This is a genomic window from Commensalibacter intestini A911 (assembly GCF_000231445.1).
GTDB lineage: Bacteria > Pseudomonadota > Alphaproteobacteria > Acetobacterales > Acetobacteraceae > Commensalibacter > Commensalibacter intestini.
On the sequence record NZ_AGFR01000003.1, the window covers coordinates 634,387 to 749,729 of the forward strand.

The following is a 115,343-nucleotide window of genomic DNA, read 5'->3' on the forward strand; positions in this document are numbered from 1 at the left end:
AGTGCCGAAGGGTAATCTTGAGAAGAACCTTGACCGATAAGATACATTTCTCCCAATTTATATTCAGATGTTACATCTCCTTGATCAGCAGCTTGCGTATAAAAATCTCCGGCTATATCATAATTTTGAGGAACGCCTTGGCCTTTGAAATACATTTCTCCAAGTTGAAATTGAGCGTCCACATTACGCTGATCCGCAGCCTTGTTATACCATTCTGCTGCTTTTTTATAATCTTTAGGAACACCTTGGCCGTTATAATACATTTCTCCAAGTTGAAATTGAGAGGTATCGTCACCTTGATCCGCAGCTTTGGTATACCAATATAGTGCTTTTTTATAATCTTTAGGAGCACCTTGGCCTGTTAGATATGAAATCGCAATAAAATTTTGACTCGCAATATCTCCTCGATGTGCCTTTTCTATTACTGATTTCATGTAATTCTTATCTTTTGTATCATCGGCAAATGTTTTTTGATTACAAAAAATAAAGAAAATACTGAATAGTAAAATATATTTTTTTATTGTGAAATACATTGATTTAAGGAAATAGTTTGCCTCTTAAACCAACTTTTAACGTTTGTGCATTAGCTGATTTTGAGGAAATAATGCCTAGACGTAAAAATAGGTCAATGAGAACAAGATTAATATTAAACTTAAAGTCATTTGTATCACAAACACGTCGATAAACATCTTTAATATTCATGAGCTCAAAGCTAACAACTTCGCCATCATTAGGGCTAGGTTTAAAATCTTTTGGTAGCCATAAATCATAGCAATATAAAACGTCACGACGTAAACCTTCGGGGCGTATCATACTATAAGTCACCATACTGCTATATTCTGCCTTAGAAATTAATTCAGATGGAAGGTTAGCTTCCTCTTCAGCCTCTTTGGCTAGTGCGGTTTGATGTGTATATCCAGCAGGAATACCACCAGCAACAATATGATCTAATTTTCCTGGATCCAGACGTTTGTGAGGAGAGCGTGTGCCAACCCATAAATAGGTATCGTCGCCGTCTTTGACTAATCCATTGAGATGTACGCCAGTCCCAATAATTCCTAAAGGTGGTAAAACGGCTCGATCAATTTGCCCAATTGGTTTTGCGTAAGGTGAGGGGTAAACATCAAAGAGCTCATTCATGGTTTGAATAAGTTTATCTTGAATGAGCTTTTCGCCAAGAGCTTCTAGAGTCATATCTGTAGGTAATGTATCTATCTGATCTTCGGCTTTAAAGACACCATAATTATATAAGATGTTCATAAAGTCAGGTCTAACCCATCCAATAATTTGATCGCAAGCACGAAAAGGTAAAAAATCTTTATGAAGATGTGCGGTATTACAATGTTCTATATATTCTAATAGTTTTTTAAATTCAACAGGTTGCATAAGTAGCCTTTGTAATTGCTTTGAGGGCAATAGTGTAAAATATTTTTATAGAATGACGTAATTGTCTATATTTAATTTTTTTATTCTTCTAGTATAGAATTTTTATAACCTTTTAAAAATTGATTATGTCAAAATACTCAAAATTTCATTTCTCTGCCAAAGATAGTAGCCGTTCAGGATGGTCAACTTTATTTGAGCTTTTGTCTTACCTTTGGCCTAAGCATCAACCAATGATGCGGTTTCAGCTGATTTGTGCAACCTTATTGATGATTGTTGCTAAAGTCTCTGCTCTAGGCATTCCTTATTTATATAGTAAAGTTGTTGATGTTTTATCCAAAACAAATGGACAAGACTTAATTTATATCCCTTTATGGTTGATTTTAGGCTACGGTATTATTCGTATTCTATCAAGCCTTTGTTCAGAGTTAAAAGACACTGTTTTTGCACCTTTACGTTTTCGAGTGATGCGTACAATTACATTGCGATGCTTTGAGCATATGCATAATCTTTCTCTAAAGTTTCATTTAAATCGTCATACTGGTGCGATTACCCGTGCAATCGAACGTGGTAGTGAAGGTGTGGAAACAATCCTGAGGGTCGGTGTTTTTAGTATTGTTCCAACATTAATCGAAGCATTAATGGTGTTGATTGTTATTGCTAATTTATATGATTGGCGATATACAACGTTGGTTTGTGTGGCGATTATTTCTTATTTCTTGTTTACGATTTTATTTACGTCTTGGCGTATTCAAATCCGTCGTCAAATGAATGAAATTAATAATGAAGCAAATAACCGTGCGCTGGATAGTTTGCTTAATTATGAAACCGTTAAATATTTTGGGAATGAAGCCCATGAAATTAAACGTTATGATGAATCTCTGGCTCGTTATGAAAAAGCATCCATTACGACTCAAATGACATTAAATGGATTGAACTTTGGGCAGTCTTTTATTATTGCGGTGGCTTTGACATGTGTTATGTTACTGGCTGCACATGATATTGTGATGGGGCGTTTTTCTGTAGGGAAGTTCGTGCTGATCAATACCTATTTAATGCAATTATATCAGCCTTTAAATTTCCTCGGTAGTATCTATTCTAATCTAAGAAAATCTATTGTTGATTTAGAAAATATGTTTTCTTTGTTATCTCAAGATCCTGAAGTCGATAATCAAGAGAATGCTCAACATTTACCCGCTAGTCTTTCTGAAGCAGGGCCTGCAAAGATTGAATTTCAAAATGTGCATTTTGGATATGATGTTGAGAGAGAGATCTTACATGGTGTGAGCTTTATTGCTGAGCCAGGGAATCAAGTTGCGATTGTTGGACCAACAGGTGCTGGAAAATCAACGATTAGTCGTTTGTTATTTCGTTTTTACGATGTTAATTCAGGCCGTGTGATGATTGATGGGCAAGATATTCGTGAATATATTCAATCGAATTTACGGGCTGCGATTGGGGTGGTGCCTCAAGACACGGTTTTGTTTAACGATACCATTGAATATAATATTGCTTATGGTCGTTTAGGGTGTAGCAAAGAAGAAATAGAGCAGGCGGCTAAACTAGCTCAAATTCATGATTTTATTCAAAGCTTGCCTGGAGGGTATCAAACCTATGTAGGTGAACGTGGGTTAAAGCTTTCTGGTGGTGAGAAGCAACGGATTGCAATTGCTCGGGCGATTTTGAAGAATCCACGGATCTTGATTCTCGATGAGGCAACCAGCGCATTAGATAGTCGCACAGAACAAGAAATCCAGCAGGCATTGGATAGTGTCGCCAAAGGAAGAACCGTAGTCACAATTGCGCATCGTTTATCAACGATTGTTCACTCTGATTTAATCTTGGTGATGATTGACGGGAAAATACAAGAACAAGGGACACATGAATTCTTGCTTGCAAAAAATGGTTTTTATGCCAGTATGTGGGCTATTCAAGCAAAACAGTCTGATGAATAATTTTATTTTATAGAATTTTTATCGATTTTGATGTAAAAACACTTAAAACCCTTGACTATTGTTGTAATTTTAGTCATTTAGAACGTATTAAGTTTTTGTTATTCTTGCCGAGCATTCGTGTGTCGGCTTTATTATCTGAGGATAAAAGCATGTCTCGCCGTTGCCAAATTACAGGCAAAGGTGTGTTGACAGGAAATAATGTCAGTCACGCCAACAATAAAAATCGCCGTCGTTTCTTGCCTAACTTGCAAGATTATTCTTTGTTGTCCGATATTCTAGGACACTCTATTCGTTTACGTGTAACGAACCATGGGTTACGTACCATTGAACATAATGGTGGGTTGGATAACTTCTTGTTAACAACACCGAATCGTAAACTTACAGTAGAAGCAATGGTGATTAAACGCCGTATTCTTCAAGCTAAAGAAAAGAAATTAGCTGCTACAGCTTAATTTTCTGCTAATAGCTGGTACATAAAATCCCTCTTAAATAATCATTTATTTAGAGGGTATTCTTGTTTTTTATCGATTTGATACGAGCCTATATCATTCTTTTTAACTATCGTGTCATTCGTCGTTTGTGGAGGTTTTTCCTTTGTCCGCCCAGTCTGAACTTTCAAAAATCCGTAATATAGGTATTACCGCACATATTGATGCTGGTAAAACAACAACAACAGAACGTATTCTATATTATACTGGTGTTTCTCATAAGATCGGTGAGGTTCACGATGGAAACACTACAACCGACTATATGGATCAAGAACGTGAAAGAGGAATTACCATTACCTCTGCTGCAGTTACTTGTGAATGGAATGGTCATCGTATTAACATCATTGACACCCCAGGCCACATCGATTTTAACATCGAAGTGAACCGTTCTTTGCGTGTTCTTGATGGTGCTGTGTTCGTTATTGAAGGCGTTGCTGGTGTGCAACCTCAATCAGAAACAAACTGGCGTCTAGCAGATCGTTATAATGTTCCACGTGTTATTTATATCAATAAATTAGATCGTACAGGTGCTAATTTTGATTATGCGTTCAGCACATTAAAAGAAAAATTAGATATTATTGCAATTCCATTGCAATTCCCAATCGGTGCAGAAGAAAATCTTAAAGGTATTGTTGACCTTGTAGAAATGAAAGCATTAATTTGGGAAGGTGATGAACTCGGCGCGAAATATAACGTCGTTGAAATCCCTGAAGAATTAAAAGAAAAAGCTGCTGAATGGCGTCAAAATCTGTTGGATACAGTTTTGGCTGTTGATGATGCTGCCATGGAAGAATTCTTCGAAAAAGGTGATGTATCTATCGAAGTTCTAAAGAAATGTATTAAAAAAGGTACAATTTCTGGTGAATTCCGTCCAGTAGTTTGCGGATCTTCTTTTAAAAACAAAGGCGTTCAACCTTTGTTAGATGCGATTGTTGATTACTTGCCAGCTCCTGATGACGTTGAAGGTATTCGTATCGCTCCTCCTGAAGATGAAGAAGTTGACGAAAATACATTGCCAATTATTCCAGTCGATCCAGACGGAAAATTTGCTGGTCTTGCATTTAAAATTATCAATGACAAATATGGTTCATTAACCTTTGTTCGTGTATATCGTGGTGTTTTACGTTCTGGTGACACTGTGTTGAATACAACTCATGGGCATAAAGAACGTATTGGGCGTATTTTCCAAATGCATGCTGATAAACGTATTGAACTTAAAGAAGTTCATGCTGGTGATATTGCTGCATTCGTTGGTTTGAAAGATACAAAAACAGGCGATACTTTGGCAGATCCTACCGATCCAGTGATCTTGGAACGTATGCAATTCCCAGTACCTGTTATCGATATTTCTGTTGAGCCAAAAACCAAAGAAGCAGTGGAAAAAATGACACTTGCTCTACAAAAATTGGCTGCTGAAGATCCTTCTTTGCAATTGAAAACAGACCAAGAAACAGGACAAACCATCCTTTCTGGTATGGGTGAATTACATCTTGATATTATTATTGATCGTTTACGTCGTGAATATGGTGTAGATGCAAATATCGGTGCACCTCAAGTTGCATATCGTGAAACAATTACTCAGTCTCATACAGAAACTTATACTCATAAGAAACAATCTGGTGGTGCTGGTCAGTTCGCTGAAGTTAAAATTACTTTCGAACCTACCGAACGTAATGAAGGTATTGTGTTTGAAAATAAAATCGTTGGTGGTGCTGTTCCAAGAGAATATATCCCTGCTGTTGATAAAGGGATTAGAAACCAAGCATCTTCTGGTGTTCTAGCAGGCTTCCCAACAGTTGACTTTAAATTTACCTTACTTGATGGTAAATACCATGATGTTGACTCTTCTGCATTAGCGTTCGAAATTGCTGGTAAAGCATGTTTCCGTGAAGGTATGAAAAAAGCTGGTCCAGTTATTCTTGAACCAATTATGGACGTTGAAATCACAACACCAAACGATCACGTTGGTGACGTTGTTGGGGATCTTAACCGTCGTCGTGGAATGATTCAAAATCAAGAAACATCAGGTAGTACCGTTATGGTTCGTGCTTATGTTCCTTTGAAAGAAATGTTTGGATATATTTCAGACCTACGTTCTATGACCAAAGGTCGTGCATCTTTCACAATGCAATTCCATCATTATGATCCTGTGCCTCGCAATGTTGCTGATGATATCATCAGTCAATCTGCATAAGCTTAAAGCCATAATGTAAGCAAAAAGCGAATGCCGTTTTGGTATTCGCTTTTTTTATGATTATTAAAAATTTATTATGACAGTGCTAAAATTTGTATCCCTTTTGATATATGAGTTTTTTAATAAATTTATTATATGCATCTATAATTATTGTGTAAGCTTTGCATGGCATTAAAAAAAGCTGCTCTTATTGTTATAAAGAGCAGCCTTTTTAAATGGGAGAGTTAATAGAAATTATTGATTACTATTATACATGGTCTCTACAGCTTTTTTATAAAGATATAGAATGATTAAAGCTCCAACAACAGAGAAGATAAAGCCAGCTTTTTCTCCGCTATGGTAAATATTTAAGGCTTGTCCTAACCATGTGGCAAAGCTTGATCCGGCTATTCCGAGAATAATTGTTACTATAAATCCACCAGGTTGTTTTCCTGGCATAAGTAGCTTCGCAATCGCCCCGATGATAAAGCCAATAATAATTGCCCAGATAAATGTCAGCATTTTATTCTCCTTTTATTATACAATATGTATACTATTAGATGTAAACAAGTCTGGACAAAAACAACAAGTGTTTAATAAAATTAACCAAAAGCATGTAATCGATGGATTAAGGCAACACTAATTTCACGGATGAGATCAAAATTCTTTTGAATAGGTTTAAAGATCTGACGATCATCCATAGCATAAGCACCTTCATTACGGGGAGCTTTGGGTTCATAGAAATATAAATCAGACACATGTTCTCCAGCTTGAGGGAAGACGTGTAATAGTAGATTAAGCGCAGTTGGTATTTCTAGGGATAGAATTTTTGTTTCCAGAGCTTCTCTGCTAAAATCATGATAAGGAGAGAAATAAGGAATTTGTGTAGAAAGCATCCAGATTTCTTCAATAACGGTCAAGCGAATAGCATGTAATAAGATTTCTTTTGCATCCATGCTTGGGGCATTATCCCATATTGATAAGAGGTTAATATGATCAGCTTGTACACGATGGAACATGGCTTGAGTGCTTGCCCATAAATCCATCCTGCGTAAACCCTTTGCTAAAAAGATATAGGATTCTTTTGTATTTGGATCTTCTTCTGAATTAGCTCTATCTAACCACACTCCAGGATCGAGCATATAGATAATGGCTCTTAAAACGGTAGAGTTAGAGTGTTTCAATGCATGTCTTGCGAAATCAAGAGATAGTTTGAAGCGAGAGCTATTTTTGAACATATCTTGGAAAGTTTCGGGATTAGCAGAGGCAGCAGTCCCTAGCCCTTGTAATGTATTTGCACACCATCCGAGTTGTTGTAAAATTGCGTTGTTTGGAATCGCTCTTAATTGTCTTGGATGTTTGATATTCGTAACCGTTGATGATGCATCACTTTGTCTGACAGCTGGCCGAGATCCAGTACGATCAATCAAGGCAGGACCAAAAACGCTTAGAAGGGTTCCATATCCTTTATCTTTGACGAGTTCTTTCATTTCAGAACTGATGGTCGAGAAGAAATCTGCACTGAAATCATTCTCGTCATAAATAGGATCATGCTCTTCAGTATCAAAATTATAAATATGTTTTGCAATAATACTGATGGTTGCATTGGCTAATGCTTGGGAACCAAAAAGTAAGTATCCATCTCCACCTTGAAAAGCAGTTTCTTGACGTGTTGAAATTCCTTTCTTTTGGAACGTAAGTTCAGTTTTCTTAGGAGATAAATATTTAAGACGGTCTTCCATACTAAATGGATGCCCACCACGCCCCATACTTTCTCCATGAGTATCAAATAGGATTACTTTGACATCTTTTAAGTCGTACTTGTGCAATAAGGTTGCAATTTTTTGACGTAGTTTCTCAATTTGATAAGTGGCAGCAATTTGTCCAATGAAACGACCAGAATCAGAATATCCAAATTGTAAGCATAATTTTCCTGTGTTGCGTAGATATTCTCTCCAATGTGGAGATCTTAATGCTTGTTCGATGATATTCGCACCATGCTGTAATGCTTCATCGGTTTCAAACAAAGGTGAAATTTCAATTTGCTTTTCAATACCAAACAAACGTGCCAGCCAAAGTGCAACAAGTAATGTATAACCATTCTCTGTTTCTGCAATTAAAAAACGGATAGGGGTTTTATTATCTACATGTTTAATGATTTGCGTGAGTAGCATCATGAGTGTGCTAGCAGATGCTTTTTCTGTGAGTAAAGAACCGAAATCAACAGGAATAGATTTTACATTTCCTAGAGCTGTATTAATCGTATTGAATAATGTTCTGGTATGAGAGCGATTATCAGGATTACTGGTAATGCCCAAACGTTGACGTGCCATATTGTGGACTTGGACAGAGTTCAGTCGGACATGTGTATGAGACAAACTCATCCCATGACTGATAAAGCCAGCACGAGCAATTAAAAGATCAACTTTGTGGTGTTCATCAACTTGAGCAACAGCTTGATCGAAGAAAGGAAGTAAATCATCTGTTGAAAGCAACGCGTCATGACGGTTTTCGATTAGGATTCTAGCAAAATCAGAGAATTGGTCTGGATCTGCGCTGGTTGGACATTGTTCTAATTGGTTATTAACCGTATTTAATGCCAAAGACACTCGGTTTTTAAGCTCGTCAATCCCAGTAGGGATCGGAGCAATTTGATTATGTAAACGTTGTAGTTGTAAGGATTTCATCTCCAAACGAATACGTAAGCTGTCCCACCAACCAATATCGGTACGACCATCTGTATCATATCCAACCCAGCTGCTGAGTAAAATTGGGCAAGGGGTTAATGTTGTCCAATAATCTGGCCAATGTTCTTGCGCAGCTGTAAAAATATATTGGTTAAACATATCTAAAGCATTACGAGCACGCTCAATTGCGTGAATAGCTAGATTTAATTCCTCTTTTAAGGTTGGAGGAGTTGCTCTGCGGTGTGTTGTGAAAAACGGAACTTTGGTATCATCGGTAATTGGATGACTGGCAATATCTGCCAGTGCAGTATAAACTGCATTCGCAATGGAGAAAGTAGGATGTGCAGTAAAAACAGCTGCAAAGAGGCTCTGTTCAACTAATCCTTTAAAACATTCAAAACTTTCTTTTGTATTGGCTGGATGTTGAGAGGTTGCTTGTTGAACAACTTGTTGAATAATGCTTTCAATACGTTCGTGAATAATGGTCTTATCAGGGTTATTTACATATTTTTGCAAATGAATAGCATGAGATAAAAATGCAGAATCTCTTAATTTTTGGATAATTTCTTTTAAAGAGTCAAAAGAGAGCTGCCCAGATTTTAAGCGTTGTTTAATTTTTTGTGATAAGGTGAGGACAGGATTTTCAATTGGTTCGTGATTATGTTTTGACATAAGTTGATTGGTTAATGCAACCAGCTGATCCAGAGTGTCGGAAGTTGATGCCGAATTGTTATTCATACGTAAATAATCCATATTATGATAAAGTCGCTTTTATATGTATATTATTATGATTGAATATTATGGATGAAATTAAAAGATAAAAATTTTATTTTTAGATTAAAAAATGAAAGAAATAGAAAAAAACTTGGAAAAAATACCTGAAGCAGATCGTATAGCCTGGAAATCCTTTGTTCGATATCGTCGAATGGCAACAGGGTTATTGATGTTAATGGGTGTATTTACTTTCTTGGGATATTTATTGCCATATTATGGAATAATCAAAGATAGCTTTTTATTAACTGTTTTTCGCACGGGTGCCCAAGCAGGATTTATCGGTGGATTTGCAGATTGGTTTGCGGTTACAGCGCTATTTCGTCATCCAATGGGAATTCCTATTCCGCATACAGCGATTCTTCCGATGCAGCAAAAACGTTTGGGAAAAGGGTTAGGGCATTTTATTGCGCGTTATGTTTTTACCAAAGAGGAAATCAACGAGACTTTAAATAAGATCGACTTTCCTGGTATTCTAGCAAATTATTTATCGAACCCAGAGAATGTCGAGACTTGTAATAAGATTATATTAAATTCTGTTCCGAATATGTTGGATCGTTTTGAAGATGGAAGAGCTAGCCAATTTATCAGTCGTATTTTCTCACGTTTATTAAGTGGAGAATCTTTATCTCCTTTGATGGTTCGTGCTTTGCGCACAATGGTTGAAAATGAACATCACCAAGAAATTGTTTCTTTTTTATTAGAGGTTGTGAAAAAGAATTTAAAAGAAAAAGAACAGGGCCTAAAAGATATTATTCAAGACCGTGTCAGAGAACAGGGTGGACGTTTTTTGGGGTGGATGATCGGAGGATCTGTTGCATCGAAAGTTTTAACCAGTATCAGCAAAGAGATGGATCGTATTGATCCTCAAAATTTAGATTTACGTCATGGGGTTGCGGATTGGATTAAAAATGAAATTGATAAATTTGAAACCAATCCAGAACGTAGCGAAAAAATTTCAGAAGCGTTAAAGATTTTTGTCGATCATGAAAGTGTTCAAGAGTGGCGTGAAGATATCTGGAAAAAGTTAAGAGCTTTAGTCGAGGAGGATCTTGAAAATGATGATGGTTGGATGAAAAATTTAATCCATGATACATTGTCATATTTATCCACTCAATTACGTGAAGATCCTGTTGTTCGTGAAAAAGTAATGTTGGGTATTCAAAGTGCTGTTTTACGTTCTTTACCGCATACTCAAGAATGGTTAGTGCGCTTTACAGAAACTGTTGTTGCTGGATGGGATAGCCATGCGTTAGTTTCTCGATTGGAAACCAGAGTGGGTAAAGATCTGCAGTATATAAGGATTAATGGATCTGTTGTAGGTTTCTTGGTTGGTGTTATTTTATATTTATTCATATATTTATGTTTTGGTCATGTCACATAGTTCATAATTGTTCCATAAGTTACAAGTTTTTGTTTGCATTTTTAAATAAATCTTTTAAAAGACTTTTAAATGGACTAAAGTAGTCCTATATATGAAAAAGGTTTAACATTAAACTGGTTAACAGTTTATTTAAAAATGAAACATGATCTATGCTAAAGATATCTAAACTAACAGATTATGCGACTATTCTCTTAATTCATCTTTCAAAACATGAAAAGGCGACGTCTTCTTCGATACTGGCTGTAGAGACTGGGGTTCCAGAACCAACTGTAGCTAAAGTATTGAAAATGCTTGCACGTGCGTCTTTGGTAAAGTCATGCAGAGGTGCAGGAAGTGGGTATACATTAGTATCAGATTTGGATCAAATCACGTTGGCTACGGTTGTTGTTGCAATTGAAGGGCCTATCAACTTGGTTAATTGTGATCGTGAAAATTGTAGAGTAATTTTAGAAGAGTGTGAGTTATACGGAAAATGGGAGGGGATTAGTTTACAAGTCAGAAGTGTTTTTGAAAAAATTACAATTGCAGACTTAAAACATGAAAAAGCTACCTCTCAATTATCTGTACAGCCTTAATTATAAAAATATAAAATATCAAGAAATAGAGTGATAAAATGACTAAACCAACTCAGGACGAAGCCCTGTTAAAACAGTTAGAGCCTAATGCTTATAAATGGGGCTTTGAAACTCAAATTGAAATGGATATGGCTCCCAAAGGATTAAACGAAGATATTATTCGTTTGATTTCTGCGCGTAAAGAAGAGCCTGAGTGGATGTTGGAATGGCGTTTAAAGGCTTATCAATTATGGTTAACCATGACCCCACCACAATGGGCAAAAGTCGGGCATCCAGAAATTGATTTTCAAGATTTGCATTATTATGCGGCTCCTAAAAAGAAAAAAGGTCCTAAATCTTTAGATGAGGTTGATCCAGAGCTTCTAAGAACTTATGAAAAGCTTGGTATACCTTTAAAAGAGCGTGCTATTTTGGCAGGCGTTGAGGGTGCAGAAGAAATGGCTGATAATCATCCTCCTGTTGCGATTGATGCTGTGTTTGATAGTGTGTCTGTGGCAACGACTTTTAAAGAAACATTATCTAAAGCTGGGGTTATTTTTTGCCCAATTTCAGAGGCGATTAGAGACTATCCAGAGTTAGTGAAAAAATATTTAGGTAGCGTTGTCCCTCAAGGGGATAATTTTTATTCTGCTTTGAATTCTGCGGTTTTTACGGATGGCTCATTTGTTTATATTCCTAAAGGGGTGCGTTGCCCGATGGAATTATCTACTTATTTCCGTATTAATGCAAAAAATACAGGTCAGTTTGAACGGACGCTGATTATTGCGGATGATAAATCGACTGTTTCTTATTTAGAAGGTTGTACTGCGCCTCAACGTGATGAAAATCAACTTCATGCTGCTGTGGTTGAGTTGGTGGCGATGGAAGATGCCTTTATTAAATATTCGACAGTGCAGAATTGGTATCCTGGCGATAAAGATGGTAAAGGCGGTATTTACAATTTTGTGACAAAACGGGCTGCTTGTCGTGGTGCGCGCGCTCGAGTTTCATGGACACAAGTTGAAACAGGATCTGCGATTACATGGAAATATCCATCTTGTATTTTGCAAGGTGAGGGATCTATTGGTGAGTTTTACTCTGTTGCTGTTACTAATGGTCATCAAAAAGCAGATACAGGCACAAAAATGATTCATATTGGACGCAATACACGTTCAACGATTTTGGCAAAGACAATTAGTGCAGGAAAATCTGATAGCACCTATCGTGGTTTGGTAAGAATGTTACCAAGAGCAAAAGATGCTCGGAATTTTACGGAGTGCGATAGTTTGTTGATTGGCGATCAATGTGGGGCGCATACGGTGCCATATATTGAAAGTCAAAATAGCTCTGTTAAAATTGAGCATGAAGCGACGACTTCAAAAATTTCAGAAGAGCAACTTTTTTATTGTCAACAACGTGGCCTTTCAAAAGAAGAGGCAATTGGGTTGATTGTTAACGGTTTTTGTAAAGATGTTTTAAAAGAACTTCCGATGGAATTTGCAGTAGAAGCACAACAGCTTTTGCAAATTAGCCTTGAAGGAAGTGTGGGATAAATGGAAAAGATGAATATGATTTTAGAAATTAAAAATTTGCATGCTTCTGTTATTGACGAGAGTGCAGAAGATAGTCGTAAAGAGATTTTAAAAGGCGTTAATTTATCTATTCCAGCTGGCGAAACGCATGTCATTATGGGGCCAAATGGTTCTGGAAAATCAACTTTATCTTATGTGTTATCTGGACATCCAAGTTATGAAGTGACAGAAGGGTCTGTGACCTTTAAAGGGCAAGATTTATTGGCAATGTCTCCTGATGAGCGTGCTGCTGCGGGCTTATTTCTTGCTTTCCAAGCACCTGTTGAACTTCCTGGTGTGAATAATGCTAATTTCTTAAGAACAGCGGTTAACTCTGTTCGTAAAGTGCGTGGGCAAGAAGAATTAGATCCTGTTAAATTCCTCAAATTGGTTCGTGAGCTTGCAAAGAAACTTTCTTTTTCAACCGATATGTTAAAACGGAATGTGAATGTTGGGTTCTCTGGTGGGGAAAAGAAACGTAATGAAGTTTTACAAATGACTTTGTTAGAACCATCTTTTGCAATTTTAGATGAAACAGATAGCGGTCTCGATATTGATGCATTACGTATTGTTGCCGAAGGGGTAAAATCTTTACGCTCTCCTGAGTTTTCGTCTTTGATTATTACTCATCACCAAAGATTATTAGATCATATTCAACCTGACTTTATTCACGTGTTAGCTAAAGGTCGTATTATTCATACCGGTGGCCCAGAGTTATCTCGTCAGTTAGAAGCAGAAGGTTATGGCCGTCTGGTTGGAGAAGCTGATGCATAAGAATTCAGAGGGGAATAGCGTCACAGGGTTGGCTTCTCTTTTATCTCAGGTAAAGGGAAAAGATAATCACTCTGAACAAGGAAAAGCAATTGCGTTTCTTTCTGGATCAGAGCTTCCTACACGCCGTACTGAAATTTGGAAATATACGGATTTAAGATGGTTTAACCAGCATGAATTCGTACAGTCTAATCCTGTGAAGACGCAGCAAGTTCAAGAATGGTTAGAAAAAAATGTTTTTTCTTCACCAGCTTTGTCTGAACTTCCGCGTTTAATCATGGCGAATGGTCAAATTATGAAAGAGTATTCTACGTTATTGGAATATTCAGGGTGTCAAATTGCAATCAAAGAAGATGTGCATGGGTCTTTAGGGCAACCTCAAAGAGATTTCATGACTGCTTTGAATTATGCAATGGGTCAACAAACGCTTCAGTTAACAGTATCTAAAGCGCAGCATGCGGGTACTGTGTTATTTGTTCACTTGGGTTATGGGCAAGATGCTGGATTAGCATCTTTTCATTATCGATTGAATATTGAGATTCAAGAGCAAGCACAGTTATCTGTGATTGAAATCAATGCTGGGAGTGGTGAGTATTTTACCAATCCTGTATGTGAGGTCACCGTAGGGTCTGGTGCAGATTTTGAATATAATAAATTGTTGAACTCTTCTTTAGAGAGTTATAATTGTGCGAATTTATATGTTTCGCTAGCAGATCATGCGAAATATCGTCAGTTTTTAATTTCCAAAGGCTCTAAATTTTCCAGACAAGAAGTTTATATCGACATGAATGGAGAATGGAGCAATGCGTCTTTTCAAGCTGTGCAAAAGCTTGGTGATAGACAGCATGCTGATATTACAACGGTCTTTTCTCATTTAGTACCTCATTGTCAGTCAGATCAAAATGTTAAGAATATTTTATCTGATCAAAGTCACGGCGTTTTCCAAGGAAAAGTTTTTGTTCATCAAAAGGCTCAGAAAACCAACGCACAGCAACAAAATCAAGCATTATTACTTTCCGATCAAGCAGAAATTAATACTAAACCAGAACTAGAGATTTATGCTGATGATGTGAAATGTTCTCATGGTGCGACGGTAGGGGCTTTGGATGAAGATCAGTTATTCTTCTTAATGGCCAGAGGGATTCCTTATGACCAAGCAAGAGATATTTTGATTAATGCTTTTGTTGCGCAAGCCGTGGAAGATATTGATGATCCAATTGCAAAACAATTATTAAAAGAACAATTAGGCGTTGAAGTTGTAGAGGATATTACATAATGCAAAAATCAGCTCTTTTTGATGTTGAGGAAATCAGAAAAGATTTTCCAATTTTACAACAAAAAATTAATGGAAAGCCTTTTGTTTTCTTAGATAGCGGTGCGTCTGCTCAAAAGCCAATACAGGTTATTGAAGCAATGCAAAAATCTGTTTATACGCAATATGCGAATGTGCATCGTGGTGTTTATACGATGAGCGAAGCGATGACAGATCAATATGAAGCTGTACGTCAAAAAGTAGCTGATTTTATGGGTGCTTCTTCTGCTGATGAAGTTGTATTTACGAAGAATAGCACTGAGGCTATTAATCTTGTTGCATACTCTTTTGGTTCTTTATTACAAAAAGGACAAGGGGTTGTAATTAGTGAGATGGAGCATCATGCGAATTTGGTGCCTTGGCAAATGCTGCGTGACCGTATGGGGATCCATTTATATGTTGCGCCGATTACAGATCAAGGGGATTTAGATTTAATTGCATTAGAGCAAATTCTTTCAGAAAATGATATTGCTTTGGTTGCGATTACGCATATGTCAAATGTGCTGGGAACGATTAATCCGATTAAATTAATTACGGAGATGGCTCATCAAAATGGAGCCAAAATCTTAATTGATGGTAGTCAAGGGATTGTGCATCAACAAGTCAATGTGCAAGATTTAGATGTTGATTTTTATGCGTTCACTGGACATAAGCTCTATGGCCCTACAGGAATTGGGATTTTATGGGGTAAAAAAGAGATTTTAGAAACGATGCCTCCTTTTATGGGCGGTGGCGATATGATTGATAAAGTTTCTTTTGAGAAGTCAACATGGGCTTTGCCTCCAGTTCGATTTGAGGCAGGCACTCAACCTATTTTAGAAGTGGTTGGCCTTGGTGCTGCAATTGATTATGTTTTATCTGTTGGATATGAGAATATTATTCATCATGATGAACAGCTTGTTGAATATGCGCTTTCTAAAATGGAAGCAATTGATGGTTTATCAATTATAGGAAGCCCTGAAAAACGCGGTGGTGTTATTGCCTTTACGATGGAAAAAGCACATGCACATGATATTGCAACTTTGTTAGATCAGAATGGTATTGCTGTGCGTGCAGGTTCTCATTGTGCAGAACCTTTGTTACATCGCTTACATCAAACCAGTGTGGCCAGAGCAAGTTTTGGAATATATACAACATTCAAAGAGATTGATCTTTTTGTTGATGCATTGAAACTGATTCAACAATTATTTGTTAAATAATATTTATTTGATAATCGTCTAGTTTATATAGTTATATTGGTGTCTTTATGGAAAATATCACAACATCATCAACAGAAAATCAAGAGATAGATTCTGTCGCTGAAGTTCAACAGCAAGAACACATTTCTGTGATTGTGAATCAAGATTCTTCTGTTGAATCTTGGACGCCAGAAGGGGATGAGAGTAAATCTGCTTCTGACGAATCTATTACTGGTGAAATTAATGAAAATGCAATTATAGACGCAATTTCAACGGTTTATGATCCAGAAATTCCTGTGAATGTTTATGAGCTTGGATTGATTTATGCAGTGGATTTACATGATGATGGGCGTGTAAATGTAGAAATGACATTGACAGCTCCGAACTGTCCAAGTGCACAAGAATTACCTATTATGATTCAGCAGGCTATTGAAAAAGTGCCTGGTGTCACCCAAGTAAAGGTAGAGGTTGTCTGGGATCCTCCTTGGGATGTTTCTAGAATGAGTGACGAAGCTCGTTTAACCTTAAATATGTTCTAATAGATCTGATTTTATTCTATGCTGTTTTAGCAAGGTAGTCTCTTTTAAGTAAAAGACTACCTTTTTTTATGGTTTATGCTTATAGAAAAAGCTGAAATATTTCTATTCCAGCTTGAAATCAAATAATGTGTATCTATTATTATTTACTTACGGAATGGTGATAGCATAAATGCGGGGACTAACTGTCCAAAACCAATCACTGGATTATTATCATCAGGTAAGGATTGAGACAAAGGAATACGAGGCACGCTTTCTTTTTCTTTTTTGAATCGAGGTTTTTTCGTAGTTTTCTTTTGATGTTCTTCTTTATGTTTTTGGTTTTTCTTTACGTCTGTTTTTTCTTCGGTATCAGAAGCTTCATGTTTATTTAAAGATAACAACGGAATTGGCTTTTGTATTAAAGCTTCGATGGCCTCAATTGTTTCTTTATCATCTTCAGTTGCAAGGCTATAGGCAAATCCTGTGCGTCCAGCGCGTCCTGTTCTGCCAATACGATGCACGTAATCTTCGGCTTGACGAGGAAGATCAAAGTTAAATACGTGAGATAAATGATCAACATCAATTCCTCTTGCTGCAATATCAGAACAGACTAAGAATTGAATTTCACCATTTTTAAATTCTTCCATCGTTTTTGTACGATGCTGCTGAGTAAGATCTCCATGCAAAGCACTACTTTGAAAGCCATGACGATTTAAAGAGCGCGTCAGAATATCGACATCTTTTTTACGATTACAAAAGATAATGGCATTTTTTACGCCTTCGTTGCGAAGTAATTGACGTAAAGTCGCTCTTTTTCTTTTTTCAGGAACAATAATCAAACCAGATTCGATTGTTGTCGCAACAGATGAAGGCGGAGCAACAGTTATTTCTGTTGGATTGGATAGAAAAGAATCTGTTAGCTTTTTAATTTCAGGAGACATAGTTGCAGATAGCAGCAATGTTTGTCTGGTTTTAGGTAAAAATGAAATGATTCTTTCGACATCAGGGATAAAACCCATATCCAACATGCGATCGGCTTCGTCAATCACTAGTATTTTGATTTGATTAAGAAGAATAGCTCCTTTATCAAACAAATCCATTAATCGTCCAGGGGTTGCAATAATGATATCTACCCCGCGATTTAAAATATCTTTTTGTTCAACAATACTTTCTCCACCCATTAATAAAGCGTGAGAAAGTTTTAAATATTGTCCATATTGCTTTAAATTGTCAGCAACCTGTATTGCAAGCTCTCTCGTTGGTTCTAAAATCAACGCACGAGGCATTCTTGCGCGGCCTTTGGTGCTGGTGAGGATTTCTAAAATAGGTAACGTAAAAGAAGCTGTCTTTCCAGTTCCTGTTTGTGCAATTCCGACTAAGTCCTGCTTTTGTAAGATAACAGGAATAGCTTGTGCTTGGATCTGCGTAGGAGTTTTGTAACCTATTTCATCAATAGCACGCATAATCGGCGCACATAACCCAAGATCGCTGAAAAGAACGGTATGTTCTGTTTCAATCTTTTGAGTATCTGAAATCGTTTCTGACTTTTTTTTGTTTGTTTTTTTAGAGATCGCAGGCAAAGCAGTTTCTACCATTTATGTCAATAAAATGAAAAGAGGTTTCAAGAAGTAGAAACCTCAGACTTTTCTTATATTAATATAAAGGTAAAGAATCAATCTTTATATGTTATATATCAAATATATAATGATTTAATTTTGTTATTTTATTATAAAACGAGTAAAACCCAGTTAATAATTCCTAAAAAGACAATGAGTTTTAAAGGTGTATTGATTTTAGTAAAAACTGCAGGTTTTGGTCTTAATGCACGGCGTGCTTTGCGATAGGCAGTGGTAAATACATAAAATTGTATAATAAACATTAAAAAAACAACTATTATTGCTGCGTATGTAGACCATGTGATTGCAGTAATATGAGGTGTATTTAATAAAGTTAATCCCATTGCAGCGATTTGTGTAATTAAAGCCAGAAACGCGTTAATCCAACTGAATTGGAATAGTTTTCTGAGGCTTTGAAGTTGTAGAGACGTTTTTTGTGTGGGATCTAATAAGCTAAGGCAAGATTGTAATCCAAAGACATAATAAAAAATACTGCCGATCCACAACGCAAGAGTGATTGTATGAATGGCAGCAATAGGCTCCCAATAAAAAGCAGGTAGAGGCATTGTTTTTCCATTTCCAAAGTGTGGTAATATACAAAGTGAATTACTTAATTTTAATTGTAATATAAACAAAGAAAATAAAAAATGTGCAGGAAATTATTTCTTTTTTCGGCATATAGCATCATTAAAGGGTGATTGAAAGGCTGGCATTGTGAGAAAAGAAGCTTCATCATTAATTTTATTAACCCCATCGCAAATGTCGGAGGTTGATAAAGAAGCCGCTAAAACGATTCCTATTATACAATTAATGGAGAATGCAGGTTGGGCAGTAACACAAGAGGTCGTAAAGCGATATAAGCCTTGCTCTGTATTGGTATTATGTGGCCCAGGTAATAATGGTGGTGATGGCTATGTTGTTGCGCGTTTATTAGCTAAAAAAGGTTGGCCTGTGCGCGTGGCAGCCATAGGAAGGCCAAAAGTTGGGAGCGATGCAGAACAGGCTGCGCATCGATGGGCAGGAAGTATTGTTGAGCATCCAGAAGATTATATTGAAAAGTCTGGGTTAGTAATTGATGCTCTTTTTGGGGCTGGCCTTAGTAGAAATATTGATTCATATATTAGTGAGTTGTTGCGTAAAGCAAGGCGTGTCGTTGCGATTGATACGCCTTCGGGTATTGATGGAGCAACAGGTAAAGTTATGGGGTATGCGCCTCATGCAGAATTAACTGTTACTTTTTTTAGAGCAAAGCCAGGCCACTATTTATTGCCTGGGCGTGAGTATATGGGTGAATTGGTTATTAAAGATATTGCTATTTCACCTGTTATTTTGTCTCAAATTAAGCCACAATGCTGGTTAAATGAGCCAGGATTATGGAGTATTCCAACTTCAGAGGTTGAAGATTATAAATACCGTCGAGGAATAGTCAGTATTATAGGCGGTTCTGTAATGACGGGCGCAGCTCGGTTATCTGCTCATGCGGCTTTGAATGTAGGGGCGGGGCTTGTGCATATTTTTGCCTTGGGAAGTCATGATATATATAGCTCATCATCAGCTTGTTTTGTGATTGATAAGGATTCGTTAGAGACTTCCTTGCAAGATTCTCGTAGGAAAGTATGGGTTTGTGGGCCAGGATTATTGCTTGGTGAAGCAAAAGAAATTTTGTCTAAATTAATTGCTTCAAATGTAAAAATTATTGCTGATGCTGGAGTATTTCAAGCAGAAAATATTGAAATGCTTAAAGGGGTATCAATTATTACCCCTCATATTGGTGAGTTTATTCGAGTTTTTGGAGAAATTAAAGCAGATAAGATCTCAGCAGCAAGAGTGGCTGCACAACAAACAGGTGCCGTTGTTGTGTTAAAAGGGGCAGATACAATCATCGCTTCTCCAGATGGGCGTGTTGCGATTAACCAGCATGCTTCTCCACGTTTAGCAACAGCAGGTTCAGGAGATACTTTGACTGGGGTAATTGCAACATTGTTAGCGGCAGGGATGTCGGAGTGGGAATCAGCTTGTGCGGGTGTGTGGTTGCATGGTGAAGCGGGATTATTATGTGAACATTCATGGCCAACCGCTGAAATGCTGGCAAATAATCTAGGAAAAGCACGTGATAATGCATGAATTATAAAAAATATTGATGAATTTATAAAAAAAATGAAAAAAGAGGTTGCTCAAAGTTAAATAGTGCGTTAATAAAACAAGCATAAAGCACGGATGTGCGGATGTGGTGAAATTGGTAGACACGCTAGACTTAGAATCTAGTGGCGTGAGTCGTGGGGGTTCAAGTCCCTCCATCCGCACCAACAAATAAGTTTCTACTGACTTATTTGTTTGAGTGAATATAAAAAATCCGTTTACAATTATATATGTGCCCAGTCCGGGTAAAACACACTTTTGACCGAGAGGATGGCCTGGCTGATGCAGGTTACTGAAACGCTTTCTGAAAGCCTAAAGCGCGGCTTTACAATCGTAATTAAAGAAACTCAACTCGCTGAAAAAAGAGATGCTCGTTTAGCTGAAATGGGACATCAAATGAATATTCCAGGTTTCCGTCCTGGAAAAGTTCCTTTGGCAGTAGTTAAACAACGTTACGGCGAAACAGTTCAAAATGAAGTTTTAAATGACGCAGTTAGTGATGCGATTAAAAATACTCTTGAAGAAAGAGGTTTGCGCGCAGCTGCTCAACCACAAATCACCGTTAAAGAAGGTTACAAAGAAGGCGATGATTTGGAATTCTCTTTTGAAGTAGAATTGATCCCTGATTTTGAAGTGCCTGATTTTAAAGGAATTAACTTAACTCGTTTAAAAGCACAAGCTAGCGATGAAGCGATTACTAAAGCTTTAGAATCAATTGCTGAACGTCAACGTGATTTTAAAGATATCGAAGAAAAACGTCCTGCAGCAAATGGTGACATTTTAGTTGTTGATTTTGTTGGTAAAGTTGATGGCGTTGCTTTCGATGGTGGTACTGCTGATGATGTTAATGTTGAGATCGGTGGTAGTGGATTTATTCCTGGATTTGCAGAACAAATCGAAGGAATGACTCCTGGCGAAGAAAAGCAAATTACTGTAACGTTCCCTGAAAATTATCAAGCTCCAAACCTTGCTGGTAAAGAAGCAACATTTGATATTAAAGCTAAAGGGTTAAAAGAAGCTGTAACCCCTGAAATTAATGAAGAATTTGCTACTAAAATTGGTTTAGAAAGTCTTGATAATCTAAAAACACTTATTAGTAAGCAAATTGTATCTGAATATGATCAAATGTCTCATATGAGATTGAAACGTGATGTATTAGATGCGCTAGCTGAAAAAGTAACTTTTGAAATTCCTGCTGGTTTGTTGAATGCAGAATTTGATCAAATTTGGCAACGTATTGAAAGTGATCGTCAAGCTGATCGTCTAGATGAAGAAGATAAAGCAAAAGACGAGGAAACACTTAAATCAGATTATCGCAAAATTGCAGAACGTCGCGTTCGTTTAGGGTTGTTGTTGGTTGAAATTGGACGTTTAAATTCAATTGCTGTAACTGACGAAGAATTAACCCAAGCAATGCGTAGTGAAGCTATGCGTTATCCTGGTAAAGAAAAAGAAGTTATTGAATTCTTCCAAAAAAATCCACAAGCAATAGATTCTTTGCGTGGACCAATATATGAAAATAAAGTTATTGATTATATTTTGGAACTTGCAAATATCGAAGATAAAGAAGTAAGCGCTGAAGAGCTCGCAGAAATGCCTCCTTCAAAGGTTTAATTTCTTTGTGAAATTATTAAAATGAATGTCTAGATTTGCTTCTAGGCATTCTTTTTTTTTGCTTTTTACGCTAGGTTGAATTAAATATCTATTTTGATTATCTATATGTATACAGTACACATAGATAAATAAAGTAATAGTCTAACTTTAGGAAGAAAACTGATGAGGGATTCCCACCCGTTGGAAATTTATGATAATGCTTTAGTACCTATGGTTGTTGAACAAACATCTAGGGGGGAGCGTGCATTTGATATCTATTCACGTTTGTTAAAAGAAAGAATTATTTTTTTAACAGGGCCTGTTTATGATCAGGTAGCTTCTTTAATTTCTGCTCAATTGCTTTACCTTGAGAGTGTTAATCCTAAAAAAGAAATCTCTTTTTATATTAACAGTCCTGGTGGTGTGGTTTCTGCTGGTTTGGCTATTTATGATACGATGCAATATATTCGTTGCCCTGTTAGCACGGTATGTATTGGTCAAGCTGCCTCAATGGGATCATTATTGTTATGTGGTGGTGAAAAAGGGCAGCGTTTTGCGTTGCCAAATGCAAGAGTAATGGTGCACCAACCTTCTGGTGGTGCGCAAGGTCAGGCCAGTGATATTGAAATTCAAGCTAAAGAAATTTTAGCTATTCGTAAAAGATTAAATGAAATTTATAATATTCATACAGGAAGAACCTTAGAAGAAATTGAAGAGCGCCTCGAAAGAGACAGTTATATGTCTGCTGAGGAAGCTAAAGATTTCGGAATTATTGATCAGGTCGTTACAAAACGTAATGCTGATCTGTCTATAGATAAATAATTTTCCCTCTAGGTTCAATCTCTTTAATTGGCATAGTGTTTTCAAGCTATTAAAGGGTAGGAGTAAAGATGACAGATAATAATAGCGATTCCAAAAATGCACTTTATTGCTCTTTTTGTGGTAAGTCTCAGCACGAAGTTCGTAAATTAATTGCGGGGCCAACAGTATTTATTTGCGATGAATGTGTTGAGCTATGTATGGATATCGTGCGTGAGGAAAATAAAACTCAGATTAATAAAGATCAGAGTAGTTTGCCTACACCTAAAGAAATCTGTAAGATTTTAGATGATTATGTTATTGGGCAAGGTGATGCTAAAAAGGTGTTATCTGTTGCTGTTCATAATCACTATAAACGTTTAAATCAAGCGGATAAAGCAGGTGATGTTGAGATTGCAAAATCTAATATTATGCTTATTGGTCCAACAGGAACGGGTAAAACACTTTTAGCACAGACTTTGGCTAGAATTTTAGATGTTCCTTTTACAATGGCAGATGCCACAACATTAACAGAAGCTGGTTATGTTGGTGAAGACGTCGAGAATATTATTCTTAAGTTATTACAAGCTGCGGATTATAATGTTGAACGTGCACAGCGTGGCATTATCTATATTGACGAAATTGATAAAATTTCTCGTAAATCTGATAATCCTTCCATTACCCGTGATGTGAGCGGTGAAGGTGTTCAGCAAGCATTGTTGAAAATCATGGAAGGGACTGTTGCATCTGTTCCTCCTCAAGGTGGGCGTAAGCATCCTCAGCAAGAGTTTCTTCAAGTTGATACAACGAATATGCTCTTTATCTGTGGTGGTGCTTTTGCAGGGCTTGATAAAATTATCAGTGCAAGAAGTGTTGGTTATGGTATCGGGTTTGGTGCGGAAGTTCAATCTGCAGATGACCATAATATTGGTGCATTATTCCGTCAGTTAGAATCAGAAGATCTAATGAAATTTGGCTTAATTCCTGAATTTATTGGGCGTTTGCCAGTGATTGCTACTTTGGATGATTTAGACCAAGAGGCGTTAGTCCAAATTTTAAAAGAGCCTAAAAATGCCTTAGTGAAGCAATATCAAAAGCTTTTTGAAATGGAAAATGTTCAGCTTACTTTTGAAGATGAAGCTGTAGAAGAAATTGCAAATAAAGCGATTGAGCGTCGTACTGGTGCGCGTGGTCTACGCTCTATTCTGGAAACGATATTGCTTTCTACAATGTTTGAATTGCCTGATTTAAATGATGTAAGCGAAGTTATTGTCAACAAAGATGTGATTAATCGTAAAGCAGAACCTGTTTATGTTCATGATAAAAAAGCAGATGCTGGAAAAACGGCTTGATCTTTGTTGATATCTTGTCAAGATAGAAGGGACCTATCTTAGGATGGGTCCTTTTTTATTATAAGGCTTATATAGTGTAAATCGAAATGATATTTAAAGTAAGTATTATTGTATTTTATCTATAGAGTGTTTATATTTGAAATGGGCTCTTTATCTATTTAGATTTGAGTAAATGGATTAAAGGGTTTATTCGTTACCTTGAACTATTCTATCATTACATTTTATTGTTATATAATTTGTGAATGCTTTTTTGAAATAATCATTAAGTTATTTTATATGATAAAGCTTCAGTAAGGTAATTATTTTAATAATTGAGCGTGCCAATTTTGGGCGCTTATCCAAAGAGATCGTCCATATAAGGAGGTCATAATTTATGACAGAAGAAAAAGATAATGCTGCAATTAATGAAATTGATGTAGAGCAAACTGAACTGCAAGAAGATGAAAATTCTTCTGGGTTGATTGCGGTTTTACCCTTAAGAGATATTGTTGTTTTTCCACATATGATCGTGCCATTATTTGTGGGGCGTGAAAAATCTGTTAAAGCACTAGAAGTGGTTGGTAAAAAACAAAATAAAATCTTGTTGGTTACACAAAAAGATGCTTCTTTAGAAGATCCTACTAAAGATGATATTTATCATTTTGGTACGTTGGCATCAATTTTACAGATTTTAAAATTGCCAGATGGTACTGTTAAAGTGTTAGTGGAAGGCTATCAAAGAGCTAAAGTGAAAAGGCTTTTTGACCGTGAAACCTATTTTGAAGCTGATATTGACGCGATTGAAGAAACAGTAGACGAATCAAATAAAGAGATTGATGCTTTACAGCGTACGGTTGTTTCTCAATTTGAACAATATGTCAAATTGAATAAATCAATTGCACCAGAAGTGTTGGTTGCTGTTAATCAAATCGATAATCCTTATAAGCTTGTCGATACAATAACGAGTCATTTAAATTTAAAAGTGCCTGATAAGCAGTTTATTTTAGAAACGATTCCTGTTGACGAGCGGTTGGAAAAACTACTTGAGCATTTAGAGGCTGAATTAAGTGTTTTACAGGTAGAAAAACGCATTCGTAATCGTGTTAAAAAGCAAATGGAGAAAACTCAACGGGAATACTATTTGAATGAGCAGATGAAAGCGATTCAAAAAGAGTTGGGTGAAGGAGAAGATGGCAAGGATGAGCTTTCTGAGCTAGAAGAGAAAATTAAAAAGACTCGCTTAAGTAAAGAAGCAAGAGATAAGGCTTTATCTGATTTGAAAAAATTACGTTCAATGAGTCCGATGTCTGCAGAGGCAACGGTTGTTCGTAATTATTTAGATTGGATTGTTGGGATTCCTTGGAAAAAACGTTCTAAGATTTCTAAAGATTTAAAAGAAGCAGAAAAAACGCTTGATCATGATCACTATGGACTAGAAAAGGTAAAAGAACGAATCCTTGAATATTTAGCAGTGCAAGTTCGTTCATCTAAATTGAAAGGTCCGATTCTATGTTTGGTAGGTCCTCCGGGGGTTGGTAAAACGTCTTTAGCGCGTTCTATCGCAAAGGCAACCGGACGTGAATATGTGCGTATGGCTTTGGGCGGTGTGCGTGATGAGGCTGAGATTCGTGGGCATCGTCGTACGTATATTGGTGCAATGCCAGGAAAAATTGTTCAAGGTATGAAAAAGGCTGGAACTTCGAATCCATTATTCTTATTGGATGAGATTGATAAGCTTGGTTCAGATTGGCGTGGAGATCCGACTTCAGCATTGCTAGAAGTCTTAGATCCAGAACAAAATTCAACATTTGCCGATCATTATTTAGAGGTTGATTATGATCTTTCTGATGTGATGTTTATAACAACAGCAAATAGTTATAACATGCCTCAGCCTTTGTTAGATCGTATGGAAATTATTCGTCTTTCTGGTTATACGGAAGATGAAAAAGTAGAAATTGCACGTCGTCACTTGGTAAAAAAACAAGGTGAAGCCAATAATTTAAAAGCAAGAGAGTGGTCTATTTCAGATGATGTTTTGCGTGAGTTGGTGCGCACCTATACACGTGAAGCCGGGGTTCGTAATTTAGAACGTGAAATTGCTAATATTGCCCGTAAGATTGTTCGTAAGATTGTTGTGGGTGAATTTGATCATGTCGCAGTCACTTTAGATAATTTAGAAGAGTATGCGGGTGTAAAGCGATTCCATTATGGTGAAAGCGAGAGCGAAGATCTTATTGGAATCGTGACAGGTTTAGCTTGGACTGAAGTTGGTGGTGATATTCTACATATTGAAAGTGTCACTGTTCCCGGTAAAGGACACATCAAACATACAGGTAAGTTAGGTGAAGTGATGCAAGAAAGTGTTTCTGCAGCCTTATCTTATGTAAAAAGTCGTTCACTTCAGTATGGAATTAAACCAGAACTATTTGATAAAAAAGATATACATGTTCATGTTCCAGAGGGTGCAACACCGAAGGATGGGCCGTCTGCTGGGGTTGCAATGGCAACGAGTATTGTTAGTGCAATGACGGGCATTCCTATTCGTAAGGATGTAGCAATGACGGGTGAGATTACTTTGCGTGGCCGTGTATTACCTATTGGAGGATTAAAGGAAAAATTATTAGCAGCATTGCGTGCCGGGATTAAAACAGTCTTTATTCCTAAAGAAAATGAAAAAGATTTAGTAGATATTCCTGCCGTGGTGACGAGTAATTTGACGATTATTCCTGTAGTAAATGTTGATGAAGTGATTAATCAAGCATTGATTCGTCCAAGCGAATCAATCGAATGGAATGAATCTGAAACGACAAAGTCAGTAGATTTGATTGCTAAAGAGGCATCGTTAACGCATTAAAATGTGATGATCTTGCAACCTGATAGGCAAGAAGTGCAAGAAAATAGCTATTGAAGCACAGAGAATGGTTGACGTTCTGCAAAAGTGCTTCAATAGTCTGAGTATGGATTGGAAAACCAATTCAATCGATATAAATTTGTATCCTCATATAGTGGAAAGATAAATAAATGGAAAAGCCGCTTAATAAACAAGAACTCGTTGCTGCTGTTGCAGAAAAAGTTGACTTATCAAAAGCAAAATCTGCTGAAGTTGTAGATGCAGTGTTAAGCACAATCGAAGAAACACTTGCAAAGAAACAAGAAGTGCGTCTTGTTGGGTTTGGTAGCTTTGTTACTGCAACACGTAAAGCAGCTAAAGGACGTAATCCTCGTACAGGCGAAGAGATTGATATTCCCGCATCTATTTCTGTTCGTTTCAAACCTGGAAAATTATTAAAAGAAGCTGTTAGCAAATAGTTTCCAAGTTATTAAAAAAATAACTAGACATACAACGGCTTCAATGCTAAGAAGTCGTTGTTCTGTTAAAACAGACCAGTTTAAACAGAAAGGGCGATTAGCTCAGTTGGTAGAGCATCTCGTTTACACCGAGAGGGTCGGCAGTTCGAGCCTGTCATCGCCCACCATAATTTTTAAAGTAAATAATACTTGCTTTAAAAGTGACTAGTCTGTAAAGACGATAATACACCACGCGGGTGTAGCTCAGTTTGGTTAGAGCGTCGGCCTGTCACGCCGAAGGTCGCGGGTTCGAGCCCCGTCACTCGCGCCATTATAGTTTATTATTTTTCTTTAAAAATAAGGGGCGATTAGCTCAGTTGGTAGAGCATCTCGTTTACACCGAGAGGGTCGGCAGTTCGAGCCTGTCATCGCCCACCATAAATTATAAAGCAAACTTGCTTTAAAAGTGATTAGTCTGTAAAGACGATAATACACCACGCGGGTGTAGCTCAGTTTGGTTAGAGCGTCGGCCTGTCACGCCGAAGGTCGCGGGTTCGAGCCCCGTCACTCGCGCCATATTTTGCGTATGGTAATAAAAATTCTCAAAAAAATTAATATAAACTAGTAATCTCAAATATATTCACAATATATTTTAAATATTGTATTTTGTTTTCCTTTTATTTCACTAAAGTTCATAGTGTTACGTTTGTCGTTATGGATTGAAACTAAAAGCGAAGATGGAGAATTGTAAAATATTCCTAAATCTTATTATTTTTGCTTTTCTTATAAGATGTTTGTGCTTTTGTTTTGTTTTGATAAGTGAAAAGATCTGCAAGAAAAAATGTAGATTAAAGGTATAATTTTCTTTTGTTCTCTGTTATAAGGTAAATCAATATTCAATTTTTTGTTGATAATCTTAATTATTATAGAAGCTAAAGAGTTATCTCATGCAGGCTATTTTAGGTAATTATTTACCAGTGCTGATTTTTGGAGTGATTTCATTAATTATAGCATGTGCTATGTTGGGGGCAGCATTATTTTGTGCGAAACAAAAACCTTATGCTGAAAAAAATTCCCCTTATGAATGTGGATTTCCAGCGTTTGAAGATGCGCGTCAATTGTTTGATGTGCGTTATTACTTGGTGGGTATTCTGTTTACGATTTTCGATCTTGAAATGGTTTTTTTATTCCCATGGGCGCTAACACTTTCCAAAATTGGAATGTTTGGTTTTTTTTCAATGCTCGCTTTCCTTGTCGTTCTAACCGTTGGGTTTGTATATGAGTGGTGCAAGGGTGCATTGGAGTGGGATTAGGTTAACAAAGATAACGTGGGTAATTATTAAACAGATTTATATCTGTAAATGAGATTGTGATGAATCAGAATATGACAGAAAACTCTGGTCTTGAAAAAGTCTATTGGAATCAAGATGCCTTGCCGCCAGGGGCAGAGCAAGATGCAGTAATCAAAGGCATTACTGGAGCAATTACAGATAAAGGATTTGTGGTTGCTAAGTTGGATCAATTAATCAACTGGGGTAGAACAGGCAGTCTTTGGCCAATGACTTTTGGTTTGGCGTGTTGTGCGGTTGAGATGATTCATGCGTATATGCCGCGATATGATTTGGATCGTATGGGGGTTGTTCCGATGGGATCTCCTCGTCAAGCAGACGTGATGTTAGTAGCTGGAACCTTAACGAATAAAATGGCTCCAGCTTTGCGTCGTTTGTATGATCAAATGTCTGAACCTCGTTGGGTTTTATCTATGGGTTCATGTGCAAATGGTGGTGGGTATTATCATTACTCATACTCTGTCGTCAGAGGGTGTGACCGTATTGTGCCTGTTGATGTTTACGTCCCTGGATGTCCACCAACAGCTGAGGCATTAATTTACGGTATTATGTTGTTGAAGAAGAAAATTCAAAGAACAGGGACAATTATCCGTGGTTGATGATCATATTGATACATGCAAAAATAGCTTTATAAACATGCCTCGCTTACAAGCGATCAGTTTTATGTTGTGTACCTCTGTTAAAGGGGTCGTAAAAGCAGATTTTGAACAAGATGAGCTGGTGGTTGTGGTTGAGTTAAGTCATCTAACTGATTTGTTGATTTTGCTTAAAGAACATCCTTTATGTCGTTATGAGCAATTGATGGATTTGTGTGGTGCTGATTATCCGCAACGTGCAGATCGTTTTGATGTTGTTTATAATCTGTTATCGATTTCGTTGAATCAGCGTATTCGAGTGATTACCCATACCGACGAGCAAACACCTGTTCCTTCTGTGCGCAATTTATGGAAATGCGCAGATTGGTGGGAACGTGAATGTTACGATATGTTTGGTGTTTTGTTCTCTGGGCAGCCTGACTTGCGTCGGATCTTAACAGATTATGGTTTTGATGGGCATCCTTTGCGTAAAGATTTCCCTTTAACAGGATATGTTGAAGTGCGTTATGATGCGGATCAAAATAAAGTGGTTTATGAGCCTGTAACGTTGACTCAGGATATGAGAGATTTTGACTTTGACTCTCCTTGGGAGGGGTTGGTTACCTTACCAGGTGATGAAAAAGTTCATGAGAAACGTCAAAATATTAAGCCGTATTCTTTGTAATAACATTCAGTGTAATCGGCAAAAGGATATTTGATGAGTGAAGTGATTAAAAAAGAATTAGCGACAAAAGCGCAAGAGTTGAATGCTGAAGTAAAGCAAAATGTTTCTCGCGTTTTATCTGGTGATTCACATACCTTAAATTTTGGCCCTCAACATCCATCTGCGCACGGTGTGTTACGTGTTGTGATGGAGTTAGAAGGGGAAGTTGTTAAGCGTGCGACGCCTCATATTGGGTTGTTGCATCGTGGAACAGAAAAACTATTAGAGCATAAAGCGTATCATAAAGGGCTTCCTTATTTTGATCGGTTGGACTATGCATCTCCTATGTGTGAAGAGCATGCATATGTTCTTGCAACTGAAAAGTTGCTGCGTGTTGATGTGCCTGACCGTGCTAAATGGATCCGCGTTTTATTTGCAGAAATTACTCGTATTTTAAACCATTTATTGAACGTAACAGCAATGGGCTTGGATTGCGGTGCGATGACACCAGCATTATGGGCTTATGAAGAGCGTGAAAAAATGATGGAATTTTATGAAGGTGTGTCTGGGGCACGTTTTCATGCGAATTATTTCCGTCATGGTGGTGTGGCAAAAGATTTGCCTGCTGGAATGGAAGATAGAATTGGAAAATGGGTTAAAGATTTTCCAAAAATTGTTGATGATATTGAAGGGCTATTAACAAACAATCGTATTTGGAAGCAAAGAACGGTTGGTATTGGTGTTTGTACGACTGAAGAAGCATTATCATGGGGTTTTTCTGGGCCTTGTTTACGTGCTTCTGGGGTTCCTTGGGATCTTCGTCGCTCTCAACCTTATGATAACTATGATAAAGTCGATTTCCAAGTTCCTGTTGCTCGTCAAGGGGATTCTTATGATCGTTATTTGATTAGAATTGTTGAAATGCGCGAGAGTGCTAAGATCATTGAGCAATGCTTAAATAAAATGCAACCTGGTGCAATTAAAGTTGAGAGTGAAAAAGTTTCACCACCAAAGCGCAAAGATATGAAGCATTCTATGGAATCTTTAATTAATCACTTTAAGCTTTATAGTGGTGGTTTTCATGTTCCTGCTGGAACTACTTACACTGCTGTTGAAAGTCCTAAAGGAGAGTTTGGGGTTTATCTTGTTGCTGATGGTGGAACGAAACCTTATCGTTGTAAAATACGTCCGACAGGGTTTTCTCACTTGCAAGCATTAGGTGAGTTATCACATCGTCATATGTTGGCTGATATGGTGGCGATTATTGGCTCTATGGATTTGGTTTTCGGTGAAGTGGATAGATAGGGCGTTATGTCAGAGAAATCTATGAATATACAACCTGCTGAATTTGCTTTCGATCAAGAAAGTAACCAGCAAATTGAAAAAATATTAGCAAAATATCCTGCTGCACGAAAAGCAAGTGCTGTGATTCCGTTATTATATGTGGTGCAAAACCAGATGAAGCGGTTAACAAAAAGCGCATGGGTTCCAAAGGTTGCAATGTCTGTTGTTGCGAAACGTTTAGAAATTGCGCCTGTTCGTGTGTTTGAAATTGCAACATTTTATACGATGTTTAACTTAGAGCCTATTGGTGAATATCATTTGCAAGTTTGTGCAACAACACCATGTTGGTTGCGTGGTTCTGATGATATTGTTGCAGCTTGTAAAAAAGCAACGGGTATTAAAGAATTCGGCCAAACTAGCGATGATGGAATGTTTACGCTTTCTGAAGTCGAGTGTTTAGGGGCATGTGCGAATGCGCCTATTTTACAGGTTGATCATGATTATTATGAAGATATGACTGCGGAAAGTACGATCAAATTGATTGACCTCTTACGTCAAGGCAGTAAGCCAGAGCGTGGGCCAATGATTGATCGTTTTAATTCTGCACCTGTGGGTAAGAAATTTTCACAAAATACAGGGGCCGAAGATGTTAAGTGATAAGGATCGTATTTATCTTAATTTACATGGTCATGATGATTGGAAATTGGCTGGTGCACGTCGCCGTGGAGACTGGGATAACACAAAAGATATCTTAGCTCTAGGTCGTGATACCATTATTAAAACTGTCATTGATTCAGGACTGCGTGGTCGTGGTGGTGCAGGCTTCTCCACAGGTTTAAAATGGTCTTTTATGCCTAAGAAAGAAGGGCCTTTGCCTCATTATCTTGTAATTAATGGGGATGAATCAGAGCCAGGGACGTGTAAAGATCGTGAGGTTATGCGTCATGAGCCACATAAAATCGTTGAAGGGGCATTATTGGCTTCTTTTGCGATTGGTGCGCATACAGCATATATTTACATTCGTGGTGAGTATTATAATGAGGCAAACCATTTACAAGCTGCAATTGATGAAGCTTATGAAGCTGGCTTAATTGGTAAAAATGCTTGTGGTAGTGGTTGGGACTTTGATTTTTATATTCATCGTGGTGCTGGTGCTTATATTTGTGGTGAAGAAACAGCTCAGCTGGAAAGTTTAGAAGGTAAAAAAGGGCAACCTCGTTTAAAACCTCCTTTCCCTGCTGGTAAAGGTTTGTATGGTTGTCCAACAACCATTAATAACGTTGAAAGTATTTCTGTAACACCAACAATTTTACGTCGTGGTTCGGCATGGTTTGCGGGAATTGGTCGTGCAAATAATACTGGGCCTAAATTAATGGCGATTTCTGGTCACGTGAATACACCTTGTGTTTTTGAAGAAGCACTTGGATTACCATTAAGAGAGGTAATTGAAACTCATGGTGGTGGTGTTCGTGGTGGATGGGATAATCTATTAGCTGTTATTCCTGGTGGCACGTCCATGCCGATGTTAAACAAAGAAACCTGTGAAACAGTCATCATGGATTTTGATGGTATGCGAGATGTTGGTTCTGGTTTAGGAACTGCTGGTATTGTGGTTATGGATAAATCAACAGATATTATCCGTGCAGTTACATTGCTTTCAAAATTTTATAAGCATGAAAGTTGTGGGCAATGTACACCATGTCGAGAAGGTTCTAACTGGGTTCTGAAAGTTATGAAGCGTATGACTGAAGGTCGTGCAGAAATTGAAGAAATTGATATGCTGATGGATGTAACCAAAAGTATTGAAAACACAACGATTTGCGCAATGGGAATGTCCGTTGCTTGGCCAGTTCAAGCATTAATTCGCAACTTCCGTCCTGTGATGGAACAACGAATTATGGATTATAAGAAGTCCCGTGGTGGAGCATCACAAATTCAGGTGCCTGTTAATGCACCAGTAGGGGGCTAATAAGATATGGCAAAAGTAATTGTAGATGGTATTCCTATAGAAGTGCCAAATGGTTCTTCTGTATTACAAGCTTGTGAAGCTGCGGGAAAGGAAATTCCTCGTTTTTGTTATCATGATAAGCTGTCTGTTGCTGGAAATTGCAGAATGTGTATGGTTGAAATTACAGGTTCTCGTAAACCTTTGGTTTCTTCTTGCTCTCAGCCTGTAATGGAAGGGATGCAGGTTACTACAGATTCTGAAACTATTCGTGCAGCACGTCGCAGTACAATGGAGTTTTTGTTAATTAACCATCCTTTGGATTGTCCAATTTGCGATCAAGGTGGTGAGTGTGACTTACAAGACCAAGCTGTTGGGTATGGACGTGATTGTTCTCGCTTTAAAGACGATAAGCGTGCCGTTGTTGATAAGTATATGGGGCCGCTTATCCGTACAGTGATGACACGTTGTATTCAATGTACACGTTGTGTTCGTTTTACGAATGAAATTGCAGGAACAGCTGAACTTGGTGGGATTTTCCGTGGCACAAATATGGAAATTACCCCTTTTATTGAGCAAAGTTTGGTTTCAGAGCTTTCTGGTAATTTAATTGATGTTTGTCCTGTCGGTGCGTTGACTTCTAAACCAACAGCATTCCATTTTCGTTCATGGGAATTGAAAAATACCGATTCAATTGATGTTGTTGATGCTGTTGGCACAAATATCATGCTTCAAGTGCGTGGTAACGAAGTAATGCGTATATTGCCTCGTAAGAATGATGATGTGAATGAAGAGTGGCTTTCTGATAAAGGACGTTTTTCTTTAGATGGATTGAAACGTCGTCGTTTAGATCGTCCTTGGATTAAAAAGAATGGTAAACTTGTTGAATCTTCTTGGTCAGAAACCGTTCAATATGTTGCTGATAAATTAAAAACAATTGCTGCTGATCGTATCGGTGCGATTGCTGGTGATTTATGTGATGCAGAAAGTATGCTCGCATTAAAACAGCTTATGAATGCTTTAGGATCATCAAATACAGATTGTCGTCAAGATAATGCATATTATGATGTTTCTAAACGTGGGCATTATGTATTTAATACTTCGATTGCTGGTATTGATGATGCAGACGCTTTGTTGGTAATTGGTTCATTCCCAAGACAAGAAGCCCCAGTTTTAAATGCACGTATTCGTAGACGTTGGTTGTCTTTAAGTGAGCAATTCCCAATTGGATACATTGGGGAGCTTCCAGATAATCCAACTTACAAAGTTGATCAATTAGGTGTAAGCCCAGAGTTGATTGACGAGCTATTATCAGGAAGTCATGCTTTTGCAGAAACGTTAAAAAATGCGAAGCGTCCAATGATTATTCTAGGTCATGGTGCGTTAACTCGTCCTGATGCTAAAGTTATTTTTGAAAAAACAATGGCATTAGCAAAAGTTATTGGCGCTGTTTCTGATGATTGGAATGGCTTTAACGTGTTACATCATGCAGCCTCTCGTGTTGCTGGTCTTGATTTAGGCTTTATCCCACAAGGACAAGGTAAAGATATTGCTGCTATGGTGAATGGTGGTGTTGATGCTTTATGGATGTTAGGTGCAGATGAAGTTGATCTTTCAGCGTTGAGTCCAGAGTGCTTTGTGATTTATCAAGGACATCATGGTGAAAAAGCAGCATCTCGTGCAGATGTCGTTTTACCTGGTGCTACTTATACCGAAAAATCTGGAACATATGTCAATACAGAAGGGCGTGTTCAACGCAGCTTCCGTGCGATTTGTCCTCCAGGGGAAGCAAAAGAAGAATGGTCAATTATTCAGTTGATTGGTCAAGCACTATCCGTTGAACAACCTTATCATGACTTTGAAACGTTACGTCAGTATATGGCTGAGGTAAATCCAGTGTTTGCACAGCAAGGGTTAGTTAAAAATTCTGTTGATGTTTCTGTGGGTGATGCAGTGCAAGGAAACTTTGAAAAACAAGCGCTTAACGCCGTTATTTCAGATTATTTCTTAACGAATTCTATCAGCCGGGCAAGTTTGACAATGAACGAATGTTCGAAGTTGCGTTATGCACCTTCGGCTGAGGCAGCGGAGTAATCGACGTGGAACATTTCTTTTTTCATACGATGGTTGGATCGATTATTCTGATTGTCTTAAAAGTTCTTGCAGTGTTAGTACCTTTATTAATGGGGACTGCTTATCTAACTTGGTTAGAACGTAAAGTTTTAGCTGCAATTATGCTTCGTAAAGGACCTAACGTTGTTGGGCCTTTTGGGTTGTTGCAACCTTTTGCTGATGCTGTAAAAATGATTTTCAAGGAAACCATTATTCCAGCCAAAGCAAATCGTGTTATTTTCTTTGTAGCACCTGTTATTGGTTTTGCGCTTTCTATGCTGGCATGGGCAGTTATTCCTACGAATGATGGTTGGGCTGTTGCGAACTTAAATATTGGTATTTTGTATTTGCTCGCGATATCATCAGTTAGTATCTATTCAACATTGCTTGCGGGTTGGGCTTCTAACTCTAAATATTCTTTGTTAGGAGCTATGCGTGCTACAGCACAGATGATTTCTTATGAAATTTCAATGGGTTTGGTTATCGCATCAGTGTTATTGCTTGTTGGTAGTGCAAACTTGAATGATATTGTGTTGGCGCAAAAGCATGTTTGGTTTTTCTTACCAATGTTCCCAATGTTCATTATTTTCTTTATTTCATGTTTAGCTGAAACAAATCGTCCACCTTTTGACTTTGCTGTTGGTGAAAGTGAGTTGGTTGCAGGGTTCTTCGTTGAATACTCTTCTATGGCGTTTGGTTTATTTTTCTTGGCTGAATATGGCAATATGATTTTGATGTCTGCCATTACCAGTATTTTGTTTTTGGGTGGATGGTTGCCTCCAATTGATTGTGCGCCATTTACATGGATCCCTGGGCCATTTTGGTTAATTATTAAAATTTTAGTTTGCTTGTTCTGCTTTATTTGGGTTCGAAGTGCATTCCCAAGATATCGTTATGATCAATTAATGCGTTTGGGATGGAAAGTATTCTTACCATTCTCTTTGACATGGGTTGTATTAACTGCTGCGTTTTTGATGATTACAGGCATTGGTATTTATGGAGGTGCAGGTTAAAATGGGTTTTATTGATAGAACAGCACGATCCTTTTTGCTGTCAGAATTATTGACAGGCTTAGGAATTACGCTGCGTTACTTTTTTAAACCAAAAGCAACGTTAAATTATCCGTACGAAAAAAGCCCATTGTCTCCTCGTTTCCGTGGAGAACATGCGTTACGTCGTTATGCAAATGGTGAAGAGAGATGTATTGCTTGTAAATTATGTGAGGCAACATGCCCTGCAGAAGCAATTACGATTGAAGCCGAAGCAAGAAGTGATGGTTCAAGAAGAACCACACGATATGATATTGATATGACCAAATGTATTTATTGTGGTTTGTGTCAGGAAGCATGTCCTGTGGATGCTATTGTTCAAGGGCCCAATTATGAGTTCGCAACCGAAACCCGTGAAGAGCTAATGTATAATAAGTCAAAATTATTATCTAATGGCGATCAATGGGAAAGTGCTTTGGCATTAAGGTTGGAACAGGATGCCCCTTATCGGTAGGCGGGAATTAATAACAATGATGAATAACATGTTTTTATTACAAGTAGGCCTTGTGCCCCTACAAAAAGGATCAGGGTCATGATGCCAATTATTCTTTTTTATATTTTTGCAGTGATTTTGCTGTTATCAGCCGTTATGGTTGTTTCTTCTCGCAACTCTGTCCATGCCGCTTTGTTCTTGGTTTTAGCATTTTGTAATGCTGCTGGATTATTCTTAATCGCTGGTGCAGAATTTCTCGCGATCTTATTGATAGCGATCTATGCTGGTGCGGTTATGATTTTATTCCTTTTTATTGTCATGACAATGCAAACCAATTTGGTTCAATTAAAAGAAGGGATGCAGCATTATATGCATGTTGGCTGTTGTATTGCAGCTATCCTTGTCGTTGAACTTATTCTTGTTGCAATTAACTGGCATGTTGATCCGCTAGTTGCGGAAGCAGCACGTCAACCATTATTGGAAAACATGTCTAATACCAAAGCTTTAGGTTCATTGATTTATACAGATTATGTATTTTTGTTCCAAATTGCTGGTTTAGTTTTATTGGTTGCAATGATTGGTGCAATTGTTTTGACCCTACGTAAGCGTCCAAATAATCGCAGACAGGTTGTGGCTCGTCAGCATATGCGTGAACCTAATCAAACCTTGGAAATGCTTTCCGTTGAATTAAATAAAGGTGTCGATGATCTTGGTGGTTTTTTAAGGCCTAAAGATACCTATTATGGCATTGCTCAAGAAGATTCATTTGGACCAAAGCCGGGAGATAAGATGGATATTACAGAAAAAAGACAACAACGGGAGCAATCAAAATGAATATTTTGAACACAGTTGGTGTTGCTCCTTATATGATTGTGAGTGCGATTTTATTTGCAATTGGTTTGTTTGGTATTTTCGCAAGTAGAAAAAATTTGATCGTTATTTTGATGTCGATCGAATTAATGCTTTTGTCTGCTAATCTTAATTTAATTGCTTTCTCTTCGGCTTTTGAAAATTTAACAGGTCAAGTTATGGTGATGTTTACCTTAACAGTTGCTGCGGCTGAATCCGCAATTGGCCTAGCGATTGTGATGGTTTATTATAGAAACCGTCATTCTGTTGAAGTTCAAGATACGACGATGATGAAAGGGTAATGGGAAAATGACACCGGTAACATCATCGTTATTTGCAATATCAGTCTTCGCTCCTTTGGGTGGATTTTTAATTGCTGGGTTATTAGGCCGAGTTTTTGGTGATAATTTTGCTAAGTTTATTTCTATTCTAGGAATGGTTATCGCTGTTGCTTTTTCATGGTGCGTATTAGGCAGCATGTTACATTCAGGCATCAGCAGCGCAGTCGTGCCTTTAATTGACTGGATCCATGCAGGTAATTTCAACGTCAGTTGGTACCTCAGAATGGACATGTTATCAGTATCAATGTTGACAATGGTGACGAGTGTTTCTTTGCTTGTTCATATTTACAGCATTGGATATATGTCCCATGAAACAATGCCGACTTATCGTTTCTTTGCGTATTTGTCATTATTTACGTTCAGTATGTTAATGTTGGTGACTTCAGATAACTTAGTTGAGTTATTCTTTGGTTGGGAAGCTGTTGGTTTATCCAGTTATTTGTTAATTGGTTATTGGTATACTCGCCCTGCAGCAGTTGCTGCTGCGATTAAGGCATTTGTTGTAAACCGTATTGCTGATTTATTTTTCCTTGTTGGGATTTGTGTATTATTCCTATTATCAGGATCTGTATTTTATGATGATATCTTCCATAAAATTCCTGAGCTAGCGAGCACACAATATCATTTATGTGGTTATAGTTTCCAAGCTTATGAATTTATTGCATTACTATTATTTATCGGTGCAATGGGTAAATCAGCTCAATTATTCTTACATGTTTGGTTACCTGATGCGATGGAAGGACCAACGCCTGTATCTGCGTTAATTCACGCGGCTACTATGGTGACGGCAGGTATCTTCTTGATGGCACGTATGTCTCCATTGGTCGAATTTGCTCCACATGTAAAAATGTTTATCGTAATTATGGGGGCAACGACTGCGTTCTTTGCAGGAACCGTTGCTTTGGCACAACCTGATATTAAGAAATCTATTGCTTACTCAACATGTTCTCAGTTGGGATATATGTTTGTTGCTGTGGGTGTGGGTGCTTATCAAGTTGCAATGTTTCATTTGACAACCCATGCATTCTTTAAGGCTTTATTGTTCCTTGGTGCTGGCTCTGTAATCCATGCACTACACGACGAACAAGATATGTTCAAAATGGGTGGTTTATCTAGAAAGCTACCAGCAACTTGTTTATTAATGTGGATCGGTTGTTTGGCGTTGGGTGGGATTTTCCCTTTTGCAGGATATTGGTCTAAAGATGCTATCTTAGAAGCTGCATGGATGTCTGGTGGTGCTGTTGGTCATTATGCTTGGATTATGACGGCGTTAACTGCGTTTTTAACAGCATTTTATAGCTGGCGTATCTTGTTCTTGGTATTTCATGGTAAACCAAGAGATCAAAAAATATATGATCATGCACATGAATCTTCTTTTGTTATGACATTGCCAATGTGTGTATTAGGGGCAGGGGCAACCTTTGGTGGTTTTGTTTTAGCACCTTACTATATTGGTAAACACCAAGTTGCTTTTTGGAATGATTCTATTTTCAATGCGCCAACAAATCATATTATGACGTTAATGCATCATACCCCTGAATTGATTGCAAAAACACCGTTAGCGCTTGGTATCTTAGGGATTATTGTAGCTTATATTTGTTATATTGTTGTACCTAAAATTCCTGAATCTCTGGCTACTAGCTTAAAAGGCGTATATCAATTTTTGTTAAATGCATGGTATTTCGACAAATTATATGACTTTATTTTTGTTCGTCCTTACGTCGCATTATCAAAAGCTTTATGGAAAGTTGGGGATCAAGAAATTATCGAAGGAATGCCTGTGGCTGTTGCACGAATTACAGATCGTTCAGCTAAAGGGCTTTCTTGGATGCAAAATGGATCTTTTGCGTTTTATGCTTTTACCATGGCAATTGGGTTGGTGGTGGTTCTTGCCACTTTCCTGATCTATCAATGATTTTAGAAAGTCAGGATTAATCCGATGAATTGGACACTTGCTATTCCAGAGATTGTTTTATCAATCAGCGGTCTTATTATTCTTTTATGGGGCGCGATTCAAAAGAAAGGAAATGCTTTCTTTCCTTGTGCAATCGTCTCTATTGCTGCGTTTATTGCAGTAGGTTTTTTAACGTTAACGGTTTCTAATGGCGTTGGATATCATGGGTTATTTATCAATGATGAATTCGCCCGTTATATGAAATTGTTGATTATTATTGCTGGATTTTTATGTATCATTTTATCTATTGATTTTAATGGAAAGAACGATACGAATTGCTTCGAATTTATTGCATTAATTGTATTCTCTACCGTTGGTGCAATGGTCATGGTTTCATCAAATGATTTGATGACTTTGTATATGGGGCTAGAGTTATCTTCTTTGGCTTTATATATTTTATGTGCCATTGATCGTAAAAATGTATTCTCAGCAGAATCTGGCGTGAAATATTTTATTTTAGGCTCCGTGGCTTCTGGTATTTTACTTTATGGAATTTCCATGATTTATGGTTTTTCTGGAGGAATGGGTTACGAAAATATTCACCATGTTATTGCTTCTGATCATGGATTATCAGCTGGCTTTGCAATTGGGCTTGTTTTTGTTCTTGTTGGACTATGCTTTAAAATTTCTGCGGTTCCATTTCATATGTGGACACCAGATGTGTATCAAGGCGCACCAACACCAGTAACAACATTCTTGTCAACAGCACCTAAATTTGCAGCATTTGCATTGTTCTTACGTTTGATGGTTGGCCCTTTTGGTCATTTAGCACCACAATGGCAGATGTTAATTGAAGTTATTGCAATTCTATCTATTATTATCGGTAGTGTCGGTGCAATTGCTCAAACAAATATTAAACGTATGATGGCATATTCTTCTATTTCACATATGGGATATGCTTTGGTTGGTTTAGCTGCTGCAACACCTGAAGGTATTACTGGTACGTTAATTTATTTAACAACCTATTTATTCATGAATGTTGGAACATTCGCAGTGATTGCAGCAATGTCTCGCAAAGGACATATGGTTGAAAATATCAATGATCTTGCTGGATTAGGCAAAACAGATCCTGGTATCGCAACTGCAATGGCGATTTTTATGTTTAGTATGGCAGGTGTGCCGCCTTTAGCTGGGTTCTTTGGTAAGTTCTTGGTATTTAAAGCGGCACTTGCTGCTGATCTATATACATTAACAATTATTGGTTTATTAGCTAGTGCTGTAGGTGCATTCTTCTACTTACGTATTGTAAAGATTATGTTCTTTGATAAGGCTGCAGAGGCTTTAGATAAACGTTCTTTATCTTTATCATTCATTACGTTTAGTATGGGTACAATCACAGTTGTATTTTTGCTCTTTTTATCCCCAATGTTACAAATGGGGCAAATCGCAGCACAATCTCTATTTCAATAGTTTTGTAGGTTAAGGTGGATAATAGAGTTACCTGGCAGGTAGAGCATTATCCAACCTTGCCATCAACAAATGATTATTGTATCGAGCAAGCCAGATTAAAGAGTAAAATTAATCTGGCTGTTTTGACAGATTCCCAGACGGCTCCACGAGGAAGTCGTGGTCGTAAATGGGTTGAGCCGACTGGAAATCTTGCATTATCTTTTTTATATTGGCCGACATTTTCTGTTAAAAAAGTAGGGTGGGTACCCTTTATAGCATCTTTGGCATTATATGATGCGATTACGGAACTCTGTGGTGATTATCCTGACTTATATATAAAATGGCCGAATGATTTGCTGTTTCAGAATAAGAAAATCGCAGGAATTTTAATTGAAAGCCATGTTGAATATCCTGATATTTTAGAATGGTTAGTGATTGGAATAGGTTTGAATATCTGTTCAGCACCTGTGGTTGAGGGGCGCGAAGTAGCATGTTTACGTGATTTTGTTCATACAAATTTACCAAGTTCATTACTCGTTTCTTCAAAAATTAGAGAGCGACTATCCTATTGGATAGGCTGTTTAGATCAAGGAAAAGAACTATTTATTCGAGAAACTTGGTTACAAAGAAGCTTACCAATGGATACATCCTTGTCAGTAACGAGTAGTAAAAAAATATATACTGGTATATATAAGGGAATTAATAAGGAAGGGTTTCTGTTATTACAGACAGAAACAGGTTTAAAACATTTATCAGCTGGAGAGCTGTTTTGTTTAGATCAGTATGGGAATAAGTAGACGTGCTTTTAGTAATTGATGTTGGGAATACAAATATTGTATTTGCAGTTCATGATGGAAAGGATTGGCTTGGAACGTGGCGTTTTGCAACGACAGTGAACCGTACTTCTGATGAATATGCTGCGGCTTTACTCGTATTACTTGAAAAGCAAAATATTCCTATTGAAAAAATTACACGTGCAATTATTGGGACTGTTGTTCCACCCGTTTTATATCAGCTCCTTTTATTATGCCGTAAATGGTTTTCGGTTGATCCTATCGTTGCTTCGGCTTCTTTGGATTGGGGGTTCGAGATTAGAACAGATAATCCACAAGAAGTTGGGGTTGATCGTTTATTAAATGGGTTGGCTGCGCATCAATTATATGGCGGGCCATTGGTGGTTGTCGATTTAGGGACTGCGACGACATTTGATATTGTTGATAAAGATGGAAATTATTGTGGAGGGGTTATTTCACCTGGATTAACTCTTTCTTTGGAAGCATTGCATAGTGCTGCGGCTAGATTGCCTAGAATTGGTTTTGGAAGACCTCAGTCTGTTGTTGGAAAAGAGACAGTTGGGGCGATGAAGTCTGGTATTTACTGGGGATATATTGGGCTTATTGAAGGTATTATAGAAAGAATTAAACTAGAATATTCTGTATCTGAGATGACAGTTGTTGGTACAGGGGGGTTGGCACGATTATTAGCTGAAGGCACCTCTATTTTTAAAGAAATTAATGCAGAGTTAACTCTGGAGGGATTGAAAATCCTTGCAAATCGAAATTCACTGGGAAATAAAAAAGATAAATAAATATAGAAAAGGGTAAATATGAATGAAGATGTAAACGATTTCGCCTTTCTCCCATTAGGGGGAACGGGTGAGATCGGCATGAATTTTAATCTCTATCGATTAAATGGAAAGTGGTTAGCAATTGATTGTGGAATTGGGTTCAGTGGCAATGATATGCCAGAAGCTGATATCTTGGTTCCTGATCCTGAATTTATTGCGCGTCAAAATGAGAATTTATTAGCACTAGTGATTACGCATGCTCATGAAGATCATATTGGTGCTGTTGCTTATCTTTGGCCGGATTTAGAATGTCCTGTGTATGCAACGCCATTTGCAGCTTCGATTTTACGACGTAAACTCCGAGAAGCCGGTTTATTAGAGGACGTAAAAATCCACCTGATTAAAATGGGTGATCATTTAAAAATTGGTGAATTTGATCTGGAATTTATTCCTGTGACGCATTCTATTCCAGAGGCTCAAAGTGTATTTATTCGTACGCCTTATGGAAATGTATTGCATACTGGGGATTGGAAGCTTGATCCAGAACCTGTCATTGGTGATATTACAGACCTTGATAAATTTGCAGAGCTAGGACGTGAAGGTGTCTTGGCAATGGTCTGTGATAGTACGAATGTGATTGTTAAGCGTGCACCAGAATCAGAAGCAGAAGTGCGTCGTAGTTTAACCGAACTTATTGGCAGTATTAAAGGGCGTGTTGCGGTGACTTGTTTTGCCAGCAATGTCTCTCGCGTTGAGAGTATTGCTTATGCAGCAAAGCAAGCCAATCGTCCAGTTTTGATTATTGGCCGTTCGTTAAAAAATCTTGAAGTTTCAGCTAGAGAAAATGGGTATTTGGAAGGTATTCCTCCATTTTTTACCGAACAGAATATGAATGACGTTGATTTAGATCATGTCGTTTTTATTGTGACAGGTAGTCAAGGTGAAGAGCGTTCTGCATTAACGCGTATTTCTTTTGATGTGCACCAACATATTTCTTTTGGAACTGGGGACACGGTTATTTATAGTAGCCGTACTATTCCAGGGAATGAGTTGGCAATTATGCGGGTGCAAGATAATTTAGCACGTCGTGGCGCAAGGGTTATTACATCACGCGATCATTTTGTTCATGTTTCTGGGCATGCTTGTTATGAGGAAGTCTGTGAACTTTATAAAATTGTTCAGCCTGCTTATGGGGTTCCAGTGCATGGAGAGTGGGTTCATTTAAATGCACAAGCAAATGTTGCCAAAGAGCATAATGCAGAGCCTATTTTGCTTGAAGATGGTGATATTTTACGTTTAGGTCCAGGAAAACCGAAAATTGTTGGCAGTGCGCCTACTGGACGGTTAGTGATTGATGGTAGCCGTTTGTTATCTGTTGATGGTGATGTTTTATCTGCCCGTCGTCGGATGTTATATAATGGTGTTGTTGTAGCCAGTTTTGCAGTGAATATGAATGGAGATCTGTTAAGTGATCCAAACATTAGTGCACCCGGTTTGTTTGACCAGCATGACGAAGAATTTGACGATGTGATTGATGAGTTCGGAGAGTTGGTTGAGCGTTTACCTCATAGAGTACGTTTAAATGATGATGAATTGGTGGATAACGCCAAAGTCGTGTTACGTCGTATTCTTGGGCGTAGGTTAAAAAAGAAACCGATGGTTGATATTCATTTATTGCGTCTTTAATTTTGATAAAGAATCTCATTATCATGATGGGATTTTTTATTTTTTAGTTCACACTTCATAACCCTATTTTTAGGATTGATTAGTCTATGCGTTTATCTTCAAGTTTCCTTCCAACATTAAAAGAAGTTCCTGCAGAAGCACAAATTGCTTCTCATCGTTTTATGCTAAGAACAGGGATGGTTCGTCAGATGTCATCAGGTATTTATGCCTGGTTGCCAGCTGGTTTACGTGTATTAAATAAAATTGCGGATATTGTTCGTGAAGAACAAGATGCGATTAACGCACAAGAAGTGTTAATGCCGACATTACAATCTGCGGATCTTTGGAAGCGTTCTGGTCGTTATGATGCATATGGTCCAGAAATGTTGCGTATCGTTGATCGCCATAAACGTGATTTATTATATGGACCAACTAATGAAGAAATGATCACTGATATTTTTGATCAATTCGTAACGTCTTATAAAGGGCTTCCTGCACTTTTATATCAAATTCAATGGAAATTTAGAGATGAAATCCGTCCTCGTTTTGGTGTGATGCGTGGTCGTGAATTTTATATGAAAGACGGATATAGCTTTGATCTTGATTATGATAGTGCTGTTGTTACTTATCATAAAATGATGTTGGCTTATTTAAGAACATTCCAACGTATTGGGGTGAAAGCTATTCCAATGTTGGCTGACACAGGGCCAATTGGTGGGGATTTGAGTCATGAGTTTATTATTTTAGCCCCGACAGGGGAAAGTGGTATTTTCTTTGATTCTGCTTTTGCTGAACAAAATTGGCTAGAAATGCCTGTTGATATTAATGATAAAGATTCTCTGGCAGCATTCTTTAAACGGATGACCAGCTTCTATGCAGCGACTGATGAAAAGCATGACGAAGCAGAATGGGAAAAAGTTCCGCAAGAAAGAAAACTTGAAGGTCGTGGGATTGAAGTTGGACAAATTTTCTATTTCGGTACGAAATATACAGAATCTATGGATGTTTCTGTAACAGGTTCGGATAGTAAGAAAATTTATCCTCATATGGGGTCTTATGGTATTGGGGTGTCTCGTTTAGTGGGGGCGATTATTGAATCTTCTCACGATGAAAATGGGATTATCTGGCCTGATGCGGTTGCTCCATTTAAGGCGGTGATTATTAATCTAGGTATGAAAGATCAAGCATGTAAAGATGTTTGTGAAGCGTTATATCAAACAGATCCTGAAAATTTCCTTTATGATGATCGCGATGAACGCGCAGGTGCAAAATTTGCTGATGCTGATCTGATGGGGCATCCATGGCAAATTATTGTTGGTCCACGCGGTGTCGCACAAAATGTTGTTGAAGTAAAACGTAGAAAAACAGGACAACGTGCTGAAGTGCCTGTGGATCAAGTTTTAGATTATCTATCCTCTCATCAGGATTAATATATATGTTTGGCTCTTTTGAAAGAATGGTTGCAAAACGCTATTTACGAGCTCGTAAAGGAGAGCGTTTTGTTTCTGTGATTGCTATTTTCTCGCTAATTGGGATTGCTCTTGGCGTTGGAACATTGATCGTTGTTATGGCTGTTATGAATGGGTTCAAGGATGATTTGCTTGGGCGTATTTTGGGCTTGAATGGGGATCTGAGTGTTTATGGACAGATGAGTTACAATGGTCCAAAACCGATTACAGATTATGATCAGCTATCTATCCGTATGGAAAAGGTTCCTGGTATAAAATCAGCCATTCCTTTTACAGAGGGCCAAGTCTTATTAAGTGCTGGAAATTATAATTCTGGTGGCATGGTTCGTGGGATGAGTGCCGATGGACTTAAAAAGCTGAGTGTTGTTAGCAAAAGCCTTGATGCATCTTCTTTTGCACGTTTTAAAGGTGATGATGCAATTATTATTGGTCAAACCTTGGCTGATCGTGCTGGGCTTGGATTGGGTTCTAAAATCACGTTGATTTCTCCACAAGGGGCAGCAACGGTCATGGGAACGATTCCTCGGATTAAGTCTTATACTGTGGTTGGAATTTTTGATTCTGGAATGCATGAATATAATTCCAGTTACGTGTTCCTACCCATTACAGCAGCACAGAAGTTCTTTCAAATGAAAGACGGTGTAACGGGTATTCAGATTTCTACGAATGATCCTGCGAATGTCAAAGAAACAACTCATAAATTAATGGCGCAATTTAGCAATGAAGATTTGCGTTTTATGGACTGGACTCAAAGTAATAATGCGTTCTTTGGGGCAGTTCAGGTTGAGCAAAATGTGATGTTCTTAATTCTGACGCTCATTATTTTAGTTGCTGCTTTTAATGTGATTTCCTCTTTGATTATGATGGTCAAAGATAAAACGCGAGATATTGCGATTTTACGAACGATGGGTGCTTCAAGAGGGGCGATTATGCGCATATTCTTGATGTGTGGTGCGTCTGTTGGGGTTACAGGAACTATTGCTGGAACGGTAATTGGCGTCTTATTTTGTAAAAATATAGAACATATCCGCCAAGGATTACAAAAACTTACGGGAACCAATTTATTTAATCCTGAAGTTTATTATTTAGAGCATTTACCTGCTAAATTAGATTGGGCAGATGTTATTCAAATTGTTATTATGGCATTGACTTTGTCTTTATTGGCGACATTATATCCGTCATGGAAAGCGGCTCGTACTGATCCAGTAGAAGGATTGCGTAATGAATAATCAAGATGCTGTTTTACAATTAAAAGATGTTCATGTTTCTTATAAAAGTGGTGATGAGCAATTAAATGTTTTACGAGGTGCTGATTTCTCTTTGGTTCAAGGGGAAATCGTTGCATTGGTTGCACCTTCTGGAACAGGGAAATCAACCTTATTGCATGTATCTGGATTACTTGAAAAACCTGCTCAAGGCGAGATTTTTATTAATGATAAAAATACGGCTAAACTGAGTGAAAAAGAAAGAACGTTACTTCGTTTAAGATCAATTGGGTTTGTTTATCAATTTCATCATTTATTGCCTGAGTTTTCTGCTTTGGAAAATGTCATGATGCCACAAATGATTGATAAAAAATCAAAATCTGAAGCTAAACAAAAAGCAACAGAATGGTTAAAGAAATTTGATTTGGGACATCGTATCAATCATCAACCTGGTAAGTTATCCGGTGGTGAGAAACAACGTGTTGCTATTGCCAGAGCTTTAGCAAATTCTCCACACATTTTATTGGCTGATGAACCTACGGGGAACTTGGATACTAAAACAGCGGATCATGTGTTCGATTTGTTATTAAATGTGGTTCGCCAAGAACGTTTGGCTGCATTAATAGTTACCCATAATAATGAACTAGCTTCTAAAATGGATCGAGTGATGACTTTGCAAGAAGGTAAAATCGTTCCGTTTAATTTATAATTAATTGATAAAGTAATCCTATGGCATTGGCTCCGTTTATTCATCTTCGCAATCATTCCGCATACTCGCTTAGCCAAGGAGCTATCCGAGTTCCAAAAATGGTAGAATGGGCAAAAAAGATGAATATGCCAGCCATTGCGATTACGGATACAGGAAATTTATTTGGTGCTTTGGAGTTCTCTAAAGCTTGTGTAGAAGCTGGAATACAACCGATTATTGGCTCTCAGATTGGAATACCAGCAATTGGGGAAAACACGGAATATGCTCGTAGTTGGCCTATTGTATTACTTGCACAAAATGAAACAGGATTACTTAATCTACAATATTTGTCTTCTGAAGGGTTTTTAAAAGGGGATCCTTCTGATCCTGCGGTGGCAGTTGAAACTATTTGTGACTATTCAGAAGGCCTGATTTTACTGAGTGGTGGAACCAGAGGACCTATCTTTAAATTGCTCTCTGAAGGGCAAGAAAAGCATGCAACGGATTTATTAGAACAATTAGCAAAATCCTTTCCTGATCGTTTGATGATAGAGCTTAATCGTCATGGATTACCAGAAGAGAAATCAATTGAACCAGGAGTTATTGGGCTAGCAGATCGTTTTGGATTGCCGTTGGTTGCAACGAATGAATGCTTTTTTCCTGCACCAGAACTCTATGAAGCACATGATGCATTAATCTGTATTGCTCAAGGCTGTACAGTGGATATGCAAGATCGCTGGAAAGTAACCACTGAACATTGGTTTAAACCGCCAGAGGTCATGTGTGAACTTTTTGCTGATTTACCAGAAGCGTGTTCAAATACATTGGAAATTGCCAAACGTTGTGCGGTTAAAATTGAAACACGCAAACCGATGCTTCCTCAAAGTCGTAAGATTCAAGATGGAATGACAGCGGATGAAACTTTGCAACAGATGGCTGAGGCAGGGTTGGAAGAACGCTTTAAAGCTATTCCTGATTTAACGGATGAGGGTAAAAAGGAATATCAAGAGCGTTTAGCATATGAAATCTCTGTTATTCAAAAAATGGGATTTCCAGGGTATTTCTTGATCGTTGCTGATTTTATTCAATGGGCCAAAGAAAATGATATCCCTGTAGGGCCAGGTCGTGGATCTGGTGCAGGATCATTGGTAGCTTGGGCCTTAACGATTACAGATCTCGATCCGTTAAGATTTCAGTTGCTCTTTGAGCGTTTCTTAAATCCAGAACGTGTTTCTATGCCTGACTTTGATATTGATTTTTGTCAGGATCGTCGGGATGAAGTCATTGAATATGTTCGTCATGCGTATGGGTTAAATCAAGTCGCACAAATTATCACTTTTGGTAAATTACAAGCCAGAGCTGCGGTAAGAGATGTAGGACGTGTGCTTGGCTTGCCGTTTGGGATGGTGAATAAAGTTGCAGAGCTTATTCCAAATAATCCTGCAAAACCAATGACGTTGGGGCAAGCGATTGACTCTGAACCACGCTTACAAGAAATGCGTGATAGTGATGAGAATATCAAGCGGTTAATGGATGTTGCTTTACAACTAGAGGGATTATATCGGCATGCAGGAACGCATGCTGCTGGGGTAGTGATTGGGGATCGTCCTTTGGTAGAGTTAGTGCCACTCTATCGAGACCCGCGTAGTGATATGTTAGTTACTCAATATAACATGAAGTTCGTTGAGCAAGTTGGTTTGGTTAAGTTTGACTTTTTGGGATTAACAACCTTAACAATTTTACAACGTGCAGTAAATATGTTGGAGAAGTTAGGGCAACATATTGATCTTGCGTCTATTCCTTTGGATGACAAACAGACTTATGAAATGTTGAGTCGTGGAGAGTCTGGTGGGGTGTTCCAGTTCGAAGGCGCTGGCATGCGAGACGTATTGCGTCAAATGCAACCTTCTAGAATTGAAGATCTTATTGCTGCGGTGGCGTTATACCGTCCAGGGCCGATGGCGAATATTCCTGATTATTGTCGTAGGAAGCATGGTGAAGCATGGGAGCCTCCGCATGAATCTATTCGAGATATTCTTGAAGAAACTTATGGGATTATGGTTTATCAAGAGCAAGTGATGCAGATTGCTCAAAAAATGGCGAAATATAGCCTTGGCGCAGCGGATTTACTCCGTCGTGCAATGGGTAAAAAAATTCGTGCAGAAATGGATCAACAGCGTGAAATTTTTACCAAAGGGGCGATTGCAAACGGAGTTGATGAAAAGAAAGCGATTGAAGTTTTTGATCTGATGGCACGTTTTGCCGATTATGGGTTTAATAAATCCCATGCTGCGGCTTATGCATTGGTTTCTTATCAAACAGCATGGATGAAGGCAAATCATCCAGTCGCTTTTTTTGCAGCCTGTATGTCTTTGGCAATCGAAAAAACGGATAAATTAGCTATTTTACGGCAAGAAGCAAAACGGATACAAATTCCTGTTTTGCCTCCTGATATTAATAAATCAGGAGCGGATTTTGAAATCGAAAAACAACCCGATGGAACATATGCTATTCGATATGCGTTGGCTGCAATTAAACGAGCAGGTTTTGCTGCGATGCAGGCCATTAAAGAGGCAAGGGGAGATCAATCCTTTAAAGATTTAGTTGATTTTGCAGAGCGGATTGACTGCCAAAATTTAAACAAAGGTCAGTTGGAAAACCTTGCTAAGGCTGGTGCTTTTGATTCAATGGAACCTAATCGTCATAAAGTATTTGCTGCTGCTGAAGTCATTTTACGTCGTGCCCATGCGCGCAAGGACGAAAAAGCCAGTGGTCAGATTGGTTTATTTCAAATGGGAGATGTAAAAACAGTTGAGCCTTTAAAATTACCGACTGTATTTGAATGGCCAGAAATAGAGCGTCTAACAATGGAAGCTGAAGCGATTGGCTATCATATGACGGCGCATCCATTAGACTCTTTTAGAGTGCTGTTGCAAAAAATGGCAATTCAACCGATGACGAATTTAGAACAGTTGGCACGTTCTGGGAATACACGTATTCGACTAGCAGGTTGTATTTTAAATACGAAAGAACGTCCGACGAAAAAAGGAACAAAGATGGCTTGGGTAGGGCTGTCTGATAAAAGTGGTGCGTGCGAAGTAACGTTTTTCTCTGAAACGTTAAGTCGTTCTAGGGATTTGTTAACGACGGGACGAATGGTAATCGTCACGGTTGATTTGCGTATGGATGAAGAGAATTTGCGTATTACGGCTCAACATGTTGAAGATCTTGAAGATGCAATTACTGGGTTGGTAAAAGAAATTAAAATCTGGGTTAAAGATTTAGATGCCGTTCAACAAGTTTCAACAATCTTAGAAAACACGCAAAAAGGTAGAGGAAAAGTTATTTTAGTTCCTCAATGCACGAACCAACAAGAGGTTGAGGTGATATTACCTGAATTATATAATGTTTCCCCTATTTTAGCTCAACATATCAAAGTCATTCAAGGAGTTGAGAAGGTAGAGCAATATTAATTGAAGTTATTTCTATTGTAGAAAGATACAGATATATTAATGTCTTTGTATTAACGAATAATTAATATTCTATATGAAAAAATTTTAAAGGAAGAAATAGTCAATCAGAATTTTGGTATTTTTTAATAATTGACTTTTTGATTTCTTCAACTTTAGATTTACTATCTCAAGATATCATAAAGTTTTTTGCTAGCTTGTGATAGATGGAATATCATTAGTATATAATTTATTTGTATTAATTACAGATGAAATTTTAATAGTGTCTAGTCAATAAAAAGAAATAAATAAATTCGTTTTTTTCTTTGTCTCTTTTTTATAATATCAAAGAAATAGATCACGTTAGTCTAGAAGAAGTAAAAAAGATTTTGACAGTAGAAAAAATTACTTTAATTTCCTTTCATACCGATGCAGAGATGGTCATTTTTAATGTGGCTTATAGTTAAGCTATACAATAGAGACATAAATGAGTAAAAAAACAATCAATATAATCTATATATTTCTAACATTAATGGCATGTAGCTGTATTCTTGTTTTTTTCTTTACATGGAATTCTGTCTCTACGGTTGAAAATCAGTTGTCAGGTGCACTGTTAGATCATTTTCATGTTGATGTCTGCGAGATCAATAAACATAAGGTCTATCTTTCAGGATGGGCTTTTATTCCTACCCAAGATCATAGTATTACAAGAGTATATGCTGAAATCCAAAATGGAGATTTATTACCTCTGGCCAGTAATAGTGTTTTGAGGGAGGATATTAGTAAAGTATTTGGTGGAGGGAATAAATATTGGTATGCAGGTTTCCAAGCTTCTAAAAAATTAATTTATAAAGAAACATTCACCAATAAAATATTTATTGTTACTCAAGATGAAAATAATAAATCCTATGTTGCACAATATGTCTGTAAATAAATATTGTAAATTCTTTATGTTTTTTACAATAATGCTTTTGTTATTTTTGCTTTCTTTAAGTGTACATCTTGATTTGGTAACTGATGATCATTATTTCTCAACAATTACACAAAATGTGAATATTATTGATCAATTAATATCACGATATCAAGTATGGACAGGGCGTATTCCTTTAGAAGCGATTATGCTTTATACGATTAACTATTCCTTTTTTTGGAAAATAGCAGTCCCTGCCTGTCTATTATTATTATTATCTACTTCTATTAGTCGGTTAGTCTGCAAAAAAGTAACATTACTTTATACATTTATGGCATTACTATTATTGTTTATTATCCCATCTATGATTAATACAAATGCTGCATGGTGGGTTACAGGGTTCTATATTTATTTATTGCCTGTATCATTAGCCACGTATGCCCTTTCTTTTTTATTGGCGGATCAACAGCATAAAATTGAATTTTTTTTGGTTTGTTTAACAACTTGTATTTTTGCTTATACTGAACAAGTCGGAATATATTTTTTATTCATAGCTTTCATTATTTTTTGTATTTATAAAAGAGCACGAAGTTATAAAAATTTTTGTGTTTATATTTTAACTTGTATTAATTTTTTGATTTTAATAACGGCACCGGGAAATTATATTCGTTTTTCTCAAGAGATATGGAGATGTTTTCCTGATTATAGTTATTATTCTTTTATACAAAAATTATGTTTTGGTTTTGATAAACTTCACCAAATTTTTGTATTTTATTGGAATATTCCTTTAGTGGCATTTATCTGTATTTTAGTCGTTTTATATGCTTTGTATGGGGTTAAATCTTTGGCTAGCCATATAAGTATAGGAACTGTAATCGGATATGTCAGTTTTTCTTTGTTACAATGGAATGGGCGTAGTTTTCCACAATTTGGTAATAATTTTTTAAATACAAATTTATTAAATGCTGAAAAATGGGTTTCAGCTTCAATGTATGTCTCATATTTTTTTGTGATGATGGTTGTTATTTCTTTAATTATTTTAATGATTTCAACATTAAAAAATAACTTAGTATTATTAATGGTTTTAAGTCTTTTTTTATTAGGTATTTTTGATACGCTTTTAATTGGTTTTTCACCAACGATCTATGTATCTAATTTCAGAGTAGATTATGTATTTGAAGTTTGTTGTATCATTAATTTTCTATTGTTAATGCATTATTTATTTCAAATAAACCAGCAAAATCAATAGGAAGTTTTATTATCTTCTCTGTATATTTGTGTTTGATTTTAGTAAAATAAAGAAAGATTACGGATATTTAGATTTAGCATAAGGATAAAAGTTGTATCTTGCCTAACATTTTTACAAATCAGTATGTTAAAATTGCAATGTTATGCTCTATTGCTATTATTTTGTTGCTTATATCATTATATTTGAAACTAAATTTAGCCAATGCTGACGATCACTTTTTTTTCACGGCTACTCAGCAATCAACGGTTATAAATTTTCTTGAATATAGATATGAAAACTGGACGGGAAGGATACCTATAGAAGCGATCACTATATTGACTATTCAATATAGTTTTGTTTGGAAATTTATAGCACCATTCTGTTTGTTACTAATAGCTATTTCCATAAGTAGAATAGTTTGTAATAAAATAATATTATTTTATGTTTTTTTGTCTTTATTATTAATGTTAGCGATGCCATATGCTGTTGGAATCAATACGGTATTATGGCTAACAGGGGTTTATTTTTATATATTACCTTTGTCTTTATGTTTTTATACAATGTCTGTATTTGTGGCGAAGAGACAAAGAAAAATAGAGATAGTATTATCTTTTATCTTTACTTTTTATTTTTCATATATGGAGCAAATCGCTATATTTTTTATATTTATTTGTGCTGTATGGTTGTTTTTACAAAAAGATCTTTGGACTAAAATTAATATTCCTCTTCTTGTTTCTAGTATTATTAATTTTATTGTTTCTGTTACAGCACCTGGTAATTATAGCAGATATCGTGCAGAGACTTGGAGTTGGTTTCCAGATTATACATATTATTCTATGATACAAAAATTTAGTTTTGGTTTTGATAAATTCCATCAGTTATTAATATTACATTGGAATGTGACTTTTATTTTCCTACTTATTTTAATGATATATTTATATTTTATGCAAGGAACTCGGTCTATTGCTGGGCATCTTAGCACATTTATAGGAATGATATTTATTGTATTTTCTATTCTGTATAGTTGTCGTGGTAAGATTGATTTATTAGGTAGATTTTTTTTCAATAGACATGTTCTAGATGCTGATAAATGGAGCTCTTTATCAACATATTTATCTTATTTGTTTGTGATGTTATTAGGAATATCAGTTTGTATTTTAATGTTATCTTCTATTAAGAACAAACATTGCTTGTGGATAGTGATGTCTCTCTTTTTTATTGGAATTATGGATACACTGATTATGGGGTTTTCACCAACAGTATATGCCTCAGGTTTGAGAGTAGACTTTATTTTTGAAGTTTGTTGTGTAGTTATTTGTATATTCGTGATTGATGATTTATTTTTATGCAAAAGCAATGTGATGAATATACAAAAACTACAGTAAAATAATTAGTGATCTTTTATAATTGTTTTAACCATTCTTTGTGGTTAATCACATGAGAGAAAAGAGTTAAATCTTTTTCTAAAGCCATATTATGTTCTTCCATACTGAGAGTAGCACAACAGTCGTTGAGTGTTGTGACGTCATAGCCTTTTTCATAAGCAGTGCGAACCGTTGATTCAACACAACAATTTGTTAAGAAACCACAAATTGCAACAGAGCGAATGTCAAGTTGGCGCAAAATAAAGTCAAGATTAGTGCTATAAAAAGCGTCTAAACCTCGTTTACCTTCAAGGATAATTTCATTAGGGAGAGGCTTAACATCCTTAACAATTTCAGATCCCCAGTTACCTTGACGAAATGCTTTGGTTACAACAACGTTTTGTAATACGCCATAAGTCGACTTTCTGATTTCTCGATAATCTTCTGAAAAACTGATGGGAGAGTAAATAATTGTAACCCCTTTTTCACGGGCGGCTTGTAATGCAGCTTTACTGTTGGCCAACATATTGGTTTGTTGCATACATTCCTTAACACCTTCGTGTAAAGCACCATTTTCAGAGGTGAAATCATGTTGGTATTCAATTAAAATCAACGCAGTTTGAGAAGCGGTCATTTTGAAATGCCTTTTGAATTTATAAAAGAGTGATTTACATTCTATTTTTACAATGTGTAATATATGAGTCATAGTAAGTGACTTTAATTTAAGTTCAAACCTTTATTTCACAAGATTGATAGAAGAAAAGTTAATATTAAAATGAGTAATACACCAGTAAAACGCCTGACTGTTCCCAATATTGTGGCAAAAAAAGGTAAAGAGCCAATTGTTTCTTTAACGGCTTATACGACCCCTGTGGCTCAATTAATGGATGATCATGTTGATCTTATTTTGGTTGGTGATTCATTAGGGATGGTGATTTATGGGTTGGATACAACCTTGTCTGTAACAACAGAAATGATGATTGCACATGGACAAGCGGTAATGCGTGGCACGAAAAGAGCATGTGTTATGGTTGATTTACCTTTTGGTTCTTATCAAGAAAGTCCTGAGCAAGCCTTTCGCACGGCTTCTCGTGTTTTACAAGAAACAGGGGCCGCAGCGGTAAAGCTAGAGGGTGGTGAGGAAATGGCTGAAACTGTGGAGTTCTTGACCAAAAGAAATATTCCAGTTTGTGGTCATGTTGGATTGATGCCTCAGGCTGTGCAAATGATGGGTGGTTTTAAAGTCGCAGGTAAGAATGATGCTGGCGTGCAAAAAGTCATTCGTGATAGTCACGCTATTGCCAATGCAGGCGCGTTTGCTGTGGTACTAGAAGGGGTTGTTGAACCTGTCGCAGAAGCGATTACACAACAGCTTTCTATTCCTACTATTGGAATTGGTGCGTCACCAGCTTGTGATGGTCAAGTATTGGTTTGTGATGATATTTTTGGGGTATTTCAAGGGTTTAAACCTAAATTCGTCAAACGTTATGCTCAAGTAGGGCAGACAATGCAAGAAGCAGTGCAACAATATGCAGATGAAGTGCGTAAAAGAGCGTTTCCAAGTATGGAATATTGTTTTCATAATAAAAAATAATAACGGTTAATATACGTTGTAATAATGTATTTAATCGAGAGATTTTGAATGGATTATTACAATTTTTGTGTTGTGTGAGTAAAGATTTAATCGATACCATTGTTATATTCATAGTTTAACAAGGTATTTTGATGAATATTTCAATAGTATATCCATTTATATATTTAGTTTTAGGAATATTCATTTCTAAATCTGGACTGGATGATAAACATAATATTAAGGGCTATGTTTCAGCCTTATTAATGCGATTATTTATTCCAGCAGTTATTATTTATAATATCGCTTATCATGAACCCGGTGTTTTCATGATTATGATTGCTACGGCTTTGATCATGTTTGTCATGTTATATATTGGCTTGAAAATATATAAAGATTCCGTCGTAGCACTTTGTTATTCGTTTATTAATATTGGTTGGTTTGGATTACCCATTACGATGGCTTTATATGGCGATCATGGAGCAATGGCGATCATTCCTGCTTATGTAGCCACGTCTATTTTAGGGAATGCTGTGGGTGCTGGTGTATTGCATCATGAAAAAGGAATTTGGATAAAAATTCGTAAAATTATCGTTTCTTTTCCATTTATTGCATTTGTTATTGGCTTAGCTTGCTCTCCTTTTGTAGGGAGTATTCAATATCTTTTTGAAACACCCTATCATTATGCAAAATTAGGAACGAGCTTTTTTGGAATGTTAATTTTAGGAATATGGATTGGCAAAACTAAATTATCAGAATATAAATTTAAACAAGGGATTTTATTAACACTTAATCGTATTATTGTATTTTCTTTGTTAATGAGTTTTCTGATTGCTCTAGGTTTCTTCTTAAAGGTGCATTTGATTACGAGTAATATCAAAGTTTTATATTTAATTGGTTTGTTACCACCTGCTGCCAATATTATTGTATTAGAAACTTATCATTTAGAAAGAGGACATTCTGCACCCATTATCGCCACAGGGACGCTGATTAGTATCGTATTGGTTTTAGTTTATGCGATGGCTGTTTTGTATGTTTGAAGATTATCAGATAATTACTAAATAATTGTGAGTTATAAGGCTAAATCATAACTATTTATATATTTGACGCCTAGTTCTAGTAATTCTTCTTTACGCTTTTTAGCATCATCTTCATTAACAGGCTTGGTTGCATCTTGAATGATATAAGTTTTAAAATTATTGTCAAAAGCATCTTTAGCAGAAGAGACAACACAAATATCCTCTGCTAGTCCTGTAAAGAAAATTCGTTGAATTTCTAGCTTTTTTAACCAGTCAATTAATCCTGTAGAGGTTTTTTTATCGTTTTCGAAAAAAGCAGAGTAGCTGTCGATGTTTTCGTTGCTACCCTTACGAAACACTTGTGAGAAATACTGCTGTTGTAACTTAGAAGATAACTCTGCACCCCATGTATTTTTTACAGCATGTGTTGGCCATAAAATTTGTGGACCATAAGGTACAGTAATTTCATCATAAGGTTTTGCATTTGAATGATTCTCAGCAAAAGAGATATGATTTTCAGGGTGCCAATCCTGAGTAGCAAAGGAACGTGCAAAGCGGTGGGATAAAAGGTGATTAATCACAGGGATAATTTGATCCCCACCTTTAACGCCTAATGCCCCACCAGGTAAAAAGTCATTTTGCACATCAATTACAGCCAAAATATCGGTTCGTGGATTAATGCGCAAAATCATTTGATCTTCCTTATTTACCGGTTAACGCGGTTGCAATACGACGAGCGAATAATGTTGGATCAATTGGCATTTCACCGTCTTGAACACGAGCAAGATCAAGAAGAATAGCGGCTTCTTCATTAATATCTTTGCCATCTTTTGCTTTTAATACCAAAGATTTAATCCAAGGATGATTTGGATTTAACTCTAATACAGGGGTTGCTGTTGGCATGGTTTTATCATTACGACGCATTAAGCGTTGCATTTGTAAATCTGGCCCACCAGCAGAAGCAGCAAGAATAACAGGGCTATCAACAAGACGTTGTGTCGTGCGAACTTCGCTAACTTTGTCTTTTAAAATTTCTTGCAAAGATTTTAATAAACCTTCTTCTTCTTCACTATTAACGTGCTCGACATCGCCCATTAATTTTTCAAGATCTTCTTTGGCTTGGGTAATACTGCGTAAAGGTTTATCTGCATATTTACCAACACGATCAGGCCAGAATGCATCAACAGCATCGGTAAAGAGTAATACTTCAATACCTTGAGCTTTAAATCCTTCCAATTGAGGAGAAGAAGCAAGAATATCTTTTGAATCACCTGCAAGATAATAAATTGCTTCTTGATCTTCTTTCATCCGAGAAACATAGTCAGGGAGGGTAGTAAAACCTTCTTGTGTAGAAGAGTAAAATCTTGAAAGTTTTAAAATGCTTTCCGCATGTTCGCCATTTTCCCAAAGACCTTCTTTGAAGATTGCTCCAAAAAGATCCCAGAATTTTTCATATTTTTCTGTATCTTCAGATAACTTATTAAGTTCTGACATTACACGATTGGTTAATGCTTTGCGAATACGTGCTAATACAGGGGTATTTTGCAACATTTCACGAGAAACGTTCAATGGCAAATCTTCTGTATCTACGATCCCTTGGATAAAGCGTAACCAAGCAGGAAGCATTTCAGCTTCGTCAGTAATAAACATACGACGAACATGTAAACGCACTTTACTTTTTCTTTCTTGATCCACTGGTGCAAAAGGAGAGATCATGCCTGGGATAAAGAGCAAAGAAGTAAATTCAAAAACCCCTTCGGCATGCCATAATAATGTCGCTAATGGTTTATCGAATAAGTGGGTAATGTGACGATAAAAATCCTCTAATTGTTCATCAGTGATTTCACTGCGAGGTTTACGCCATAAAGCAGTGCCTTCATTAGCACTTCTTTCTTCTTCGCCTTGTTTAATCATAATGGGCCATGCAATATGGTCTGCCCATTTGCGAATGATATTTTCTAGACGCATGCTTTCTAAATATTCATCAGCATCGCTTTTGATGTGAAGGATAATATCTGTGCCAGCGGTTTCACGTGTTTTTTGGGCTAAGGTATATTGACCTTTTCCTTCAGAAGTCCAGCTCCATGCTTCGTCAGAACCTGCACGGCGAGAAATAACTTCAACCTTGTCTGCCACCATAAATGCAGAATAAAAACCAACGCCAAATTGACCAATTAAATTAGGACGATCTTCTGGTTTTGAGTCTTTTAATTCTTTTTCAAAAGCACGTGTTCCAGAACGAGCAATCGTTCCTAAGTTCTGGATCATTTCTTCTTTGTTCATCCCAACGCCATCATCGCTGATGGTTAAAAGATGAGCTTCTTTATCAACGCTTAAGCGGATTTGTGGCGTTGCAGGAAGTGCACAAGCTTCATTGGTTAATGCTTCAAAGCGTCTTCTGTCCATTGCATCAGCAGAGTTCGCAATAAGCTCACGTAAGAAAATTTCTCTTTCTGAATAAAGGGCGTGAACCACTAAATCCATTAGGCGTTCAACTTCAGCACTAAATTGATGTTGTTCTTCTTTAGGTGTTGATGTTTCTGTACTCATAAAAAACGATATCCTTAATTATTTGAATAAATTTATTAAAATTTCATGTATTATAATACAATAAATAGGCACTAAAAATAAAGAGGTAAACGCATGGCAAAGATTTTGACAAATCGCTCTGATATTCTTGATGCGTTATCAAAAGTGAAAACGATTGCATTGATAGGTGCGTCAAATAAGCCTAATCGCCCTAGTTATGGGGTAATGAAACATCTCTTAGATTGTCGTTTTACAGTTATTCCTGTTAATCCAGTTTTGGCTGGACAAACAATTTTAGATCAAAAAGTTTTTGCGACTTTGTCTGATATTGATGTGACGATTGATATGATTGATATTTTTCGTAATGCAGAGGCTGTACCAGCGATTGTTGAAGAGGCTTTAATATTACAAGCTTTACCCAAATTAATTTGGATGCAGTTAAAGATTATTCACGAAGAAGCTGCACAACAGGCTGTTAATGCAGGTATTGATGTGGTGATGGATCGTTGTCCAGTGATTGAGTTAGGATTGCATGGATAATGCACGAAAACGGGAGTAGGTGTTTATATTTATTTATTAGAAAATAAATTTATTTAAAGTTTTTTGACTAAGAAATAATTTTGATTATTATGTCTTCTCCCTTTTATATATTCACAACTGAATAGTTTATTTGCAACAAGGCTCAATATGGTTTTTTTAGTAATTACAATGTCTTTAATCGCTATAATCGCTATTGTGCCAGCAGTTATTATATTCTTTGTTGTTGGAACAAGGTTCAGACACTCTGATATTTTTCTTTCTATTTTGTTTTTGATAGTTTGTATCTATTTTGGATCTTCAAACGATTTCACTGTTTTCTCGTTTGGTCCTTTTATTTTTCTCTGCCTATTTTTTGCGTCTTCTGCTGTTGTTTTTGATAAATTTAAGGAAAACAAATCCGTTCGGAGTTTGTTAATATCAATATTGTTCATCATATTTGCTCCAATAGCGGGTTATATTTCACATAAACTTTATCCATATTCGAAGTTTTATCAATGGGCTTTGTTTCATCCATCGGAGTTTTTAGAAGCAAAAAGAGAAGATGGATTTTTAAAGGAAATTGATGCATGGGGGGTTACAGGTATAAGTTCATCGTTGATGCTGGCATCCAGTCAGAATTATGACCTCACTGTACCAGGCGATTTTAAACTATGGAAACTGAAGAATAAAATCACTTGTGATGTATATGATGTATATAAAGTATATCCTAAACTCTATACAATATTTCCATATGCTGAAATAAAATGTTATAAAGAAACAGATGCTCATCAATGATGTGATTTTTTATTAAAATATTAACTTGTTGATTTTAAAATATTAGAGCTTTGTAAGCAAACCCATTGGATATACTCGATTAATATAGATTGTAATTTTGAAAAACCTTCATGTTGCTCAAAATTATCTTCGTTTATATAAAGGCTTTTATTTATCTCGATTTGCATGACATGAATATTGTGACGAGGGTTTCCATAATGTCGTGTGATATATCCACCTGCATAAGGGATGTTTTTGCTGACCTTTAAGCCTTTTTCGGCAAAGAATTTCTGACTATTATTGATCAAAAAAGGAGAGCAGGTCTGTGAAAACCCATCTCCTAAAACAATGTCTGTATAATAGGGACTACGTTTTGGCATAGAAGGCATAGAGTGAATGTCTAATAGAATACACCCTCCATATTGCTCATAGTTTGTTTGGATAAATGATTCTATTTGTTGGTGATAGGAAAACCAATAAGTTTCAATACGTTGTTTTATCTGAGAAAAAGATAAGTAATATTTATGGATTTGTTTTCCACTACTACTGATTTTATGAATGGTTCCCATACCTCTTTTGACTTGAGGGCTCTTTGTATTACACCAGTCAGGTAATGGTTCTTTGAAAATATCAGGATCGAGCTCCCATGCTTCTCGGTTAAGATCACAGAAAATCCGAGGAAGGCAAGCTTGTAAAAAAGTAACGCCGTGATATGGGCTTTGTTCTAATAATTGATGAACGTAACTATCTTCGCTTTTTCGTAATTCATCTAATGAGAGCCTGCATGAGGAAAGGAGTTGATGGTCATATTGCATTCCTGAATGTGGAGAACTGATTAAAATAGGGTAGGAAAAAGTGCTTTGTGGTGCTTTAATGACAAAAGGTGAGGAAAATGAATGGGTTATTAAATCAAAAAGTGACATTGTGGCGTTCATATCAAATAAATAAGTAAAATAATCTTATAAAATATTTCATTTTTTTCACTTTGGCTACTTGCACTTTTGACAGAACATCGCTATTAAACATTTATTAGCTAAGATGGGTGTATAGCTCAGCGGGAGAGCACTACCTTGACATGGTAGGGGTCACAGGTTCAATCCCTGTTACACCCACCATCGAAGCTTAAAAATCCCCTTATATTATTTAAACATCATACTTTTCAATACGTTATCTTTGTCGATAAAACGGTGTTTTAATGCTGCTGCAATATGTCCAACGATCATAATGGCGACGATCCATGATAAATAAATATGGATTGGTGCAACGATATCTTCTAATTTTGGATTAGCTTGGATTAAATCAGGTAAATTAAATAGATATAAAACAGGGACGTGATGATTGGCGCTCCAACTGAACAAACATCCAGTGATTGGCATTGCGATTAAGACAACATATAAAAGAATATGTGCAATATGAGCTATTCTTTTCATGCTTTTGGACATCGTATCGGGTAATTCTGGCGCTGGGTGCGTATAACGCCAGAATAGGCGAATGCAGAATAGAAAAATGATGGTTGTTGCAATATTTTTATGCAATCCGATCAGTGTAGGTATGGATGGATCTGTATCTGATGCGATAAAGTGATTGGTATAGAATCCCACGTACCAAACAAAAATAAAAATTGCAGCCATCAGCCAATGTAAAATCTTGGCTGTCAGTGTATATGATGTTTGCATATGATTTAAATCTCAACAAAGGGGTGTAATCGTCATATAAAAATCAAAGACTTTATGATTTTGATCAAAAAGTCTATATTATTTTATCTTCGTAAACATCATACATAGATTACTGCAATGAAAATATTGAAATATGCCTTTTTAGTTAATTTTGTCTTGATATGTATCCCATATCACTCTTTTGCTGTTGATACTAATCAACCTAGTATTGCAGCAATCGAACAGCGTGCTGAGGCTGGTGATCTCAAGGCTCAATTAACTCTTGCTGGAATGTATTATACAGGAAATGGAGTGTCTCAAGACTACTCTCAGGCGCTAAAATGTTTCACAAAAGCTGCTGATCAAGGTTATGCAAATGCTCAATATAATTTAGGTGTAATGTATAGAGACGGTCAAGGAGTGTCTCAAGATTACTCTCAAGCGCTAAAATATTTCACTTTAGCTGCCAATCAAGGAAATGAGGCTGCTAAAATGAATATAAATTTAATAAAAACCTCAACATTATCTCGACCTGATTTATTTAATGAGAGTTCTAATAAATAATACGGCTTTGGTAAAAATATTTTTCAATGAGATAAAATAAAACTCTGAATAATGTGGAAGCGTAAAGTTCCTGATAATATAAATTCAACAAGAGAGAGAAAATACTGTATTCAATTTGTTTTCTCACATTTAATCTTATTCTGATTATTTCTTTCATACCGTTATTGTAAGGTTGTTCTGATATGCATGAAATTATTTGTCCAAGTTGTCATAAAGCGTTTAAGATTGATGAGGCTGGATATGCAGATATTTTAAAGCAAGTCCGTGATCGTGATTTCGACAACCAATTACATGAACGTCTAGAGCTAGCTCAACAAGAGAAAGAAAAAGCGATTGAGCTGGCATGTTCACAAGTGACAAATAAATTACAAAAAGACTTTGCTGATAAGGATGTAGAGATACAAAAACTCAAGGCTTCTCTTGAAACGGAACATAATCACAGAAAAATTGCAGTGATAGAGGCTGTAAGTATCGTAGAAAAAGAACGTGATGCGTTTAAAAATAGTCTTGAACAATTACAAAAGCAGCAACAAGCAGAGACTAAATTAGCCGAAGTTACGCTTTTAAATGAGGTCAAGAATGTCGTCACGGAGAAAGATAAAGAAATACAAGCTTTAAAAGCTCGGCTAGATGAGCATGAACGGGTTAAACAGTTTGAAGTCAAAGAAGCAATCAGTTCCGTTCAGAAGCAATGTGATGAATTAAAAAATAATTTAGAAAAAAGCGAAATAGAAAAAAAACTTTCTGAAAAGAATTTGGAAGATATTTTTAAAAGACAACTTGCTGATCGTGATGAGGTCATAGAGCGCTTACGAGATATGAAGACGCGTTTATCGACAAAGATGGTTGGGGAAACATTAGAGCAGCATTGTGAAATTGAGTTTAATCGTATTCGTGTTACAGCGTTTCCAAAAGCCTATTTTGAAAAAGATAATGATATTCGCACAGGCAGTAAAGGTGACTATATTTTTCGAGATGTGAATGATAGTGGCACTGAAATCATTTCTATCATGTTTGAAATGAAGAATGAAAATGATCAGACTGCGACGAAAAAAAAGAATGAGGATTTCTTTAAAGAGTTGGATAAAGATAGAAATGAGAAAAAATGTGAATATGCAATTTTAGTATCATTGTTAGAGCCTGAAAATGATTTTTATAATACAGGAATAGTCGATGTATCCTATCGTTATCCAAAAATGTATGTGATAAGACCTCAGTTTTTTATCCAAATCATTACACTTTTAAGAAATGCAGCATTAAAATCTCTTGAATACAAAACTGAATTAGCGCTGATGAAAGCGCAAAATATAGATATTACTAATTTTGAAAATGATCTTGATATATTTAAAAATGCTTTTGCAAAAAATTACAATCTTGCATCTAGTCGTTTTCAAACCGCTATTGAAGAGATAGATAAGTCAATTAATCACCTTACGAAAACAAAAGATGCTTTACTAGGAGCGGACAGAAATCTCCGTTTAGCCAATGATAAGGCTCAAGATGTAACAATTAAAAAACTAACACGTAATAATCCAACAATGAAAGAGAAATTTCTTGATTTAGAAAAAGATAGTTAAAGTAAATAAATTATACTGATAATTTCTGATAAGCGTGTTGGTTGTAAAAGTTTAACGACTTTTGATTATATAAATCATTTGCAAAGAGGGATGTTTATTGTCACTGTATCTTGCTATGAGCAATAGATACGATTAATGTGATTATTATCGTTATTTTAAAATACTAAAGCGTAAGGATACAGAATGATAGAGCGTCGTAAATTTTTAATTGGTGCAGGAACAGCAGTTACAACATCTGTAATCCTGTCTGATTCATTGCTAAATAAAGCGGCTGCTCAAAGTCCAGCTGGATACCAAGCGTTCTTAAAACAAACTTATCAGCAAGCTGTGCAACAAGGCTTTAATGCTTCGATTATGAAGCAAGCTTTGGATTGGTCTGTACCCAATGCAAAAGTCATTCAATTAGATCGTAAGCAGCCTGAATTTACGATGACTTGGGCTCAATATTATCAAAAAGTGATTTCTCCAACCAAGATTAGCCAAGGAAAGTCCTCTTATCGTTCTTTACAAAACGTTTTGTCAAAGATTTGGTCTCAATATCAGGTAGATCCACGAATTGTTTTAGGAATTTGGGGAATTGAATCTGCGTATGGAAAGCATACGGGGAAATTTAATGTGATTGATTCGCTTGCAACGCTTGCTTTTGAGGGGCGTAGAGCGAAGTTCTTTAAATCAGAATTGATGAAAGCGTTAAAGATTTTAGATAATCGTGATATTGCACCTGCACAAATGTTAGGCAGTTATGCTGGGGCAATGGGGCAACCTCAATTTATGCCAAGTGCTTATTTACAATATGCGGTTGATTTTTCTGGCACAGGGCAAAGAAATATTTGGACAAATGTTCCCGATGTATTAGCTTCTATTGCAAATTACTTAGCAAAATGTGGCTGGAAGGCTTCTGAACCTTGGGGGCAAGAGGTTACTATTCAAGGGAATTTATCTCAAACTCAAATTGGCCGTAAAAATGTAAAAACACTTGGTCAATGGCAAGCTTTGGGAGTGCGTCGTAAAAACGGAAGCAATTTCTCAAACAGTTCTATTCAAGGGGCAGTTATTAGACCTGATGGTGAAGGTGGGCAAGCCTTTATGGTGTATCATAACTTTAATGTTATTCGTCGTTATAACCCTTCTGATTATTATGCTTTAGCAGTAGGATTGCTTGGAGATGCTGTTGGTTAATAAATAAAGTTGTTTTTTTAGAAAGAGAAGCGTAATAGCTAAAAATAATTTTATTTTTTTGAATGGCTGTAAATGCTGTGAATTACTCGATAATAAAAACCTATAGTTTTGTGTTCTTGGCGCTTGTATTGTCTTCTTGTTCTAAAGAAGATGATTCAAATTTGGCACAAGTGAAGCCTCATTATGAAATAGGGCAACCCTATCAACTGGGGGATCGCTGGTTATATCCAGAAGAGAATTTTGCTTATAAAGGCACAGGTATTGCTGTTGTTTCTTCTAAAAAATCACGACAAGTAACTGTTGATGGTGAAATTTATAATCCTCAATCGATGACGGGTGCGCATACAACATTGCAATTACCCTCGATTGTTCATGTTCGTAATTTAGATAATGGTAGGGAAATTACCATTCGATTGAATGATCGACCCGTATCGACTGCGGATAGAGTGCTTGAATTAACACCAAAGGCAGCAAGCTTATTGGGATTATCTAAGAATTCTACGGCTAAAGTAGAAATTATAGAAGATGAGCAACGAAGTCAGGATTTGGCATTTAAAATGCCAGGTGGTCCTCAGACACAAATGCAAGTAAATACAGCTCCTTTGGGAACGATTAAGGTTGAGAATTTAGATGGTTCTCCTCAACCTTCAAATTCTCAAACGCAACCTCTTGAACAACCTCCAACAAATAGTGTACAAGCATTGGTGCCTTTGGAAGAATTGCCTGCGGTTTATCAACAAGGTGCTGCGACTGGTGGACAATTATGGATTGATGGTGGTTCTTTTACGTCAAGTATTTATGCTAATCGTCTAGCTGCAAGGATGGGCGGACGTTTAGTAACGACTTACGTTGGTGGACGACGTGTTATTAGAGTTCGTTCTGGCCCTTATGCGACGATAGAGCAAGCAGATCAGAATTTGGATTCTTTGTTACAATCTGGCATAAAGGGTGCCAAAATTATCGTTGAATAGGAATAGAATAAGCGTGCAAACTCGTAGATCATTATTAACAGGTGCTAGTGGCCTTGCTGTTTCTTTGGCTGTTATGAGCGCTTCTCCTGCTGAGGCAAAACGTAGTCAACGTAAAAAAGCTGTAGTTTCCCCAGCACAACAAGCTGTGGCTCCAAGTGGCCCTCCAGCGATTACGCCTATTGGCCCTTTTGCAACCAGTGCACAATATGCTTTTATTATGGATTATAATACAGGCGCTGTTTTGATGGATAAATTGGCTGATCAACCAATGCATCCTTCTTCATTGACGAAGATTATGACATGTTACATTGTATTTGCAATGTTGCGTACTGGTCGTATCAAGTTAGATCAGATGTTACCAGTCAGTGAAAATGCATGGAGAATGCAAGGTTCAAAAATGTTTGTTCCTTTGAATGGACAAGTTTCTGTGCAGGATCTCATTCAAGGGGTGATCATTCAGTCGGGGAATGATGCTTGTATTGTTTTGGCTGAAGGCATCGCAGGATCAGAACAACAATTTGTTGCGATTATGAATGATTGGGCGCCTAAATTAGGGCTTAAACATACGCATTTTATGAATTGTACGGGATGGCCAGATGACAATCATTTAATGTCAGCACATGATATCGCGTTGATTGCGTATCATCTTATTCATGATTATCCAGAATATTATCACTTCTTTTCCGAAAAAGAATTTACTTTTAACCATATTACTCAAGGCAATCGTAATGTTTTGGTTGATAAAGGCTTGGCTGACGGTCTTAAAACAGGACATACTGCGGCTGGTGGATATGGTCTTTGTGCGAGTTCGGAGCGAAATGGTCGCCGTGTAATTATGGTGGTAAATGGTATGTCTTCGATGAACGAGCGTGCTCATGAAAGTGAACGTTTGTTGCAATGGGCTTTCAATCAGTTTGAAAATGTTAAGTTATTTAACAAAGGGGAAGTAATTGAAACTGCACCTGTATGGATGGGAACCTCTCCAACGGTGCCATTGGTTGCAGGTGAAGATTTGGTTATGACTCTGCCTGTTGGGTGGAGGAATAAAATGCAAGTGGCATTAGATTATAATGCACCTATTGCAGCACCGATTACAAAGGGACAACCAGTACAGGCTTCTTTATCTATACAAAATGGTGGACAAGCGATTCAAGTTCCTGTTGTTGCAGGTGAATCTGTGCCCAAATCAGGAATGATTTCAAGAACCTTTAAAAATATTGGTTATCACTTCGGAAGAAAAATATAATTCTTTCATGTATGAAAGGTAAGGGCGAGTTTTTTCCTGTTTTTATCTTTCATTTTAATATTATTTAGGAAAGATATTATACGGTTATGACAGGATATATGATCACTTTCGAGGGTGGAGAAGGTGCTGGTAAATCCACACAGGCCCAACGTTTATATGAAGCTTTTGAACGAGATGGTCGAAAAGTTTTATTAACCAGAGAGCCTGGTGGAACAAAAGGGGCTGAGGCTATTAGAGAGTTGTTGCTTTTTGGTGGTCATTCTCTTTCTTTACGTTCTGAAATTATGGCACATTTTGCAGCGCGTTGTGATCATATTGATCAGGTGATGAAGCCTGCATTAAATCAAGGGTGTGTTGTCATTTGTGATCGTTATATTGACTCTACTCTTGCTTATCAAGGTTATGGCCTAGGTAAGGGAGATCCTCAGCTTTTACAGTATATTCAAACCCTTTCTAACCTTGTTGAATTACAACCCAATTTGACATTAATGTTTGAAGCACCTTATGATGTGATGAGAGCACGTTGCCATGCTCGCCAAGGAAGAGTTGATCGCTATGAACAGCTTGATGAGACATTTCATTATCGTGTCCTCGATGGATTTCAGCAAATTATGGCAGATTGTCCTGATCGTTGTATCCCTGTAAATGGGCATAGAGATGTGGATAGTGTGCATCAAGATGTTTATGAACTTGTTTCTCAAAAACTATTTGAATTAAAGTAATGATACCCAGAGAGAATGATCATTTATGGGGCCATCAAAAAGAGTATGCTTATTTTCAACAAGCGATTGCTCAAGATAAGTTGCATCATGCTTGGTTGGTTAATGGTGAAGAGGGTATTGGGAAAGCGACTTTCGTCTATCATTTAGTGCGTTTGATTTTGGGGACTAATCCTGCTGCAGTCAGTCGTATTAAAGCTGGAAGTCATGCAGACTTATTGGTAGTTGCACGTCGCTTAGATGAAAAAAAGAACCGTCTACGTTCTGAAATTTTGATGGAGGATATCAAGTCTGTAGGAGAATTCCTACGGTTAACGCCAGCAGAAGGCGGATGGCGAATTGTTGTCATTGAAGATGCAGACTTAATGAATCGCAATGCAGCGAATAGTTTATTAAAATTATTAGAAGAGCCTCCTAAAGGTGCATTATTATTTTTAATTACCACTCATCCTAATCGTTTATTACCAACGATTTTAAGTCGCTGTCGTAAAATGACATTGCATGGTTTGTCTGATGATGAAATGGCACAAGGTTTGTCAGTGTTAGATCCAAAGCTATCCCAAGGGGATCGAGGTAAAGTGATTGCGCTTGCTGAGGGCTCTTTGGGAAAAGCATTGCAATTATTAGAAAGTGGACATTTAAATATAAAAGAGATTGTAGAAAATTTATTGACCTATCCAGTAAAGGGAAAAGAGATTTATCAACAAGTCGATTTAATTTTACAAAAGGAAAATGGATTTTCTATTTTCTTGATTTTATTAACAGATGCGATTTCTGCGCGTATTCGACAAGCAGCCAAAGCACAAAAAACAGAATTCGGTTATCCTATGCGGCCCGTTCCAGAATGGATTGAAATATGGCAAAAACTTTTAAAGTGGCATAAAGAAGCAGAATCTTTTAATCTAGATAAGAAACAAACATTAATTTCTGAATTTAACCTTGTAAGTGAACTATGAAACCTCATTATATGATTACTACCCCGATTTACTATGTGAATGGGGCTCCACACGTTGGTCACGCTTATACTTCTATTGCTGCGGATGTTTTGGCACGCTTTAAACGCCTTGATGGATATGATGTATTCTTTTTAACAGGCACGGATGAGCATGGACAAAAAGTAGAGCAAGCTGCACAAGATAAAGGGGAAACAGCACAAAATTTTGCGACAATGGTTTCTGCACAATTTCGTAATATGGCTGATAAGCTCAATGTATCTTATAATGATTTTATTCGCACAACGGAAGTGCGCCATATTAAGAGCTGCCAAGATTTATGGAAAAAAATTGCGGATGCAGGCCATATTTATTTAGGTGCTTATGAAGGTTGGTATTCTTTGCGTGATGAATGTTATTATGGTGAAGATGAATTAACAACCACTCCAGATGGTCGTAAAATCGCTCCAACAGGTGCAGAGGTTAAATGGTTAAAAGAGCCTTCTTATTTCTTTAAGCTCTCTGCTTGGCAAGATAAATTACTAGAATTTTATGAAAAACATCCTCAGTTTATTGGCCCAGAAAGCCGTAAGAATGAAATTGTAAGTTTCATTAAGTCTGGATTGCGTGATTTATCGATCAGTCGTACCAGCTTTAAGTGGGGTGTTCCTGTTCCTGGTGATGATGATCATGTGATGTATGTGTGGTTTGATGCCTTGACCAATTATATTTCTGCGTTGGGATATCCAAGTATAGAAAGCTCTGATTTATGGCGTTTCTGGCCTGCGGATTTACATTTGGTAGGAAAAGAAATTGCTCGTTTTCATGCGCTTTATTGGCCAGCATTTTTGATGGCTGCAGATTTAGAGCCTCCTAAACGTATTTACTCTCATGGTTGGTGGACTGTTGAGGGTGAAAAAATGAGTAAATCTGTTGGTAATGTCATTGAACCTTTAAAATTAGTTGAAGAGTTTGGACTAGACCCTGTTCGTTTCTTCTTATTACGTGAAGTTCCTTTTGGTGGAGATGGTGATTATAGCCGACAGTCTTTGATTAATCGTATGAATAGCGAATTAGCCAATGATTTAGGAAATTTGGCACAACGCACATTATCTCAAGTGATGCGTAATTGCGGTGGTCAATTACCAGAAATTGGTCAACGAAATCAAGATGATGAGGCGTTACTTTCCAAAGCAATTTTGTTACCAGCTTTATTGCGTGAACAAATGGATCGTCAAGCACTGCATGAGTCTTTAGAAACGGTTTGGAAGATCATTCGTGCTTCTAATGCTTATATTGATCAGCAAGCACCTTGGGCGTTGAAAAAGACTGATCCAGAACGTATGGCTGTTGTATTGCGTGTGTTGGTGGATACTTTGCGTATTATTGCAACGTGTTTGCAGCCTTTTATGCCGGATTCAATGGATAAATTATTAAATCAATTGGGTGTTTCTGAAACAGAACGTCAACTCGCTGATTTAGAGGTCGCAATGCCAGCTGGTCGTGAGCTTCCTGCGCCTTCAGGTATTTTCCCAAGATTTGTAGAGGCTGAATAATCCGAATGCTTTTAGTTGACTCCCATTGCCATCTTGATTTTTTTACCGACGAGGAAATTACAACACTGTTGGATCATGCTGTGGAGGCTGGTTTAGGCGAGCTTGTAACGATTGGTACACGTATTTCCAAAGCAGATAAACAAAAGCATATTACAACATTAGCGAAATCTAATTTAAAAATATGGTGCACGGTTGGAACGCATCCTGAGTATGTAAAAGATGAAGTTTTTGCAACGTCTGATGAAATCTCGGCGTTGACCGAGCATCCAGATGTTATTGGTATTGGAGAAACTGGGCTTGATTATTTTTATGGTGAGCCCCATGTCTTTACTAAGCAACAAGAATTTTTTCGTGCTCATATTCAAGCGGCACAAAAGACGCAGTTGCCTCTTTGTATTCATGCGCGTGATGCAGATGATGATATTGCACGGATTTTACAAGAAGAAACGGAAAAGGGAGGAAGCTTTCCTTTTTTAATTCATTGCTTTACGTCTAGTTTGTCTTTGGCACAAGCAGCATTGGCTTTGGGGGGATATATTAGTATTTCTGGTATTGTGACTTTTAAAAAAGCTCAAGAGCTACGAGATGTGATTGTGCAATTACCAGTAGACCGTATTTTAGTAGAAACAGACTCTCCTTATTTGGCACCAGTTCCTCATCGAGGGAAACAAAATGAGCCTGCTTTTGTTGCGCATACTGCGCGATATGTGGCTGAGCTAATTGGAATGTCAGAGGGTGATTTTACTAACCAGACGACTGAGAATTTTCATCGTCTTTTTACAAAGGCTACCTAAACATGAAAATCACGTTTTTAGGATGTAGTGGTTCAGGTGGTGTTCCTATGGTTGGTGGGGAAGATGGCAATGGTTATTGGGGTGTTTGTGATCCTTTGGAACCTAAAAACCGTCGAACACGTTCTTCTGTAGTGATTGAAACCAATCAACGAAAACGTATTATCATTGATACGGGCCCTGATATTCGGGAACAATTACTTCGCGAAAAAATCAGTAAATTAGATGCTGTAATTTATACGCATGCCCATGCGGATCATATTGCTGGGTTAGATGAACTTCGTTCTATTAATCGTATGATTGGGAAGCCTATTCCCATTTATGGGACGTTTGATACTTTAGAAGAAATTAAAAGCCGTTTTACATATGCGTTTAAACCTTGGTCAACGGCACCGCATTTTTTCCGTCCTGCGTTAAAAGTCAATATTGTGCAATATGGTGATGTATTCACGGTTGCAGAAGAAACCGTTCAAACGTTTGAACAATGTCATGGCTTTGGGAAGACGCTTGGTATTCGTTGTGGCTCTGTTGCATATTGTACGGATGTGATGGAGATTTATCAGGATGGATTGGATATCCTATCTGGGGTAGAGACTTGGATCGTGGGATGTTTTCAACGGCAACCTCATCCTGCACATGCATGGGTTGACAAAGTGTTGGAATGGCGAGAAAAGATCAAACCTGGAAAAACAATTTTAACCCATATGGGGCCTGATATGGATTGGGGATGGCTTAATCATCATCTTCCTGATGGTGTTGATGTTGCCTATGATGGATTAACTGTTTTTTCCTCTTAAAATAAAACTATTAAGCGCAAGAGTTACATTAAAATGACGATTGATACAGAAGGCCTAGTCAAAGAGACCCCTCTAGCAAGCGCGTTGAGCGAACGCTATTTGGCTTATGCATTATCAACCATTATGTCCCGATCTTTACCAGATGTTAGGGATGGGTTGAAACCTGTTCATCGTCGTCTTGTCTTTGCCATGCGTCAATTAAAGCTGGATCCTAAGTCTGGTTTTAAGAAATGTGCGCGTATTGTGGGGGATGTGATTGGTAAATATCACCCTCATGGGGATGCGTCTGTTTACGAAGCCTTGGTTCGTTTAGCTCAGGACTTTGCTGTTCGCTATCCATTGGTTGAAGGGCAAGGCAATTTTGGCTCTATCGATGGAGATAATGCTGCAGCCATGCGTTATACGGAATCTCGTATGACTATGATTACGCAAGCTTTACTCGAAGGTATTGATGAAGGTGCAGTTGATTTTCGTGATACTTATGATGGGGAAGAAGAGGAACCTATCGTTTTACCAGGAGCTTTCCCAAATTTGCTGGCTAATGGTGCCAGTGGGATTGCGGTGGGGATGGCAACCAATATTCCACCTCATAATGCTGGAGAGCTTTATTCTGCGGCTTCATATTTAATTAAACATCCGCAAGCAACGACAAAAGACTTATTACAATTTGTTCAAGGGCCAGACTTCCCTACAGGGGGAGAGCTTGTTGAAGATCAAGAGTTGATCTTACAAACTTATGAAACAGGACGAGGCTCCTTACGATTAAGAGCCCGTTGGGAAGTTGAGCAAGGACGTTTTGGTACATGGCAAGTGGTTGTGACTGAAATCCCTTATCAAGTACAAAAATCCAAGTTGATTGAGCAGATTGCATCTTTGATGGAACAAAAAAAGCTTAATTTACTGGCTGATATTCGCGATGAAAGTACGGATGAGGTTCGCTTGGTATTGGAACCTAAAAACCGTACGATTGAACCTGAAGTTCTCATGGAATCTTTATTTAAAGCGACACCTTTAGAAGGACGTTTTTCATATAATATGAACGTTTTAGATTCCAAAGCTGTTCCTAAGGTTATGGGATTAAAAGATATTTTACGTGCTTGGCTAGATCATCGTTATGTTGTGTTGGTCAGACGTAGTCAGCATCGTTTAAGTGTTCTGGATCGTCGTTTAGAAATCTTACAAGGGCAATTGGCGGTCTATCTGAATTTAGATGAAGTTATTCGGATTATTCGTGAGGAAGATGAAGTTAAATCTGTCTTAATAGAGACCTTTAAACTTACGGATTTGCAAGCTGAATCTATTCTTAATATGCGTTTAAGAAGTTTACGTCGCTTGGAAGAAGAAGCTATTCGTCATGAATATGATGAACTTTCAGCAGAGAGACAAGCGCTTGATGCTTTATTAAATGATGAATCTTTATGTTGGAAGAAAATCACGCAAGAACTGAAAGAAGGGCATAAACAGTTTGGTTCTGGTCCTTTGGGACAACGTCGTACGTTGATTTCTGGTGCACCTAAAGTTGTTGATGTTGTTGAGGTTTTGGAAGAGGTAGAACGTGAACCGCTTACGGTTATTTTATCTCAAAAAGGATGGATCAAAGCGCTAAGAGGGCACAACCTTGATTTATCTACCCAAAAATTTAAAGAAGGCGATCAATTCCAAAGAGCGTTGGAGTGTCAAAGTAATGATCGTCTTTGTATTTTCAGTAGTGATGGAAAAAGCTTTAACCTAAAAGCAACAGACCTGCCCAGAGGTCGAGGTGATGGGCAACCTGTTCGGTTATTGATGGATCTTTCAAATGATGCATCAATTTTGTCTCTGTTTATTTTGGATGATGCAAAGAAATATTTGTTAGTCTCTGATGGTGGACGTGGGTTTATTACTGAAGGCAATAATCTGTCCACAGATCGTAAGATAGGGAAGCAGATACTAAATCTGAAAGATGATGAAAAAGCAATTTACTGTCTTTCTGTAAAAGGAGATCACCTTGCCATTGCGAACACTGTTGGAAAATTCTTAATTTTCCCATTAGATCAAATTCCAGAGCTTAAAAAAGGTGCAGGGGTTATTCTACAAAAATTAGGAAAAGGGAAACCTAAAATTGTAGCCATTTTCTCTGCTGAAGATGGGTTGTTGATCTCTGATAAAAGTCGAAAAAGAAGTTTTGAGGAGCTAAAAGATTTTGTGGGAAACCGTGCAGGTGTTGGGAAAAAATCTCCTAATTGGTTAAGAGGATAATTTTTAAATAAGCAAACATAGAAAATGAATAATACTTCTTTTCTATGTTTGACGCTATCTATGTAATTCTAGATTTTTATTTGATGGATAAGAATGATTTGATGAGCATTATAGAGCGTATTTTGTTTCCAAGCGTTAAAATAAACAAGACTTTATTAACGCAAAAATTACAAAATAAAACCATTCTAATTACAGGCGGCAGTTTTGGAATTGGAGAACAGCTTTGCCATCAATTATCAGAAATTGATTGTCACCTAATTCTTGTTGCGAGAACAACGGAAAAACTTCAACAAATCCAACAGGAATTACTTAATAAACCTGCAACTATTTATATATTTTCTGCTAATTTATCCGATGAATTCCAACTCGATCAATTAATAATATATTTACAGAACTACTCTATTGATATTGTAATTAATAACGCAGGAAAATCTATTTGTCGTCCTATTATGAAATCATTAGATCGTTATCATGATTTTCAAGGGACGATGCAGTTAAATTATTTCTCACCAGTGAAATTGTGTTTAGCTTTAATACCTCAATTGCAAAGCAATAAAGGGCATTTTATTAATATTTCCGCAGTGAATGTTTTGTTGGCTCCGACGGCTTATTGGGCCGCTTATCAGGCATCGAAAGCTGCTTTTGATCAATGGTTGCGTTGTGCACAGGCAGAGTTATTGATTAATGACATTAAGGTTTCAACCGCTTATTTACCATTAGTAAAAACAAGAATGATCGAGCCTACAGCAGTATATAGGCATGCTCCAACGATGTCTCGGCAGCAGGCTGCGGATCATATTTGCCAGCTAATGATCGATCAAAAAGAATATTATAAACCTTGGTGGGCGCTACTTGGGCAACTCTCATCTGTTCTTTTTGCGACGCCTTGGTTAAAATTAATGCAGTTTTATTTAAAGAAAAAGAAATCATGAGAGGGATTAAAGCGCTTTATCATATTAAATTACTAACATTTAAAGGTGTCTGGTATTTAATGAAGAGTATCAATGCCGTTGGAATGAATTTAATGGCACTTCTTTATGTGGCTCAAAAATTATATCCCAATAGAATAGCTTTTCAGGACGATACGGCTCATATTACTTATCGAGATCTTTACTTACAATCTCAGCATTTAGCTGATCAGCTAAGTCGTCTTTATGGTATTCGACAGCATCAAAAAATAGCTGTGATTGCATATAATCATTTATTTTTAGTTCATAGTTTATTTGCACTGTCTGTATTAGGAGCTGATATTTACTTATTAAATGCAGAAATATCGGCTGTACAGTTTCAGCGTTTAAATGAGCAACATCAATTTAAATGGGTTATTCATGATCCTGAGATTAACTGTGTGCCTTTAGAAAAAAGCATTTTGATGGAACATCCTTCTTTAGTATCGATTAAATCTTTATTACAAGAAAAGATTTGTCCGTTTCATCAAAATCGAAAAGTAAAACATTTTTCTAAAATTATTGTACTAACGAGTGGTTCTACTGGCAATTTTAAAAGTGCAGAGCGATCTTCTAAAGTTGGTAATTTTCTAATCCCTTTTTATCAGTTGCTTACTCAGTTAAATTTATATCGGTACCAAACTATTTATATTGCAACGCCAATTTATCATGGGTTTGGTATGGCTACATTATGTATGGCGGTAATATTGGGGGCAACGGGATATTTAAAAAAGAAATTCAATGTTCATGAAGCTTGTGATTTGTTGGAAAGCCATCAAGTACAAGTAGTGACTTTGGTTCCTTTAATGTTAAGTAGAATGTTGAGGATGATCATCATAAGTTGCGTTCCTTACAATGTATTATTACTGGGGGAGCAGCTATTTCAGAGACTTTAGTGACTGAGACGCTAAGATCATTAGGAACTATTTTATTTAGTTTGTATGGTACATCAGAGGCTGGCGTTTGTATGATTGCAGCTCCGGATGATCTAATAAAATGTTCAAAGACAATAGGAAAACCCATTCCAGGATTAAAGGCGCAGATCGTAAAAAACGGACAAGTGATTACTCAGGGTGTTGGGGAGTTATATATAAAATGTGCTTGGTCTGTTAAAGGCAAAGCATGGATTGCAACGGGGGATTTGGCATCTAAAGATGTTAATGGATATTATTATTTACACGGACGTGTTGATGATATGATTGTCTCCGGTGGTGAAAATGTTTATCCATTAAGTTTAGAACAAGTTTTATTAGAACATCCTTTGATTATAGAGGCATTTGTTACGTTTGTTTCCGATATAGAATTTGGCCAAAGGTTAGTTGCTTTTATTGTATTAGAACCCAATCAAATTTTATTTGAAGAGGGAGTGCATGATTGGTTAACAACAAAAGTGGCTCGTTATCAAATGCCTAAAAAAATCATAATGATTGATGAAGTTCCGATGACGGTTATTGGAAAGCCAGATAAGAAAAAATTATTACAATTAGTATGATTAAAGATATTTTAAATAATTAGATTATACGTGAGTAGGTTAAAACTGTTTTAACTCGATCTGCTCTTATATCGGATGCTTTTGTATGACTATATATACGTTATTATATATAAATAACGATATGGAAATATGATGATTGAACAAAGGTTATCTCAAGATCGTGGATATGCAGATCATGGCTGGTTACAAGCATATCATACGTTTTCTTTTGCCCGCTATTGGGATCCAGAACAAATTGGTTTTTCTGATCTTTTGGTGATTAATGACGATCAAATTGCACCAGGCAGGGGTTTTGGAACACATCCTCATAAAAATATGGAGATCTTTACGTATATTCTAGACGGGGCATTAGAACATAAAGACTCTATGGGAAATGGATCTGTTATTAAAGTTGGAGATATTCAACTCATGAGTGCAGGATCTGGAATTACGCATAGTGAATTTAACCCTTTAGATACGCAGTCGACACACTCTTTGCAAATATGGATTATGCCTAACGAAGAAAATAGCGAGCCAACCTATCAACAACAATTCATTTCACAGGATGAAAAGAAAGGTAAGCTAAAATTGATTATTTCTCCTGATGGTGCAGATAATTCTCTTCATATTCGTCAGGATATTCGGATATATTCAGGGTTATTTAATGACAAGGAACAAGCAATCTTTACTATTCCTGAAAATCGATATGTTTATCTTCACGTTGCGAAAGGAAGTTTAACCGTAAACAATCTTGTTTTTCAAGCAGGAGATGGAGCGCGTATTCGTGATGAACAACAGCTAACTTTTAGCTATGGTCAGGAGGCTGAAATATTACTGTTTGATATGCGCCCTGTAGAGACGAATTATCCTAAAATATAATAATAAACCCCTTATAATGAAACATATAAGGGGTGAGTTTTCCTATTCTTTCAAGAGCTTTGCAGCTTCTAATGCAAAATAGGTCATAATAGCATTTGCGCCAGCACGTTTAAAACACAGTAATGTTTCTAGAATAGTTGCATCTCGTTGAAGGAAGCCATTTTGAATAGCACCCATTAACATGGCATATTCTCCAGAAACTTGATAACTCACGATTGGAATATCGAATTTATCACGCACAGAGCGAATAATATCAAGGTAAGGCATTCCTGGTTTAATAATAATAGAATCAGCACCTTCTTTGATGTCTAGCTCGACTTCTGCCAAGGCTTCACCACGATTGGCAGGATCCATTTGATAAGTTTTTTTATCGCCCTTTAATAAACCACCTGATTCCAAAGCATCTCTAAAAGGCCCGTAATAAACACTGGCATATTTAGCAGCATAAGACATCAGCTGTGTATCAATTAATCCATCGTTATCTAATGCTTGGCGGATAGAGCCAATACGACCATCCATCATGTCTGATGGTGCAATAATATCGATTCCTGCATTTGCTTGATTAATGGATTGTTTGATTAAGACTTCTACCGTTTCATCATTCACAACATAGCCATCTTTGACAATGCCGTCATGTCCGTGACTGGTATAGGGGTCTAAGGCTACATCTCCAATTAATAACATTTCTGGAAATTGTTTTTTTAATTCCCGTGCGGCACGACAGATTAAGTTATCTGGATTATAAGATTCTGTTCCTGTTGGATCACGTTTTTCTTTTGAAGTCACAGGAAATAACGCTAAGGCAGGAATGTCTAATTTAGCTGCAGGCTCGATATATGCCCCAAGACGATCCACAGAAACACGCTTTGCACCAGGCATTGAAGAAACTTCTGTTTCTACGTTTTGTCCTTCTACGATAAAGATCGGCCAAATCAAATCGTCAACGCTGAGTTTATTTTCAGCAACCAATCGACGTGTTGTTTGATTTAAACGATTACGTCTCATACGAGTCAGTGGAAAATTGCCAATCATATTTCTGTCCCTAGTCAATTTGTTCATTAGTTAAAGAATACTAAATTTATTGTTTGTTAAGCTTACTATGACGGTTGCCATAAGTGAAATATACAATTAAGCCAATAAATAGCCATATAGACATAATCTGCCAAGTTAACCAGTTCAATGAATACATTAAAACTAAACTAGTTATGACACCAATAGCAGGAATGATATCGCCACCAGGTGCTTTGAAGGTTCTGGGGTAGTCTTTATAGGTTCTGCGTAAAATAATCATTCCAGAACATACGAAAACAAATGCAAATAAAGCACCAATGGAACACATGTTCCCTAGGACATCCATTGGAAAGAATGCAGATAAAAAGCAAATCATGACCATGAAAAATAGGTGAGAATAGCAAGGCGTTTTATATTTTGGATGTGTCTTTGAAAAGAAACTTGGAATTAATCCGTCTTTTGCCAAAGAATAGAAAATACGGGTCTGTCCGATTAGCAATAAGAATAAAATTGGAATATATCCAAATAAAATACTAAATTTAACAATAGGCTGTAACCAAATGAATGGCGTATGATTAATTGCCGTCGCAACAGGGGCAGCATCACCAACCAAGTCTTTGTAATAAACTAATCCGACAATAACAAAAGCAAATAGCACGTAAATGATTGCACAAGTTGCAATGATTACTAAAATTGCTTTTGGAATGTTTTTAGAAGGATCTTTGACTTCTTGAGCAGTAGAGGAAACGCTATCAAATCCAATATAAGCAAAAATCACCATTCCAGCCGCTTGCATAATGCCTGAATATCCAAAATGCCCAAAGTCACCACTCGTATTTTCAGGGATAAAAGGAACAAAATTGCTAGCATGAATATAAGGGATACCAAAAGCAATTAAGGCTAGCACAACAAATATTTTTACAAAAACAACAACGTTATTTAGTGTTAATGATTCTCTGATTCCTTTCATTAAAAGAAAAGAAAGAACGATGACAATAAACATTGAAGGTAAATTGATAATACCATGTGTCACAGTACCGTCTGCAAGTTTAATCGTTTCTAGTGGTGATGCTATAAATCTTTGGTCAAGATGGATATTAAACCCTTCTAGTAACGAAAGGAGATATTTTGACCAGCTAACCGCAACAGCTCCAGCACCTACAGCGTATTCTAAAACAAGGTTCCAACCCACCATCCAAGCAATAATTTCACCATAAGAAATATAAGTATAACTGTAGGAGCTTCCTGAAACGGTAACCATTCCAGCAAGTTCGCTGTAACATAATCCGATAAAGGCACAGGCAATCGCACCGATAAAAAATGAAAGGATTACTGCTGGGCCAGCATGTTCAGAGGCTGCAATCCCTGTAATAGAGAATAATCCAGTTCCAACGATCCCACCGACACCAAAGAAAATAAGACTGGGCATACCAATAACACGAGCTAAATCATCTTGATCGGACGAAGATGGTGCCTCAATCTTTTTCTTTCTTAATAAAGAAGAGAAGGTGAAGTTTCCCATATGCAAATTTTCCTTTTAAAAGACGGTGAGCGATAAAATTCTTTCTATTTAAAATAAAAATAATAAATATTAAAATTATTTTTTATAATTTTAGTGTTTAAAAAAATAAGAATATATTTTATTTATATAAATATAAGAAATTTTATTAAACCCCTTATACTCATTTATCAATAGCAGGAATTTGTTAATGTCCGATAAAATCAATTATGATCAGTTTTTTAATTCTGATTTATCCAGTGCGGACCCCGAAGTAAAAGCCATCATTCATGGTGAGCTTGTTCGTCAGCAAGATGGTATCGAACTGATTGCAAGTGAGAATCTAGTTTCTCAGGCTGTTTTAGAAGCTCAAGGTAGTGTTCTTACCAACAAATATGCAGAAGGTTATTCTGGGCGTCGTTACTATGGCGGATGTGTTGAAGTCGATAAAGTTGAAAGCCTTGCTATTGAACGCTTAAAGAAAATCTTTGGTGCAGAATATGCAAACGTTCAACCACACTCTGGTGCGAATGCAAATTTGGCTGCATTCATGGCAACCGTTAAACCTGGTGATAAAGTATTAGGAATGAACTTGGCTTCTGGTGGGCACTTAACCCATGGGGCTGCTCCTAACTTTTCTGGGAAATGGTTCCATGCATTACAATATGGTATCCGTCGCCAAGATGGTTATATTGATTATGATGAAATGGAATCAATTGCTCGTGCAGAAAAGCCTAAATTAATTATTGCTGGTGGTTCTGCTTATCCTCGTATTATTGATTTTGAACGTTTCCGTAAGATTGCTGATGAAGTCGGTGCTTATTTAATGGTGGATATGGCTCACTTTGCAGGGTTAGTTGCTGCAGGTTTATTCCCCAATCCTGTGCCTATTGCTGATATTGTGACCAGTACGACTCATAAAACATTACGCGGCCCTCGTGGTGGTATTATCCTAACCAACAACCCTGATCTTGCTAAGAAAATTAACTCAGCAGTATTTCCTGGGTTACAAGGTGGTCCCTTAATGCATGTGATCGCTGCAAAAGCGGTTGCTTTTGGTGAAGCATTACGTCCTGATTTTAAAGTATATCAAGCATCTGTTGCTAAAAATGCCAAAGTTCTTGCAGAAACATTAATTGAATGTGGTTTTGATATCGTTACAGAAGGAACAGATTGTCATTTACTTCTTGTTGATTTAAGACCTAAAAAAGTTACAGGTAAATTGGCTGAAGAAAGCCTCGAAAGAGCAGGGATTACAACCAATAAAAATGCTATTCCTTTTGATCCAGAAAAACCAGCGATTACCTCAGGTATTCGTTTAGGAAGTCCAGCAGGAACTTCTCGTGGGTTTGGTGAGGTTGAATTCCGTGAAATTGGTTTGTTAATCAATGAAGTGTTAACGCCATTAGCAAATGCACCTGAGGGGGATAATAGCAAAGCAGAGCAAGCTGTTCGTCAAAAAGTCGAAGCTCTTTGTAAGCGTTTCCCAATTTATAAATAATATTTTTTGACGGAGTAAGTACTCTGGTTCAGCCATTACATCAGTTATGGCGTTTATTGCCTCCATCTAGTCGCCGTTATGGGCTGGCTAGATTGGGGGCATTTCTTGCTCCGTCAATTACGTCTAATCCATATACGGATTCAACCGTTATTATTGCAGGTGAAGTTTCACGTGCCTCAGGATTAGGGGAAGGGGCGAGGGTGATGCATCAAGCTTTAGAAAAGCATCATATTTCTTCTCAATTATTAAATATTTCGCCATATTCATTTTCTTTTTCACAATATAGAGAAGCTTATCAGCTTTTATCAGAATATTTATACGCACCTTTGATCTTGCATATTAATGCGCCTCAGATTCCTTATGCATTGCTTTCATTACCTAGAAGATTTTTGAAGCATCGTAAAATTATTGGTTATTGGGCCTGGGAGCTAGAAGTTTTACCAAAAGACTGGGAAGTTGGTTTTCAATTTGTTCATGAAATATGGGTTCCATCACAATTTGTTGCAAATGCGATAAAGCCTTGGGCAAATAAGAAGCAGAAAATTGTAAGAGTTGTTCCACATCCTATTGCTGATCGTATTGCTCATCCAGTGCAAAATATTGATCGTGCCTTATTAGGGTTGCCAGAAAATAAGATTATTATTCTTGTATCTTTTAATTTATCTTCTAGTTTTGTTAGAAAAAATCCTCTTGGAGCAATTTTAGCATTTCTTAAAGCCTGTGAGCATGATAGAAACGTTTGTTTGGTGCTAAAAATTACTTATTCGGAATATTATCGTGAAGACATGGCTAAAATAATGAGTGCGATTCAAGGTCATGATAATATTATTGTAAATACTAGTCTTTTATCTGCTGCAGAAAATCAGGCATTATTTCATCATGCTGATATTGTTCTATCCTTGCATCGTAGTGAAGGATTTGGATTGGTTCCAGCTGAAGCAATGTTATGTGGAAAACCTGTTGTTTCTACGGATTGGTCAGCAACGGCTGAATTTATAGATGATACCTGTGGTATTCCTGTAAATTACAATCTTATTCCAGTTCAGGATTCTAGAGAGGTTTATCAATTATCTAATGCGTATTGGGCAGAGCCAGATTATGATATTGCAGCACAAGCAATTAATAAATTAGTCTTTAATTCATATTATAGGTTTGCATTAGGCGACGTAGCGTGTAAAAGGGCTCGAGAACAATTTGATTCACAGTCTTTGATAAAGGGGTTATCCGCCATTGGTGTGGTAATGAATAAAGGATGAAAAAACCTCTTAACATGTTAATATGGCAATGGGGACGTCGAGGAGCAGGACCAAAAACTGCTGTCGAATTCTCGAAGGCGGCCTCCTCTTTGCCAAATATTAAGACGTTTCTATCTTTATCTAGTCAAGCTGAAATTGTTCAAAAAAACTCTGATTTTTTTGTTGATTTTCCTATTAAGACATATACGTCTGTTGGGGGATATATATGGCGTATTTTGCAGGCTCCTTTTCTGATTAATTCATTATACAAATATATTAGACAAAATAAGATTGATATTGCTATTTGTACAATGCCAGGGCCAATGGATTTGGTTATGGCAATCGCTTTAAAATTTCTAAATATTCCATATATTGTCGTTGTGCATGATGTTTATCCGCATCCTGGTGATGGATATGTATTTCAGCATTTTTTGCAGAAGATACTCATTAAAAAATCAAGATTAACAGTTACTTTTTCAAAATATGTGTTTAAGCAGTTGCTTGCAGTAAATTTTGTACCGAATTCTCAGATTGTTGAAGGGTGGCATCCACCTTTTTCTTACACTACAAAAAGTGGAACTCAATATCCTGTTGGTAAAGAAGTTAAGCTATTAAATTTTGGTCGCTTGCTTTTATATAAAGGTTTAGATCTGTTAGAAGAGGCCTTGGATCAAGTTTCTCATCAGAAACCTTATACGTTACGTGTTGTAGGTCATGGCCCTAAAAATGCAGTTTTAGATCGATTAAACAAAAGAAGTAATGTGTCAGTTGAAAATCGATGGGTTCCAGAAGAAGAAATTGCAGAGTTAATGCATTGGGCAGATGTTGTTATTTTACCTTATAGAGAGGCAAGTCAAAGTGGTATTGCCGCAACTGCATTAGCGTTTGGAAAGCCCATTTTAATTACCAATGTTGGTGGTTTGTCTGAGCAATTTAATCAAGAAGATTTGGTATTTATTTGTGAACCAAATGTGAATGACATTGCAAAAGGGTTAGATCAAATTTTACAATTAAATTTCCCATTGTCTCGTCCAAAGCATGATGCTGATGAAGAATGGAAAAAGCTTGCTGAATATCTAATAGATGAAATTACGAGTAAGCTTGACAAATAAAAACCAAGGTTAAATTCTGATGGCAAAAGCAATTATTTTAACAGAAGATTTTGCAGGGATGAAGTCTCAGGCTTTTGGTTTGGCAGAGCGTTCAGGATATGAAAAGGAATTATGTAGTTTAACGCCTAAAAAGCCATGGAGCTTGATTTCAGCACCTTATTGGCCTTTTCCTTTGAAAGGCGTAGAACCCTTTCAAATTGAAGATACGCCATTGATCATTAGTGTCGGTAGTGTGGGTGGTGTCGTGAATGCTGCTATTCGTAAGCCAGGAAGAATGGCTATTCATATTCAAAATCCGCGTATTTCTCCTGATAAATTTGATTTGGTTATTGTTAATCCTCATGATCAGTTAACAGGTAAGAATGTTCTTGTTTCAAGAACAGCATTACATCATATCTCTCCTCAGTTATTGTCTGAAAATAAAGAAAAGTGGCAGCCATTTTTTCAATCTTATGTAAAGCCACTTGTGGCAATATTAATTGGTGGAAATAATGGCCGTTTTACTTTAGGTAAAATCGAAGCTCAACAAATCGCGGTGCAATTAGCTCATCTTATTAAAACAGAAAATGTAACTATTGCATTAACCCCATCAAGGCGTACGGATCCAGAAGCAATAGAAGTTTTTAAACAGGTTTTAACACCTTTAGGATCTTACGTATGGGATGGAGCAGGGGATAACCCTTATCTTGGATTATTAGCTTGTGCAGATTTCATTTTAGTAACAACAGATAGTGTTTCAATGATTTCAGAGGCAGCAGCTACGAATGTGCCTGTGATGATTCTTCCGTTGCCAGGAAAATCAAAAAGAATATCACTTTTTATTGATTCTATGCAGAAAGAAAATCGAGTAAGATGGTTTAAAGGGCAGTTAGAAGATTGGTTAACTACGCCTTTGGATGATACAGAAGAGATCGTTTTACAGGTTAAAAAGAGATTATCTCTTTAAAATATTTTGATAGATCATTTGTATTTTGTCTTTTAAAGATGTATATTAAATATATCTTTAAAAGACTCTCATAGTTTCAAAGTATTTTTTTTCATTAAAACATGTATTTAATATACATCTTAAATCGTTAGGAGTTATTCAATGCTTACGGAAAGTCAAAAATCTTTAATTAAAGCCACTGTTCCAGTACTCAGAGAGCATGGTGTTGCCTTGACCTCTCATTTTTACCAAAGAATGTTAACTGGAAATCCAGAATTAAAACAGGTTTTTAATCGTGGACACCAAGAAGCTGGAAAACAACAGCATGCTTTGGCAACAGCTGTGTTGGCGTATGCAGAGAATATTGATAATCCGTCAGTTTTAGAAAATGCTTTGGTTCATATTGCTCATAAACATGTGACGATCAGCATTCGTGCAGAGCATTATCCTATTGTTGGTAAACATTTGTTAGCTTCTATTAAAGAAGTTTTAGGCGATGCTGCAACAGATGAGTTGATTGATGCATGGGGCGTTGCTTATCAACAGTTGGCTAATTTACTGATTGGTATGGAAAGTAATCTTTATAGTAATCTGGTTGAAGAAGGTGCATGGACAGGTTGGCGTGGATTTAAAGTCGTTAAAAAAACAAAAGAAACGGATCAAGTTACTTCCTTTTACTTAAAACCAGTTGATGGCGGAAAAGTTCCTTCATTTCATCCTGGTCAATATATTTCGTTGCGCGTTTATGTTCCTGAATGGGATTTGATGCAACCTAGACAATATACCCTTTCTGATGCACCAGGCAAAGACACTTACCGTATCTCTGTAAAGCGTGAAGAAGCAACAGCAAAAACACCAGCAGGTCGAGTTTCCAATGTTTTACATCAAGATTATAATGAAGGGGATATTATAGATCTTGCTGCTCCTGGTGGAGAGTTCTTCTTGGATGAAAAAAACAATAAACCTGTTTATTTGATTAGTGCAGGTGTTGGTATTACCCCAATGGTATCGATGTTAACTTATTTATCAGAACATCATACTCAACGACCAGTATCTTTTATTCATGGTGCTCGTAATAAAGAAACATATGCATTGCATCATCAGGTCAATGAAATCGTTCAGAAAAATTCAAATATCAAGAAAATTACTTTTTATTCAGATAAAAATACTAAAGCAGAGCAAAATGACTATGCAGGACGTATGGATTTAAAAGCAATTAAAGAGATTATTGTTCCTGATGCTCAGTATTATCTTTGTGGGCCTACTCAGTTTATGCAAGAACGTGCAAGTGATTTGAAATCTCTTGGGGTTCCAGAGGCAAATATTCATGCAGAAGCTTTCGGGACGGGCTCTTTAGTGATTTAATATTGTTCACTATTTAAAATAATTTTATTTTTAGCTATAGATTGCCATAATTATCTTTTATCATAAGCATATTCTTTCAACGGTAAAAGATAATTATAATGATGCAGCGTTTTGCTAAAATAGTTGGTATAGCTTCGGTTTGTAGTTTTGCTACATTAGGAGCAGCTTATGCACAGACAACTTCTAATACTTCAAATCCACAGGAACAAAGCCAACCTGTAAAACTTGTTTATGATATTTATAATAAGGGATTACATGTTATTAGCGTTAATGCAAATTATGTATTAACGCCTACGACATATAAGGTAAACGCCCATTTTTTCTCAGCTGGACTAGGAAGTTTAGTGTTTACACTAGACAGTGATGCCGTTGTTAATGGTGTGTTTAAAAATGGTCAATCTTTACCTGGAGTATATCAATCTACAGGGAAAGATAAGAATGGTAATTTTAAACTCGTTATGAATTCTAATTATGGTTTAAAAACTGACATTACGACTTTGGATCCTGCCAGAGACAATGATCGAGATGCGTTAACCGCTGATCAACAAACAAACAGTTTGGATATGTTAAGCGCGATGGCTGATTTGATGCATCGTGTGAACACCACGGGAAAATGTGATGCGCAGTTTAATTTATTAGACGGTTTACGTTCTTTTACATTCCGTAGTCAGACTGCTGCTGGGGAAAGCGATATTCCATCGAATTGGGATAGTCCTTATCGAGGTAAAGCCTTATTATGTCAAGTTGTTGCTCAACAAGTTGGTGGCTTTAAGACACATTCTCGTCATCGTGCGTTATTGTCTCAACCTCAACCAGGATCTATATGGTTTCAGAAAGTTGGCGATATGGGATATTTACCTGTAAGGTTTGATTTTAAAAATCCGAAAATGGGAATGGTTACAGGAATTTTGCAAAAAGTTCCAGTAAGCAAAGAATAATGATAAATAAAGCAAGCAAGTTAGTAAAGAGCTTCTACTAACTTGCTTTACTTTTATTTCGTCAATTTTTGTTGCACGATATAATAGGTTGGCATTGCTGTTGCGAAACATAAGCAGATTGGGAAAAAATATGCAGGTGAAAACCGAGAAAGCTCAATCATAAAAATCGCTGAAGTGAGTGGCATTTTTTGTGCGATTCCAAGAAAAACAGCGGCTGCAATAATCGCAGAACTTGACATTGGAATGGCTGGGAAGACAATATTCCATAGACATGCGGTAACAAACCCTAATGCTCCACCCAGCATCATGCTTGGGGTAATACGTCCACCATATGCCCCAGCGACCATGGCTAATAAAACAGCAGCCCATTTACTGGCAAATAACCCGATTGCATAGTTTAATGGAATTTCTGCGGTGAAGGTTAGCTGATTAGCAGCTTTACCATTTCCAAGGATCTCTGGATATTTAATGGATAAAATACCAACAAGTCCAAATGTACAAACCGAGATAAGAATCATAATGGGTTTTGATTTTGGAAGCTTAGGTAAAAACTTAATGCTTTTATCGAATAAGAAGACGGTAAATCCAATAATTGGCCCAGCGACAATCGCCCAAATTACTAAATAATCATTAAATTTAAGGCATTCTACGGGATATTGAACCAAATCCCCCAATCCTAAACGCACCATAAAAACGGCCGTGCTGCAACAGATAAAGGCAGCAACGACAGAAGTAACACTCCAGCTGAGGAGTAAGGTTTCCAGGATAAAAATCATTGCAGCCAAAGGCACGTTATAGACAGCAGCCAAACCAGCACCAGAGGCACAGGCAAGTAATAATTTTCGTTCTTCCTCAGAAGAGTGACAGATTTTTATCCATTGATTGGCAAAAGTTGCGGTCATTTCTCTGGGGGCGACCTCACGTCCAAGAGGCGAGCCCATGGCAACCGTGACGATTTGTAATAAGGCATGAAAGAACGTGGTGAGGAAAGGGAGGTTTTTATCTTTGTTTTGAACGGCTGTTTTAATATCGACCAACGGTTTGCCATAGCGGTGGATACAGACCCAACCGACACCGCTTACTAAACCGCAAGCCAGCAAAGCCAGAACGCGCCTGAGTGGAGACGCATCTTCAACCATGACTCGAAAAGGCATGGTTGCATCAATTGGTGCATTAAAGGTGAGATGTTGTAAGAAATGCATTAACAACGTTAATCCAATTCCCACGCATCCGCCGATAATCCCGATGAGAAACAAAGAAAAAATCGTTTTAAAGTTTAAATTATATGCCATGTGTAGGGGATATGATCCAAAAGATCATTTAAAATAAAGAGATTAAAAATATATTAATACAAAATTTGAGAGTAAATTATAAGGGGTCTGATGAATTAATAAATAAGTAGCGTATCAAGTAATGTAATTAGTGATACTATTTTCATTACTTTCATCTTATAATTTTGAAAGTTTAATGTGAATATAAAGAGGTATGTTGTGATTATTAATACAGAGCAATATTTGCACGAATTAACCAAAGATATGGGAGGGAAAGATTTACTTAAACCATCTGAAGTAGAAAATCTTAAAAAGTGTTTAGATATCGCTTTAGATTTAAGAAAATTTGAGATTGAACTCTATTGGAAACGAACCACTTATTTTTGGGGTATTAATGCAGCAATCTTAGCTTTTTATGGCGTTATGTTAACATCAAAAAAAGATGTTGATCCTTTCTTTTTAATTATAATTTCTGCTTTTGGGATACTTGCATCTGCTTGTTCCTATTATCTCAATAGAGGTGGGAAGTTTTGGCAAGAAAATTGGGAAATGCATGTCAATTATTTATCTTCATTTATAAATGGCAATCTTTTTAAGATAGTTCCTAAGAAAAATGAAGATCATTTTTCTGTGTCTAGAATAAATCTTTTTTTAGTGGGGCAATTTGTATTTTATGGTTGTTCATTTTTGTTTATTATTTAACGAACTTTATGGATTTAGATTTAGGTCTAACCCTAACCCCTATTAATTTAAAAGGGCTGTTTATTTATAGAATTTTTATTGTATTATTGTTATTTATGCTTTTGTATTATGTTACGAGGCCATATTATATTTTTATGATAATTCTCATTTTGATAATGATGTGTTTTTTCTTTGTGTTCATAGATAGAATTCTAAATTTAGAACGAAATTTAGACCTAAATTATATCATAAGTTTTACATTAATTTTGACGTTTGTAGCATTAGTTGTTGTAATGATCTTGAGGTTTTTAGAGAATTCTTTTTTCTCCGACAAGGAAAAATATATAAAGTTTGATGATCAACCTCAATAGCAGAATATTTTAATGAATATTGCCTGTTTTAGAGGTGAACTCAGAAAAGCATAAAGGGTGTTATGTTTTTATAAACACCCAGTATAATAATTGTTATTTTGACATTACGTTTTCCGCAACGTTAGGTAATTCCAACAGCGTATTCGCAACTAACGTGGCTTGTTTACCGATCTCTGCTGGGCCATATCCCCATGCTGCGTAAACACTACCTGCGACTTTGGCATTTTTGGCAACGAGGATATCGTTAATATGATCCCCAACCATGACTGTTTTTGCTGGATCTGCATTGAGCATTTTCATAATGCCTTCTAAATGGCAAGCATGAGGTTTCTTATCTGCAAATAAATCCCCACCACCAACAGCATCGAAAAAATGATCTATTTTTAGTTGTTCTAGGATCAATTTCGCAGCACTGGTAATTTTGTTGGTGCACAGAGCGATTTTCCAGCCACGTTTTTTAAATTCTTCCATTGCTTGCACAGCACCTTCAAAAGGGCGAGAATAATCGGTGGAGTGTTTAACATAATAAGCAATAAAACGATCGGTAGCTTCTTGAATATCAATCTTGCTGCCTGCATTGCCTGCATGGGCTAAGAGGCGTTCAACCAAGACTTTAATTCCATCCCCAATCATTAAACGAACATCTTGATCTGTGACAGAAGGTAGTTGATAAGACTGCATTAAATACCGTGCACTATTGGCCAGATCAGGCAAACTATCGATTAATGTTCCGTCCATATCGAACACGATCACAGGATTGGTATCATAACTCATCGTTTTTTTCTTTCTAAAGTTATAAAAATGATTATAAATAAAATAGAATATTCCTAATTTATTATTATGGCGAGTTATGAGTAAATCCACAAACACTTTACCAGAATCTGTTGCAGTTATTTTAGCTGCAGGGATGGGAACCCGTATGAAATCAGCCAAACCAAAGGCGATGCATCCTTTGGCTGGTAAACCAATGTTGCGTTATCTGTTGGATAATGTTGAACAAGTATTTGATAAAGTGGTTGTCGTGGTAGGTCCTGATATGGACGAAGTCGCACAACTGGCAGCACCTCATCAAGTTGTGGTGCAAGAAGATCGTCTTGGTACAGCGCATGCAGCCATCCAGGCAGAGCCTTATTTTGGTAAAGGCACGGTTACGATCCTTTATGCAGATAATCCGTTGGTCAGCAAAGAAACATTACAAAAGATTCTAGAATGCCAGCAAGAACGTGATGTTGATATGGTCTTAATGGCGATGGAATGTGTTGATCCTAAATCTTATGGTCGTATCGTCGAGAAAAAAGGTTGGGTTCGTCGTATTGTTGAAACTTCTGATGCAACAGAAGAAGAAAAGAAAATCCATCTTTGTAATGCAGGTGTTCTTTGTGCCGAAGTCAATTCGTTTAAATATTGGCTTCGTCAAATAGAGAATAAAAACAGTAAAAAAGAATATTATCTGGTTGATGCTGTTGCTATTGCGGTGAATGAAGGGAAACATATCAAAGCGCTTCGTGCATCAGAGGCTGAGTTAAGTGGTATTAACTCTAAATCAGAACTGGCGATTGCGGAACAAGTTGTGCAACAACAACTACGCAAAAAAGCAATGGATAATGGCGTGACGATGCTTGCCCCAGAAACTGTCTTTTTATCTGCTGACACGGTTTTGGAGGAAGATATTTTAATTTATCCTCATGTTGTTTTTGGCCCTAAAGTTCATGTGCACTCTGGTGTAGAAATTCGTTCTTTTAGTCATTTAGAAGGGTGTGAAGTTAAAGAGGGTGCTATGATTGGTCCTTATGCACGGTTACGCCCCAATGCAGTTGTTGGTAAAGATGCGCATGTTGGTAATTTTGTAGAGTTAAAAGCAACAACATTAGGTGAAGGTGCTAAGGTTAATCACTTGACCTATTTAGGAGACACAGTGGTTGGCCGTAAGACGAATGTTGGTGCAGGCACAGTGACTTGTAATTATGATGGTGTGAACAAACATAAAACCATTATTGGTGAAGAGGCATTTATTGGTTCAGATACTATTCTTGTCGCGCCTGTAGAAATTGGTAATAAAAGTTTAATTGCAGCAGGTAGTGTTATCACTGAAGATGTTCCAGAGAATGCTTTGGCTTTTGGCAGAGCTCGTCAAGTCAATAAAACCAAAACGACTAAATAGAGTATCAATAGTAAGAAAGAAAAATCTATGTGTGGAATTGTTGGGATTTTAGGAAATCAACCCGCCGTACCTGTCATTATCGAAGCTCTGCGTCGTTTGGAATATCGTGGATATGATTCTGCTGGTGTTGCAACCGTTGAAAATCATCAAATCGGGAAAAGAAGAGCTTCTGGTAAGTTGGATAATCTTGCTAAATTACTAGATACCAATGCTCTATCTGGCAATCTTGGTATTGGTCATACACGGTGGGCAACTCATGGGGCGCCTACAGAAAATAATGCTCATCCTCACGCAACCGATCGTGTGGCTGTGGTTCATAATGGAATTATTGAAAATCACGAAGAGCTTAAAAAAGAGCTAATCGCTCTTGGGCAAGTTTTTAATAGTGAGACAGATAGTGAAACCATTGTACAAATGGTTGATTACCATTTGAAACAAGGAAAAACACCTAAAGAGGCAGCTTTTGAAACATTGCAAAGACTCGAAGGTGCTTATGCTATTGCGATGATCTTTGCTTGTGATGAAAATATCATGATTGGTGCCAGACATGGTGCACCTTTAGTCGTTGGCTTTGGCGAAGATGAAATGTATTTGGGATCAGATAGTCTTGCTGTTGCACCGATGACCCGTAAGATTGCATATATGCCAGATGGTGTGTGGACAGTCCTTTCAAGAAAAGGGGCTCAATTTTTTGATATGGATGGGGCTACGGTTGAGTGTGAAGTTCAAACCACGGCATTAATGGCTGGAGCAATTGGGAAAGATGGCTATCGTCATTATATGGAAAAAGAACTACACGAGCATCCAGTTGTCATTGGTCAAACACTACGTCGTTTTGTAAATCCTGTAACCCATAAAATCGAATTACCAGAATTACCATTTGATATGAAATCCTTAAAAAGAGGGATTATCACAGCATGTGGTTCTGCATTTTATGCTGGGGTTATTGGACGTTATTGGTTGGAAGAGCTCGCACGTTTACCGATTGATCTAGATGTTGCCAGTGAGATGCGTTATCGTAATCCCCCATTTGATAAAGGTGGCATGGGTTTATTGGTTTCTCAATCAGGAGAGACCGCAGATACACTTGCAGCATTACGTGCGCTCAAGAAAGCAGATCAAAAAATTATTTCCGTGTTAAATAACGAACATAGTTCTATGGCACGTGAGAGTGATCTTGTCCTTGGGATGGATGCTGGGGTAGAAATTGCTGTTGCTTCTACTAAAGCGTTTACAGCGCAATTAACCGTATTGGCTTGCTTAACATTGGTAATGGGGCAAGAACGAGGCACGATTACGCCTCAATATGCTGATGAATGTTTAACAGCGTTATTAGATTTGCCTAGCCGTGTTGCTGAAGTCTTGCAAATGCAAGAGCAAATTCAAAAAATGGCTCAAATCGTCGCACAAGTGCAAAGTGTTATTTATCTAGGTCGTGGGATTATGTTCCCAGTCGCGATGGAAGGGGCATTGAAGCTTAAAGAAATCTCTTATATTCACGCAGATGCTTATGCAGCTGGTGAAATGAAGCATGGGCCTATTGCATTGATTGATAACACTGTGCCAGTGATTGCTTTGTTACCTTCAGGGCCTTTGTTTGAAAAAACATTGTCGAATTTGCAAGAGGCAAAAGCTCGCGGTGGGCGTATTTTAGTCTTTACCGATGCTAAAGGTGCAGAGCGTGTTCAATCAATTGCTGAACAAATCGTTGTGCTTCCAACTGTGCATTCTTTTGTAACGCCACCGCTTTATACGGTTCCAGTGCAAATGTTAGCTTATGAAGCAGCTTTGTTAAAGGGAACTGATGTGGATCAACCAAGAAATCTCGCAAAATCAGTAACGGTTGAATAATTTTTATTCATTATTATAAATATGCGTATTAAATCCAGTTTGCTTGTGAGGAGCTTACTGGATTTTTTGTATAAATTTGAAAAGAAATATAAATAATGATTAAATTTTATCTTTATCTCATTATGAATAAAGGCGTATTAAAGATTGTTTATGATGTCTCTTTGAAAGTTCTTGTATAATGTTAGCTGAAGAATCTTCTCATTTAAGCCAAAAGATTTTTAAAAAATTATTGCAGAGAGATACCGCGCCTTTGGCAGTATTAATTGGTGCTGCAATTGTTGGAACTTTGGTTGGTTTTATTGGTGTAGGATTTTTTCGTCTTGTTGATATTATACAAACATGGCGTATAGCAAACCTTGTTCCTGTTGATCCTTATGATTGGGTTACTTATGCTAAGGCTTTTGGGATTTCTGCATTTTTAGCAGCAATTGGTTATTGGTTAGTTAAAAAGATTGCTCCTGAAGCTGGGGGGTCTGGTATTCCAGAAATTGAAGGGGCATTAGCTGAGTTAAGACCTGTTCGTTGGTGGCGTGTTATTCCTGTTAAATTCCTAGGAGGCTTGGGTACGCTTGGCGCAGGGATGGTTTTAGGCAGAGAAGGGCCAACAGTACAGCTGGGTGGAAATATTGGCTGTATGATTTTTGACTTATTAGGGTTAAAAAGTAAAGAAGCTCGTCATTCATTATTAGCTACTGGTGCCGCAGCAGGGCTAACTGCTGCTTTTAATGCTCCTCTGGCTGGTATTTTGTTTATTATTGAAGAAATGCGTGAGCAATTTCAATATAATTTAATTTCAGTTAAAGCCGTTTCGATTGGTGCTATTACAGCAGCTATTGTGTTTTCTTTTGTAGACGGTGGACACTCAATTATTGATGTCGGTCAATTATCAGATGCGCCCTTAAAGACACTTTGGTTATATTTAATTTTAGGCATGATATTTGGGATCGTGGGGGTTGTCTTTAATTATCTTGTCTTAAATATGCAGGATTTTTTTATTCGATTTTATAAAAATCGAATTAGGAGAGCGGTTATTACAGGTGCACTTTTAAGTGGCTGCTGTGGTGTAATTGCTTTATTTTTCCCTGCTGGGGTAGGGGGAGGAAATCTATTAATTCCTCAGGTAGCACTTGGTTCATTTCCTGTAAAAATGTTGTTCTTTATTTTCTTGTTTCGTATGTTAACAACTGTTTTGTGTTTTTCTTCTGGTGCGCCTGGTGGAATTTTTGCGCCTATGTTGGCGTTAGGAACTGTATTAGGGACAGCCTTTGGAATAGCAATGTCCAATTGTTTTCCTTTATATCATCTTCAACCAGCAACATTTGCGATTGCAGGAATGGGCGCATTGTTTGCTGCTTCAGTTCGTGCACCATTAACGGGTATTGTGCTTGTTTTAGAAATGACGAATAATTATCAGCTTATTTTACCGATGATTATTACATGTTTAGGGGCAACATTATTGGCGCAGTTTTTAGGAGGTAATCCTTTATATTCATCAATATTAACAAAAACACTTGAACGACAGAACGTTTCTTAAATAGAATTTTATAAGACTGTGTGTAAAAAGTCATAACATAAAAGAAATAACTGTTTATGTTATGAATTTGATGTGGAAACGCAGTAAAGTCTTATACCATGATCTATGGGATGCAATCATCATAGAAAGAAAACAATCAATGAAAAAAACACTTCTTCTAGCTTGTTTAACTTTAAGTGCAAATTTTGCCGTAGCTGCTGAACCGAGTAAAGACTTTATGTGGGGTGCAGCCTCAGCTTCTTATCAAGTTGAGGGGAATGTTAATCAAGATAATCGCGGAAAATCGATTTGGGATTATTATTTAACGGATAAGCAGCTTGCTGGATTAGGCGTGACAGGTGAAGTTGCTATCAATTTTTATGATAGAGATCAGTATCTTAAAGATATTAAGCTTTTAAAAAGTTTAGGGATTAATAGCTATCGCTTTTCAATTGCTTGGCCACGGATTATTCCTGATGGATTAGGCCCTGTGAATATGCAGGCTGTTGCACATTATCGTCGTTTTATTACGGATTTAAAATTAGCAGGAATTAAACCTGTTGTGACGTTATATCATTGGGATATGCCTTTGGCACTCGCACAAAAAGGTGGTTGGGAGAATAGAGACTCAATTGATTGGTTTAATCAATATGCTCAAGTTATTTTTGAGAATTTTGGTGATATAGTGCAAGATTACGTTCTGATTAATGAACCATCTGTTGAGGTTGCACAAAATATAAAAGCGAAACGTTATCTTGCGGGTGATACAAGTGATAGTTCATTGCCAATTATTGCAACGCCAGCAACCCTTGAGACTTCATTAAAATCTTATAATCATATTTTGTTGGCTGCAGCGAAAGCAAAAGAATCTTTTCGTGAAGGGCATTACAAAGGGCGTCTAGGTGTTGCTCTTCCTTTAAGTCCTATTCTTACCGCAGGGGATGCAACAGACCAAGATAAAGCAGATGCTAAAATTGCAGATGGCGTATTAAATCGTTGGTTCTTGGATGCGATATATAAAGGCACTTATCCTGAAGATGTTCTTGCGCTTGCAAAAAAGATGAATTTAAAGATTGATGTTCAGCCTACTGATGCAAAGACTATTCATGACGCAGGGTTTGAATTTTTAGGAATTAATTACTATGCGCCTTTTTATGTTCGTCATGGAAAAGGAAAAGGATATAATCCTGAAACTTATATTCCTAAAGGTCAAAAAGCAGCATTTAACGGTGCAGTTCGTCCAGATCAACTAACTGCTTTGTTGGATCGAATTCGAACGGAATATGGTAATCCAACGGTGATTATTACTGAAAATGGTGCCGGCTTTCCTGGCGAAGATAAATTAGTAAAGGGTATGGTTGTTGATACTCAACGGTGTGAGTATATTAAAGATCATATTAAAGCAATGAATGAAGCGATGAAACATGGCTCTAAAGTTGATGGATATATGGTTTGGTCTAGTCATGATAATCTGGAATGGCTTGAAGGGTATAAATCAAGATTTGGAATGATTTATGTGGATTGGAATACTCAAAAACGAACACCAAAACAAAGTGCTTATGTTTATGGGCATATCATTAAAGGCGATAAAATAGATACATTATCTTGTAAATAATATGGGTCTTATCAAATCATAAACCGGATTGGTTACTTATGAATAATCACTGTTATATTTGCTTTAATATTGATAAATATAACAGTTTTTTTTATATCATATAAAAAATGTTTTTTATTCAAAATAATAAATTTATGAAATTATATTGCATATAAATCATCATCATTATCTTTATATTGCTGAATTATAAAATTTGAACGAATTTTATTTAATTTCTACTATTTTTAAAATAATATCTACGCCAGTTAATAAAACTTGTAATTTATCTTATAAATAAAGTGATAAAATGATGGCGCAAAAAGAAATTTCTGGTGAAATGCCAAAGTGGCGTTCCTCTGATACTGTTTGGATGCTTAGTCTTTATGGTACAGCAATTGGCGCAGGGGTATTATTTTTACCGATTAATGCCGCAGCAGGGGGACTAATCCCTTTATTAGTTTTGGCCGTTCTTGCTTTCCCAATGACTTTTTTTGCACATCGTGCATTATGTCGATTTGTTCTGTCTGGAGATTCCTCTCATAACGATATTACCGAAGTGGTGGAAGAAAAATTCGGTAAGCAAATGGGATATCTAATTACCTTATTATACTTTTTTGCTATATATCCGATTTTGCTGGTTTATAGTGTCAGTATAACAAATACAGTCATTAGTTTTATGCAAAATCAGTTGCATATAACACCACCGCCCAGAGTTCTAATTTCTTTTATATTGATTAGCTTTTTGATTTTAATCGTTCAATTTGGTGAGAAATTAATTGTTCGCGTAATGTCAACATTGGTTTATCCATTTGTGGCTGTCTTAATGTTGATTGCGTTGTATTTAATTCCACAATGGACAGGGGATATTTTTCAACATATTGATTTATCTGGTGCTACAGAAAGTGGTGGCAGTGGGTTATTAGTGACCTTGTGGTTGATTATTCCTGTTGCTGTTTTCTCATTTAATCACTCTCCTATTATTTCCTCTTTGGCAGTGGCAAAGCGTAAAGAATATGGGGATCAGTACGCAGAACAAAAAACGTCAAAGATTATTCAATATAGTAATATTATGATGGTTGTGACTGTTTTATTTTTTGTATTTAGTTGTGCTTTTTGTTTAAGCCCTGCGGATTTACAGCAAGCTAAAGTGGAAAATATTTCTATTCTTTCTTATCTTGCGAACCATTTTCAAACCCCATTCCTGGATTGGGTTGCTCCGATTGTTGCTTTTGTTGCGATTTCAAAGTCTTTCTTGGGACATTATCTAGGTGCAAGAGAAGGTTTTAACGGGGTTGTTTTGAAAACAATGCATTGTTTTGGGAAAAGCGCTCAAGAAAAAACATTAAATAGATTTGCTTTGATTTCTATGTTTATTACCGCATGGATTATTTCTACGTTAAATCCAAGTGTTTTGGGAATGATTGAATCTATTGGTGGTCCAGTATTAGCAATGATTTTATTCATTATGCCAATGTATGCGATACATACTATTCCTTCTTTGGAACGTTACAGAGGAAAATTAAGTAATATCTTTATTGTTATTATGGGTTGTATTGCGATTTCTGCTGCGGTTTATAATTTGTTTGTGTAAATACTAGCTAGTAGCAATTGTACAAAAGAGCATTCCTTGAATGCTCTTTTTTTGTATTATAACAAAGAAAGAAAAAATATTGTTAAATGTCAAGGCGGTATTTTGATAAATTTTATATTACCATCCTGTGATACGGCTCCAAATTTGCTGTTGACCATCTCCTAAAAGAACTTGATAGTTTTTATGCATTGCAGCGGTTGCACAGGCGTGATTAGGAAGAATACGTAAACGAGTACCTATAGGGAAATCGTCCAAGGTAAAGTCAGAGTTTGGAGGTAGTGTGATGATGCCATGTTCTTGATTGGCATGGCTAACATAGATTTTATGTAAAGGCTGATTGTCCATATTGCAGACCAGACCATATCCAAAATCTTCTTGTTGAGATGCTGTTCCTCTGTCTCGGGAAAGAGCCATCCAACCAGCATCAATAAAAATCCAATTTTTTTTGCGATTATAACCAATGACACTGGTTACTACAGATATCGCAATATCATCCAGGCTACAAACCCCTACATTTTTCATAACTAAGTCAAAAGTTGAAAATACTCCAGCACGTACTTCATTAATATTTTCTAATTCTTGTGAATTATAGTGCCGTTGGTGTAGCTCCAACACTTAATATTGAACAAGAAATTCCATGAGCTCGAATGCGTTCTGATGCCCTACGAATAGCGTCGCACTCTGCTTTTGCTGCTTTATGAAGCTCATCGATATGATGACAATGATAAGATTCCCCTGCATGGGCTAATAATCCTGTTAATATAGTTCCTTTTCCTTGAAGCATTATTGCAATATCAACTAACTCATCACTTTCTGGCGGGATACCTCCACGATGCCCATCGCAATCGACTTCAATAAAGCTTGAAAATGTTACATTGTGGTTGATCGCATATTCACGAACGGCTTTTGCTTGTTCAAGTGTATCAAGTAATATATGCATTGTTATCCCTTGACGGATAAGGTTTGCCACGCGATCCAGTTTGTGTGGAGATATTCCTACCGCATATAGGATGTCCGTATAGCCTATATTTGCGAAATGTTCAGCTTCGGCTAGGGTAGAAACGGTAGCTGGTGAATGAGAGTGTTTTAATAAACAGCGAGCGGCTTCAGGAGAGCGTAATGTTTTTAAATGAGGGCGAACATAACTTCCTAAATTTTCTACATGTTTATATAGTCGTTCAATATTGTTTTTATAACGTACTTCGTCAATTAAAAGAAAAGGTGTTTCAGGTTGATTTAGCCAATCTGGATATGTCATAATTAGTTCTCCTATCTTGTTCTTTCTCCTATTTTTCATAAATTTATCTCATTTAAAATGGGTCATCTTATAATTCGTAATTAGGTTTAGACTTAATGATAAACAGTAATGATCTTCATTTTTTTAATATAATTGCCAGCCATAAAACATTGTCTTCTGCTGCTCTGGCACTTAATATTTCGCCACCATCGGTTACTCTACGCTTGCAAGGAATAGAGGACCGTTTAGGCGTAAAGTTGCTGAAACGTCCATCTCGATATGTAAGCTTGACCGATGAGGGTAAATTAATTCTTGCAGGCGCTCATCGTATCATCAAAGAGCTTGATGAGTTGCAGGCCGCGATTGATAATCATCATAATAAAATATCTGGAAAGTTAAAAATATTAGCTCCGTTAGGTTTTGGTAGAAAATATATAGCGCCATTACTTGGACGTTATATGAGTAGTCATCCACATTTAGAAGTTGAACTAACGTTATCAGATGCACCAGATTGGTTTTCGTTTAATCAATGGGATCTGGTTATTTACATTGGTAATCTAAAAGATTCATCTATGCGTTGTATTAAACTTGCTTCTAATCAACGTTTTTTATGCGCTGCACCAGCATATTTAGAACGCTATAGTATGCCAACGACACCATCAGAATTACAACAGCATGTTTGTATTGCATTACGTGAAAATAATGAGGATGTTACATTATGGAATTTCCAACAAAATAAAAAAAACATATCTATACGTATTCAACCACAATATTCCAGTAATGAAGGGGCTACTGTAAAAGAGTGGGCATTATCTGGTCTAGGTATTGCAATGCGTTCAGAATGGGATGTTGCAGCATATTTCAGAAATGGTGAGTTAATTCAAATATTGCCAAGTTATCAATTGCCTAATGCTGATATTGTAATATTGACGAGTGAAAACTCAACAAAGCGTTCTGCTAAAATAGAAAAATTTACTCAGTTATTACAGGAAGCTTTTCTACATACGCCTTGGAATACAGATGAGTAAGATCTAATTTGATATTCATCATGGCCTTATTGCATTAAAGTTAAAGAAAATACCGCGAAGTAATGAGATAACTCTTTTTAATTAAGTCATTATAGATGACTTTTAAGTGATAATAATCATAAAAGATATATTCCTATTGATATAGCCTTATAAAATTCATATGTAACATTAGAAAAATTTGTATAAAATAAGCTTTATCTTTGTCATTTGATTAGTCAAAATAAAAGGGAAATAAAATGAAAAGTGTCGTCGATATTTACAAAATTGGTGTTGGCCCATCCAGTTCTCATACAGTTGGCCCAATGATAGCAGGCAAGCGTTTTATTGACTCTTTGATTAATCTGAATGTGCTGGAAAATACGACTAAGATTACGGTTATTCTTTATGGGTCTTTGTCTTTGACAGGCAGAGGGCATAAAACGGATGAAGCTGTTTTGCTCGGGTTAATGGGAGAGGTTCCCGATTCAGTTGATATTGATCAAATTGAAAGTTATATGGAAGCGATTAAAAATACGAAAACGCTGTCTATATATAAAGGTAAATATCAAGTGCCTTTTTCCATTCAAGATGATTTGATTTTTAATAATGAGTTTCTTCCTTTGCATGAGAATGCATTGACGATTACGGCGTATCATCAAGACCAAGTATTAGAACAACAAACTTACTATTCTGTTGGTGGTGGGAAGATTGTATCAGAACAGGAATTTAATGATCCTGTTATTGATAATGTGCAAGTCCCATATCCTATTGATTCTGCAAAAACGTTACTTGGATATTGTAATGATCTTTCGTTGCCGATTTCAACGATTATCATGAAAAATGAGTTGATGTATCACACCAAAGAGGAAATTAACGATCATTTTGTGCGTGTTGGTAAAGTGATGCGAGAAAGTATTAAACGAGGTCAAAAAACGGATGGTTTATTGCCAGGCTCGATTAAGTTATCCCGTCGTGCACCTTTGTTAAATCGGATTTTAATGGCACAAAATAAATGGTCTAATGATTTGATGGTTGGGTTAGACTGGATTAACATGTTTGCTTTGGCTGCTAGTGAAGAAAATGCAGCGGGCGGACGCGTCGTAACAGCGCCGACGAATGGTGCTTGTGGGATTATTCCTGCGGTTTTAGAATATTTTGATCGCTTTGTGGAGTCAATAACAGATGAAATGTATGTTCGTTTTTTTCTAACTTCTGGTGCAATTGGTGGATTATATCAACAAAATGCTTCTATTTCTGGTGCAGAGGTGGGCTGTCAAGGGGAAGTCGGGGTTGCATGTTCTATGGCAGCAGCAGGGCTGACAGAGCTTATTGGTGGTAGTGCGGTTCAGGTTTGTATTGCAGCAGAAATCGCAATGGAGCATCACTTGGGATTGACTTGTGATCCTGTGGCTGGATTGGTGCAAGTGCCTTGTATTGAACGAAACGCAATTTCAGCGGTGAAAGCAGTGAATTCTGCCAGAATGGCAATGCGTCGCACGACACATCCAGCGGTCTCTTTGGATAATATTATTGAAACCATGTATAATACTGGCAAAGATATGAATTCAAAATACAGAGAAACCTCTAAAGGTGGTCTGGCGTTGACATTGGCACCTTGTAATTAATTATTGAGGAATTTCACTTTTCTTTTTTAGGAGAGATGCATCATGTTTAGCCATAATCCGCTGTTTTTAAATACAGTGCTCCTTGGAGGCACAACAGAAGAAAAACTGTTTTCTGCCAGTAAGGCAGGATTTCAGCAGGTTGAATTATGGCGTCAAGATATAGATATGATGGATGGTGATATAAATCTACTAAACAAAGATCTACAAAAACTAAAATTATCACTGACTGATTATCAGGTTCTATTAGATTTTGATGGTGCAGCAGAGCCTTTTCGTCAAGCTAAACGTAACGAAGCGCTTACGATGTTAGACGTTGCTGAGAAAATAGGCGCAAAGACTTTACTAGTACCAGCAAATACGAATTATTCTTGTATTAAAGACAATATTGAACAGGATTTAAGATGGCTTGTCGATCAAGCGAGTAAACGCAATATACGTATTGCATATGAGGCAATGGCGTGGAGTGTTTATATAAATAAGACAACGGAAGCATGGAAAATAGTTAACAAAATTAATGCGCTTAACTTAGGATTAGTTATCGATGCGTTTCATATATTTTCTTTGAAAAGAACCGTTCAAGATCTTTGTGATATTCCAATGGAGAAAATCTTTTTAGTTCAACTTTCTGATGCTGTTGATTTTCCTGAAAAACAGAATGTTATTGATATTGCTCGTCATCATCGTTTATTGCCAGGAAATGGCAAATTTCCTATTAAAACGCTTATTAATTATTTAGCACAAAATAATTATCAAGGGGCTATAGGTTTAGAAGTATTTAATGATGATTTAAAAAAGCAACCGCCTCAACTTGTTGCAGAACAAGCAATGAAATCATTACAATATATTTTACAGTGTTAAGTATTACTCTTCTTTAGCATATAAATATGCACTTGCTCTGGATATACCTAAATATTGAGCGACAATTTCCATTGATTTTTTGATATCAAGCAACCCTTTTTGCTTGAGTTGCATAATAACTTCTTTTCTTTCATTAGCTTTTAATAGTCTTGGGGTTTTTGCATGTTCAGAAGCATAATGATCAATATAGTGTTTAATATTATCCTGACCGTTGGAATTTAAGTTTTCAATAATTGAGTTTTGATTAACTCGGGTAAAATTATTGATCATATTTTGCAGCCCTTGAAAAAGGGTTAAATCAATATTGATACATAATGCTGCAATATAATTCCCATCATTTCCTTTTATGCCAATAGAGGTGCTTTTTACAGGTCGTCCGTCTGTAAACTGATTGGCATAATTTGCGATAATATTAGGGAACTCTGATGATAAAATTCGAGCTATTCCTAACTCGGTTGCAGGATCACCGATTTTTCGTCCTGATAAGTTATTATGAATAGCAAGGATTGCATGTTCAGGATTGTTTAAATCATGAACAACAACTTCGCAAAAAGGTGAAAAAGTCTCACTTAATCCTTTTGCAATGGTATCTAGTTGCATTAACAAATGTTTATCATCGATTTGTGACATTATTAGACTTTCCAGTAAATCATTTTCAGAATGCTTTTTATGTATAATACATGATTTTAAAATAAAAAATATTTTAATTAGACTTTTTGTATAAAATTAGATAATTATTATAATTAAGCTTATATAGATAATATCATTATCAAAAGGGAATTTTAGTCATGATATCTCCTTTTATTCAATCTCATACGCCTGATAATAATCCTCATGGAGGGCATTATTCACATTGTTGTACTGCTGGTGGATTTGTGTTTATTTCGGGACAATTACCTATTACAAAAGAAGGTATTAAGCTTGTTAATGTTTCTTTTGAAGAACAGGTCAAGCAGGTCTTAGAGAATATTAATGAGTGTTTAATTAGTGCGAATACAACGCGTAATATGTTGGCACAAATAAGAGTATATATAACAGATGTAGATAATTGGCCTATTTTTGATAAAATTTATGCAGATTGGATTGGCGGACATAAACCAGCCAGAGCAGTTTTAAATGTGCCACAACTGCATTATGGCGTCGCAATAGAAGCAGAAGCGGTTGCCTTAGTAGCCTCGTAGTTTAAAATGAGATGAATAAAATATTGACATAACCATTGGATGAAAAAGGATTTTCAGATGAGTAATTTATCGTTACCTACGTTTGATGATGTTACGAGTGCCTCCAAACGTATTGCCCCATATATTAACCCAACTCCAGTATTAACTTCTCGTTATTTAAATGAAACTTTAGGTGCCAATTTTTTCTTTAAATGTGAAAATTTTCAACGTACTGGTGCGTTTAAATTCCGTGGTGCAATGAATACACTGACTCAATTTAGTGAAGAACAAAAGAAAGCAGGTGTTGTTGCATATTCTTCTGGTAACCATGCCCAAGCGATTGCTTTTGCTGCGAAAATATTGGGTATTCCAGCAACAATTATTATGCCTCATGATGCACCTGCAGCAAAAGTTGCTGCGACAAAAGGTTATGGTGGAAAGATTGTGATTTATAATCGTTATACCGAAGATCGGGAGCAAATTGGCAAAGAAATTGCCGAGAAACAAGGGTTAACGTTAATTCCTCCTTATAATCATCCTCATGTAATTGCAGGGCAAGGCACCGCAGCAAAAGAGCTATTTGAAGAAAAAGGTCCACTAGATGCATTATTTGTGCCTCTTGGAGGAGGCGGGCTTTTGTCAGGTTCTTCATTATCAGCCAAAGCACTTGCTTCAAATTGTAAAATATATGGTGTAGAGCCTCAGGCGGGAAATGATGGACAACAATCTTTTAAATCAGGGAAAATTGTGCATATTGAAACGCCTAAAACGATTGCTGATGGTGCACAAACTCAACATTTGGGTGATTTGACATTTTCTCTTATCCAACAAAATGTAGATGATATTTTGACTGCTACTGATGAAGAACTTGTCACAGCAATGGGCTTTTTTGCAGAGCGTATGAAAATTATTGTTGAACCTACAGGATGTCTTGGTTTTGCTGCAGCCCGAGCAATGAAAGAGGAATTAAAAGGGAAAAAAGTTGGTGTTATTGTTAGTGGAGGAAATATAGATCTTAAACGTTATAGCCAATTGTTAGGATCATAAGCTAAAATATTGGATATATTGATGAGATAGAAAGATATATAAGATTTGATTGTAAAATTATTTTATATAGTTGCCTCAATATTGATATAATTGTAATAGATGTTTGTTAAAAATATTATTTCTACTGATCACGTTTTATTGATCAATTATAATATTAATTTTATTGAGCGATTATATATCTTTTCACAGGATATATTCAACTTATGATTGATTGTTGCTAAGCTGTTGAATGGATTAGACAATCATATTCTAGAGATGATATTTTTTACATCGAAGTTATAAAAGACTAGATATTTGTATTTTAAGTAACTACTTCTTATAAACTATCATAACCTAGTCTTTATGCGTAATTGCAATAAATGAATATTCTTGATACATTAAGCTTATTCATTATTTCGTATACTATTCATTTTATATAATTAAAGGAAACAATAATGAGCCGCTTAGAAGTTACTGAAAAGATTATTACCAGCAAAGTTACTCAAGGTTTAAAATGGGCTGATATTGCTGAGAAAGTCGGACGTAGCAAAGAATGGGTTACAGCTGCATGTTTAGGACAAATGACTTGTAATGAACAACAGGCTTCTGTTCTTGCTAAGATTTTTCAATTAACTGAAGCTGAAAAAAAGTGGCTTATGGTGACGCCTTCTAGAGGCAGCTTACCAACTACTGTTCCTACGGATCCAACCATTTATCGTTTTTACGAATTGGTAAATGTTTATGGAACTACATTCAAAGAGCTTATTCACGAGGAATTCGGGGATGGCATTATGAGTGCAATTGATTTTAAGATGGATTTGAAACGCGAAAAGGATCCTCTTGGGGATCGTGTGAATATTGTTATGAGTGGTAAATTTTTACCTTATAAAGAATACTAATTTACTCTCATAAGCGTTGATATACTAACATATTTTATTAAAACTATATTTTATTAAAACTATATTTTATATACATACTTTACATACTACATACATATACTCAGAGAAGCTGGTCTGAATACTACCAGCTTCTTTTGCGCTATTTTATTATACACCAACGAGTTTCATCAGTTGCTCTGGATATCGTTCACCTTCAATGGCGATTTCATTCAGAGCTTTAGCAATTAACTCCAGATCATGCTTGCTGAGTTCAATATTAGCCGCACCGATATTTTCTTCAAAACGATGGAGTTTTGTTGTTCCTGGAATAGGAACAATCCATTCTTTTTGAGCCAAAATCCATGCCAAAGCAAGTTGAGCAGGGGTAATGCCTTTTTCAGCAGCCATTTTTTCTAGTAATTTAACGAGCTCAAGATTTTTCTCAAGCGCATCAGCTTGGAAACGAGGTAAATTGCTGCGAAAATCATTTGATCCCAATTTAAGATCTTTACCCATCGCCCCAGTTAAAAATCCTTTCCCTAAAGGACTATAAGCAACTAATCCAACACCTAACTCTTCACAAGTTTCAAAAATACCGTTGGTTTCAGGGCCTCTGACCCACATGGAATATTCATTTTGTAAAGTGGTCACGGGTTGCACGGCGTGGGCACGACGAAGGGTTTTTGCGCTAGGCTCAGAAAGACCAAAATATTTAACTTTCCCTTCTTGGATAAGGTCTTTGACAGCACCAGCAACATCTTCTATTGGCACATCTGGATCGACACGATGTTGGTAAAATAAATCAATGACATCAATACCAAGTCTTTTTAACGAAGCCTCTGCAACTTGTTTAATATGCTCTGGTCGGCTGTTGAGACCTTTCATTTGTCCATCAACAATATTGAAGCCAAATTTAGTCGCAATGACGACTTTGTCACGAATAGGGCGTAATGCTTCACCCACAACGTCTTCATTTGTATAAGGGCCATAAACCTCGGCAGTATCAAAGAAGTTTTCTCCACGATCAAAGGTCTGGCGAATTAAGGTAATGGCCTCTTGCTTATCCATTGAGTTACCATAACCAAAATTAATCCCCATACATCCAAAACCAATAGCTGAGACTTCTGGGCCATTTTGACCAAGACGACGTTTTTTCATATCTAATTTTCCTTATGGCAAAACTGTTTGAACAATGAAACAGTTATAGCACGAGGAAAGAGATAAGATTAGTCTGATTATTTTATATATTATAATGAAATTAATTCATTAATAAGGTGGTGATGTATTTGTAATTAATTAATTAATTAATTAATTTGGAATAAAAATAATTACTATTATAAAATATCTATTGTTTATATAGTTTTTTAAAGCTTAAATTATTTTTAATGAAGGGGTAATAGATCGTGAATGAAGAAATAGATGTTGAGAAAAAATTAGTAGAAATATTACAACAATCTTTATCAGCCCCTTTTTTATTTATAGGATCTGGTTTTTCCAGAAGATATATTGAATTGCCCGATTGGAGTGGTTTATTGGAGCATTTTTGTAAATATGTAAATAAACCTTTTCAACAATATTTATCGAGTAGTAATGGTAATTACCCTGAAGCAACATCATTGTTAGCAAAAGATTTTAGTGAAACATGGTGGGAGGAGCATAATACTTGTAAGGAAATTTTCTCTACGAGTGAATGGAGGTCGCATGTTGATACGCCTTTGAAATATGAAATAAGTAAATATTTAAAAGAATTTCAAGTTAAAGATATAATACAAAACAACAAAGAATTAGAAGTATTAAAAAATAAAGAAGTAGTCATTGATGGTATTATTACAACAAATTGGGATTTATTATTAGAAACACTGTTCCCTAAATTAAAGGTATATATTGGACAATCAGATTTGTTTTTTAAAGCTCCACAATCTATTGGTGAGATATATAAAATTCATGGATGTTGTTCTAATTACAATAGTTTGATTGTAACGCAAGATGATTATAGTAATTTTAATAAAAAAAATGCATATTTAGCAGCAAAGTTATTATCAATTTTTTTAGAGCATCCAGTTATTTTTATAGGTTATTCGATAAGTGACTTAAATATTCAAGAGTTATTAGAGCAAATTATTAATATGATTGAAGTTGAAAATCATGATTATAAGGAGCGTTTGTCTAAAAATCTTATTTTTATTACTAGAGCTAAAGATAATTATGATAATATTCAAACTGTAGCAAAAAAAATAAATGATAGAGATCTTAATTTTACAAATATTGAAACTAATGATTTTTCCAAGATTTATAAAGCGTTACAGCATATTGAAAGAAAAATACCTATAGATTATTTACGAGTTATTAAGGAGGGAATCTATAATATTGTAAAGGATCCGAGTAACTCTAACAAAAAACTTGCTGTAATTGATTTTGAAGAGGCTATAAAAGATAGTTCAAAAATTGAATTCGTTGTTGGTATAGGTGTTACTAATAGTATTGGATTAAAAGGTTTTTCAATAAATGATATTATAAAGGATATTATATTTAACAATATTCATGCTAAAAGCTATGATCTATTAATGGTAACTATACCTGAGTTAGCTAAACGCAATAGAGTTTATTTACCTATGCAAAAGTATATTGCATCTAATCAAGGTAAAAAAATACCATCATCATTGAATGAAATTAATAAACTTAATACTAACGAGTATATAAAGAAAATTAGTTCCTCTATTAAGAAAAATTATAAAAAGACTTGGAATCTAGATAGTATTATTCATCTTTCAGAAAACTCCTGTAAAATAGATAAAAAATTAAATTATCTAGCAATTTACTTGTCTAAGAACAAAACAGAAGAAAATTGTGATAATATAATCAGTTATATTTAACAAAATTTTGAAAATTTAAAACAAAAATTAGGTAAAAATAACTCTGCATTAAAACGTTTAATATGCATTATTGACCAAGTTAAATATAGAGAATTATTATGATATTGATACTTAATTGTGTTTATATATATCTTGAATATCAGCCTTAAAAGGCACTATAAGGAAGGTGTATAAACTCAAAAGAATATTTTAAACAAATAACGACTTGCAAAATATCGATTGAGTTTATTTAGACAAAATATAAAAATTTACTAAATCATGATCACTCCGAATTTACTTCTGATAATTTCGTTAGTAAAGAATAATGGTGTTTAAGAATTTGCTCTGATTTAGCCAATAGCTCTTCTGCGCGTTCAGTATCATTACTCCATAAACGATTAAAACGTTGTTCTTGTCTTAAAATATCGGCAAGAGGCTCTTTTGGTAGTTTTGAATCCAATGTTAACGGTGATTTGCCACTGTCTCTTTTACTTGGGTCAAAGCGATAGAGAGGCCAGAACCCAGAGTTGGTAAGATGTTGCATATGTTCGTGACTATAAGCCAAATTATATCCATGCTCACCACATGGACTATATGCAATAATCAAAGACGGGCCAGGATATGCTTCGGCTTCTTGAATAGCTTTGATGGTTTGGTTCATCTGCGCACCTAAGGAAATTTGAGCAACAAAAATATTCCCATACATCATCATGGATAGACCAAGGTCTTTTCTTGATTTTTCTTTGCCCAGCTCACCAAACTTAGTAATAGCTCCCATCGGGGTTGCTTTTGATTGTTGACCACCTGTATTTGAATAACATTGAGTATCAAGGACTAAAACATTCACATTCTCTCCAGTGCTGAGAACATGATCCAAGCCACCAAATCCAATGTCATAAGCCCATCCATCTCCGCCGACTAACCAGATTGATTTTTGTAATAGATAATGAGCATCTATGATCAATTCTTGAGCATTTGGATCGTTATTCTCTTGTAGTAAATGGCGTAATTCATTGATGGCTTTACGTCGTTCATGATCGGAAATTTGCTCATCTTTTAACGTATTCATTAAATCACTAGGAATGAGTGTTTTAAAACTATCTAATAATCGTAATACACGTTGTTTATGTTGATCAACGGTTAGTCTGAATCCTAATCCAAATTCTGCATTATCTTCAAAAAGAGAGTTAGCCCATGTTGGCCCACGTCCTTCACAGTTTTTTGTATAAGGAGTAGTTGGTAAATTGCCTCCATAAATAGAAGAGCATCCCGTTGCATTGGCAATGAGTAATTTTTCACCAAATAATTGTGTTAATAATTTAATATAAGGGGTTTCACCACATCCAGAGCAAGCACCAGAGAACTCAAATAAAGGTGTGACCAATTGAGATGTACGAAGGTCAATCCGTTCTATTGAAGAGATAGAGCGCTCAGGAAGCTGTTGGAAAAAATCAAAATTGTTTTTTTCTGTTTCTAAGTGCTCTTGTATAGGTAACATGTTAATTGCACGAATACGAGGATCTTGTTTATCTTTTACAGGACAAACTTCATAACAGATATTACAGCCAGTACAATCTTCTGGGGATACTTGTAGGACATATTCTTGTCCTTTTAAATCTTTGGCTTTAACAGGTAATCTTGGTAAACTTTCTGGTGCATCACTAAATTCAGAAGATTCTGCAACTTTAGCTCTAATAGCAGCATGAGGACATGCAGCAACACAAATATTACACTGAACACACATCGAAGCATGATCCCAAATAGGAATCATTTCTGCTATTCTACGCTTTTCCCATTGAGTGGTTCCTGTTGGCCATGTTCCATCAGGAGATAATGCAGAAACAGGTAAAGAGTCTCCCTCTCCAATTAACATTCTTCCTGTGATATTTTTAATAAAATCAGGAGCTTGGTCAGATACAATTGGGGATAGTGCTTTGCTGTTTGGTAAAATAGGTTGTAATGGAATTAAATAAGTTGCTTTTTTAGCTTGGATAATTGCATTTATATTATTTTCAACAATAGCATCTCCTTTTTTCTGATAACTTTTAATCACAGCTTGTTTTAAATAAGTTTCAGCTTCTTCTTCTGGTAAAATAGAGGTTAGATGGAAAAATGCTGTTTGCATAATCGTGTTAATGCGAGTGCGAAGATTACATTCACGAGCAATTTGATAAGCATTGATAACATAAAAGCGTGCTTGCTTTTCTAATAAAGTAGATTGGACTTCATAAGGTAAATTATTCCATATATGTTCTGCTTCATAAGGGCTATTGAGTAAAAATATTCCTCCATTTCTAAGTTTGTCTAATACAGGATATCGATCAATAAATTGCCATTGATGACAGCCAATAAAATCAGCATCTTGGATTAAATAAGTTGATTTAATGGGTTTTTGACTGATCCGTAGATGCGATGTGGTTAATCCACCAGCTTTTTTTGAATCGTAAACAAAATAACCTTGAGTGTTTTTATCTGTATGATTGCCAATAATTTTAATGGTATTTTTAGTCGCAGAAACAGTTCCATCACTGCCTCGACCATAAAATAAGGCGGTTAAATTATGTTGCGTGGTTAAATTGGCAGGAATTGATGTTATTGAAAGATGCGTTACATCATCATGAATACCAATAGTAAAGCGTCGTTTAGGAGATTCTTGTTGTAATTCGTTAAAGATCGCCATAACACAGTCTGGGTCAAATTCTTTGGAAGATAATCCATAACGACCATTAATAATTTTAGGGAGTGTAGGGCGCTCATCATTGCTATAAGCTTCTGCAAAGGCAGTCATAACTTCTAGATAAAGAGGTTCCGCTTGAGAACCAGCTTCTTTAGTACGGTCTAAAACAGCGATAGATTTTATACTTATCGGAATTTGTTTTAAAAAATGTTTCGCAGAGAAGGGACGATATAAATGAACTTTAAGTAATCCAACTTTTTCATTTTGATCATAAAGCATATCAATTACTTCTTCACAAGGGCCAGTCGCAGAGCCCATGAGAATGACTAGTCTCGTAGCATCAGGATGTCCATAATATTCGAATGGTTGATAGTGACGTCCTGTGACTTTTGCAAACTGATGCATCGTTTCTTCAACATGTGTATATACAGCATTATACCATGGGTTGGTTGCTTCTCTTGCTTGGAAATAAGTATCAGGATTAGCAGCTGTGCCTCTGATTGTTGGATTTTCTGGGGATAGTGCACGATTGCGGTGTTTACGGATTGCATTTTGTGGAAGAAGTTGTCTAAGTTCATCATCTTCAAGATAAACAATTTTATTCATTTCATGAGAAGTTCTAAAGCCATCAAAAAAATGAATAAAAGGGATTTGGCTTTTTAAACTGGCTATTTGTGAGATTGCTGCAAAATCTTGAGCCTCTTGGACATTATTGGCACATAACAAAGCACAACCTGTTTGTCTTACCGCCATAACATCAGAGTGATCGCCGAAAATTGATAAAGCACTGGTTGCGACTGTTCTTGCTGCAACGTGCAATACAAAAGGCATTAATTGTCCTGCTATTTTATATAAAGCGGGGATCATTAATAATAATCCCTGAGATGAGGTAAATGTTGTTGCAAGTGCGCCAGTTTGTAAAGAACCATGAACGGTTGAGATGGCTCCGCCTTCGGATTGCATTTCCATCATGCGGGGAATATCACCCCATATATTTAGTTGTCGTTTGGTAGCACAATTATCAGCATATTCGGCCATGGTAGAGCTTGGGGTAATAGGATAAATAGCGATAACTTCATTTAATCTATACGCGACAGATGCTGTTGCTTGGTTGGCATCGGTAGTAATCATTTTTTGTAATTTATTACTCACAATAATAACCTTTTTATTTTTAAATATAGAAACGAAATATTACATTGTGTTTAGCAAATCAGTTAAAGTTGTTTTGTTTTTGTTATGAAAATATGATTCTTATAAAATGTTATAACAATTCTGTGATCTAGAATAGGAGTAGTTTCGTTGTGTGTGAATTTTGTTTCATGTTTTTAATTTTTATTAAAAGAAATATTTTTGTGTTTTGAATCAGCAGTATAAATATAAAATTTGTGATATTAAGAATTAATATCATTTGATATTGATAATCGTTCTTAATTGTGTTTATATATGCTTCATTGAATATCAAACCTTAAAAGACACCATAAGGATGGTTTATAATGAACGCATATTATCAACGCTATTTAACCCTTAAATCCGAACATACGGGTAAATTTGCTCGTGACTTTGCTGGCATGATTGGAATCAGCGAAGCAGAACTTTGTCATGCTCGGATTGGTGCCGATGCAAAGCCATTTACAACAGATTTTCCTGCTTTGTTAAAAGAACTACACAAAGTCGGTGAAACTATGAATATCGTTCGGAATGAATATGCCGTTCATGAGCATGTTGGACAATATGACAATGTAAAGCTGGGAAATCATGGTGGACTTGTCCTTAATCCAGGTGCTTTGGATCAACGTCTTTTTGTTGGAAAATGGGTTAGTGCTTTTTATATCAAAGAAATGACCAGACGCGGAGAAAAAGAAAGCATTCAGATTTTTGATGGTTATGGTGATGCTGTTCTTAAAATCTATAAAACAGATAATACTAACCGCCAAGAATGGGATGCATTAATTGAAAAATTCACTGTGGAAGCGCAAGATGAATTTACCGTATCTCAGTTAGAACACGTTTCTGAAAATGCATTTTTTGATGCGAAAAAAATTGAAGAAGAATGGCGTGCAATGACGGATGTCCATCAATTCTTTACTTTGCTCAACCGTCATAATGTTACCCGCCAACAAGCATTTTCTTCTGTCAGCGATAATCTTGCATGCCAAGTTGATAATAGTGCGCTTTCTCAAATCCTAGAAATGGCATTAAATGATGGCAATGAAATTATGGTGTTTATCGGTAGTCGTGGTTGCGTGCAAATCTTTACAGGCGTGATAGAGAAATTAACGCCAAAAGATAATTGGTTAAATATTTTCAACTCAAAATTTACGATGCATTTGATGGAAGATCAAATTGCTGAAACATGGGTTACTCGCAAGCCAACCAAAGAAGGTTATGTCACCAGCCTTGAACTCTTTGCCAAAGATGGCACGCAAATTGCTCAACTTTATGGGCAAAGAACAGAAGGGAACTTAGAGCAAGA

At 36.6% G+C, this 115,343-nt stretch carries 98 protein-coding genes and 6 tRNA genes (2 of these 104 only partly in view); 84 read left to right on the top strand and 20 right to left on the bottom strand.

All coding sequences use genetic code 11. The annotated features are described in order from the left end of the window. Both CIN_RS03270 and CIN_RS03275 read right to left on the bottom strand, forming a co-directional pair. Window positions 1–434, bottom strand: partial view of a tetratricopeptide repeat protein gene (locus tag CIN_RS03270; RefSeq protein WP_008853635.1) — the 5' portion only. The gene continues 295 nt to the left of window position 1, outside the view; 434 of the gene's 729 nt are visible here — the first part of the coding sequence; its start codon is at window positions 432–434; the stop codon falls past the left edge of the window. 103 nt (window positions 435–537) lie between these two features. Further along, a complete protein-coding gene (locus CIN_RS03275; protein ID WP_008853636.1) occupies window positions 538–1,386 on the bottom strand; it encodes an NUDIX hydrolase in 849 nt (282 codons plus the stop codon). Window positions 1,387–1,511: 125 nt separating this feature from the next. On the opposite strand from CIN_RS03275, the gene CIN_RS03280 reads away from it, so the two are divergent. The 3 genes from CIN_RS03280 (at window position 1,512) to fusA (ending at window position 6,020) form a co-directional block, all read left to right on the top strand. After that, window positions 1,512–3,338 (top strand): ABCB family ABC transporter ATP-binding protein/permease, encoded by a 1,827-nt coding sequence (locus CIN_RS03280; RefSeq protein WP_008853637.1) that lies wholly within the window; start codon window positions 1,512–1,514, stop codon window positions 3,336–3,338. Between the two features lie 149 nt (window positions 3,339–3,487). Continuing rightward, window positions 3,488–3,790 carry a 50S ribosomal protein L28 gene (gene rpmB / locus CIN_RS03285; RefSeq protein WP_040363734.1) on the top strand — a complete coding sequence of 101 codons (303 nt, stop codon included), beginning with the start codon at window positions 3,488–3,490 and terminating at the stop codon, window positions 3,788–3,790. A 142-nt stretch (window positions 3,791–3,932) separates the two neighbouring features. Continuing rightward, window positions 3,933–6,020, top strand: coding sequence for an elongation factor G (gene fusA, locus CIN_RS03290; RefSeq protein WP_040363735.1), 2,088 nt, complete (start codon window positions 3,933–3,935; stop codon window positions 6,018–6,020). A 234-nt stretch (window positions 6,021–6,254) separates the two neighbouring features. On the opposite strand, the gene CIN_RS03295 is transcribed toward fusA, so the two are convergent. Further along, on the bottom strand, window positions 6,255–6,521 hold the full coding sequence (locus CIN_RS03295; protein WP_008853640.1) for a GlsB/YeaQ/YmgE family stress response membrane protein: 267 nt from the start codon (window positions 6,519–6,521) through the stop codon (window positions 6,255–6,257). A gap of 80 nt (window positions 6,522–6,601) precedes the next feature. Continuing rightward, window positions 6,602–9,424, bottom strand: coding sequence for a phosphoenolpyruvate carboxylase (locus tag CIN_RS03300; protein ID WP_040363912.1), 2,823 nt, complete (start codon window positions 9,422–9,424; stop codon window positions 6,602–6,604). Window positions 9,425–9,530: 106 nt separating this feature from the next. Here CIN_RS03300 and CIN_RS03305 point away from each other — a divergent pair, with 106 nt between their 5' ends. The 7 genes from CIN_RS03305 to CIN_RS03335 all read left to right on the top strand — a co-directional run bounded on the left by CIN_RS03305 (window position 9,531) and on the right by CIN_RS03335 (window position 16,766). Continuing rightward, window positions 9,531–10,841: a DUF445 domain-containing protein gene (locus tag CIN_RS03305; protein ID WP_008853642.1), complete on the top strand. Its 1,311-nt coding sequence runs from the start codon at window positions 9,531–9,533 to the stop codon at window positions 10,839–10,841. Between the two features lie 149 nt (window positions 10,842–10,990). Further along, the gene (locus CIN_RS03310) at window positions 10,991–11,416 is read left to right on the top strand and encodes an SUF system Fe-S cluster assembly regulator (RefSeq protein WP_040363736.1); all 426 of its coding nucleotides are present in this window, start codon (window positions 10,991–10,993) and stop codon (window positions 11,414–11,416) included. 38 nt (window positions 11,417–11,454) lie between these two features. Beyond that, window positions 11,455–12,948, top strand: coding sequence for a Fe-S cluster assembly protein SufB (sufB, locus tag CIN_RS03315; RefSeq protein WP_008853644.1), 1,494 nt, complete (start codon window positions 11,455–11,457; stop codon window positions 12,946–12,948). Between the two features lie 9 nt (window positions 12,949–12,957). Beyond that, on the top strand, window positions 12,958–13,740 hold the full coding sequence (sufC, locus tag CIN_RS03320) for a Fe-S cluster assembly ATPase SufC (protein ID WP_040363913.1): 783 nt from the start codon (window positions 12,958–12,960) through the stop codon (window positions 13,738–13,740). Next, the gene (gene sufD, locus CIN_RS03325; RefSeq protein WP_008853646.1) at window positions 13,733–15,013 is read left to right on the top strand and encodes a Fe-S cluster assembly protein SufD; all 1,281 of its coding nucleotides are present in this window, start codon (window positions 13,733–13,735) and stop codon (window positions 15,011–15,013) included. The genes sufC and sufD overlap by 8 nt, the downstream gene beginning before the upstream one ends. Continuing rightward, window positions 15,013–16,248 (top strand): aminotransferase class V-fold PLP-dependent enzyme, encoded by a 1,236-nt coding sequence (locus tag CIN_RS03330; protein WP_008853647.1) that lies wholly within the window; start codon window positions 15,013–15,015, stop codon window positions 16,246–16,248. The genes sufD and CIN_RS03330 overlap by 1 nt, the downstream gene beginning before the upstream one ends. A 47-nt stretch (window positions 16,249–16,295) precedes the next feature. Then, complete coding sequence (locus CIN_RS03335) at window positions 16,296–16,766, top strand: SUF system Fe-S cluster assembly protein (protein ID WP_008853648.1); 471 nt, start codon at window positions 16,296–16,298, stop codon at window positions 16,764–16,766. Between the two features lie 143 nt (window positions 16,767–16,909). Here the strand turns inward: CIN_RS03335 and CIN_RS03340 are convergent, their stop codons facing one another. Together CIN_RS03340 and CIN_RS03345 are read right to left on the bottom strand one after the other, a co-directional pair. Then, entirely contained in the window at window positions 16,910–18,340 is a 1,431-nt protein-coding gene (locus CIN_RS03340; RefSeq protein ID WP_008853649.1) for a DEAD/DEAH box helicase, read from the bottom strand. A 131-nt stretch (window positions 18,341–18,471) separates the two neighbouring features. Beyond that, the gene (locus tag CIN_RS03345; protein ID WP_040363737.1) at window positions 18,472–18,927 is read right to left on the bottom strand and encodes a hypothetical protein; all 456 of its coding nucleotides are present in this window, start codon (window positions 18,925–18,927) and stop codon (window positions 18,472–18,474) included. Window positions 18,928–19,075: 148 nt separating this feature from the next. Between CIN_RS03345 and CIN_RS03350 the strand changes: the two genes are divergently transcribed. The 34 genes from CIN_RS03350 to CIN_RS03515 all read left to right on the top strand — a co-directional run bounded on the left by CIN_RS03350 (window position 19,076) and on the right by CIN_RS03515 (window position 55,020). Further along, complete coding sequence (locus CIN_RS03350; protein WP_008853651.1) at window positions 19,076–20,485, top strand: bifunctional ADP-dependent NAD(P)H-hydrate dehydratase/NAD(P)H-hydrate epimerase; 1,410 nt, start codon at window positions 19,076–19,078, stop codon at window positions 20,483–20,485. 97 nt (window positions 20,486–20,582) lie between these two features. Further along, a tRNA-Leu gene (locus CIN_RS03355) sits at window positions 20,583–20,667 on the top strand. Window positions 20,668–20,782: 115 nt separating this feature from the next. Further along, the gene (tig, locus tag CIN_RS03360; RefSeq protein WP_008853652.1) at window positions 20,783–22,114 is read left to right on the top strand and encodes a trigger factor; all 1,332 of its coding nucleotides are present in this window, start codon (window positions 20,783–20,785) and stop codon (window positions 22,112–22,114) included. A gap of 162 nt (window positions 22,115–22,276) precedes the next feature. Beyond that, window positions 22,277–22,915, top strand: coding sequence for an ATP-dependent Clp endopeptidase proteolytic subunit ClpP (clpP, locus tag CIN_RS03365; protein WP_040363738.1), 639 nt, complete (start codon window positions 22,277–22,279; stop codon window positions 22,913–22,915). Window positions 22,916–22,983: 68 nt separating this feature from the next. Continuing rightward, on the top strand, window positions 22,984–24,243 hold the full coding sequence (gene clpX, locus CIN_RS03370; protein WP_008853654.1) for an ATP-dependent Clp protease ATP-binding subunit ClpX: 1,260 nt from the start codon (window positions 22,984–22,986) through the stop codon (window positions 24,241–24,243). Window positions 24,244–24,616: 373 nt separating this feature from the next. After that, window positions 24,617–27,076 (top strand): endopeptidase La, encoded by a 2,460-nt coding sequence (gene lon / locus CIN_RS03375; protein ID WP_008853655.1) that lies wholly within the window; start codon window positions 24,617–24,619, stop codon window positions 27,074–27,076. Window positions 27,077–27,243: 167 nt separating this feature from the next. Next, window positions 27,244–27,531: an HU family DNA-binding protein gene (locus CIN_RS03380; protein ID WP_008853656.1), complete on the top strand. Its 288-nt coding sequence runs from the start codon at window positions 27,244–27,246 to the stop codon at window positions 27,529–27,531. A gap of 91 nt (window positions 27,532–27,622) precedes the next feature. Next, window positions 27,623–27,698: transfer RNA gene (locus CIN_RS03385), tRNA-Val, on the top strand. A 65-nt stretch (window positions 27,699–27,763) separates the two neighbouring features. Further along, window positions 27,764–27,841 (top strand) — tRNA-Asp (locus CIN_RS03390). 31 nt (window positions 27,842–27,872) lie between these two features. Beyond that, a tRNA-Val gene (locus CIN_RS03395) sits at window positions 27,873–27,948 on the top strand. A gap of 60 nt (window positions 27,949–28,008) precedes the next feature. Then, window positions 28,009–28,086: transfer RNA gene (locus CIN_RS03400), tRNA-Asp, on the top strand. Window positions 28,087–28,457: 371 nt separating this feature from the next. Then, window positions 28,458–28,823 carry an NADH-quinone oxidoreductase subunit A gene (ndhC, locus tag CIN_RS03405; RefSeq protein WP_008853657.1) on the top strand — a complete coding sequence of 122 codons (366 nt, stop codon included), beginning with the start codon at window positions 28,458–28,460 and terminating at the stop codon, window positions 28,821–28,823. A 59-nt stretch (window positions 28,824–28,882) separates the two neighbouring features. Continuing rightward, window positions 28,883–29,458 carry a NuoB/complex I 20 kDa subunit family protein gene (locus CIN_RS03410; protein WP_040363739.1) on the top strand — a complete coding sequence of 192 codons (576 nt, stop codon included), beginning with the start codon at window positions 28,883–28,885 and terminating at the stop codon, window positions 29,456–29,458. Between the two features lie 37 nt (window positions 29,459–29,495). Beyond that, a complete protein-coding gene (locus CIN_RS03415) occupies window positions 29,496–30,119 on the top strand; it encodes an NADH-quinone oxidoreductase subunit C (RefSeq protein WP_008853659.1) in 624 nt (207 codons plus the stop codon). 33 nt (window positions 30,120–30,152) lie between these two features. Beyond that, complete coding sequence (locus CIN_RS03420) at window positions 30,153–31,403, top strand: NADH-quinone oxidoreductase subunit D (RefSeq protein WP_008853660.1); 1,251 nt, start codon at window positions 30,153–30,155, stop codon at window positions 31,401–31,403. Window positions 31,404–31,409: 6 nt separating this feature from the next. Beyond that, window positions 31,410–32,039, top strand: a complete 630-nt coding sequence (locus CIN_RS03425) for a complex I 24 kDa subunit family protein (protein WP_008853661.1) — start codon at window positions 31,410–31,412, stop codon at window positions 32,037–32,039. Further along, window positions 32,029–33,351: an NADH-quinone oxidoreductase subunit NuoF gene (gene nuoF / locus CIN_RS03430; RefSeq protein ID WP_008853662.1), complete on the top strand. Its 1,323-nt coding sequence runs from the start codon at window positions 32,029–32,031 to the stop codon at window positions 33,349–33,351. Before CIN_RS03425 ends, nuoF begins: the two co-directional genes overlap by 11 nt. Window positions 33,352–33,357: 6 nt before the next feature. Then, the gene (nuoG, locus tag CIN_RS03435; protein ID WP_008853663.1) at window positions 33,358–35,421 is read left to right on the top strand and encodes an NADH-quinone oxidoreductase subunit NuoG; all 2,064 of its coding nucleotides are present in this window, start codon (window positions 33,358–33,360) and stop codon (window positions 35,419–35,421) included. A gap of 5 nt (window positions 35,422–35,426) precedes the next feature. Then, the gene (nuoH, locus tag CIN_RS03440) at window positions 35,427–36,452 is read left to right on the top strand and encodes an NADH-quinone oxidoreductase subunit NuoH (RefSeq protein ID WP_086631680.1); all 1,026 of its coding nucleotides are present in this window, start codon (window positions 35,427–35,429) and stop codon (window positions 36,450–36,452) included. Window position 36,453: 1 nt separating this feature from the next. Next, window positions 36,454–36,942: an NADH-quinone oxidoreductase subunit NuoI gene (nuoI, locus tag CIN_RS03445; protein WP_008853665.1), complete on the top strand. Its 489-nt coding sequence runs from the start codon at window positions 36,454–36,456 to the stop codon at window positions 36,940–36,942. A 78-nt stretch (window positions 36,943–37,020) separates the two neighbouring features. Further along, window positions 37,021–37,755 carry an NADH-quinone oxidoreductase subunit J gene (locus CIN_RS03450; RefSeq protein ID WP_008853666.1) on the top strand — a complete coding sequence of 245 codons (735 nt, stop codon included), beginning with the start codon at window positions 37,021–37,023 and terminating at the stop codon, window positions 37,753–37,755. After that, window positions 37,752–38,072, top strand: a complete 321-nt coding sequence (gene nuoK, locus CIN_RS03455) for an NADH-quinone oxidoreductase subunit NuoK (RefSeq protein ID WP_008853667.1) — start codon at window positions 37,752–37,754, stop codon at window positions 38,070–38,072. The genes CIN_RS03450 and nuoK overlap by 4 nt, the downstream gene beginning before the upstream one ends. A 7-nt stretch (window positions 38,073–38,079) precedes the next feature. Then, the gene (gene nuoL, locus CIN_RS03460) at window positions 38,080–40,026 is read left to right on the top strand and encodes an NADH-quinone oxidoreductase subunit L (RefSeq protein ID WP_040363740.1); all 1,947 of its coding nucleotides are present in this window, start codon (window positions 38,080–38,082) and stop codon (window positions 40,024–40,026) included. Window positions 40,027–40,050: 24 nt separating this feature from the next. After that, window positions 40,051–41,475: an NADH-quinone oxidoreductase subunit NuoN gene (gene nuoN / locus CIN_RS03465; RefSeq protein WP_008853669.1), complete on the top strand. Its 1,425-nt coding sequence runs from the start codon at window positions 40,051–40,053 to the stop codon at window positions 41,473–41,475. Window positions 41,476–41,489: 14 nt separating this feature from the next. Then, window positions 41,490–42,251 carry a biotin--[acetyl-CoA-carboxylase] ligase gene (locus CIN_RS03470; RefSeq protein ID WP_008853670.1) on the top strand — a complete coding sequence of 254 codons (762 nt, stop codon included), beginning with the start codon at window positions 41,490–41,492 and terminating at the stop codon, window positions 42,249–42,251. A 2-nt stretch (window positions 42,252–42,253) separates the two neighbouring features. Further along, window positions 42,254–43,042 carry a type III pantothenate kinase gene (locus CIN_RS03475; RefSeq protein ID WP_008853671.1) on the top strand — a complete coding sequence of 263 codons (789 nt, stop codon included), beginning with the start codon at window positions 42,254–42,256 and terminating at the stop codon, window positions 43,040–43,042. Window positions 43,043–43,060: 18 nt separating this feature from the next. Then, complete coding sequence (locus CIN_RS03480; RefSeq protein ID WP_008853672.1) at window positions 43,061–44,707, top strand: ribonuclease J; 1,647 nt, start codon at window positions 43,061–43,063, stop codon at window positions 44,705–44,707. 86 nt (window positions 44,708–44,793) lie between these two features. After that, complete coding sequence (proS, locus tag CIN_RS03485; RefSeq protein ID WP_008853673.1) at window positions 44,794–46,116, top strand: proline--tRNA ligase; 1,323 nt, start codon at window positions 44,794–44,796, stop codon at window positions 46,114–46,116. A 5-nt stretch (window positions 46,117–46,121) separates the two neighbouring features. After that, the gene (locus tag CIN_RS03490; protein WP_008853674.1) at window positions 46,122–47,384 is read left to right on the top strand and encodes a lipoprotein-releasing ABC transporter permease subunit; all 1,263 of its coding nucleotides are present in this window, start codon (window positions 46,122–46,124) and stop codon (window positions 47,382–47,384) included. Next, window positions 47,377–48,069, top strand: a complete 693-nt coding sequence (locus CIN_RS03495) for an ABC transporter ATP-binding protein (protein WP_008853675.1) — start codon at window positions 47,377–47,379, stop codon at window positions 48,067–48,069. Before CIN_RS03490 ends, CIN_RS03495 begins: the two co-directional genes overlap by 8 nt. A gap of 20 nt (window positions 48,070–48,089) precedes the next feature. Continuing rightward, a complete protein-coding gene (gene dnaE, locus CIN_RS03500) occupies window positions 48,090–51,521 on the top strand; it encodes a DNA polymerase III subunit alpha (RefSeq protein WP_040363741.1) in 3,432 nt (1,143 codons plus the stop codon). Window positions 51,522–51,984: 463 nt separating this feature from the next. After that, a complete protein-coding gene (locus CIN_RS03505) occupies window positions 51,985–52,431 on the top strand; it encodes a hypothetical protein (protein WP_040363742.1) in 447 nt (148 codons plus the stop codon). Window positions 52,432–52,462: 31 nt separating this feature from the next. Then, entirely contained in the window at window positions 52,463–53,656 is a 1,194-nt protein-coding gene (locus CIN_RS03510; RefSeq protein WP_139016923.1) for a hypothetical protein, read from the top strand. A gap of 98 nt (window positions 53,657–53,754) precedes the next feature. Further along, entirely contained in the window at window positions 53,755–55,020 is a 1,266-nt protein-coding gene (locus CIN_RS03515; RefSeq protein ID WP_040363743.1) for a hypothetical protein, read from the top strand. Between the two features lie 16 nt (window positions 55,021–55,036). Here CIN_RS03515 and CIN_RS03520 read toward each other — a convergent pair whose 3' ends face one another. Then, the gene (locus CIN_RS03520; protein ID WP_008853681.1) at window positions 55,037–55,633 is read right to left on the bottom strand and encodes a cysteine hydrolase family protein; all 597 of its coding nucleotides are present in this window, start codon (window positions 55,631–55,633) and stop codon (window positions 55,037–55,039) included. 141 nt (window positions 55,634–55,774) lie between these two features. On the opposite strand from CIN_RS03520, the gene panB reads away from it, so the two are divergent. After that, entirely contained in the window at window positions 55,775–56,593 is an 819-nt protein-coding gene (gene panB, locus CIN_RS03525; RefSeq protein WP_008853682.1) for a 3-methyl-2-oxobutanoate hydroxymethyltransferase, read from the top strand. A 131-nt stretch (window positions 56,594–56,724) separates the two neighbouring features. Further along, the gene (locus CIN_RS03530; protein WP_040363744.1) at window positions 56,725–57,609 is read left to right on the top strand and encodes an AEC family transporter; all 885 of its coding nucleotides are present in this window, start codon (window positions 56,725–56,727) and stop codon (window positions 57,607–57,609) included. Window positions 57,610–57,641: 32 nt separating this feature from the next. Here the strand turns inward: CIN_RS03530 and pncA are convergent, their stop codons facing one another. Next, on the bottom strand, window positions 57,642–58,280 hold the full coding sequence (gene pncA, locus CIN_RS03535; RefSeq protein ID WP_008853684.1) for a bifunctional nicotinamidase/pyrazinamidase: 639 nt from the start codon (window positions 58,278–58,280) through the stop codon (window positions 57,642–57,644). A 10-nt stretch (window positions 58,281–58,290) separates the two neighbouring features. Continuing rightward, window positions 58,291–60,138: a molecular chaperone HtpG gene (htpG, locus tag CIN_RS03540; protein WP_008853685.1), complete on the bottom strand. Its 1,848-nt coding sequence runs from the start codon at window positions 60,136–60,138 to the stop codon at window positions 58,291–58,293. A gap of 93 nt (window positions 60,139–60,231) precedes the next feature. Here htpG and CIN_RS03545 point away from each other — a divergent pair, with 93 nt between their 5' ends. After that, entirely contained in the window at window positions 60,232–60,657 is a 426-nt protein-coding gene (locus CIN_RS03545) for a CoA-binding protein (RefSeq protein WP_008853686.1), read from the top strand. Between the two features lie 147 nt (window positions 60,658–60,804). Further along, window positions 60,805–61,431, top strand: a complete 627-nt coding sequence (locus CIN_RS03550; RefSeq protein WP_008853687.1) for a hypothetical protein — start codon at window positions 60,805–60,807, stop codon at window positions 61,429–61,431. A 20-nt stretch (window positions 61,432–61,451) separates the two neighbouring features. On the opposite strand, the gene CIN_RS03555 is transcribed toward CIN_RS03550, so the two are convergent. Beyond that, window positions 61,452–62,333, bottom strand: coding sequence for an N-formylglutamate amidohydrolase (locus CIN_RS03555; protein ID WP_050798324.1), 882 nt, complete (start codon window positions 62,331–62,333; stop codon window positions 61,452–61,454). Window positions 62,334–62,450: 117 nt separating this feature from the next. Here CIN_RS03555 and CIN_RS03560 point away from each other — a divergent pair. Further along, window positions 62,451–62,525, top strand: a tRNA-Val gene (locus CIN_RS03560). Window positions 62,526–62,549: 24 nt separating this feature from the next. On the opposite strand, the gene CIN_RS03565 is transcribed toward CIN_RS03560, so the two are convergent. Beyond that, window positions 62,550–63,086 carry a cytochrome b gene (locus tag CIN_RS03565; RefSeq protein ID WP_008853689.1) on the bottom strand — a complete coding sequence of 179 codons (537 nt, stop codon included), beginning with the start codon at window positions 63,084–63,086 and terminating at the stop codon, window positions 62,550–62,552. A 117-nt stretch (window positions 63,087–63,203) separates the two neighbouring features. On the opposite strand from CIN_RS03565, the gene CIN_RS03570 reads away from it, so the two are divergent. From CIN_RS03570 to CIN_RS03635, 15 genes are all read left to right on the top strand, one after another. Continuing rightward, complete coding sequence (locus tag CIN_RS03570) at window positions 63,204–63,629, top strand: tetratricopeptide repeat protein (protein WP_050798325.1); 426 nt, start codon at window positions 63,204–63,206, stop codon at window positions 63,627–63,629. A gap of 182 nt (window positions 63,630–63,811) precedes the next feature. Beyond that, on the top strand, window positions 63,812–65,206 hold the full coding sequence (locus CIN_RS03575) for a DUF2130 domain-containing protein (protein WP_008853691.1): 1,395 nt from the start codon (window positions 63,812–63,814) through the stop codon (window positions 65,204–65,206). Between the two features lie 183 nt (window positions 65,207–65,389). Next, entirely contained in the window at window positions 65,390–66,385 is a 996-nt protein-coding gene (locus CIN_RS03580; RefSeq protein WP_008853692.1) for a lytic murein transglycosylase, read from the top strand. Between the two features lie 128 nt (window positions 66,386–66,513). Then, entirely contained in the window at window positions 66,514–67,356 is an 843-nt protein-coding gene (locus CIN_RS03585) for a septal ring lytic transglycosylase RlpA family protein (RefSeq protein WP_170314024.1), read from the top strand. A gap of 13 nt (window positions 67,357–67,369) precedes the next feature. Next, on the top strand, window positions 67,370–68,602 hold the full coding sequence (locus CIN_RS03590) for a D-alanyl-D-alanine carboxypeptidase family protein (protein WP_008853694.1): 1,233 nt from the start codon (window positions 67,370–67,372) through the stop codon (window positions 68,600–68,602). An 86-nt stretch (window positions 68,603–68,688) separates the two neighbouring features. After that, window positions 68,689–69,324 carry a dTMP kinase gene (gene tmk, locus CIN_RS03595; RefSeq protein WP_008853695.1) on the top strand — a complete coding sequence of 212 codons (636 nt, stop codon included), beginning with the start codon at window positions 68,689–68,691 and terminating at the stop codon, window positions 69,322–69,324. After that, window positions 69,324–70,277 (top strand): DNA polymerase III subunit delta', encoded by a 954-nt coding sequence (locus CIN_RS03600; RefSeq protein WP_008853696.1) that lies wholly within the window; start codon window positions 69,324–69,326, stop codon window positions 70,275–70,277. Before tmk ends, CIN_RS03600 begins: the two co-directional genes overlap by 1 nt. After that, window positions 70,274–71,809, top strand: a complete 1,536-nt coding sequence (metG, locus tag CIN_RS03605; RefSeq protein WP_040363747.1) for a methionine--tRNA ligase — start codon at window positions 70,274–70,276, stop codon at window positions 71,807–71,809. Before CIN_RS03600 ends, metG begins: the two co-directional genes overlap by 4 nt. A gap of 5 nt (window positions 71,810–71,814) precedes the next feature. Further along, on the top strand, window positions 71,815–72,603 hold the full coding sequence (locus CIN_RS03610; RefSeq protein ID WP_040363748.1) for a TatD family hydrolase: 789 nt from the start codon (window positions 71,815–71,817) through the stop codon (window positions 72,601–72,603). Window positions 72,604–72,605: 2 nt separating this feature from the next. Continuing rightward, window positions 72,606–73,397 carry an MBL fold metallo-hydrolase gene (locus CIN_RS03615; protein ID WP_008853699.1) on the top strand — a complete coding sequence of 264 codons (792 nt, stop codon included), beginning with the start codon at window positions 72,606–72,608 and terminating at the stop codon, window positions 73,395–73,397. 33 nt (window positions 73,398–73,430) lie between these two features. Further along, window positions 73,431–75,635 (top strand): DNA topoisomerase IV subunit A, encoded by a 2,205-nt coding sequence (gene parC / locus CIN_RS03620; protein WP_008853700.1) that lies wholly within the window; start codon window positions 73,431–73,433, stop codon window positions 75,633–75,635. A gap of 83 nt (window positions 75,636–75,718) precedes the next feature. Then, window positions 75,719–76,567: an SDR family NAD(P)-dependent oxidoreductase gene (locus CIN_RS03625; RefSeq protein ID WP_211475702.1), complete on the top strand. Its 849-nt coding sequence runs from the start codon at window positions 75,719–75,721 to the stop codon at window positions 76,565–76,567. Between the two features lie 59 nt (window positions 76,568–76,626). Further along, a complete protein-coding gene (locus CIN_RS11320) occupies window positions 76,627–77,478 on the top strand; it encodes an AMP-binding protein (protein WP_170314025.1) in 852 nt (283 codons plus the stop codon). Next, window positions 77,424–78,074, top strand: a complete 651-nt coding sequence (locus tag CIN_RS12140; RefSeq protein ID WP_083813314.1) for a class I adenylate-forming enzyme family protein — start codon at window positions 77,424–77,426, stop codon at window positions 78,072–78,074. Before CIN_RS11320 ends, CIN_RS12140 begins: the two co-directional genes overlap by 55 nt. 129 nt (window positions 78,075–78,203) lie before the next feature. Next, window positions 78,204–78,932 carry a pirin family protein gene (locus CIN_RS03635; RefSeq protein WP_008853704.1) on the top strand — a complete coding sequence of 243 codons (729 nt, stop codon included), beginning with the start codon at window positions 78,204–78,206 and terminating at the stop codon, window positions 78,930–78,932. Window positions 78,933–78,974: 42 nt separating this feature from the next. On the opposite strand, the gene hemB is transcribed toward CIN_RS03635, so the two are convergent. Both hemB and CIN_RS03645 read right to left on the bottom strand, forming a co-directional pair. Then, on the bottom strand, window positions 78,975–79,964 hold the full coding sequence (gene hemB / locus CIN_RS03640; protein ID WP_008853705.1) for a porphobilinogen synthase: 990 nt from the start codon (window positions 79,962–79,964) through the stop codon (window positions 78,975–78,977). A gap of 46 nt (window positions 79,965–80,010) precedes the next feature. Then, a complete protein-coding gene (locus tag CIN_RS03645) occupies window positions 80,011–81,465 on the bottom strand; it encodes an APC family permease (protein ID WP_008853706.1) in 1,455 nt (484 codons plus the stop codon). Between the two features lie 187 nt (window positions 81,466–81,652). On the opposite strand from CIN_RS03645, the gene glyA reads away from it, so the two are divergent. The 6 genes from glyA (at window position 81,653) to CIN_RS03675 (ending at window position 88,517) form a co-directional block, all read left to right on the top strand. Beyond that, the gene (gene glyA / locus CIN_RS03650; protein WP_008853707.1) at window positions 81,653–82,942 is read left to right on the top strand and encodes a serine hydroxymethyltransferase; all 1,290 of its coding nucleotides are present in this window, start codon (window positions 81,653–81,655) and stop codon (window positions 82,940–82,942) included. Between the two features lie 56 nt (window positions 82,943–82,998). Next, a complete protein-coding gene (locus CIN_RS03655) occupies window positions 82,999–84,198 on the top strand; it encodes a glycosyltransferase family 4 protein (RefSeq protein WP_008853708.1) in 1,200 nt (399 codons plus the stop codon). Continuing rightward, a complete protein-coding gene (locus tag CIN_RS03660; protein ID WP_040363752.1) occupies window positions 84,195–85,289 on the top strand; it encodes a glycosyltransferase family 4 protein in 1,095 nt (364 codons plus the stop codon). The genes CIN_RS03655 and CIN_RS03660 overlap by 4 nt, the downstream gene beginning before the upstream one ends. Window positions 85,290–85,308: 19 nt before the next feature. Next, on the top strand, window positions 85,309–86,235 hold the full coding sequence (locus CIN_RS03665; RefSeq protein WP_008853710.1) for a mitochondrial fission ELM1 family protein: 927 nt from the start codon (window positions 85,309–85,311) through the stop codon (window positions 86,233–86,235). A gap of 141 nt (window positions 86,236–86,376) precedes the next feature. Then, window positions 86,377–87,579, top strand: coding sequence for an NO-inducible flavohemoprotein (gene hmpA, locus CIN_RS03670; protein WP_008853711.1), 1,203 nt, complete (start codon window positions 86,377–86,379; stop codon window positions 87,577–87,579). A gap of 98 nt (window positions 87,580–87,677) precedes the next feature. Beyond that, window positions 87,678–88,517 (top strand): DUF3108 domain-containing protein, encoded by an 840-nt coding sequence (locus tag CIN_RS03675; RefSeq protein WP_008853712.1) that lies wholly within the window; start codon window positions 87,678–87,680, stop codon window positions 88,515–88,517. 53 nt (window positions 88,518–88,570) lie between these two features. Here the strand turns inward: CIN_RS03675 and CIN_RS03680 are convergent, their stop codons facing one another. Beyond that, entirely contained in the window at window positions 88,571–89,809 is a 1,239-nt protein-coding gene (locus CIN_RS03680; RefSeq protein WP_040363753.1) for a chloride channel protein, read from the bottom strand. Window positions 89,810–90,007: 198 nt separating this feature from the next. Here CIN_RS03680 and CIN_RS03685 point away from each other — a divergent pair, with 198 nt between their 5' ends. Next, window positions 90,008–90,490 carry a RipA family octameric membrane protein gene (locus tag CIN_RS03685; RefSeq protein WP_008853714.1) on the top strand — a complete coding sequence of 161 codons (483 nt, stop codon included), beginning with the start codon at window positions 90,008–90,010 and terminating at the stop codon, window positions 90,488–90,490. A gap of 443 nt (window positions 90,491–90,933) precedes the next feature. Here the strand turns inward: CIN_RS03685 and CIN_RS03695 are convergent, their stop codons facing one another. Then, the gene (locus tag CIN_RS03695) at window positions 90,934–91,614 is read right to left on the bottom strand and encodes an HAD family hydrolase (protein ID WP_008853715.1); all 681 of its coding nucleotides are present in this window, start codon (window positions 91,612–91,614) and stop codon (window positions 90,934–90,936) included. Between the two features lie 76 nt (window positions 91,615–91,690). On the opposite strand from CIN_RS03695, the gene glmU reads away from it, so the two are divergent. The 5 genes from glmU to CIN_RS03720 all read left to right on the top strand — a co-directional run bounded on the left by glmU (window position 91,691) and on the right by CIN_RS03720 (window position 99,550). Then, a complete protein-coding gene (gene glmU, locus CIN_RS03700; protein WP_008853716.1) occupies window positions 91,691–93,001 on the top strand; it encodes a bifunctional UDP-N-acetylglucosamine diphosphorylase/glucosamine-1-phosphate N-acetyltransferase GlmU in 1,311 nt (436 codons plus the stop codon). A gap of 27 nt (window positions 93,002–93,028) precedes the next feature. Continuing rightward, window positions 93,029–94,852, top strand: a complete 1,824-nt coding sequence (gene glmS / locus CIN_RS03705) for a glutamine--fructose-6-phosphate transaminase (isomerizing) (protein ID WP_008853717.1) — start codon at window positions 93,029–93,031, stop codon at window positions 94,850–94,852. 178 nt (window positions 94,853–95,030) lie between these two features. After that, complete coding sequence (gene clcA, locus CIN_RS03710) at window positions 95,031–96,386, top strand: H(+)/Cl(-) exchange transporter ClcA (protein WP_008853718.1); 1,356 nt, start codon at window positions 95,031–95,033, stop codon at window positions 96,384–96,386. Window positions 96,387–96,525: 139 nt separating this feature from the next. After that, entirely contained in the window at window positions 96,526–97,980 is a 1,455-nt protein-coding gene (locus CIN_RS03715) for a glycoside hydrolase family 1 protein (RefSeq protein WP_040363755.1), read from the top strand. A gap of 286 nt (window positions 97,981–98,266) precedes the next feature. Beyond that, on the top strand, window positions 98,267–99,550 hold the full coding sequence (locus CIN_RS03720; RefSeq protein WP_008853720.1) for a serine/threonine transporter: 1,284 nt from the start codon (window positions 98,267–98,269) through the stop codon (window positions 99,548–99,550). 117 nt (window positions 99,551–99,667) lie between these two features. Here CIN_RS03720 and CIN_RS11995 read toward each other — a convergent pair whose 3' ends face one another. After that, on the bottom strand, window positions 99,668–100,165 hold the full coding sequence (locus tag CIN_RS11995; RefSeq protein WP_211475703.1) for a type III PLP-dependent enzyme domain-containing protein: 498 nt from the start codon (window positions 100,163–100,165) through the stop codon (window positions 99,668–99,670). Beyond that, window positions 100,137–100,808 carry an alanine racemase gene (locus CIN_RS12000; protein ID WP_211475704.1) on the bottom strand — a complete coding sequence of 224 codons (672 nt, stop codon included), beginning with the start codon at window positions 100,806–100,808 and terminating at the stop codon, window positions 100,137–100,139. The genes CIN_RS11995 and CIN_RS12000 overlap by 29 nt, the downstream gene beginning before the upstream one ends. 95 nt (window positions 100,809–100,903) lie before the next feature. Here CIN_RS12000 and CIN_RS03730 point away from each other — a divergent pair, with 95 nt between their 5' ends. The 3 genes from CIN_RS03730 to CIN_RS03740 all read left to right on the top strand — a co-directional run bounded on the left by CIN_RS03730 (window position 100,904) and on the right by CIN_RS03740 (window position 104,277). Beyond that, entirely contained in the window at window positions 100,904–101,815 is a 912-nt protein-coding gene (locus CIN_RS03730; RefSeq protein WP_040363756.1) for a LysR family transcriptional regulator, read from the top strand. 302 nt (window positions 101,816–102,117) lie between these two features. After that, window positions 102,118–103,419, top strand: a complete 1,302-nt coding sequence (locus tag CIN_RS03735) for an L-serine ammonia-lyase (RefSeq protein ID WP_370684102.1) — start codon at window positions 102,118–102,120, stop codon at window positions 103,417–103,419. 42 nt (window positions 103,420–103,461) lie between these two features. Further along, entirely contained in the window at window positions 103,462–104,277 is an 816-nt protein-coding gene (locus CIN_RS03740; RefSeq protein ID WP_040363757.1) for a sugar phosphate isomerase/epimerase family protein, read from the top strand. Window positions 104,278–104,280: 3 nt separating this feature from the next. On the opposite strand, the gene CIN_RS03745 is transcribed toward CIN_RS03740, so the two are convergent. Continuing rightward, window positions 104,281–104,907 carry a helix-turn-helix transcriptional regulator gene (locus CIN_RS03745; protein ID WP_008853726.1) on the bottom strand — a complete coding sequence of 209 codons (627 nt, stop codon included), beginning with the start codon at window positions 104,905–104,907 and terminating at the stop codon, window positions 104,281–104,283. Between the two features lie 158 nt (window positions 104,908–105,065). Between CIN_RS03745 and CIN_RS03750 the strand changes: the two genes are divergently transcribed. The 3 genes from CIN_RS03750 (at window position 105,066) to cynS (ending at window position 107,362) form a co-directional block, all read left to right on the top strand. After that, window positions 105,066–105,458 (top strand): RidA family protein, encoded by a 393-nt coding sequence (locus tag CIN_RS03750; protein ID WP_008853727.1) that lies wholly within the window; start codon window positions 105,066–105,068, stop codon window positions 105,456–105,458. Between the two features lie 57 nt (window positions 105,459–105,515). Beyond that, the gene (locus tag CIN_RS03755; RefSeq protein ID WP_008853728.1) at window positions 105,516–106,484 is read left to right on the top strand and encodes a threo-3-hydroxy-L-aspartate ammonia-lyase; all 969 of its coding nucleotides are present in this window, start codon (window positions 105,516–105,518) and stop codon (window positions 106,482–106,484) included. Window positions 106,485–106,918: 434 nt separating this feature from the next. After that, window positions 106,919–107,362 carry a cyanase gene (cynS, locus tag CIN_RS03760; protein WP_008853729.1) on the top strand — a complete coding sequence of 148 codons (444 nt, stop codon included), beginning with the start codon at window positions 106,919–106,921 and terminating at the stop codon, window positions 107,360–107,362. A 147-nt stretch (window positions 107,363–107,509) separates the two neighbouring features. Here cynS and CIN_RS03765 read toward each other — a convergent pair whose 3' ends face one another. Further along, entirely contained in the window at window positions 107,510–108,499 is a 990-nt protein-coding gene (locus CIN_RS03765; RefSeq protein WP_008853730.1) for an aldo/keto reductase, read from the bottom strand. 245 nt (window positions 108,500–108,744) lie between these two features. On the opposite strand from CIN_RS03765, the gene CIN_RS03770 reads away from it, so the two are divergent. After that, on the top strand, window positions 108,745–110,214 hold the full coding sequence (locus CIN_RS03770) for an SIR2 family protein (protein ID WP_008853731.1): 1,470 nt from the start codon (window positions 108,745–108,747) through the stop codon (window positions 110,212–110,214). A 262-nt stretch (window positions 110,215–110,476) separates the two neighbouring features. Here the strand turns inward: CIN_RS03770 and nifJ are convergent, their stop codons facing one another. Next, window positions 110,477–114,022 carry a pyruvate:ferredoxin (flavodoxin) oxidoreductase gene (nifJ, locus tag CIN_RS03775; protein ID WP_008853732.1) on the bottom strand — a complete coding sequence of 1,182 codons (3,546 nt, stop codon included), beginning with the start codon at window positions 114,020–114,022 and terminating at the stop codon, window positions 110,477–110,479. Window positions 114,023–114,363: 341 nt separating this feature from the next. Here nifJ and CIN_RS03780 point away from each other — a divergent pair, with 341 nt between their 5' ends. Continuing rightward, window positions 114,364–115,343 carry the 5' portion of a hemin-degrading factor gene (locus tag CIN_RS03780; protein ID WP_008853733.1) on the top strand. Its footprint extends 52 nt past the window's final position, so the window shows 980 of its 1,032 coding nt (coding positions 1–980); its start codon is at window positions 114,364–114,366; its stop codon lies off the right edge, out of view.

What these genes read in the sequence shown, in the direction of transcription:
- rpmB (WP_040363734.1), top strand. Translation starts at nt 3,488, where the DNA reads ATGTCTCGCCGTTGCCAAATTACAGGCAAAGGTGTGTTGACAGGAAAT.
- htpG (WP_008853685.1), bottom strand. Translation starts at nt 60,138, where the DNA reads ATGAGTACAGAAACATCAACACCTAAAGAAGAACAACATCAATTTAGT.
- CIN_RS11320 (WP_170314025.1), top strand. Translation starts at nt 76,627, where the DNA reads ATGAAGAGTATCAATGCCGTTGGAATGAATTTAATGGCACTTCTTTAT.
- CIN_RS03570 (WP_050798325.1), top strand. Translation starts at nt 63,204, where the DNA reads ATGAAAATATTGAAATATGCCTTTTTAGTTAATTTTGTCTTGATATGT.
- CIN_RS03565 (WP_008853689.1), bottom strand. Translation starts at nt 63,086, where the DNA reads ATGCAAACATCATATACACTGACAGCCAAGATTTTACATTGGCTGATG.
- clpX (WP_008853654.1), top strand. Translation starts at nt 22,984, where the DNA reads ATGACAGATAATAATAGCGATTCCAAAAATGCACTTTATTGCTCTTTT.
- tmk (WP_008853695.1), top strand. Translation starts at nt 68,689, where the DNA reads ATGACAGGATATATGATCACTTTCGAGGGTGGAGAAGGTGCTGGTAAA.
- nuoN (WP_008853669.1), top strand. Translation starts at nt 40,051, where the DNA reads ATGAATTGGACACTTGCTATTCCAGAGATTGTTTTATCAATCAGCGGT.
- CIN_RS03665 (WP_008853710.1), top strand. Translation starts at nt 85,309, where the DNA reads ATGGCAAAAGCAATTATTTTAACAGAAGATTTTGCAGGGATGAAGTCT.
- pncA (WP_008853684.1), bottom strand. Translation starts at nt 58,280, where the DNA reads ATGATTTTGCGCATTAATCCACGAACCGATATTTTGGCTGTAATTGAT.
- CIN_RS03730 (WP_040363756.1), top strand. Translation starts at nt 100,904, where the DNA reads ATGATAAACAGTAATGATCTTCATTTTTTTAATATAATTGCCAGCCAT.
- lon (WP_008853655.1), top strand. Translation starts at nt 24,617, where the DNA reads ATGACAGAAGAAAAAGATAATGCTGCAATTAATGAAATTGATGTAGAG.
- CIN_RS03625 (WP_211475702.1), top strand. Translation starts at nt 75,719, where the DNA reads ATGGATAAGAATGATTTGATGAGCATTATAGAGCGTATTTTGTTTCCA.
- CIN_RS03545 (WP_008853686.1), top strand. Translation starts at nt 60,232, where the DNA reads ATGGCAAAGATTTTGACAAATCGCTCTGATATTCTTGATGCGTTATCA.
- ndhC (WP_008853657.1), top strand. Translation starts at nt 28,458, where the DNA reads ATGCAGGCTATTTTAGGTAATTATTTACCAGTGCTGATTTTTGGAGTG.
- CIN_RS03305 (WP_008853642.1), top strand. Translation starts at nt 9,531, where the DNA reads ATGAAAGAAATAGAAAAAAACTTGGAAAAAATACCTGAAGCAGATCGT.
- CIN_RS03495 (WP_008853675.1), top strand. Translation starts at nt 47,377, where the DNA reads ATGAATAATCAAGATGCTGTTTTACAATTAAAAGATGTTCATGTTTCT.
- CIN_RS03490 (WP_008853674.1), top strand. Translation starts at nt 46,122, where the DNA reads ATGTTTGGCTCTTTTGAAAGAATGGTTGCAAAACGCTATTTACGAGCT.
- nuoG (WP_008853663.1), top strand. Translation starts at nt 33,358, where the DNA reads ATGGCAAAAGTAATTGTAGATGGTATTCCTATAGAAGTGCCAAATGGT.
- proS (WP_008853673.1), top strand. Translation starts at nt 44,794, where the DNA reads ATGCGTTTATCTTCAAGTTTCCTTCCAACATTAAAAGAAGTTCCTGCA.
- CIN_RS03280 (WP_008853637.1), top strand. Translation starts at nt 1,512, where the DNA reads ATGTCAAAATACTCAAAATTTCATTTCTCTGCCAAAGATAGTAGCCGT.
- clcA (WP_008853718.1), top strand. Translation starts at nt 95,031, where the DNA reads ATGTTAGCTGAAGAATCTTCTCATTTAAGCCAAAAGATTTTTAAAAAA.
- panB (WP_008853682.1), top strand. Translation starts at nt 55,775, where the DNA reads ATGAGTAATACACCAGTAAAACGCCTGACTGTTCCCAATATTGTGGCA.
- CIN_RS03765 (WP_008853730.1), bottom strand. Translation starts at nt 108,499, where the DNA reads ATGAAAAAACGTCGTCTTGGTCAAAATGGCCCAGAAGTCTCAGCTATT.
- CIN_RS03720 (WP_008853720.1), top strand. Translation starts at nt 98,267, where the DNA reads ATGATGGCGCAAAAAGAAATTTCTGGTGAAATGCCAAAGTGGCGTTCC.
- CIN_RS03530 (WP_040363744.1), top strand. Translation starts at nt 56,725, where the DNA reads ATGAATATTTCAATAGTATATCCATTTATATATTTAGTTTTAGGAATA.
- CIN_RS03600 (WP_008853696.1), top strand. Translation starts at nt 69,324, where the DNA reads ATGATACCCAGAGAGAATGATCATTTATGGGGCCATCAAAAAGAGTAT.
- sufD (WP_008853646.1), top strand. Translation starts at nt 13,733, where the DNA reads ATGCATAAGAATTCAGAGGGGAATAGCGTCACAGGGTTGGCTTCTCTT.
- CIN_RS03735 (WP_370684102.1), top strand. Translation starts at nt 102,118, where the DNA reads ATGATAGCAGGCAAGCGTTTTATTGACTCTTTGATTAATCTGAATGTG.
- CIN_RS03750 (WP_008853727.1), top strand. Translation starts at nt 105,066, where the DNA reads ATGATATCTCCTTTTATTCAATCTCATACGCCTGATAATAATCCTCAT.
- glmU (WP_008853716.1), top strand. Translation starts at nt 91,691, where the DNA reads ATGAGTAAATCCACAAACACTTTACCAGAATCTGTTGCAGTTATTTTA.
- CIN_RS03480 (WP_008853672.1), top strand. Translation starts at nt 43,061, where the DNA reads ATGAATGAAGATGTAAACGATTTCGCCTTTCTCCCATTAGGGGGAACG.
- CIN_RS03755 (WP_008853728.1), top strand. Translation starts at nt 105,516, where the DNA reads ATGAGTAATTTATCGTTACCTACGTTTGATGATGTTACGAGTGCCTCC.
- CIN_RS03295 (WP_008853640.1), bottom strand. Translation starts at nt 6,521, where the DNA reads ATGCTGACATTTATCTGGGCAATTATTATTGGCTTTATCATCGGGGCG.
- CIN_RS03550 (WP_008853687.1), top strand. Translation starts at nt 60,805, where the DNA reads ATGGTTTTTTTAGTAATTACAATGTCTTTAATCGCTATAATCGCTATT.
- parC (WP_008853700.1), top strand. Translation starts at nt 73,431, where the DNA reads ATGACGATTGATACAGAAGGCCTAGTCAAAGAGACCCCTCTAGCAAGC.
- CIN_RS03715 (WP_040363755.1), top strand. Translation starts at nt 96,526, where the DNA reads ATGAAAAAAACACTTCTTCTAGCTTGTTTAACTTTAAGTGCAAATTTT.
- CIN_RS03410 (WP_040363739.1), top strand. Translation starts at nt 28,883, where the DNA reads ATGAATCAGAATATGACAGAAAACTCTGGTCTTGAAAAAGTCTATTGG.
- nuoL (WP_040363740.1), top strand. Translation starts at nt 38,080, where the DNA reads ATGACACCGGTAACATCATCGTTATTTGCAATATCAGTCTTCGCTCCT.
- CIN_RS03635 (WP_008853704.1), top strand. Translation starts at nt 78,204, where the DNA reads ATGATGATTGAACAAAGGTTATCTCAAGATCGTGGATATGCAGATCAT.
- dnaE (WP_040363741.1), top strand. Translation starts at nt 48,090, where the DNA reads ATGGCATTGGCTCCGTTTATTCATCTTCGCAATCATTCCGCATACTCG.
- CIN_RS03645 (WP_008853706.1), bottom strand. Translation starts at nt 81,465, where the DNA reads ATGGGAAACTTCACCTTCTCTTCTTTATTAAGAAAGAAAAAGATTGAG.
- CIN_RS03520 (WP_008853681.1), bottom strand. Translation starts at nt 55,633, where the DNA reads ATGACCGCTTCTCAAACTGCGTTGATTTTAATTGAATACCAACATGAT.
- CIN_RS03575 (WP_008853691.1), top strand. Translation starts at nt 63,812, where the DNA reads ATGCATGAAATTATTTGTCCAAGTTGTCATAAAGCGTTTAAGATTGAT.
- CIN_RS03450 (WP_008853666.1), top strand. Translation starts at nt 37,021, where the DNA reads ATGATGCCAATTATTCTTTTTTATATTTTTGCAGTGATTTTGCTGTTA.
- metG (WP_040363747.1), top strand. Translation starts at nt 70,274, where the DNA reads ATGAAACCTCATTATATGATTACTACCCCGATTTACTATGTGAATGGG.
- CIN_RS03610 (WP_040363748.1), top strand. Translation starts at nt 71,815, where the DNA reads ATGCTTTTAGTTGACTCCCATTGCCATCTTGATTTTTTTACCGACGAG.
- CIN_RS03510 (WP_139016923.1), top strand. Translation starts at nt 52,463, where the DNA reads ATGCTTTTGTTATTTTTGCTTTCTTTAAGTGTACATCTTGATTTGGTA.
- glmS (WP_008853717.1), top strand. Translation starts at nt 93,029, where the DNA reads ATGTGTGGAATTGTTGGGATTTTAGGAAATCAACCCGCCGTACCTGTC.
- glyA (WP_008853707.1), top strand. Translation starts at nt 81,653, where the DNA reads ATGTCCGATAAAATCAATTATGATCAGTTTTTTAATTCTGATTTATCC.
- CIN_RS12000 (WP_211475704.1), bottom strand. Translation starts at nt 100,808, where the DNA reads ATGACATATCCAGATTGGCTAAATCAACCTGAAACACCTTTTCTTTTA.
- CIN_RS03675 (WP_008853712.1), top strand. Translation starts at nt 87,678, where the DNA reads ATGATGCAGCGTTTTGCTAAAATAGTTGGTATAGCTTCGGTTTGTAGT.
- CIN_RS03275 (WP_008853636.1), bottom strand. Translation starts at nt 1,386, where the DNA reads ATGCAACCTGTTGAATTTAAAAAACTATTAGAATATATAGAACATTGT.
- CIN_RS03695 (WP_008853715.1), bottom strand. Translation starts at nt 91,614, where the DNA reads ATGAGTTATGATACCAATCCTGTGATCGTGTTCGATATGGACGGAACA.
- CIN_RS03660 (WP_040363752.1), top strand. Translation starts at nt 84,195, where the DNA reads ATGAAAAAACCTCTTAACATGTTAATATGGCAATGGGGACGTCGAGGA.
- hemB (WP_008853705.1), bottom strand. Translation starts at nt 79,964, where the DNA reads ATGATTGGCAATTTTCCACTGACTCGTATGAGACGTAATCGTTTAAAT.
- nuoI (WP_008853665.1), top strand. Translation starts at nt 36,454, where the DNA reads ATGGGTTTTATTGATAGAACAGCACGATCCTTTTTGCTGTCAGAATTA.
- CIN_RS03335 (WP_008853648.1), top strand. Translation starts at nt 16,296, where the DNA reads ATGGAAAATATCACAACATCATCAACAGAAAATCAAGAGATAGATTCT.
- nuoF (WP_008853662.1), top strand. Translation starts at nt 32,029, where the DNA reads ATGTTAAGTGATAAGGATCGTATTTATCTTAATTTACATGGTCATGAT.
- clpP (WP_040363738.1), top strand. Translation starts at nt 22,277, where the DNA reads ATGAGGGATTCCCACCCGTTGGAAATTTATGATAATGCTTTAGTACCT.
- hmpA (WP_008853711.1), top strand. Translation starts at nt 86,377, where the DNA reads ATGCTTACGGAAAGTCAAAAATCTTTAATTAAAGCCACTGTTCCAGTA.
- sufC (WP_040363913.1), top strand. Translation starts at nt 12,958, where the DNA reads ATGAATATGATTTTAGAAATTAAAAATTTGCATGCTTCTGTTATTGAC.
- CIN_RS03420 (WP_008853660.1), top strand. Translation starts at nt 30,153, where the DNA reads ATGAGTGAAGTGATTAAAAAAGAATTAGCGACAAAAGCGCAAGAGTTG.
- CIN_RS03330 (WP_008853647.1), top strand. Translation starts at nt 15,013, where the DNA reads ATGCAAAAATCAGCTCTTTTTGATGTTGAGGAAATCAGAAAAGATTTT.
- tig (WP_008853652.1), top strand. Translation starts at nt 20,783, where the DNA reads ATGCAGGTTACTGAAACGCTTTCTGAAAGCCTAAAGCGCGGCTTTACA.
- CIN_RS03740 (WP_040363757.1), top strand. Translation starts at nt 103,462, where the DNA reads ATGTTTAGCCATAATCCGCTGTTTTTAAATACAGTGCTCCTTGGAGGC.
- CIN_RS03680 (WP_040363753.1), bottom strand. Translation starts at nt 89,809, where the DNA reads ATGGCATATAATTTAAACTTTAAAACGATTTTTTCTTTGTTTCTCATC.
- CIN_RS03300 (WP_040363912.1), bottom strand. Translation starts at nt 9,424, where the DNA reads ATGAATAACAATTCGGCATCAACTTCCGACACTCTGGATCAGCTGGTT.
- CIN_RS03505 (WP_040363742.1), top strand. Translation starts at nt 51,985, where the DNA reads ATGAGTAAAAAAACAATCAATATAATCTATATATTTCTAACATTAATG.
- CIN_RS03425 (WP_008853661.1), top strand. Translation starts at nt 31,410, where the DNA reads ATGTCAGAGAAATCTATGAATATACAACCTGCTGAATTTGCTTTCGAT.
- CIN_RS03310 (WP_040363736.1), top strand. Translation starts at nt 10,991, where the DNA reads ATGCTAAAGATATCTAAACTAACAGATTATGCGACTATTCTCTTAATT.
- CIN_RS03745 (WP_008853726.1), bottom strand. Translation starts at nt 104,907, where the DNA reads ATGTCACAAATCGATGATAAACATTTGTTAATGCAACTAGATACCATT.
- CIN_RS03555 (WP_050798324.1), bottom strand. Translation starts at nt 62,333, where the DNA reads ATGTCACTTTTTGATTTAATAACCCATTCATTTTCCTCACCTTTTGTC.
- CIN_RS03345 (WP_040363737.1), bottom strand. Translation starts at nt 18,927, where the DNA reads ATGCCTCTACCTGCTTTTTATTGGGAGCCTATTGCTGCCATTCATACA.
- cynS (WP_008853729.1), top strand. Translation starts at nt 106,919, where the DNA reads ATGAGCCGCTTAGAAGTTACTGAAAAGATTATTACCAGCAAAGTTACT.
- nuoK (WP_008853667.1), top strand. Translation starts at nt 37,752, where the DNA reads ATGAATATTTTGAACACAGTTGGTGTTGCTCCTTATATGATTGTGAGT.
- CIN_RS03580 (WP_008853692.1), top strand. Translation starts at nt 65,390, where the DNA reads ATGATAGAGCGTCGTAAATTTTTAATTGGTGCAGGAACAGCAGTTACA.
- CIN_RS03380 (WP_008853656.1), top strand. Translation starts at nt 27,244, where the DNA reads ATGGAAAAGCCGCTTAATAAACAAGAACTCGTTGCTGCTGTTGCAGAA.
- CIN_RS03415 (WP_008853659.1), top strand. Translation starts at nt 29,496, where the DNA reads ATGCCTCGCTTACAAGCGATCAGTTTTATGTTGTGTACCTCTGTTAAA.
- CIN_RS03615 (WP_008853699.1), top strand. Translation starts at nt 72,606, where the DNA reads ATGAAAATCACGTTTTTAGGATGTAGTGGTTCAGGTGGTGTTCCTATG.
- CIN_RS03340 (WP_008853649.1), bottom strand. Translation starts at nt 18,340, where the DNA reads ATGGTAGAAACTGCTTTGCCTGCGATCTCTAAAAAAACAAACAAAAAA.
- sufB (WP_008853644.1), top strand. Translation starts at nt 11,455, where the DNA reads ATGACTAAACCAACTCAGGACGAAGCCCTGTTAAAACAGTTAGAGCCT.